General features: G+C 42.6%; 118 protein-coding genes and 2 pseudogenes (2 of these 120 running past the window's edge). 21 read left to right on the top strand and 99 right to left on the bottom strand.

The features are described from left to right. Nucleotides 1-1,708: the 3' portion of an ABC transporter ATP-binding protein/permease gene (locus tag CWO13_RS10570; protein ID WP_102431857.1), read on the top strand. The gene continues 116 nt to the left of window position 1, outside the view; the window shows 1,708 of its 1,824 coding nt (coding positions 117-1,824); its start codon lies beyond the left edge, outside the window; the stop codon is at nt 1,706-1,708. Nucleotides 1,709-1,888: 180 nt separating this feature from the next. Continuing rightward, the gene (locus CWO13_RS10575; protein ID WP_048664989.1) at nt 1,889-2,353 is read left to right on the top strand and encodes an acyl-CoA thioesterase; all 465 of its coding nucleotides are present in this window, start codon (nt 1,889-1,891) and stop codon (nt 2,351-2,353) included. Between the two features lie 131 nt (nt 2,354-2,484). Here CWO13_RS10575 and CWO13_RS10580 read toward each other — a convergent pair whose 3' ends face one another. Beyond that, nucleotides 2,485-4,740 (bottom strand): peptidase U32 family protein, encoded by a 2,256-nt coding sequence (locus CWO13_RS10580; protein WP_102431856.1) that lies wholly within the window; start codon nt 4,738-4,740, stop codon nt 2,485-2,487. Nucleotides 4,741-4,844: 104 nt separating this feature from the next. Between CWO13_RS10580 and CWO13_RS10585 the strand changes: the two genes are divergently transcribed. Next, entirely contained in the window at nt 4,845-5,507 is a 663-nt protein-coding gene (locus tag CWO13_RS10585; protein WP_102431855.1) for a glutathione S-transferase, read from the top strand. A 179-nt stretch (nt 5,508-5,686) separates the two neighbouring features. On the opposite strand, the gene CWO13_RS10590 is transcribed toward CWO13_RS10585, so the two are convergent. The 3 genes from CWO13_RS10590 to CWO13_RS10600 are packed head-to-tail and all read right to left on the bottom strand — an operon-like array spanning nt 5,687 to nt 6,690. Then, on the bottom strand, nt 5,687-6,136 hold the full coding sequence (locus CWO13_RS10590; RefSeq protein WP_102431854.1) for a GyrI-like domain-containing protein: 450 nt from the start codon (nt 6,134-6,136) through the stop codon (nt 5,687-5,689). Between the two features lie 60 nt (nt 6,137-6,196). After that, a complete protein-coding gene (locus CWO13_RS10595; RefSeq protein WP_102266822.1) occupies nt 6,197-6,430 on the bottom strand; it encodes a hypothetical protein in 234 nt (77 codons plus the stop codon). 8 nt (nt 6,431-6,438) lie between these two features. Continuing rightward, nucleotides 6,439-6,690 (bottom strand): Rho-binding antiterminator, encoded by a 252-nt coding sequence (locus CWO13_RS10600; protein WP_048658678.1) that lies wholly within the window; start codon nt 6,688-6,690, stop codon nt 6,439-6,441. Nucleotides 6,691-6,895: 205 nt separating this feature from the next. Between CWO13_RS10600 and CWO13_RS10605 the strand changes: the two genes are divergently transcribed. Next, nucleotides 6,896-7,261 (top strand): c-type cytochrome, encoded by a 366-nt coding sequence (locus tag CWO13_RS10605; RefSeq protein WP_102431853.1) that lies wholly within the window; start codon nt 6,896-6,898, stop codon nt 7,259-7,261. A 78-nt stretch (nt 7,262-7,339) separates the two neighbouring features. On the opposite strand, the gene catB is transcribed toward CWO13_RS10605, so the two are convergent. From catB to CWO13_RS10625, 4 genes are all read right to left on the bottom strand, one after another. Continuing rightward, on the bottom strand, nt 7,340-7,966 hold the full coding sequence (gene catB, locus CWO13_RS10610) for a type B chloramphenicol O-acetyltransferase (protein ID WP_108082904.1): 627 nt from the start codon (nt 7,964-7,966) through the stop codon (nt 7,340-7,342). Nucleotides 7,967-8,071: 105 nt separating this feature from the next. Further along, complete coding sequence (locus tag CWO13_RS10615) at nt 8,072-8,803, bottom strand: SDR family oxidoreductase (protein ID WP_086715650.1); 732 nt, start codon at nt 8,801-8,803, stop codon at nt 8,072-8,074. Between the two features lie 89 nt (nt 8,804-8,892). Further along, nucleotides 8,893-9,285 (bottom strand): nuclear transport factor 2 family protein, encoded by a 393-nt coding sequence (locus CWO13_RS10620; RefSeq protein ID WP_108082905.1) that lies wholly within the window; start codon nt 9,283-9,285, stop codon nt 8,893-8,895. A gap of 36 nt (nt 9,286-9,321) precedes the next feature. Beyond that, on the bottom strand, nt 9,322-10,038 hold the full coding sequence (locus CWO13_RS10625; protein ID WP_102431849.1) for an HAD family hydrolase: 717 nt from the start codon (nt 10,036-10,038) through the stop codon (nt 9,322-9,324). Between the two features lie 255 nt (nt 10,039-10,293). On the opposite strand from CWO13_RS10625, the gene CWO13_RS10630 reads away from it, so the two are divergent. Continuing rightward, nucleotides 10,294-10,626, top strand: coding sequence for a PBPRA1643 family SWIM/SEC-C metal-binding motif protein (locus CWO13_RS10630; protein WP_048658672.1), 333 nt, complete (start codon nt 10,294-10,296; stop codon nt 10,624-10,626). A gap of 96 nt (nt 10,627-10,722) precedes the next feature. Here the strand turns inward: CWO13_RS10630 and CWO13_RS23685 are convergent, their stop codons facing one another. The 34 genes and pseudogenes from CWO13_RS23685 to CWO13_RS23465 all read right to left on the bottom strand — a co-directional run bounded on the left by CWO13_RS23685 (nt 10,723) and on the right by CWO13_RS23465 (nt 30,269). Next, nucleotides 10,723-10,947 (bottom strand): hypothetical protein, encoded by a 225-nt coding sequence (locus tag CWO13_RS23685; protein ID WP_048658671.1) that lies wholly within the window; start codon nt 10,945-10,947, stop codon nt 10,723-10,725. Between the two features lie 134 nt (nt 10,948-11,081). Further along, complete coding sequence (locus CWO13_RS10640; RefSeq protein ID WP_102431848.1) at nt 11,082-11,594, bottom strand: adenylate kinase; 513 nt, start codon at nt 11,592-11,594, stop codon at nt 11,082-11,084. A 261-nt stretch (nt 11,595-11,855) separates the two neighbouring features. Continuing rightward, a complete protein-coding gene (locus CWO13_RS10645) occupies nt 11,856-12,320 on the bottom strand; it encodes a DUF302 domain-containing protein (protein ID WP_102431847.1) in 465 nt (154 codons plus the stop codon). A gap of 200 nt (nt 12,321-12,520) precedes the next feature. Beyond that, nucleotides 12,521-13,042 (bottom strand): GNAT family N-acetyltransferase, encoded by a 522-nt coding sequence (locus tag CWO13_RS10650; RefSeq protein WP_108082906.1) that lies wholly within the window; start codon nt 13,040-13,042, stop codon nt 12,521-12,523. A gap of 69 nt (nt 13,043-13,111) precedes the next feature. Then, a complete protein-coding gene (locus CWO13_RS10655; protein ID WP_108082907.1) occupies nt 13,112-13,369 on the bottom strand; it encodes a hypothetical protein in 258 nt (85 codons plus the stop codon). Nucleotides 13,370-13,572: 203 nt separating this feature from the next. After that, complete coding sequence (locus CWO13_RS10660; RefSeq protein ID WP_108082908.1) at nt 13,573-14,154, bottom strand: HD domain-containing protein; 582 nt, start codon at nt 14,152-14,154, stop codon at nt 13,573-13,575. Nucleotides 14,155-14,198: 44 nt separating this feature from the next. Then, nucleotides 14,199-14,615 carry a VOC family protein gene (locus CWO13_RS10665; RefSeq protein WP_102431842.1) on the bottom strand — a complete coding sequence of 139 codons (417 nt, stop codon included), beginning with the start codon at nt 14,613-14,615 and terminating at the stop codon, nt 14,199-14,201. A gap of 93 nt (nt 14,616-14,708) precedes the next feature. After that, entirely contained in the window at nt 14,709-15,053 is a 345-nt protein-coding gene (locus tag CWO13_RS10670) for a VOC family protein (RefSeq protein ID WP_102479150.1), read from the bottom strand. Nucleotides 15,054-15,099: 46 nt separating this feature from the next. Further along, the gene (locus tag CWO13_RS10675) at nt 15,100-15,573 is read right to left on the bottom strand and encodes a GNAT family N-acetyltransferase (protein ID WP_102431840.1); all 474 of its coding nucleotides are present in this window, start codon (nt 15,571-15,573) and stop codon (nt 15,100-15,102) included. 10 nt (nt 15,574-15,583) lie between these two features. Next, nucleotides 15,584-15,976, bottom strand: coding sequence for a VOC family protein (locus CWO13_RS10680; RefSeq protein WP_102431839.1), 393 nt, complete (start codon nt 15,974-15,976; stop codon nt 15,584-15,586). Between the two features lie 27 nt (nt 15,977-16,003). After that, nucleotides 16,004-16,543, bottom strand: coding sequence for a GNAT family N-acetyltransferase (locus tag CWO13_RS10685; protein ID WP_108082909.1), 540 nt, complete (start codon nt 16,541-16,543; stop codon nt 16,004-16,006). 122 nt (nt 16,544-16,665) lie between these two features. Beyond that, nucleotides 16,666-17,022, bottom strand: a complete 357-nt coding sequence (locus CWO13_RS10690) for a hypothetical protein (RefSeq protein WP_102431837.1) — start codon at nt 17,020-17,022, stop codon at nt 16,666-16,668. 71 nt (nt 17,023-17,093) lie between these two features. Beyond that, nucleotides 17,094-17,429, bottom strand: a complete 336-nt coding sequence (locus CWO13_RS10695) for a 5-carboxymethyl-2-hydroxymuconate Delta-isomerase (RefSeq protein WP_108082910.1) — start codon at nt 17,427-17,429, stop codon at nt 17,094-17,096. Between the two features lie 63 nt (nt 17,430-17,492). Continuing rightward, complete coding sequence (locus CWO13_RS10700) at nt 17,493-17,927, bottom strand: GNAT family N-acetyltransferase (protein WP_102442708.1); 435 nt, start codon at nt 17,925-17,927, stop codon at nt 17,493-17,495. Nucleotides 17,928-17,972: 45 nt separating this feature from the next. Continuing rightward, the gene (locus tag CWO13_RS10705; RefSeq protein ID WP_108082911.1) at nt 17,973-18,389 is read right to left on the bottom strand and encodes a GNAT family N-acetyltransferase; all 417 of its coding nucleotides are present in this window, start codon (nt 18,387-18,389) and stop codon (nt 17,973-17,975) included. 445 nt (nt 18,390-18,834) lie between these two features. Beyond that, entirely contained in the window at nt 18,835-19,590 is a 756-nt protein-coding gene (locus CWO13_RS10715) for a riboflavin synthase subunit alpha (protein ID WP_102479153.1), read from the bottom strand. 102 nt (nt 19,591-19,692) lie between these two features. Further along, complete coding sequence (locus CWO13_RS10720; RefSeq protein WP_108021198.1) at nt 19,693-20,124, bottom strand: NUDIX domain-containing protein; 432 nt, start codon at nt 20,122-20,124, stop codon at nt 19,693-19,695. Between the two features lie 5 nt (nt 20,125-20,129). Next, nucleotides 20,130-20,738 carry a pyridoxamine 5'-phosphate oxidase family protein gene (locus CWO13_RS10725; protein ID WP_108083006.1) on the bottom strand — a complete coding sequence of 203 codons (609 nt, stop codon included), beginning with the start codon at nt 20,736-20,738 and terminating at the stop codon, nt 20,130-20,132. Nucleotides 20,739-20,785: 47 nt separating this feature from the next. Then, on the bottom strand, nt 20,786-21,175 hold the full coding sequence (locus CWO13_RS10730; RefSeq protein WP_102431861.1) for an HIT family protein: 390 nt from the start codon (nt 21,173-21,175) through the stop codon (nt 20,786-20,788). Between the two features lie 62 nt (nt 21,176-21,237). Further along, nucleotides 21,238-21,723 carry a GNAT family N-acetyltransferase gene (locus CWO13_RS10735; RefSeq protein WP_108021199.1) on the bottom strand — a complete coding sequence of 162 codons (486 nt, stop codon included), beginning with the start codon at nt 21,721-21,723 and terminating at the stop codon, nt 21,238-21,240. A gap of 615 nt (nt 21,724-22,338) precedes the next feature. Further along, nucleotides 22,339-22,800 carry a GNAT family N-acetyltransferase gene (locus tag CWO13_RS10740; protein WP_108021200.1) on the bottom strand — a complete coding sequence of 154 codons (462 nt, stop codon included), beginning with the start codon at nt 22,798-22,800 and terminating at the stop codon, nt 22,339-22,341. Nucleotides 22,801-22,825: 25 nt separating this feature from the next. Next, nucleotides 22,826-23,338, bottom strand: a complete 513-nt coding sequence (locus CWO13_RS10745) for a DinB family protein (protein ID WP_108021201.1) — start codon at nt 23,336-23,338, stop codon at nt 22,826-22,828. Between the two features lie 192 nt (nt 23,339-23,530). After that, entirely contained in the window at nt 23,531-24,286 is a 756-nt protein-coding gene (locus tag CWO13_RS10750) for an isocitrate lyase/PEP mutase family protein (RefSeq protein WP_102479157.1), read from the bottom strand. Between the two features lie 191 nt (nt 24,287-24,477). Beyond that, nucleotides 24,478-24,954: a hypothetical protein gene (locus CWO13_RS10755; RefSeq protein WP_108082912.1), complete on the bottom strand. Its 477-nt coding sequence runs from the start codon at nt 24,952-24,954 to the stop codon at nt 24,478-24,480. A gap of 98 nt (nt 24,955-25,052) precedes the next feature. Next, a pseudogene (locus CWO13_RS10760) lies at nt 25,053-25,265 on the bottom strand (glutathione S-transferase family protein); the annotation flags it as partial. A gap of 47 nt (nt 25,266-25,312) precedes the next feature. After that, nucleotides 25,313-26,158, bottom strand: a complete 846-nt coding sequence (locus CWO13_RS10765) for an MBL fold metallo-hydrolase (protein ID WP_102431827.1) — start codon at nt 26,156-26,158, stop codon at nt 25,313-25,315. Between the two features lie 18 nt (nt 26,159-26,176). Next, nucleotides 26,177-26,665 (bottom strand): GNAT family N-acetyltransferase, encoded by a 489-nt coding sequence (locus CWO13_RS10770; RefSeq protein ID WP_083702743.1) that lies wholly within the window; start codon nt 26,663-26,665, stop codon nt 26,177-26,179. Between the two features lie 62 nt (nt 26,666-26,727). Beyond that, nucleotides 26,728-27,360 (bottom strand): RraA family protein, encoded by a 633-nt coding sequence (locus CWO13_RS10775; protein ID WP_102431826.1) that lies wholly within the window; start codon nt 27,358-27,360, stop codon nt 26,728-26,730. A 2-nt stretch (nt 27,361-27,362) separates the two neighbouring features. Beyond that, entirely contained in the window at nt 27,363-27,776 is a 414-nt protein-coding gene (locus CWO13_RS10780; RefSeq protein WP_108082913.1) for a GFA family protein, read from the bottom strand. A 77-nt stretch (nt 27,777-27,853) separates the two neighbouring features. Further along, nucleotides 27,854-27,988, bottom strand: coding sequence for a hypothetical protein (locus CWO13_RS23690; RefSeq protein WP_086049349.1), 135 nt, complete (start codon nt 27,986-27,988; stop codon nt 27,854-27,856). 263 nt (nt 27,989-28,251) lie between these two features. Next, nucleotides 28,252-28,860, bottom strand: a complete 609-nt coding sequence (locus tag CWO13_RS10790) for a sugar O-acetyltransferase (RefSeq protein ID WP_108082914.1) — start codon at nt 28,858-28,860, stop codon at nt 28,252-28,254. Between the two features lie 96 nt (nt 28,861-28,956). Continuing rightward, nucleotides 28,957-29,331, bottom strand: coding sequence for a VOC family protein (locus tag CWO13_RS10795; protein ID WP_050634406.1), 375 nt, complete (start codon nt 29,329-29,331; stop codon nt 28,957-28,959). Between the two features lie 78 nt (nt 29,332-29,409). Further along, the gene (locus tag CWO13_RS10800; protein ID WP_108082915.1) at nt 29,410-30,108 is read right to left on the bottom strand and encodes a pseudouridine synthase; all 699 of its coding nucleotides are present in this window, start codon (nt 30,106-30,108) and stop codon (nt 29,410-29,412) included. Next, nucleotides 30,108-30,269 carry a hypothetical protein gene (locus CWO13_RS23465; protein ID WP_017059212.1) on the bottom strand — a complete coding sequence of 54 codons (162 nt, stop codon included), beginning with the start codon at nt 30,267-30,269 and terminating at the stop codon, nt 30,108-30,110. The genes CWO13_RS10800 and CWO13_RS23465 overlap by 1 nt, the downstream gene beginning before the upstream one ends. Before the next feature lie 209 nt (nt 30,270-30,478). On the opposite strand from CWO13_RS23465, the gene CWO13_RS10805 reads away from it, so the two are divergent. After that, the gene (locus CWO13_RS10805; protein WP_108082916.1) at nt 30,479-30,880 is read left to right on the top strand and encodes a YkgJ family cysteine cluster protein; all 402 of its coding nucleotides are present in this window, start codon (nt 30,479-30,481) and stop codon (nt 30,878-30,880) included. Nucleotides 30,881-30,933: 53 nt separating this feature from the next. On the opposite strand, the gene CWO13_RS10810 is transcribed toward CWO13_RS10805, so the two are convergent. The 8 genes and pseudogenes from CWO13_RS10810 to glpT all read right to left on the bottom strand — a co-directional run bounded on the left by CWO13_RS10810 (nt 30,934) and on the right by glpT (nt 36,568). Further along, nucleotides 30,934-31,335, bottom strand: coding sequence for an NUDIX hydrolase (locus CWO13_RS10810; RefSeq protein ID WP_102431820.1), 402 nt, complete (start codon nt 31,333-31,335; stop codon nt 30,934-30,936). Nucleotides 31,336-31,563: 228 nt separating this feature from the next. Next, nucleotides 31,564-31,944, bottom strand: a complete 381-nt coding sequence (locus CWO13_RS10815) for an STAS/SEC14 domain-containing protein (protein WP_108082917.1) — start codon at nt 31,942-31,944, stop codon at nt 31,564-31,566. A gap of 112 nt (nt 31,945-32,056) precedes the next feature. Further along, on the bottom strand, nt 32,057-32,560 hold the full coding sequence (locus CWO13_RS10820; protein ID WP_108082918.1) for an HAD family hydrolase: 504 nt from the start codon (nt 32,558-32,560) through the stop codon (nt 32,057-32,059). 43 nt (nt 32,561-32,603) lie between these two features. Then, the gene (locus CWO13_RS10825) at nt 32,604-33,104 is read right to left on the bottom strand and encodes a GNAT family N-acetyltransferase (RefSeq protein WP_108082919.1); all 501 of its coding nucleotides are present in this window, start codon (nt 33,102-33,104) and stop codon (nt 32,604-32,606) included. 39 nt (nt 33,105-33,143) lie between these two features. Beyond that, a pseudogene (locus tag CWO13_RS23695) lies at nt 33,144-33,278 on the bottom strand (D-2-hydroxyacid dehydrogenase family protein); the annotation flags it as partial. A gap of 75 nt (nt 33,279-33,353) precedes the next feature. Continuing rightward, a complete protein-coding gene (locus tag CWO13_RS10835) occupies nt 33,354-33,818 on the bottom strand; it encodes an ASCH domain-containing protein (RefSeq protein ID WP_107899320.1) in 465 nt (154 codons plus the stop codon). Between the two features lie 243 nt (nt 33,819-34,061). Then, nucleotides 34,062-35,117, bottom strand: coding sequence for a glycerophosphodiester phosphodiesterase (gene glpQ / locus CWO13_RS10840; protein WP_108082920.1), 1,056 nt, complete (start codon nt 35,115-35,117; stop codon nt 34,062-34,064). A 77-nt stretch (nt 35,118-35,194) separates the two neighbouring features. After that, complete coding sequence (glpT, locus tag CWO13_RS10845; RefSeq protein WP_108082921.1) at nt 35,195-36,568, bottom strand: glycerol-3-phosphate transporter; 1,374 nt, start codon at nt 36,566-36,568, stop codon at nt 35,195-35,197. Nucleotides 36,569-37,124: 556 nt separating this feature from the next. On the opposite strand from glpT, the gene CWO13_RS10850 reads away from it, so the two are divergent. Continuing rightward, nucleotides 37,125-37,847 carry a hypothetical protein gene (locus tag CWO13_RS10850; RefSeq protein WP_108082922.1) on the top strand — a complete coding sequence of 241 codons (723 nt, stop codon included), beginning with the start codon at nt 37,125-37,127 and terminating at the stop codon, nt 37,845-37,847. Nucleotides 37,848-38,024: 177 nt separating this feature from the next. Further along, nucleotides 38,025-38,525 carry a hypothetical protein gene (locus CWO13_RS10855; protein WP_108082923.1) on the top strand — a complete coding sequence of 167 codons (501 nt, stop codon included), beginning with the start codon at nt 38,025-38,027 and terminating at the stop codon, nt 38,523-38,525. 145 nt (nt 38,526-38,670) lie between these two features. Here CWO13_RS10855 and CWO13_RS10860 read toward each other — a convergent pair whose 3' ends face one another. The 4 genes from CWO13_RS10860 to CWO13_RS10870 form a co-directional block, all read right to left on the bottom strand. Beyond that, on the bottom strand, nt 38,671-38,925 hold the full coding sequence (locus CWO13_RS10860) for a DUF3297 family protein (protein ID WP_017059204.1): 255 nt from the start codon (nt 38,923-38,925) through the stop codon (nt 38,671-38,673). 240 nt (nt 38,926-39,165) lie between these two features. Next, complete coding sequence (locus CWO13_RS10865) at nt 39,166-39,600, bottom strand: GNAT family N-acetyltransferase (protein ID WP_102479316.1); 435 nt, start codon at nt 39,598-39,600, stop codon at nt 39,166-39,168. Nucleotides 39,601-39,666: 66 nt separating this feature from the next. Continuing rightward, the gene (locus CWO13_RS23700) at nt 39,667-39,801 is read right to left on the bottom strand and encodes a hypothetical protein (RefSeq protein WP_017059202.1); all 135 of its coding nucleotides are present in this window, start codon (nt 39,799-39,801) and stop codon (nt 39,667-39,669) included. Nucleotides 39,802-39,824: 23 nt separating this feature from the next. Continuing rightward, nucleotides 39,825-40,955 carry a PcfJ domain-containing protein gene (locus tag CWO13_RS10870; protein WP_108082924.1) on the bottom strand — a complete coding sequence of 377 codons (1,131 nt, stop codon included), beginning with the start codon at nt 40,953-40,955 and terminating at the stop codon, nt 39,825-39,827. Between the two features lie 235 nt (nt 40,956-41,190). Here CWO13_RS10870 and CWO13_RS10875 point away from each other — a divergent pair, with 235 nt between their 5' ends. The 4 genes from CWO13_RS10875 to CWO13_RS10890 all read left to right on the top strand — a co-directional run bounded on the left by CWO13_RS10875 (nt 41,191) and on the right by CWO13_RS10890 (nt 45,478). Beyond that, nucleotides 41,191-41,613 carry a universal stress protein gene (locus CWO13_RS10875; protein WP_048658633.1) on the top strand — a complete coding sequence of 141 codons (423 nt, stop codon included), beginning with the start codon at nt 41,191-41,193 and terminating at the stop codon, nt 41,611-41,613. Nucleotides 41,614-41,805: 192 nt separating this feature from the next. Continuing rightward, the gene (locus tag CWO13_RS10880) at nt 41,806-43,182 is read left to right on the top strand and encodes a DASH family cryptochrome (RefSeq protein ID WP_108082925.1); all 1,377 of its coding nucleotides are present in this window, start codon (nt 41,806-41,808) and stop codon (nt 43,180-43,182) included. Next, nucleotides 43,179-44,738, top strand: coding sequence for a cryptochrome/photolyase family protein (locus CWO13_RS10885; protein WP_108082926.1), 1,560 nt, complete (start codon nt 43,179-43,181; stop codon nt 44,736-44,738). The genes CWO13_RS10880 and CWO13_RS10885 overlap by 4 nt, the downstream gene beginning before the upstream one ends. Next, nucleotides 44,738-45,478: an SDR family oxidoreductase gene (locus CWO13_RS10890; protein ID WP_108082927.1), complete on the top strand. Its 741-nt coding sequence runs from the start codon at nt 44,738-44,740 to the stop codon at nt 45,476-45,478. The genes CWO13_RS10885 and CWO13_RS10890 overlap by 1 nt, the downstream gene beginning before the upstream one ends. A 150-nt stretch (nt 45,479-45,628) precedes the next feature. On the opposite strand, the gene CWO13_RS10895 is transcribed toward CWO13_RS10890, so the two are convergent. The 7 genes from CWO13_RS10895 to CWO13_RS10925 form a co-directional block, all read right to left on the bottom strand. Beyond that, nucleotides 45,629-46,513: a PA4780 family RIO1-like protein kinase gene (locus CWO13_RS10895; protein WP_102431860.1), complete on the bottom strand. Its 885-nt coding sequence runs from the start codon at nt 46,511-46,513 to the stop codon at nt 45,629-45,631. 148 nt (nt 46,514-46,661) lie between these two features. Beyond that, nucleotides 46,662-46,796, bottom strand: a complete 135-nt coding sequence (locus CWO13_RS10900; RefSeq protein WP_080967357.1) for a DUF2256 domain-containing protein — start codon at nt 46,794-46,796, stop codon at nt 46,662-46,664. A 240-nt stretch (nt 46,797-47,036) separates the two neighbouring features. Further along, nucleotides 47,037-50,750 (bottom strand): AAA family ATPase, encoded by a 3,714-nt coding sequence (locus CWO13_RS10905; RefSeq protein WP_108082928.1) that lies wholly within the window; start codon nt 50,748-50,750, stop codon nt 47,037-47,039. A gap of 5 nt (nt 50,751-50,755) precedes the next feature. Then, on the bottom strand, nt 50,756-52,009 hold the full coding sequence (sbcD, locus tag CWO13_RS10910) for an exonuclease subunit SbcD (RefSeq protein WP_108020493.1): 1,254 nt from the start codon (nt 52,007-52,009) through the stop codon (nt 50,756-50,758). A gap of 187 nt (nt 52,010-52,196) precedes the next feature. After that, on the bottom strand, nt 52,197-52,775 hold the full coding sequence (locus CWO13_RS10915) for a porin family protein (RefSeq protein WP_102479318.1): 579 nt from the start codon (nt 52,773-52,775) through the stop codon (nt 52,197-52,199). Between the two features lie 506 nt (nt 52,776-53,281). After that, the gene (locus CWO13_RS10920) at nt 53,282-53,938 is read right to left on the bottom strand and encodes a glutathione S-transferase family protein (protein WP_108082929.1); all 657 of its coding nucleotides are present in this window, start codon (nt 53,936-53,938) and stop codon (nt 53,282-53,284) included. Nucleotides 53,939-54,139: 201 nt separating this feature from the next. Next, nucleotides 54,140-54,736, bottom strand: coding sequence for a LysE/ArgO family amino acid transporter (locus tag CWO13_RS10925; RefSeq protein ID WP_102479694.1), 597 nt, complete (start codon nt 54,734-54,736; stop codon nt 54,140-54,142). 186 nt (nt 54,737-54,922) lie between these two features. On the opposite strand from CWO13_RS10925, the gene CWO13_RS10930 reads away from it, so the two are divergent. Both CWO13_RS10930 and CWO13_RS10935 read left to right on the top strand, forming a co-directional pair. Then, entirely contained in the window at nt 54,923-56,278 is a 1,356-nt protein-coding gene (locus tag CWO13_RS10930) for a sphingomyelin phosphodiesterase (protein ID WP_108082930.1), read from the top strand. 370 nt (nt 56,279-56,648) lie between these two features. Next, nucleotides 56,649-58,367, top strand: coding sequence for a S8 family peptidase (locus tag CWO13_RS10935; protein ID WP_108082931.1), 1,719 nt, complete (start codon nt 56,649-56,651; stop codon nt 58,365-58,367). A 301-nt stretch (nt 58,368-58,668) separates the two neighbouring features. Here CWO13_RS10935 and CWO13_RS10940 read toward each other — a convergent pair whose 3' ends face one another. Beyond that, nucleotides 58,669-59,175 carry a GNAT family N-acetyltransferase gene (locus CWO13_RS10940; RefSeq protein ID WP_102433450.1) on the bottom strand — a complete coding sequence of 169 codons (507 nt, stop codon included), beginning with the start codon at nt 59,173-59,175 and terminating at the stop codon, nt 58,669-58,671. Nucleotides 59,176-59,436: 261 nt separating this feature from the next. On the opposite strand from CWO13_RS10940, the gene CWO13_RS10945 reads away from it, so the two are divergent. Beyond that, nucleotides 59,437-60,732 (top strand): sensor domain-containing diguanylate cyclase, encoded by a 1,296-nt coding sequence (locus CWO13_RS10945; protein ID WP_108082932.1) that lies wholly within the window; start codon nt 59,437-59,439, stop codon nt 60,730-60,732. Nucleotides 60,733-60,913: 181 nt separating this feature from the next. Next, nucleotides 60,914-61,657 carry a class I SAM-dependent DNA methyltransferase gene (locus tag CWO13_RS10950; RefSeq protein WP_055318724.1) on the top strand — a complete coding sequence of 248 codons (744 nt, stop codon included), beginning with the start codon at nt 60,914-60,916 and terminating at the stop codon, nt 61,655-61,657. Between the two features lie 122 nt (nt 61,658-61,779). Here the strand turns inward: CWO13_RS10950 and CWO13_RS10955 are convergent, their stop codons facing one another. From CWO13_RS10955 to CWO13_RS10995, 8 genes are all read right to left on the bottom strand, one after another. After that, a complete protein-coding gene (locus CWO13_RS10955) occupies nt 61,780-63,828 on the bottom strand; it encodes a TonB-dependent receptor domain-containing protein (protein ID WP_107899328.1) in 2,049 nt (682 codons plus the stop codon). Nucleotides 63,829-64,009: 181 nt separating this feature from the next. Beyond that, the gene (locus CWO13_RS10960; protein WP_029226004.1) at nt 64,010-64,930 is read right to left on the bottom strand and encodes a LysR family transcriptional regulator; all 921 of its coding nucleotides are present in this window, start codon (nt 64,928-64,930) and stop codon (nt 64,010-64,012) included. A gap of 251 nt (nt 64,931-65,181) precedes the next feature. Then, nucleotides 65,182-67,371 carry an immunoglobulin-like domain-containing protein gene (locus tag CWO13_RS10965; protein ID WP_108082933.1) on the bottom strand — a complete coding sequence of 730 codons (2,190 nt, stop codon included), beginning with the start codon at nt 67,369-67,371 and terminating at the stop codon, nt 65,182-65,184. Between the two features lie 479 nt (nt 67,372-67,850). Further along, the gene (locus CWO13_RS10970; protein ID WP_108082934.1) at nt 67,851-68,858 is read right to left on the bottom strand and encodes an acetyltransferase; all 1,008 of its coding nucleotides are present in this window, start codon (nt 68,856-68,858) and stop codon (nt 67,851-67,853) included. Nucleotides 68,859-69,099: 241 nt separating this feature from the next. Further along, complete coding sequence (locus CWO13_RS10975) at nt 69,100-70,824, bottom strand: methyl-accepting chemotaxis protein (protein WP_108083007.1); 1,725 nt, start codon at nt 70,822-70,824, stop codon at nt 69,100-69,102. A 569-nt stretch (nt 70,825-71,393) separates the two neighbouring features. Then, the gene (locus tag CWO13_RS10985; RefSeq protein ID WP_102433445.1) at nt 71,394-71,810 is read right to left on the bottom strand and encodes a MarR family winged helix-turn-helix transcriptional regulator; all 417 of its coding nucleotides are present in this window, start codon (nt 71,808-71,810) and stop codon (nt 71,394-71,396) included. Further along, nucleotides 71,788-72,738 carry a CDF family Co(II)/Ni(II) efflux transporter DmeF gene (dmeF, locus tag CWO13_RS10990; RefSeq protein ID WP_102433444.1) on the bottom strand — a complete coding sequence of 317 codons (951 nt, stop codon included), beginning with the start codon at nt 72,736-72,738 and terminating at the stop codon, nt 71,788-71,790. Before dmeF ends, CWO13_RS10985 begins: the two co-directional genes overlap by 23 nt. Nucleotides 72,739-73,015: 277 nt before the next feature. Next, nucleotides 73,016-73,888, bottom strand: a complete 873-nt coding sequence (locus CWO13_RS10995) for a LysR family transcriptional regulator (protein ID WP_048658616.1) — start codon at nt 73,886-73,888, stop codon at nt 73,016-73,018. A gap of 261 nt (nt 73,889-74,149) precedes the next feature. On the opposite strand from CWO13_RS10995, the gene CWO13_RS11000 reads away from it, so the two are divergent. Then, nucleotides 74,150-75,409 carry an adenylosuccinate synthase gene (locus tag CWO13_RS11000; protein WP_102433443.1) on the top strand — a complete coding sequence of 420 codons (1,260 nt, stop codon included), beginning with the start codon at nt 74,150-74,152 and terminating at the stop codon, nt 75,407-75,409. Nucleotides 75,410-75,480: 71 nt separating this feature from the next. On the opposite strand, the gene CWO13_RS11005 is transcribed toward CWO13_RS11000, so the two are convergent. The 15 genes from CWO13_RS11005 to CWO13_RS11075 all read right to left on the bottom strand — a co-directional run bounded on the left by CWO13_RS11005 (nt 75,481) and on the right by CWO13_RS11075 (nt 88,274). Further along, nucleotides 75,481-76,422 carry a GGDEF domain-containing protein gene (locus CWO13_RS11005; protein ID WP_102479762.1) on the bottom strand — a complete coding sequence of 314 codons (942 nt, stop codon included), beginning with the start codon at nt 76,420-76,422 and terminating at the stop codon, nt 75,481-75,483. A 147-nt stretch (nt 76,423-76,569) separates the two neighbouring features. Further along, a complete protein-coding gene (locus CWO13_RS11010; protein WP_108082935.1) occupies nt 76,570-77,208 on the bottom strand; it encodes an OmpA family protein in 639 nt (212 codons plus the stop codon). A gap of 8 nt (nt 77,209-77,216) precedes the next feature. Then, nucleotides 77,217-78,773 carry a TadE/TadG family type IV pilus assembly protein gene (locus CWO13_RS11015; RefSeq protein WP_108083008.1) on the bottom strand — a complete coding sequence of 519 codons (1,557 nt, stop codon included), beginning with the start codon at nt 78,771-78,773 and terminating at the stop codon, nt 77,217-77,219. Between the two features lie 10 nt (nt 78,774-78,783). After that, the gene (tadF, locus tag CWO13_RS11020) at nt 78,784-79,341 is read right to left on the bottom strand and encodes a tight adherence pilus pseudopilin TadF (protein WP_108082936.1); all 558 of its coding nucleotides are present in this window, start codon (nt 79,339-79,341) and stop codon (nt 78,784-78,786) included. Then, entirely contained in the window at nt 79,331-79,813 is a 483-nt protein-coding gene (locus tag CWO13_RS11025) for a TadE family protein (RefSeq protein ID WP_048664896.1), read from the bottom strand. The genes tadF and CWO13_RS11025 overlap by 11 nt, the downstream gene beginning before the upstream one ends. Next, on the bottom strand, nt 79,800-80,537 hold the full coding sequence (locus CWO13_RS11030) for a tetratricopeptide repeat protein (RefSeq protein WP_108082937.1): 738 nt from the start codon (nt 80,535-80,537) through the stop codon (nt 79,800-79,802). The genes CWO13_RS11025 and CWO13_RS11030 overlap by 14 nt, the downstream gene beginning before the upstream one ends. Before the next feature lie 12 nt (nt 80,538-80,549). After that, a complete protein-coding gene (locus CWO13_RS11035; protein ID WP_048658592.1) occupies nt 80,550-81,392 on the bottom strand; it encodes a type II secretion system F family protein in 843 nt (280 codons plus the stop codon). Beyond that, a complete protein-coding gene (locus tag CWO13_RS11040; RefSeq protein WP_048658591.1) occupies nt 81,389-82,291 on the bottom strand; it encodes a type II secretion system F family protein in 903 nt (300 codons plus the stop codon). Before CWO13_RS11040 ends, CWO13_RS11035 begins: the two co-directional genes overlap by 4 nt. 1 nt (nt 82,292) lies before the next feature. Further along, on the bottom strand, nt 82,293-83,564 hold the full coding sequence (locus CWO13_RS11045) for a CpaF family protein (RefSeq protein WP_048664894.1): 1,272 nt from the start codon (nt 83,562-83,564) through the stop codon (nt 82,293-82,295). Continuing rightward, complete coding sequence (locus CWO13_RS11050; protein WP_108082938.1) at nt 83,561-84,802, bottom strand: AAA family ATPase; 1,242 nt, start codon at nt 84,800-84,802, stop codon at nt 83,561-83,563. Before CWO13_RS11050 ends, CWO13_RS11045 begins: the two co-directional genes overlap by 4 nt. Then, entirely contained in the window at nt 84,802-85,281 is a 480-nt protein-coding gene (locus CWO13_RS11055) for a hypothetical protein (RefSeq protein WP_048664893.1), read from the bottom strand. The genes CWO13_RS11050 and CWO13_RS11055 overlap by 1 nt, the downstream gene beginning before the upstream one ends. Further along, nucleotides 85,278-86,648, bottom strand: a complete 1,371-nt coding sequence (locus tag CWO13_RS11060) for a type II and III secretion system protein family protein (RefSeq protein WP_108082939.1) — start codon at nt 86,646-86,648, stop codon at nt 85,278-85,280. The genes CWO13_RS11055 and CWO13_RS11060 overlap by 4 nt, the downstream gene beginning before the upstream one ends. Next, nucleotides 86,648-87,472, bottom strand: coding sequence for a Flp pilus assembly protein CpaB (gene cpaB, locus CWO13_RS11065; RefSeq protein ID WP_108082940.1), 825 nt, complete (start codon nt 87,470-87,472; stop codon nt 86,648-86,650). Before cpaB ends, CWO13_RS11060 begins: the two co-directional genes overlap by 1 nt. A gap of 22 nt (nt 87,473-87,494) precedes the next feature. After that, a complete protein-coding gene (locus CWO13_RS11070; protein WP_108082941.1) occupies nt 87,495-87,920 on the bottom strand; it encodes a prepilin peptidase in 426 nt (141 codons plus the stop codon). A gap of 135 nt (nt 87,921-88,055) precedes the next feature. Beyond that, a complete protein-coding gene (locus tag CWO13_RS11075) occupies nt 88,056-88,274 on the bottom strand; it encodes a Flp family type IVb pilin (RefSeq protein ID WP_108082942.1) in 219 nt (72 codons plus the stop codon). Nucleotides 88,275-88,690: 416 nt separating this feature from the next. On the opposite strand from CWO13_RS11075, the gene CWO13_RS11080 reads away from it, so the two are divergent. After that, nucleotides 88,691-89,584: a LysR family transcriptional regulator gene (locus tag CWO13_RS11080; RefSeq protein WP_108082943.1), complete on the top strand. Its 894-nt coding sequence runs from the start codon at nt 88,691-88,693 to the stop codon at nt 89,582-89,584. 740 nt (nt 89,585-90,324) lie between these two features. On the opposite strand, the gene CWO13_RS11090 is transcribed toward CWO13_RS11080, so the two are convergent. The 13 genes from CWO13_RS11090 to dpdA (CWO13_RS11150) all read right to left on the bottom strand — a co-directional run bounded on the left by CWO13_RS11090 (nt 90,325) and on the right by dpdA (CWO13_RS11150) (nt 111,627). Then, nucleotides 90,325-91,548 (bottom strand): hypothetical protein, encoded by a 1,224-nt coding sequence (locus CWO13_RS11090; protein WP_146164378.1) that lies wholly within the window; start codon nt 91,546-91,548, stop codon nt 90,325-90,327. Next, nucleotides 91,529-92,092, bottom strand: a complete 564-nt coding sequence (gene dpdK / locus CWO13_RS11095) for a phospholipase D-like domain-containing protein DpdK (protein ID WP_108082945.1) — start codon at nt 92,090-92,092, stop codon at nt 91,529-91,531. The genes CWO13_RS11090 and dpdK overlap by 20 nt, the downstream gene beginning before the upstream one ends. After that, nucleotides 92,089-96,522, bottom strand: coding sequence for a protein DpdJ (gene dpdJ, locus CWO13_RS11100; protein WP_108082946.1), 4,434 nt, complete (start codon nt 96,520-96,522; stop codon nt 92,089-92,091). Before dpdJ ends, dpdK begins: the two co-directional genes overlap by 4 nt. Further along, nucleotides 96,522-97,256 carry a protein DpdI gene (dpdI, locus tag CWO13_RS11105; protein WP_108082947.1) on the bottom strand — a complete coding sequence of 245 codons (735 nt, stop codon included), beginning with the start codon at nt 97,254-97,256 and terminating at the stop codon, nt 96,522-96,524. The genes dpdJ and dpdI overlap by 1 nt, the downstream gene beginning before the upstream one ends. After that, on the bottom strand, nt 97,246-100,425 hold the full coding sequence (gene dpdH, locus CWO13_RS11110) for a protein DpdH (protein WP_108082948.1): 3,180 nt from the start codon (nt 100,423-100,425) through the stop codon (nt 97,246-97,248). Before dpdH ends, dpdI begins: the two co-directional genes overlap by 11 nt. A gap of 5 nt (nt 100,426-100,430) precedes the next feature. Further along, nucleotides 100,431-101,420 (bottom strand): protein DpdG, encoded by a 990-nt coding sequence (gene dpdG / locus CWO13_RS11115; RefSeq protein ID WP_108082949.1) that lies wholly within the window; start codon nt 101,418-101,420, stop codon nt 100,431-100,433. Between the two features lie 2 nt (nt 101,421-101,422). Continuing rightward, complete coding sequence (dpdF, locus tag CWO13_RS11120; protein ID WP_108082950.1) at nt 101,423-103,834, bottom strand: protein DpdF; 2,412 nt, start codon at nt 103,832-103,834, stop codon at nt 101,423-101,425. 2 nt (nt 103,835-103,836) lie between these two features. Further along, nucleotides 103,837-106,926 (bottom strand): protein DpdE, encoded by a 3,090-nt coding sequence (gene dpdE, locus CWO13_RS11125; protein WP_108082951.1) that lies wholly within the window; start codon nt 106,924-106,926, stop codon nt 103,837-103,839. Between the two features lie 412 nt (nt 106,927-107,338). After that, nucleotides 107,339-107,962 (bottom strand): GTP cyclohydrolase I FolE, encoded by a 624-nt coding sequence (folE, locus tag CWO13_RS11130; protein WP_108083009.1) that lies wholly within the window; start codon nt 107,960-107,962, stop codon nt 107,339-107,341. 5 nt (nt 107,963-107,967) lie between these two features. Next, complete coding sequence (queC, locus tag CWO13_RS11135; RefSeq protein WP_102278586.1) at nt 107,968-108,645, bottom strand: 7-cyano-7-deazaguanine synthase QueC; 678 nt, start codon at nt 108,643-108,645, stop codon at nt 107,968-107,970. Nucleotides 108,646-108,654: 9 nt separating this feature from the next. Continuing rightward, nucleotides 108,655-109,320 (bottom strand): 7-carboxy-7-deazaguanine synthase QueE, encoded by a 666-nt coding sequence (gene queE, locus CWO13_RS11140; protein ID WP_108082952.1) that lies wholly within the window; start codon nt 109,318-109,320, stop codon nt 108,655-108,657. Beyond that, entirely contained in the window at nt 109,304-110,413 is a 1,110-nt protein-coding gene (dbpB, locus tag CWO13_RS11145) for a DGQHR domain-containing protein DpdB (protein WP_108082953.1), read from the bottom strand. The genes queE and dbpB overlap by 17 nt, the downstream gene beginning before the upstream one ends. Then, entirely contained in the window at nt 110,410-111,627 is a 1,218-nt protein-coding gene (gene dpdA / locus CWO13_RS11150; RefSeq protein ID WP_108082954.1) for a tRNA-guanine transglycosylase DpdA, read from the bottom strand. The genes dbpB and dpdA (CWO13_RS11150) overlap by 4 nt, the downstream gene beginning before the upstream one ends. Before the next feature lie 107 nt (nt 111,628-111,734). Between dpdA (CWO13_RS11150) and CWO13_RS11155 the strand changes: the two genes are divergently transcribed. From CWO13_RS11155 to CWO13_RS11165, 3 genes are read left to right on the top strand one after another with little or no spacing between them, the layout of a single operon-like run. Continuing rightward, on the top strand, nt 111,735-112,670 hold the full coding sequence (locus tag CWO13_RS11155; protein ID WP_108082955.1) for a DUF6884 domain-containing protein: 936 nt from the start codon (nt 111,735-111,737) through the stop codon (nt 112,668-112,670). Next, a complete protein-coding gene (gene dpdA, locus CWO13_RS11160) occupies nt 112,667-114,067 on the top strand; it encodes a tRNA-guanine transglycosylase DpdA (RefSeq protein ID WP_108082956.1) in 1,401 nt (466 codons plus the stop codon). The genes CWO13_RS11155 and dpdA (CWO13_RS11160) overlap by 4 nt, the downstream gene beginning before the upstream one ends. 5 nt (nt 114,068-114,072) lie before the next feature. Next, nucleotides 114,073-115,272: a DGQHR domain-containing protein gene (locus CWO13_RS11165; RefSeq protein WP_108082957.1), complete on the top strand. Its 1,200-nt coding sequence runs from the start codon at nt 114,073-114,075 to the stop codon at nt 115,270-115,272. Between the two features lie 35 nt (nt 115,273-115,307). On the opposite strand, the gene CWO13_RS11170 is transcribed toward CWO13_RS11165, so the two are convergent. Continuing rightward, a protein-coding gene (locus CWO13_RS11170; RefSeq protein ID WP_108082958.1) for a hypothetical protein crosses the window boundary here: on the bottom strand, nt 115,308-115,343 show its 3' end. The gene runs 207 nt beyond the window's last position; the window shows 36 of its 243 coding nt (coding positions 208-243); its start codon lies beyond the right edge, outside the window — the gene reads right to left on this strand; it ends in the stop codon at nt 115,308-115,310.

Consider the following 115,343-nt stretch of genomic DNA (forward strand, 5'->3'; position numbering starts at 1 on the left):
TAAGCCTTATAAAGGTCGTGTTATTGCAGCGTTGATCGCGTTGATCTTCACGGCAAGCTTAACCCTTTCCGTCGGACACGGTATTCGTCTTCTCATCGACCAAGGTTTCAGCCAACAATCACTCTCAGATTTAGGCAGCGCGATTCAATTCATCATGGTCGTGGTCGTGTTAATCTCGATTGGTACTTTCTTCCGCTTCTATTTGGTTTCTTCTGTTGGGGAACGTGTGAGTGCGGACATTCGCTTATCGGTTTTCAATCATGTCGTGACGCTGCATCCGAGTTACTTCGAAACCAATGGCAGTGGCGACATCATGTCGCGCATCACAACGGACACCACTCTGCTTCAAAGCATCATTGGTTCATCTTTCTCTATGGCGATGCGCAGCGCGTTGATGTGTGTTGGTGCAATCATCATGCTGTTTGCTACCAATATTAAGCTGACGTTGATTGTATTGGCCTCGGTGCCGTTTATCTTGATTCCTATTCTTGTCTACGGGCGTCGTGTAAGAGCCCTATCTCGCCAAAGCCAAGATTCAATGTCTGATGTGGGTTCTTATGCAGGTGAAGCGATTGAACACATTAAAACTGTGCAAAGCTACAGCAGAGAAGAGCAAGAGAAATCGTCATTCGCGGTAGAAGTTGAAAAGGCTTATGAGATTGGTCGCCAGCGAGTAAAACAACGCGCGATTCTTATCTCTGGCGTTATCGTGATTGTATTTAGTGCTATTGCAGGCATGCTTTGGGTTGGCGGCAGTGATGTCATCAACGGCACTATGTCAGCAGGTGATTTAGCCGCGTTTGTGTTCTACGCAATCATGGTTGCTTCGTCATTAGGTACGATCTCTGAAGTGATGGGCGAACTGCAACGTGCGGCAGGTGCGACCGAGCGATTAATCGAGATCCTACAAGTTGAAAGCCATATTGTTGCACCAGTTGCGAATCCAACTTCGCTTGCTAACGTAACGCCAGAAGTCGCATTTGATGATGTGACCTTCTGTTACCCATCAAGACCGGACCAGCCCGCAACAAGCAACCTCACGCTCACTGCCCATGAAGGCAAAGTATTGGCATTGGTTGGCCCATCTGGCGCAGGTAAAACCACCCTATTCGAGCTGCTGCAACGTTTCTACGACCCACAAGTGGGTAAAGTGACGTTAGGCGGCGTTGAACTAAATCAGTTTGATCCTAACGAGCTAAGAAAGCAGATGGCATTGGTGCCGCAGCAACCTGCTCTGTTCAGTAATGATGTGTTCCATAACATTCGCTACGGCAACCCGCAGGCAACAGACGAGCAAGTTATCGAAGCGGCTAAGAAAGCACACGCGCACGAGTTTATTCAGAACCTACCAGATGGCTACAACAGCTTTCTTGGTGAGCGTGGTGTAAGGCTTTCTGGTGGACAGAGACAGCGTATTGCTATCGCTCGTGCCATCTTGAAAGATCCGAATATTCTATTGTTGGATGAAGCAACCAGTGCACTAGACAGTGAAAGTGAGCATCACGTACAACAAGCGTTAGAAGAGTTAATGCGTGGCAGAACGACGATCATTATCGCCCATCGATTATCAACAATTAAACACGCCGACCAGATTGCGGTGCTCGATAAAGGACAGCTAGTAGACATCGGCGACCACCAGTCTCTCATCAATAGCTGCGAATTGTACCAACGCTTGGTTGAGCTGCAATTCAAACACCTTAGTGCCTAACCATTGCGTGCAGGTGTAACTAAGTGACTGACATTGTGTGGTTTCGAGCTTCAAAAACTTGAATCACACGTGTTGCAGTTTTGTTAATTTGGCGGTAGGGTTTTTATTCCAATAACAACTTATCCCGATGAAGGGTAAGTCGATAACGTTAATTACACAGATAAGCATAAGAGAGTTCGCATGGAAGCACTATTATCTGACTACCCGGTAGTAACAGAAATCCCTGTCGCTTGGGGAGAAATGGACGCACTCAATCACGTTAACAACGCCGTATATTTTCGCTATTTCGAAACCGCTCGCTTAGATTTTTTCAAACACGTCGAGCTAATGGAAGAGATGGCGATTACCAAAGTTGGTCCTGTTCTAGGTGACACTTACTGTAAGTATTTCCGCCCAGTCACGTATCCAGATACCTTGATGGTTGGCTCACGTGTTACCGACATTCAAGATGACCGGTTCACTATGGAATACGCGATTGTCAGTAAGGCTCAGCAGAAACTGACGACCATCGGCACCGCAACTATCGTGATGTTTGATTTTGCTTCAAACCAAAAAGCCCTGCTCTCGTTACGCTTAACCAATGAAATCGAAAAGATGAACACGTTGAAAAGCCCATGCTTCAAACAAGAAGCCGTGACAGAATAACGTATTCGCTGATTGAGAAAGACTCAGAAAGTTTCAGACATTAAAAAGGCCACTCGATTGAGTGGCCTTGTGTTTATTGGTTCAAAGTGTTTATAAGCAGTTACACGTTTAAGCGTTATAAACCTTGAACCCTATAGACCTTGGACGTATTGAGCGTTAGTTCTAACTTCAACCATCTGCTCTAGGTTCTGTTGTGAACCTTCAACGCCGTTAAGTAGCGCTTCGAAATGCTTGATAAGCTCGACTTTATCTTTCACTTCTTTAGAACCTGCACCGATGTTGGTTAGGTCAATGAAGAACTCGTCGAACAGACCAGAGAAATCTGTCACTGCGTCATGGTTCAAGAACTGCTCGTGGTTGTAAATGCTTGGGTAGCCACCCTTCTGTTTATCAACCGCGAAAGAGATGCCTTTCACGTTGGTAATCGTGGTTGCTTTCTCACACTTCAACATACAACCCGCTTCAATACTTGGCTTGTTACAACCCACTGTTCTTTGGAAGAAACACTGACGGCTAGTCATCATCAAGATTGGGTGGTAAATGCTGTAGAACAGTTTGAAGTTCTCTGGGCGACGAATATGACGAATCTGACCTTTGTTGATCTCGTTCGAAATGAATGCGCCAGCACAGTTAAGCTCTTCTTTCAAAGTAACCAGTGCGTGAGAGTTGGTTGTGTTCATGAACGGGCCTGCAACCCACTCAATTCCCATCTCATAAGCTTTGTAAGCAATACCCGTGTTGTTAGTCACGATGCGAGCTGGCTTGATCTCTTCTAGAATACGAACCGCTTCGTCGTAATCTTTACCGATCAATACCGCTGGGAACCAAGGAATCAAACGTGGGTTTGCTGCCAAGATGTCGATGTATTTGTTACAACGCTTCTTGAAGCTTTCTGGCAGTTTGAAGTAAACATCCGCGTCAGTCACATCACATAGGTGTAAGTCTTCAACGTCAGCGATAAGCATCGACATAGTCGGCTTCTCGTTCACTTTAGGGTGTTGAGGCAGTGCAGACACTTCAACGTGCTTAATCACTTCCACAGAACCGTTCAGAATGAAGTCGATCTCGTCTTTCAGATCCGAAACCTCTTTAAGAGGAATCAGCAAGCCCGCATCCACTTCACTGAAGTCGTGGCTCTCTAGTGTGTGAACCGCACTCTTCACGTTTTTGAATCGCTTCTCAAGTAGCTCTTGAGTAATAGCCTTCTCTTCAACCGCTTTCAATAGCGATTTAGATTGAAGGGTAAAGTTCTCTTTTGGCGTGTTCACAGTCACCGTAAATGGTTGACCCACTTTTGCACTGAACGACAGGGCTACTGGTGTCTTACGAATATCAAGGAACTCGATCTTGTCACGCATTTCGTTACCAAGAACGTCTTTCGCTTGGTGAAGTTCGTTGGTCACTTCTTGAATTTGTACTACTGAGATTTCGTTGTTCTGCTCCGTCGCTTTCTCAACAGCGTAGTTCATGCTGTTGTCGCGCGGGTTATCGATGAACATGTCTTTCGTTAGGTTGCCCTTTAGGAAAGAGTTGGTGAAATCACGGTTGAATACTTTGTGCAGGTTCGAATCGTCTTCGATCAACAAACCACTTTCTACAAAGCTATCAATCTGTTTACGCCATGTGTCTACCACGGTGTAAACGTAGTGTGCGCCTTTAATACGGCCTTCTACTTTCAGTGAGTCGACTTTCGCGTCAACCAATTCAGGTAGGTCGTAGTATGCTGAGTTATCTTTCAGGTTGAGTGGGAACTTGTTGCCTGCATTGGTGATTTCGTATTCATCACGACACGCTTGGCTGCAACGACCACGGTTACCTGAGTTACCCACACTTACTGAGCTTGAGTAACATTGACCAGAGAATGCGATACACAGAGCGCCGTGTACGAACACTTCGGTTAGTACATCGTGATCGTGTGCCACTTCCGTCAGCATCTTGATTTCAGGCAGGTTCAACTCACGAGACAAGTTAACGCGCGTCGCGCCAATCTTAGACAAGAACTTAATCTGGCCTTCGTTGTGCGTAGTTAACTGAGTCGACGCGTGAACGTCTAACGATGGGAAATGCTTCTTAACCAGGTTGAATAAACCCAAGTCTTGAACAATGATGCCATCGACTTTGGTGTTCACAAGCTGGTTCAGCAGTTTGGTGATGCTCTTAGTCTCGTGCTCCAGTAGCACAACGTTAAGAGTCAGGAACACTTCACAGCCGTATTCATGAGCAAGGCGAATCACACCATTCAATTCGTCTAACGATAGGTTAGAGGCTCTGTTACGAGCGTTGAATGTGTCTAAACCACAATAAACTGCATTAGCACCCGCTACGATGGCGGCTTTTATCGCTTCTACATCGCCACCTGGGGCTAATAACTCAATTTTTCTGCTCATTTTTGAAGTCGCTCACTTACTTATAATTTTTAAGCCGCGTATTCTACCCACATCACGATCTCTTTACCACCGTACAACACTTTTCAAACTAAATGACCTCAATAATGCCGAACGAATCCGATCTACCTATCCTTTATTCTTTGCGCCGTTGCCCTTATGCAATGCGCGGACGAATGGGCATCGCACTATCACAGCAAAAAGTGTTACTTCGAGAAATCATTACCAAAGACAAGCCTAGCGAACTATTAGCCAGTTCGCCAAAAGGGACAGTACCGGTATTGGTGTTACCCAACGGACAAGTCATTGAACAAAGCTTGGATGTGATGAACTGGGCACTTCAACAGAACGATCCTCAAGATCTTCTGCGTTCAAGTGAGCCAATACTTAGCGAACAAGTGCAGCAACTCATTAAAACCAACGATGAAGAATTTATTAGCTATTTAGAAAAGTATCGTGCATCGGTTCGTTACCGAAACATCGATGTTGAACAACGCCGACAAGCCTGCGAAACCTTCATTAGTCAGCTGGAAGCGCGACTCACCGATCAGCCCTACTTTTTTGGAGAAACCCCAAGCTTGGCCGATTTTGCGGTGATGCCTTTTGTCAGCCAGTTTGTGCGAGTCGAAAAGAAGTGGTTTGTGAAATCGGAATATCAAAACGTAGGACGTTGGTTAAGAGCGCATCTCGAAAGTAAGCTCTACACCCAAGTAATGAAGCAATACCCTTTGTGGAATGAAACCAAGCACGATTGTCTTTTTGGTGGATAATGGTAATTCAAGGATAGAGAAAGCGTAGTAATCAAGGTAAGTACGTGACACTGTATCTTCTTTGTAATGAGCAGATATTCAAAGGCTTAACTGGGTTTCCGTTGTCTCTTTACCGGTAACTACTGTCTCTTAACTAGCGACCACAGTCTAAGCTAAGCCTTTTGTTCATTTTAAACCAATCACTTAATCGCAATCGAAATCTCGACTTCAGTTTCACCTTTGTAGAATTCGAAATCTGTTGTGTAAGCTCGAACATGTGGGCAGTCTGCTGCGTTGAAATACGCCCACACTTCACCCCATAGGTCGATCACAGCTTGCGGTAATTCACCCTCAGCAGAAAACGTTAAGTACTTGCCTGCTTCGATATTGGTTTCAACTAGATTATCTAAACTATTATCGGTAAGCGCATTGGTACACGCGATAACATCAAACTCGCCCGTAAAATCTGACTCGTAGTTGGTGTAAACGCCGTATACCTTTGAGTCTGGGGTCAGCTTAGGAAAAGCTTGTTCGAAAAAGCCTTGCCACAATTGCCCAATTTGCGCCTTAGCCGGATCAACCTCATCGGTATTGTTGGTTCTTACCGAAAAACCATATGCTTTTATCGCTTCTAATATTTGTTCTTTCACTCTTCTATTTCCTAAGCCATTTTCTTAAACCAGAAGGTTCAGTACGCGTTGAATCGAATTCTAATCTTGAATCTCTTTGTGTCCGCACTTTTCACACACAACATGACGAGAAAACTCATCCATAGAGGCGATAAAAGGCCCCAAAAACCACCCTTTAATTACGCCTGCGATAAATTCATGTCGCTTTTGGTTTGGCTTGCCTGCAAATGCACTTTCCTTTCTAACCAAAACAACAACGTGTTGCGTGCGTTCACGACAAGATGTGCAGTAGCCTTGTTCTATTGAATTATTCATATGTCACCCTATGACGTTTTGAAAGATATTTGCTTAAAATGAGGGTTGTCGACACACACTTCTAATTCGATAATTTCAGTCAACACAACAAGTTGTTCTCGACCTTCAACACTTAGCTTGATGCACTCTTCTCGGTCTTGGTTACGCTTAGTATCTAAAGCAACACCTTCAACCCATTCACCAGAATTCAAAGTCAGCTTAATTGGGTACCGGTGCATACACACAATTTCAATATAATCGTAATCACTGCAACTAATCATAATGCCTCCCATTCATCCATCACGCTAATGCGGCACGCTGTACTATGCAAACTGTTTATAATCAATCATTTACCTAGATCACATTGCTTACCTTTAATCACATAAGCGAATTTAAGTTAAGTTTAGTCTCGCTGTAGTCATTCACGTTTCTTTTACTCACGCTTATTTATTCTTGCACCGTTAAATAACAATCGAGAATAAAACAATGAAATACATCAACCAGTTACACGTGTTAGCTTTGTTGGGTTTAGTCGCTTCAATGATGGCGTTTAGTGCGAGTGCTGCCTCAGAAGTCGATGCGAGCCACTTCGCCAACGGCAAGACCAAATATCGACAGCTTTGTCAGGTGTGTCATGGCGACAAAGGTCACGGAGACGGGCCTACAGCCGCTTCATTGCCACACAAGCCCGCTAACATCGCTAATAAATTGAGCGGCTTTTTTACCAGTCCAAGTTCTTTGGCGGATGACATTTTAGAAGGCGATGTAGAGCAAGGCATGCCAGCGTGGCAAGGTGTGATCACAAAGCAAGATGCTCTGGATATTCTGACGTACGTAGAAGCAATTCAGTAAGTTTTCACTTGTTTGAGTATTCTTGTATAAACATCATGTGGGAATATATTTTCACGCGAAGCTATATCGGGAAGGCGACTACTTGAGCGCCTTCCAGTATTGGTAAAGTCCGCCGATATCTGAAGAACACATCAGCGACATTGCACCTTTGATTTGCTCTTCGCTCCATTCCCACCATTTCATTTCTAGTAGCTGTGTAATTTCCGCTTCGCTAAAGCGGTATCGAATGTGGCGTGCTGGGTTCGAACCGACAATCGAGTATGGTGCAACGTCTTTAGTCACAACCGCTCGACTTGCAATGATAGCCCCATCACCGACCTTAACACCGCTCATAATCATCGCTTCTGTACCGATCCACACATCGTTACCAATCACAGTGTCGCCTGAGCGTTCAAAGCCGTCTATCGCACCTTCAAACTTCTCATCCTCTTGATAGAAAAACGGGAATGTACTCACCCACTGGTTTTGATGGCCTTGGTTGCCCGCCATCATGAACACGGCGCCAGAACCAATCGAGCAATAGCTACCGATGATTAACTTATCGATGTCGCTTCTATCCGGTAAAAGGTAACGCGCACAGTCATCAAAGCTGTGGTTATGGTAGTAACCCGAGTAATAACTGTGCTCGCCCACAATGATATTAGGATTGGTCACTTGTTCTTTGAGTGACTTGCCGACAAACGGGCTTTCAAAATAGTTTTTCATGTTTGTACTCTTAGTTTCGTTCTTTTAGTTAGGTACTTTTGTTGCTTGGTTCTTCACAAGCGTTTTTTAGAGCCTACGTTCTCTTAATTTTAGAGCCCCTAAGCCCTATCGACCGCCCGCAATATCAATAAATGAGCCAGTGACATATGAAGCTTCATCTGATAATAACCAAGCGATAGAGTTCGCGACTTCTTCTGGTGTGCCACCTCGTTGTAACGGTAGCTGCGAAGCTAGTCTGTCTACGCGATCAGGCTCTCCGCCGTCTGCGTGCATCTCCGTGTAGATACAGCCTGGTCTAACACCGTTAACGCGAATATTACGCGCAGCCAGTTCAAGAGATAGCCCTTTGGTCAATGAATCCATCGCACCTTTCGATGCTGCGTAATCCACATACTCAAACGGTGCGCCTGTGCGAGAAGCGGCAGACGATACATTCACAATCGAACCCGCACCATCAGCTTGTTTAATAAAGGCTTTACTGCATAAGAAGCAGCTTGAAACATTTGATTTCATCACCTTTTCAAAGCGATCAATCTCGATGTCTTCTAATGCAGATTGGGTAAACAAGATGCCAGCGTTATTGACCAAGTGGGTAATCGGCCCAAGCTTATGACGGGCAATCTCGAACAGGGATTTTACGTCCGACTCTACTGACACATCGGCACGCACACAGATAGCAGTACCGCCCTGATCGCGTATCTCATTCACCAGTTCATCAGCTCTTGATTCATTGTGTATGAAATTGACACACACCGCATAGCCTTGTTTTGCTAATAGCTTCGATGTAGCGGCACCAATGCCTCGGCTTCCGCCTGTAACGATTACGACCTTGTTCATGAAATCTCCTAACTCGCTGACTTTTATTTATCTGATTGTTGTTATGCACATACTCTATTGTGAGCTTCGTGTTCTTGCATTTGGCCTTGTTACTCAAGTGATTTAGGGCTCGCTATCAGAACCCACTTTGCACGCCACTCTTGTGCAGCAAAGCCATCTGGCCAAAACTCAGTTTGCTTTTGGATTAAACCATCAACAACCGTGTGAAAGGTAATCACGCGATCGTTTAATACGCTGTCCGTCACTGATACATCTGTCACGACAGTATCACCTTCGCAAACAATCGAGTTCAGCTCAAACTTCCAAATCCCATTCGCTGGGTATTCAGAGTTGATCGCTGTGAAGTTATCACGCCCTACCGTCAATTCAGACGACTGAGGCCAATAACCTTGAAAATCTTCCGCTAGCCATTCGGCCGCTTTGGCAAAGTCGTTGGTGCGCATTGCATCCCAAAAACCTAATACCACGTCTTTTGATGTCATTATTCTTCCTTAAATTATCAAGTCCGTTAAAAGCGATTAAGCATATTTACCAATGATCGTTAAAAGATCATCGACATTATTAGCAATGTAATCGGGTTTGGTTTGCCAGTTTTCGGGTTCAGAGCGGCTATAACCCGCTGCTACCGCAATGACTTTTGCTTTATCGCCAAGTGCAGCTTCGATATTGCGTGCAAACTGTGTGTCCGCTTCATGATCGCCGATATACATCAAACAGAGTTCATCGGTTTGCGCTTTATCAAAGATATTTTTAACACACTTGATACCACCGAATGGATGCGGTTTTTGGTTGCCATTTGATACGTCGTCATAACCGACAACCGATTTAAACAAATCACCAATGCCATAACTGTCGAGTACACCACGAATATTCAATTGAGAGTTTTGAGAGCAAATACCATGAGGAAGATGGGCGAACTGGCTAATCACCACTTCCATTCCATCAAACAGCGCGACTGGCGTTTGATTTTTCTCTTGATGCTCGGCCCACATTCCACCCGCTATCAACATTTCGTCATGTGATAACCCGTAATAATCGACATATAAGGCTTGCCAGTTTTTAGCGCCGTGGTTGGCTTCATGATAAAGCGCTTCACTCAACAAGTATTTGGGTAAATTATCACCTGACAAGTGTGGAGCAACCGCAGAGATTATATCTTTGGTAATCGCGATATTTTTGGGAACAGAATTGACTAAGGTTCCATCATAATCCCATAGAATGGCATCTAATTTCATACACTATCTCTTTGTTTAAATTAACAATTTGAATTTATCATTCAAAAGCGTATTAAGGGAAATCTTATTGTCTTGAATTTCAAAATTTATCTAATCAGAGCAAAGCTAGATAACAATCCGTTGCTCGCGAGCAAAAACCAAACAGCCTTTACTCACATCACTGCTTTATCAATTGCAATATATGCGTATAATCCCCGCTCCATTGCGCTATCGCCATTAAAAATAGCGCCTTTCAACATTTTTAATGAGTACCCAATGTCGAAACTATTTTTCAAAGGCCGTATCGAAACAAGACAGAACCACGTTCTTGCAGGCTACAACGTAAACCGCGATGTGAAAGCGGGTACTGAAGAATCTCCAATTGCTGTAATGGTTCAAACTGACGCACGTAAAGCAGAAGTCGAAGCACTAGCTGCTGAAAATACTATCTTCGTTACCGTTACAGTAAACGCGGACAAAGAAGAGAACACCATCGAGCTTGATACTCTACTAAACAAGCCAAAAACGATGACGTTTGAAAAGACCCCTAACCGTAATGATCCATGCTCTTGCGGTAGCGGTAAGAAATACAAGAAGTGTTGCGCATAAGGCTTCTCACTAAAACTACCAATAGCGCGATGAATTAAGTAATACCTAACGGGAAGATCATTGAGGTCTTCCCGTTTTTATTTGTATAAGCCAAACTCAATCTAAGTTGTCTGGTGTACGTAAATTGGTTCCACACTTTGTACATTTATAGTCACCGTTTCCGCCACTTGAAGATAGCGACGATAAAATCATTCCAAGCAACCCTGGCTTCTTTTCATGTTGTGGCGCTTTTTCGGCTTGGTTACTGAACATAGTGTACTTGTGGAGTGTCAGTTCCTTACAGTTACAGCAGAACGCTCTCGTCTTCTCACTTCCATACATAATATCTATCGCCTTAATTCAAAGCACAAACCACATATATGACATATATGCCACACGTTGAATTAAATCTAAACATATTCATGAAGTTATGAGCAAACCAAAACGTTGAAAGCAACGCGCGGCATTAATGACCATTACACGTGTCGATGAACAAAGTTATTCAATTCACTCACGCTTCTGATTATGTGAACCTCTTTCACTTTTGCGTGAAATTCTAATCGCGCTCTAAAGTCATCATTCCAAAATTTTGGGCAGAGTTTTAGTGTCTTATAACTTTGTATCGTACCTTTTATAACTGAACTTCCATCAGGCCAGCCTTCAGGTTTAACGAACATCCCTTTTAGCATTCGCTTTGTGACGAACCAGTAACTAATGGGATAAGAAAGGTCGATATAAACCAAAGTATCAGCGGCATCTAAACGTGCGTTGAATGAACCTAATGGGCCAAATCCATCAATGATCCAGCTTTCTGACTTAAGTATACTCTCATGGGCCTGCTCGAATACTTCACGTTCAACAAACTCTCCACTGGCCTTATAAACAATAGAGTCCAACTGGTGAAGCTCTATACCTGTAGCTAGCGCTAACGCTTTGCTGACTGTGGACTTTCCACTCCCAGGCTTGCCAAAAACCGCGATCTTTTTCATATGACTTCCTCTCTATTCAGATAAAACCCATAAGACAGATACAAAAAACCCACCTTACGGGTGGGTTCGATAAACAAAACGCATCAACAATCCCACCATTCCTATGGAATGATGATAATTCGTTGGTTAGATGGCGCTAAATTCAGTTTCATAAAACTACTTTTATATATTGTTGCTTAATTGTCAACACAATGACTAATGAGCGATATCATCGTCATATCGCACCCACTAATAGTCTTAATGAGTGCTTATTGGTCTTGGTTATTTAGCTTTCTTTTTCGCCACTGCCGCTTCCGATAGCTTGCTTAATACGCCCGATATTTTCTTAACTAACTCGTCACAGCCATTGATCGCGTGACGTTCTACCAAGTAATTAGGATCGTTGTAAGATAACCATACTTTCTTACTAGAATCTTCAGTGACTAACACCTTCTGCGGTAAATCTATCGCCACTTCTTGAGCACATTGCATTAATGGTGTCCCTACTTTCGGGTTACCAAAGATGATGACTTCGGTTGGTCTCAATTCAAGATCGACCTTACTCGCGTTTTTCTGATGGTCGATTCTCGCAAACAAGGTCAAGCCTTTGCTTTTGGCGATTTCTTCAAAGCGGTCAGCAGTCTCTTTCACTGAGTAATTACTTTGGTATTTAATCAAACCATCAGAAGCCGCAGCTGAAAATGATGCCGAGAGTAAAATGGCGCATAGTGGTAGTAATTTTTTCATCGTCACCTCTGAGATTTAACCTATTCAAACTTACATTCATAACGCCACCTCTAAAATCAGCGACGTAACCCATGTCAGTATAGACGCGTTTCCATTCTCAGTTTGCAGAGAGGATCACTTTTCTAATGCGTCTTATTATCATCAGTTTAGCTAAGCGTTCTTCCATTCGTTAGCTCATGGAGTCACTTCAAAGAAGAGAGCTAATACATATAGCCAAGCCAATCAACATCCCCTAAACACCATTGCTTTCCGTTCAATGACTTTACATATAGGTCATTAATCTCTTCAACAGCGACGCCATAACTAAGGTGCTCATGAAGCCTTAACCAAGAGTTAGTACTTGGAGTTTGGACATAGCCTTGTGAGGAATAGAAATCATGAAGGTCTGATATCAAAATAATGAAATCGACATCCCTATTCTTTGCATACTCATCCAATTCAGACAGCATAGATGTACCAACACTTTGCCCTCGGACATTCTCAGCAACACAAAAATCAATAACACCTAATACTTTGTACGCACTGTCACCAACACTGATCATACGGTAATCAAGACCAAGGTAACCTGCGAGTCGTCCTTCACGGTATTCTAGAGCTCGCATATGAGGGAGCTGTTTATAATAAGAACGCTCTACCTGATGATCGGGGAAGGCGTTATTTCTCAGGTCAGTAATGGCTTGATGTTGCTCTTTAGACACTTCAATTTCGGATATGATTTCCATACAGTCCCTTGTGATTTCTGACTCATATTTATTGTTGTCAGGAGATTTACATCAAATTTTCATACCCAATTAATGCAACGATTTAGTCCCACATTTTTCACACTGGTATTCGTAATCACTGTCGACATAAATACCGGGAACATTATGGTCACCTTTAAACAATAACGTCATCAGGTACTCCATCAACACGCCTAACTTCCATTGGTTCTTTTCAGATTCAGCTTCCGCTTTAGATTGAGCATCGGAAGCGTTAACAGCAAGGTGCGGGGTAAGTGCGTTACACTGTTCACAGTGATAAGGGTGTTTAATATACTTATTATCAAGCATTTATATAAACCAACTAATATTTATAAAGTTGATGCATACTAACAACTTATCACTCGGTTCTCGAACTTATTGTGGTCCAATAGCGTTTTATTAGAAAGAAATGAGACGTACGAGAAGTGCCATACATCTTGAATCAGTTACCATCGTGATTTCCCTCATTGAACCACTAAAGCTATTATTACGCTAAGGTATGAAATTAACTTTTACTTTAATAGCCCTTTGTCCGCAGCACCTTCAAGTTGCACTTCTAGCTCTTTCCATAAGGCATGACTGCCTTTAGAAATACGGTCACCGTTAAATGTCAGTACCTTATCTTTGGATATATTGTGCTTCCTCCAGCTATGACCGCCACCATGGATGTTATGAAGTAAAGGGGGAACTCTATCGATCGCTTTACCGAACCTTGCTTCCGGTGACTCACCCGCTTCAAATTCTAGCCATAACTCCAAATATTCGGATCTTAGATGGCTCGGCAATGACTCAAGTAAACGCTCGACACAGTTTCTCTCTTTAAGTTTGTTTTCTTCTGTTTCACTGGCATAGATGATCGTGTCACCTGCATCGATTTCACCGAGATCGTGTATCAGCAACATCTTCATCACTCGGGTTATATCGATCTCTTCATTCGCATAGTCTTTCAACATCAGAGCACTCAAACAGACATGCCAGCTATGCTCAGCGGAGTTTTCATAGCGATCCAGACCAACTGGCTTCGTTTGTCTATGAACATCCTTCAACTTTTCCACTTCAGCCATGAATTCCAAAATGCCTTTGATTTCTTCCACGATACGCTCCTTAACTTGAATTGATGTTTTAGTGATGCACAGGCTTATCGATTCGCCATTGGGTGATCTGGATTTAATTGCAGAAGATCCCATAGGTTTCCATAAAGGTCTTCGAATACCGCTACTGTGCCGTAGCCTTGCTCTTTCGGCTCTCGAACGAATTTGATTCCAAGAGACACCATACGTTCATAGTCACGCCAAAAATCATCAGTATTTAGGAATAGGAATACACGTCCACCAGCTTGATTACCGATAAAATCCAGTTGCTCGGGCTTGGATGCTCTCGCCAATAGTAGGCTTACACCGTGTGAATTAGGTGGAGCAACAACAACCCAACGCTTATCTTCTTCTGGTAAGTAGGTATCTTCGATAAGTTCAAACTTGAGTTTGTTTACGTAGAAATCTAGGGCTTCATCGTAGTCTTTTACGACAAGTGCAATATGGACAATATTTTGTTTCATAACGTACCTTGTTGAGGGGATAGGATGTAATTGACATGTTCCCTCCTTAGAACAAATGCCGCTTTATATTTTACCTTTTGGTAAAAAGGCCAGCTACAGCTGCCAAAAACCGAGCTCAACACCACTTTGAATGACAATGGCACACATTCCGTGACGTGGTAACTCTATTGGTGGAACGGCAACTTCGGCACCCAACTTTTCAGCTGCGTTTACTGCGGCTTCAATGTCTTTCACCAACGTGTAATGGCGAACGACTGGCTCCTCAGTTTCACGGAGTGGTCCCCTCACACCAATCACTCCACCATTAGAGAGCTTAGCGGTACGAGCACCACCTAAGTTCACATCCACATCACTAAACTTCACATCGTAGATCTGCGCGTAAGTTGCACAAACCGTATCTACTTCAGAGGTAACAATTTCAAGATATTGAACTTTCATGGCCTTTCCTTTGATTCCCAGTTGCCTTTTGATAAACAGATTTAAGTTAAGCGTCAATGGCTCCGCGCATAATGAACTGTGGGCCAGCGGCACCGCCTAAGTACTGTTCATTGGTATCTTCAAAACCACCTTTAACATAGCAGTTATAAGCTGCGGGATTTTTACAATTAACCGTTAAGTAAATCCAATCATACCCTTCGTAATTGGCTGCTAGATACGGAAATAGAGCTTTCACCGCGCCAGTACCTAGCCCCTTTCCTTGTTGGTTGTTATCAAGCGCAAACGCCCTTAAGCCGATACTACCTTCAGGGCAAAATTTGTAGCCAGCTGGGTAAGCAACATCCAGCTTAAAGAAGCCCACCACCTCACTGCCATCTTTGATAATATGTAGATGCGTGGTCTCGCTGCCGTCTAATAGAAAGTCCGCTGCTGTTCCTGCGAATTTAACCTGCTCATCTGCGAGCTGAATTTCGTTAACTTGCTCAATATGAGCATCATTAAGCCTTTCGATAGTGATCATTGTTATTCCTTTATTCGCTATCTAGTCGTGTCTCATTACAAGCGATATTTTTACGAATGCCTCGTAAACCAATCAGATTTCCAAAAGGGTCCTCGACTTGGCACATCGTTAATCCGCCCTCGATCTCCATTGGACCTCTGTATAACTGAGCCCCAATTAACTGAAAATGCAAAAGTGACTTGTCAAAATCCTCTGTAGACCAATAAAGGACTGTTCCCTTTTTGCCAGAGCCAACTTTCTCATCCGCTTGTACAATCTCAATAGAAAAACCATTGATATCTAGAGTTGTAAAGTCAGAAGACGGATGATAGGTCGCGACAGACTCAGGAAAGGCCGCTTGATACCAACTGAGCCCCTGCTCTACGTTTGGGACATAAATCAGAATTGCTATTGGTCTGCTCAAGTTAGTCTCCTGATTGACTTGGATCTTTTACCCTTTCGTCTCCAACGTCATTGTTAATTCAGACACCGACTGACCATCAATTCGATAGTAGTCTTCCATTTCGCCGACAACCGTAAACCCTGTTCTCAAATAAAGATTTTTAGCCGGAAGGTTGTTTGACAACACGTTGAGGTCTAGCCAATCAATCGCTTCGTTCTCTCGGCAGTATTGAGTCGCCACATTCATTAGCTTGGAGCCTAAGCCTTGCTTTCTCACGCTGCTGTCGACACCCATACCAAGTAACACACGGTGAGAGCAGTAATGGCCATTATGATAGCGCAAGTCGATATGGCCACGAATAGCACCATTCGAATCTTTAGCTAACCAAATTTTTCGCCAGCCGTTCGCTCCAAACTCAAACTTAAACCCATCAGAAAAGCGAGCCTTGTGTGCTTCCGACATTTTACAATCGGACTTTGATACTGGTTGGAATAGCGGTGTTTCTTCTAATGCGATTTCTGACAACTGTGTATCCAGATACACGAACAGACTCTCTAAGTCAGAGTGTTTTGCTTCTACTATTTTCATTACTACTCCTATTCCAACTTCGCCTTAAATGGCTGAAATATTTTATCGCGTTACTCATTGAATATCGTTAATGCCAAAACTAAAGAATCAACATCAATTCAAGACAGTGCTTCACTGGTCAATTAAAACTCGTCACAGGTATCGCGAGAGCTCCTATCTGGAAAATCGAAATTAAGATTATTATCGTCTTCCAAGATAAACAGAACACGCCCATTTTCAACGCCCGTTTCATTTCTATCAGAACATCCAAGGAATAGCTCCCAGTCGAACGCATATTCAAGACGATACTGGTTATGATTCACATGTTGCACGCTTTTTATTTTGATTCCGTTGGCCACATGTGCCATATCATCAATGTACGACAAGTCTGGAACCAGTTTTTCCTCAAATTTACTCTTATTGTCAGCTAAAAAATCGGCCAGCTCAGAGCATAATTCTGGGCCATGAACCAAAGGTTGAGATTTATGGATAAATAACATTTCCCAATATTCCTGTAGCGAGTTGGAGTGAACGTACAAAGATCAGCCGTATAAATGCGACGTCCAGCCTGTTAGACAACGACCTTTCTATAACTATTTCTGTCCATATCAACCACCTCAACGGTGATCGATGCTCTACTAAGGGACAAAGACAGCAATTGCGTCATCACTGTCTCAGATAGCATTGCTTTGTCTGTGTCACTTCGACCAGACAATATACGCACAGTCACATGGATAAAATCTTCTTTTTCTGTACCCGTTTGGTAGTTCTCATAAGCGATACTTCGGACTTTTATGTCTCGCCCATAGGCTTCGAATAACTCTGAGTTAAGTGCTCCTAAAAACACTTTATTGTTCAGTTGCTCGGCATTAATCGTCGACGAGTGTTCGATAATACAATGAGGCAAATCTTGCTCCTTTGGTTAACCTGATTTTAGTTATGTGCTGCTTTTTCTGACAAAATAGAACCGTTAGGCGTTACTGTTACTCGAGCTATTAAACGAGTACATCCGCACTTCATCACGTCGAAACCAGCCTAACTTTTCATAGAATTTCTGAGCGTTAATATTATCGTTATACACGAATAAATGTGTCTTGGGGACACCTACCCCAGCCAATGCGTTAACCGCTTCAGTTACTAGTTGGCAACCTAGATTTTGTCCTCTAAATTCAGTACTTACCGCTAGATGCTGCAAATAGCCACGACGGCCATCCGTCCCTACTAACACCGCACCAACCACGCCTTGTTTAGACTCCGCAACGAAGCTCAAGCCAGGGTTGCGCTCGAGATAAGTCGAAATGCTCTGTTTTGAATCTGCATCGCGAATACTCATACCTTCGGTTTCGCACCATAGGTTAATCACAGAATCATAATCGGCGATGTACATCTCTCGAATATTAATCACTTCACTTTCCTTGCGTCTGTTTGTGTTCATCCTTGCCCTATATGATTACTCTGTTAGCGACTTGGTGAGGAACGCTAATGATGAGTCTAGAGGGTAATTCTCAAGCACCATTTGGCATTGGTAGCCATGCTTCTCATAAAAAGGTTTGGCCTGAAAACTTAACGTGTCGACCAGTGATGACGTACAGCCTTGGGACTGTGCGTACTCTTCTAATCGTTGCAGTAACTGGCTGCCTACCTGCTTTCCTCGCATTGAGTCATCGACCCAAAGAAACTTGATTAATAGCCAGTTTCCCCAAAGATCCGCAATAACACCACCGACCTTAACATCCCCTTCCATGGCGTAATAACCGACTTGAGATTTAGGTATGCCTTCAAGAAACGGCGTATTGTGCTTGATTAGGCCTGCGCGAACTTCGTTGATGTCACTATCTGATGGCTCGGTATCTAATGTGTATTCCATTTGCTGAGAATTCCTAGTCTGTCGAGTTGTATCAAAATAACTGGTTCATTAATGAAACTTCTGTCGGGGCAGCAAGCCAACCTTCAAATTTTTTGGCGACATCTTGTATATAGGGTTCTTGATGATGGTTGTGGAGATCTACCTTGTTCTTCCATTCTTCGTAAAGGTAAAGGTATCAACCACACTCTGAAGCATGCAATTCAAACTGGATACAACCTAATTCATTTCTAGTCGCGTCTAACATACCAAGTAACTCCGACTTGGTTGATTAAAAATACTCTTGCTTTGGCGTAATCTTAGCCATCACAAAAAGATGTTTATCTGACATTCGGTCTCCGTTTGTATTTAGGTGAAATGGCAGCGATTTTCTAGATGATATTGTAAAAGCGATGCTGCGTGTTGCTTACCCATTGTTTCAATTTGAGTACGTGCCGTTTCTAACATCTCAATAGATCACCTTTTTAGAGTGCCAATCCGCATTAGTTTGTTCGTTTGAACAACCCAATATATTAGGCTCATAACCCAATGCATCTAGATCGACACCTTGCTCTGACAGTAACTTCTCAAATAAAGGCAATAATGGACCTAAGTTTTCATTTAAAGTATCACGCACCGTGTCGACGACGACTTGAGTACCACGTTCGATTTCGATATTGACGGAGTTACCTACTGATTTCGAGGAAAAGACGGTCATTCGACGGGTTTCTGGGATCAGCCAAACCTCAAACCACCCTTCGACTTTATTAACGTCAGAAACGGTTAAGCTTGCCCCATTGATTGCAATATAACCTTTTGGGAATACATATCTTTTCCACTCATCAGGAAGAGCTAAGCGCACGCAGTAGTTATCTTCAATTTCGGATATTTGGATAATCGCGACATTAAAATCAACGTGACCAGAAAGTGGGTGACCGCCAATTTCAGCACCGTCTCTTGCCGCCCTCTCAGCATTCACTGATTGACCGACTTCATAATTGCTTAACGTAGTAATTAATAGGCTTTGCAACATGACGTCAAACTTTACTCGAACATCGGACAGCAACTCAGTAACGGTCAAACACACGCCATCAATTGCGATACTGGCACCAATTTCCAAATCGTGACAAAAGCCTGTTGGAAACTCTATGACGAACGTTCTTATTCCGTTGTTATCGCTGACTTCAGCAATGTTAGCAACGGTTTGTACAATACCTGTAAACATATCTTCCCTGTTATTGTGTTTAGTTTTGGTACAAAGTGACGTTTGACTAATACCCAACGCCACTAGCCTAAATGAAAAGTCTGTTACTCAACACAGAACGGCTTACGCACAAAGCTTGGGTTGGTTAATCTCAGGCTTTATGTTTTTTGTAAGCGCGGTGTCATTCAATTGTTGAGTGATTAAGTAAGTTATTGGTGTGCAATTTTCGGGTAGCTCATCACGGTCAAACCAACGCAACTCTTGGCATAAATGGGGCTCAGCATTCTGTATATCGCCAGCCCATTCATGGCATAGGTAGAAATAGTGACAAATGGGTAGCTCCGGGTCAGAGACAATCGCGAACAATGTTAAGTTCCCAGCGTCAACCGCAACCTCTTCTCGCGCTTCTCGTTCTGCTGCACTCCGAGGCAACTCCCCTTGCTCTATTCTTCCGGAAGGAAATCCCCAGTATTGGTCGAACGCTTCTGTGTTTTGACGAAAAACGAGCAGAAACTTAGAGCCCGACATAAAGATAATTTGAACTACATTCTTCATGAGTATCACAGTGTCGATTGGTAATATTTGACCATATCGTCTTGATTGATCGCAGGGTCTTCTAGGTTTTGTTGATCTTTCATGATCTGTGCCAGTGAAGGCAGAATAGAACGCTCCACTTTAAACGTATCAGACCAAAGCTTGCCTCTCATTACCGCCTTAGCGCAATGAAAGTACATAGACTCTACAGCGATTTTAATCACGACTTTTGGGGCTTTCTTCCCGTCAGGGCAAGCCGCAAGCAAATTTGGATCGGTATGGATGCTAGCTTTACCTTTAAGACGTACCACTTCATCTATCCCATTAACCATCAGCAGCAAGCCAACTTCAGGGTTATTGATGATGTTTTTTAAACCATCAATACGATTATTCCCCAAGCTATCCGGTATTAGGACCGTAGACTCATCGATAACCTGAATGAAACCGGGCTCACCGCCTTTAGGAGACAGATCGACAAAGCCTTGTGAGTCTGTCGTCCCCAAAACAGCGAAATGGCAATGATTGATCAAAGTAATCGCATGGGCATCCAGTGCTAGAAGTACTTTATTTTTAGCCCTTTTACTCGGCTCGGCATAAAGTTCATTTAATTGTTCTAATGTTTTTATTTCACTCATTGTTAAGCCTTTTCGTGCACTTTTGTGCATCTAATTTTTACTATAAATTACAAGTGTTTTAATGACTCGTGCAGTTGCTCTATACTTTGAATACCGAGTTCACTACTCAGCCAACCGAACTGGTCGCCCTCAAATCTTGGAAAGATATGTAGGTGGTAATGAGACAACTCATTAAAGTCACCGTTATTTTGTAAGAATGAAATACCATCAGGTTTAAACGCCTCTTCAATACGTCTATACACCTGCCTAGCGACAGAATGAATTTCGGTAAGAACACCTTCTGGTAGATCGATATAGTTGGCGTACGGATGTGTGGGACAAATCAAAATATGCCCAAAATTAATAGGATTGTGGTCTGCAAAAGCAATCACGTTATCGGATTCATAAACGATGACGGCTTCTATTTCACGACTAACAACTTTTTCGACTATCGTCATTTTAAGCCTCATGAATTCAGTTTTAACGGTAACTTTCTTAAGGGACCAGAAGTCGATCTCTATTACCTTTTAAGCGATTTATACATGATATAGCTGCTCACTGCCCCTAATTGAGGATGCTTATAGGCCTTGGGAATCGATCCGATAATACTAAAGCCAAGCCTTTCCCAAAGCTTTATTGCCGTTTTGTTTGTCGACACAACACTGTTGAATTGCATCGCCTCAAAGCCTAAATCAATGGCGACTTGTTGAGAGTGTTCACACAAAGACCGCGCGATTCCCTGCCCCCTTGCCCCTTCGGAAACCATGTAACCACAGTTACAAATATGACCGCTTGGACCCATTGCATTAGGCTTTATATAGTACGAGCCTAAAACAACATCGTTTTCGGTATAGACATAAGTTTTTGATGGCTGTTCACACCAAACCGAAAAGGCTTGTTTCATCGTCATTTCTGGATCAAATGCATAGGTTTCTTGTGCTTGAATCACTGCCGAAAACGTAGGCCAAAATGACTCAAAGTCAGATTTAGACATTTCCCTAATCATGAATTTCCTCCAAAACCAAATTTATGGCAACACGGATTCTACTACCGCCAAGTTGACACATTGATGTGGTACTTATTTATCGGAGGCGCCCTGTTAATAATTAGTATGTTACGAAAGGAGATCACAGCAGCACAAGGTCAAAACTGGGTGGTTAAAAGAAGTTATAAACCTTCGCTAACTGGCTAATATATTTCCGTAACGTACTGACTACCATAGCAAATATGCCACCAGCCCGGATAGATGCGGAAGTGCGTAGTGATACACATTATTAACAAAGAGCTGCTATTGATAAAACGTTTTTATGAGCCAGTTTGAGGTAAGCCAGCCACTAACAAGTTCCAACAGCAGATTATCTTGATACCTCTTCCTCACTGAAAGTCGCTAATAAGTTCTGTCGATTCGAATAAAGGGCTAACTGGAAGGGTGAACACTATTGTCCCTAGAGTACCGAAATACTTCCAAGCCACTTTCTACAAATACGTTATAATGTGATGACCGATGTACCCATTGGTACCTGATATCAAAACTCTCATTCGTTCCCTCAATTAAATGCCAAGCCTTAGATTTCAAGTGCTAGTCATTATTCTTGCGAAAGAGCTCACATAACATGTGCGGTTAAAAATACCCAGGCAGTGTCTCTTTGAACGCCCTACCATCACTCGTAATGTACATGCAGTCAGAACCTCCAGTCACTGTAAACCCTAACCGCCTATAAAACGTTTTGTCGATATCACTATGTAAGAACAACACCGTATTATTTTGATTCTGGAGTAACTCATTCTTTATCATGTTAATTAACTTTGAAGCATAGCCTTTGCCTCTTAGCTCTGGAGGTGTAGCAACGGAACCAAGCCCGCAGCTGCCATCTACAAGACCAAACACTCCTTGATAAACAATCAAGGAAGATAATATTTTTTGATGTTCAATGAGCACATACCAAGTTCCCTTCTGATACTTATCATTTTTATTACAACAAGCTAGATAGTCATCGACTGATGCGGAACCTCCCCATACATCAAAGCCCATAAGATAAATATCATCTAACTCATGAGTGTCTGCAGTTCTTAAAGTCATCATATTGAATTCCCAAATTTACTTATTGCTATTTTTCTTTCAACACCGCGCTACCTCTGCGTGTCGGCTCCGCGAGATGAAGGTAACGGGTAAATGTGTCCTTTGGGCGTTCTAAATTGTTTTCAGCTAACACTCTAGAAGCCATGCCTCTGTGGTTATTACCGTGTGTGAGTAAGTGGAGAAGGACTTCTTCAACAGACATTGTCCCTATATCACCATCTACGAAGTTAAACTGAATAACCTTGTCTAATTCTTCTTTTGAGGCTGACAGTGCATACTGCACTAACCATGTATCATTGTGAGCCATTCTCTCACGCAGCTCTGAAAACGAAGGAGTTTCAACGGTATTATCAGCAGTATATTTTTCCGGTTCGCCGAGAATTCGACTTATGAATAGACTATCTACCACGGTCGTATGATTTAAAATTCTAACGAAAAATGTGCCATCGTTTTCCGGCAGTTTTGAGAATTGTCTCGCTCCAAAATCGAGTAACTGACTATTTGCCCATTTTTTGTATTCAAATGCCTTAGCAAACTGCATTTATTTATCCTTTTTTGTTTGATTTACTCCCGTGCATTAAGAGCTCCCTACCCTTTGAAATCAGGCGAATCAACTATATAGTTTTGAAGTTCCAACTCTTATCCGCGCACGGGAACGGGGCCACACTTGGTTTGATGTCAAGTGCTATAGTTTAAGGTTCCGATCACTTGCACCCTATTCAGGGTTGCGGTATCAAAACAATGTTCTAAATGATTGCTCACGTTTTATGGTTATCAGGTTCTTTTGCAATGAGGAAAGCATCGCTTCATACAAGAAATTACCCATGCTGATGCGCTTCACGCCAAGAGCCTCTAACTCTTTAAAATTTGGTAATTCAGGAACACACATGACATTTATGGGCAGCAACGTGCTATCTACAACGGCTTTGATATCATCGGTTCCTTTGATACATGGAAGAAAAACTCCATCAGCACCTGCTTGCTGATAGGCTTGGATTCTCTTGATGCTCTCCTTTAGAGGCGCTTTTACATTCATTAAAAATGTGTCAATGCGGACATTAATGAATACTTTTAGGTTGGCTTTGTTGAGCATACTTTTAACTTTTCTCAACGTTTGCGAGAACATCATCAAATCACAAAGTCGCCTCTCACGATTATCGACTGCGCTATCTTCTATATTGATTCCGACCACGCCAGCATTCACCAACTCAGTAATATTTTCATAGATCGCCTGCGGCGTATCTCCGTAACCTGATTCAATATCCACGCTCAGAGGTAGATCTGTTGCCTGTGCAATAGCTTTTACCGCCGATAGTATCTCTTCAAATTCGATATTTTCGCCATCGTCAAGCCCGTGACTGCGTGCAATCGCTGCACTCGATGTCCCAATCGCTAAAAAGCCAGTTTGCTCTGCAATTAAGGCGCTTGCTACATCCCAAACATTACAAATAACGAGTGGTTTTGATGCGGTATGCATTGTCTTAAACATGTCTGATACTCCTTAAAGTGTTTTGGTTTCAGACATAGTAACGACGATAAATAGAACAGTCGCACTACCAACCTCCTGCACAACTAAAATGTGTTACGGGAATTAAACGAAATGCGGCATTAAGTGGAGAGCACAGCCCTCACAGATAGGCTTTAGACACTAAAACGAACGCACAGTGTAGATGACACGCGTTAAGAATCAGCCTCAAGTTTTTTGTTGTGCTTTTTTTCATATCTATCGATAGCAAATACAAACTGTGCAATACAAATACACAGATAAACCAAAGTTATTCCACCAAACGTTCTACCACTAAGCCACTTCGTAGAACCATAAATAGAATAGCCATTTTTTATGATATTACTTACCTCTATAGGCTCTCTCTCGCTTGAGACGTGTTTTGGATTAAATAGAACTCCGACTTTTCGATTATAATATATTTCTCCCTCTTTAAATGTTGATGAAAGGTTTTTATCAACTCTGAACCTGGTCGGCATATCATCTAAAGTAAAAATAGATTCGCATATACGGCGCCGAGATCTATTCTCGCAATAGGCTGACTCAATATTGATAACACCGACATGATGTGTGAATGAGGACAAATCACTATCCAATAAAGACATCCCATAAAAACACAAATAGAGTAATGCAAATAGTACGACTTCCTTCATAAAACACCTAACCAAGTAAGCTAAAACTGACTCAACACCACACTCTACTGCAGCTAAAAAACGACGCGTTAGTGGTCATTCTGAGCCCATGCCATGTTCAGGTACTCAATGATTGCCATCGATTCAGAATAAATCAGACCATCAACAGAAAGTGCCGGGACATAACCAAACGGGTTAATATCGAGGTATGTTGTCGTTAGTTCATTAGAGCTAACTTCAATTCTATCGTAAGCTATTTGCTTGAAATTAAGCACCCACTCTACCCGTTCAGAGCTATTCGAGCCCTTTGCGCTATATAACAAAATTGCCATACCCCCTCCTTCAAAATGACATTTGATTGGAACCAGCTTGAGAGTGACTACACACTTATACAGCTACCTGTTGGAATCGCCTCCAGGCGTTCTCCCAATACTTCTTTTAACAACTTATACGCTTTTTTTCCGGTGCAATGCCCCGTGTAGAGCTTACCAATTGGATACTCTGATAACGCAAGTCCAAGGTCTTTAATGTTTTGCTTTGTGCCACCAATACTATTGAACAATGGTAACCCCACTAGATGGAAGCCCCCGACAACGGCTTTTATTCTCTCTCCTGGGAACAGAGTAACCGCTGTATCAATCATATTGAGAACGCCACTATGCGCACAACCAGTAAATATAACTAAACCGTCCGGCTCTTTAATCACTAACAGTAATTCATGATCGAATGAGTCCTGCTTCCATTTGTCCTGGGATTTTGTATAAAGGTACTGATTCCCGTTTGGCTTTTCGTATTTATCGCTGATATCAGTAATGATAAATACATTACGCGTAATCTCTGTCGTCTTATTCACGAATTTCAAGCGACCATTACTATTTTTCAGTAAATCCGGATTAATACCGACATTATTTTTAAAACCATAAGCGCGGAAGTAGTAGCTACGCTCATCACTGCGTTTCAAAAACACTTTGGCTTTAGAGTTATGAGCAACAAAATCGGCAGCACCATTACAATGGTCATGGTGCCTGTGTGATATGACGGCGAGGTCTACATCTTTGATATCAATCCCCAGTAACGGGGCGTTTTGACAAAACGTATCGCCACTTCCCATATCGAACAAGATCTTTAGCGATTCAGTTTCAATATGCAGTGATAGTCCGCGCTCAACGGCTAAATCTTTCCTATTATCCAGTCGAGAGTTATCAACCAGCGTCGTTATTTTCATAGTTCTCTTTTTATGTGATCACGAATCGTACATTGCCCAACGGAAATAAGGTCTTTGACCATCCATTCGCTCAACCTCTGCACCCAACCTTTTGTAGAAATCATGCGCTTTCTTATTGTGCGGACTTGCCGTCCATGAGATGTGAGAGGCGGACGATGACTTCGCTTGTGACTTTAAAGCCAACATAAGTTCACGGCCATACCCTTTTGATCTTTGATTTCCTGTAACCAATAGGTCGTCAAGCCAGATTGATGGCTCTCCACTGAAGGATGAATATCGATAGTGATACAGTGCGAAGCCAAAAGGCTCACTATTCCGTTCCAATATTAAAGCATGGGCAAATGCGTAATCACCGAATAGTGTGCGTTCGATTTTCTCTATAGTTGTCGAGATCTCACCGCTAAACCCTTTCATACTTCGGTCAAAGTCAGCTTTTTGTTCAATAAACTCTAACAAGATACTTGAATCTTCTTTCGTCGCAATCCGTACGATCACTCTCTTCTCCATGGGTTAATTTATTCGTTATTGTCTAACGCTTATTAATAGGTAAATATGCCGCGCATTACGAATCAGCTTACAGTGCTCTCAGTTTTTTGTTTCGCAGACGTTATTGCTTGGGCTATTTTGGCCCTATGGTTTATTTCCCACTCAGCGAGTGTTAATGACGCCTCTTTACTTGCTTTCTGTGAAGCCATTAAAAACACTTCGTCTTTCCTTGATTTAGGAATAACCGCAATCCCCTCTACATCAGCAACAATGATATCTCCCGTAGAGACCTTTGCTCCCCCGCAAGAGATTGGAGCACCCAATTCAGAATAGACATCTTTCTTTCCCGGTACTGGATGAACACCTTTCGCAAAAACTGGAAACTTCATATCTGAAATTTCACTCAAATCTCGAATGACACCATCAATAATAAAGCCTTTGATACCTCGACTCTTAGCGACTGCACATACATTACCGCCAGCTACTGCATATTCGCTATCAACTGCATCCACTACAATGATGGAACCTTCTGGTGCTTCATATATGGCTGAATGAAGCATTAAATTATCACCAGACGTTAACTGGACAGTAAACGCTTCTCCACAAATTCGCGGCATTCCCTGCCAAAGAGGACCAATACTAAAATTAATAAAGTGTTCGTTACTTAGTATGTTTCCGTAATCGGTTGTCGCTAGTTTAGAAAAATCTGGCTTCATATTTACTCTCCACTTTCAAAGTGGGCAAATACTTCTGCACCAGTCATATTTTGTGTTTCATTTTTAAATTCGTAGTATTCGGGCTTTTCATCGATGAATATCTGATGAGTTAACTTGTAGTCATCCCCAGGCATCAATAAACCGACAGGAAGATGATATTGATTATTTGGCACCAAAAAGTAAAACAAGTGCGTACCACATTTACCGCAGAATCCTCTTTCCGCCCAATCTGATGACTTATATCTCACTACATTTGATTCACCTGATATTTTTACGGAATCAGAGCAATCAATGACTAACATCGGGCCGCCAGACCAATTTCTACACATACTACAATGGCAAGCCCCCAATTCATTACTGGCGTACTCTACTTCCAACTCAACCGAGCCACATAGGCACTTTCCTTTACCTTTCATGAATCCTCCAATCTTTGCAATGTGTGTAAAATGAATAACCGATAACGCTTTTTATACCGATGACTTAATAAGAAAGGCTATTTTTTGTTTCCCTTCTCCGACAGATACGCGGCATACTTTTTAGAAATCCACTTATGGATATGAAGCCCTGTTTTACGAACAAGATACCAATCTATCGCAACTAGAATCACCAAACCGATTACAGTTCCCATTATAAAACCTCCATAAACATCGATGTGTAAATCTATCAAATTGTTAAGAAAACCTGCGAACTTACACAGGCTATAAATCCGAGTTCTCGTTCTTTACCTAACCCTGTATAAACACTGAGACATTACAGCTATTAAACCCAAAAATTCCGCATTTAAACCAGAATAATTCTGTCTAGTTTCTAAGATAGGCAAGTAATATACAACTAAGCCATTGCATAACAATGGCTTATGTCACAGCTAATTTCAGGCGTGTGAAAAATCGCTTACTTTAGCTCATCAGGAATGCGGCGATCTTTGTGGTAATACTCTCGGTCGCGTTCGTTGATTTCGCGTATCACACGGCATGGGTTGCCGACTGCAACTACATTGGCTGGGATGTCTTTGGTGACGATGCTCCCTGCACCTATTACAGAGTTTTCACCAATGGTGACACCGGGAAGTACGACGGTGTGCGCGCCAAGCCATACGTTGTTGCCAATACGAACGGGAACATTGAACTGCGCGGCCTTGAGCCTGAGTTCTGGGCTGATAGGATGTGTGCCTGTCGCGATAGTTACGTTAGGCGCGATCATCACGTTGTCGCCGATGAATACGTCTGTGTCGTCGACCAGAGTGAGGTTGAAGTTCACATATACGTTATTGCCTAGGTGCGTGTGACGACCCCAGTTGGCGCGCAATGGTGGCTCGATGTAACAACCCTCGCCGACTTCTGCGAACAGTTGCTTCATGATTTGTTGGCGTTTGTCACCTTCACTCGGGCGAGTGTGGTTGAAATCGTATAGCACTTCTAAGCATTGAGTTTGCTCAGCAACCAAATCAACGTCGTCACAGTAGTAAACGTCTTGGCTGTGCATTTTGGCCTTTATATCCATGTTTGAACCTATTTGATCATTGCCTTATGTCGGCATAAATAAAGAAACAGATGGATAATTTGAAGTTTTCACTGGCCTTAATGTAAGTTGGATGAATTAACTCGGCCTAATGTTTTCAGCCACACGCCACAGCACACCACTTGGGTCAGTGATACAAAACTCAAGCATTCCCCATGGCTGTTCAACAACCTCGGAAATGGTAACTTCAAATTCCGACACTACATTAGAGTTTTGGATGTGTTGATACCAACTTTTTACGTCTTCAACCAGCAAGTGCATCATGTAATTGTGACAGTGCGCAGGTTCATAAAAGTTTTGCAGAAGAAACGCACAACCGCCGTGACGCAGATAGGCGATATCGTGAAATTCAGACATCAGCTCGAAGCCGATTGACTGGTAAAAACGCTTGGATAAATCGAAGTCTTTCGCGGGTACGAAAGACTTAATTTCTGAGACTTTTAGGTTTTCCATCCTACATCCTTATAGTACTGATATTCCGGTGCTGACACCCATAACGCTTTAAGTGGTTACGGCGTTTATTCAGAGCTCTTATTCAGAGCCTTGTTGAAATGAGTCGACTTCGGCTTTAGTTAGATAACGCCACTGGCCTGCTTCAACATCTAAACGAACATCACCTATCTGTTCACGGTGTAGGCCAACAACTCGATTCCCTACCGCAGCAAACATTCGTTTTACTTGATGAAACTTACCTTCTGTAATGGTCAACAGCACTTCTTTACTGTTAATCACTTCAAGCTCTGCCGGACGCGTCAGTTTTTGCTCGCCCTGCAATTGCATGCCCGCTTTGAACTTGTCAGCGACATCGTCTCTGATATCTCGTGACAATGTCACGCGATACACCTTCTTACACGACTTGGTTGGCAGCGTGATGTTGAATGACCAGCGCCCATCATCGGTAATCAATACTAATCCTGTGGTGTCGGCATCTAAGCGCCCCGCGATGTGCAGTTCTGATGCTTTGTCTATCTCGATGTAGTTGAACAATGAAGGATAAACTTCGTCGATGTTAGAGCAGATAGTACCCGCAGGCTTGTGCATTAAAAGGTATCGAAATTCACGTAACTTAAGCGGCGTGCCATTTAACAAGATAATGTTTCTTTCATGAACCTGAGTCGACTCATCGGTGACTGTTTCACTGTTTACGGTCACCTCGCCATTATGGATACGTTCAATCGCTTCAGGCTTGGTTAGGTCAGTGCTTTTACATAGGTATTTATCAAGGCGCATTAATCGTCGGCACCACATTTAGCACAAGGCTTGTAAGTTCGTTCACCTTGCTCGATAACCACATAATCACCAACGCACTTGTCACATAAAGCGAGCTTTGGGTAAGCCTCTTTCTGTTTCTTTGCGTTGATGTTGCCTTCGGTGGTGTATACGGTTCTCATTTTGATACCTTTACTTGAATAACGTGAGAGGCGCAAATTGTATCACTGTTTACAGCCTTGATTGGAGTGGTGGTGCATAGATAAATTGATTTTGAGTGCCGCTATTCCAAGTTCTCGCCCCGTAACGGCTTGACCATGAACAACAAAGTCAACGTGCCACGCCTATCAGTGGTAAAATGATAAAAGCTCACCAACTTATGAAGTCGATAATGAAAGATTGTAATCAATGCGGAAAATGCTGTATCAAATACGGAGATGGTGGCCTTGCCGCGACTCAAGAAGAGATCGATTTGTGGGAGCTGTTCAACCCAAGTATCTTTGAATATGTTCGAGGAAGCGAGATTTGGTTTGACCCTGAATCTGGCGAACGTTTAACTCGCTGCCCTTTTCTGGAGCTGGTTCCGACGAAAGACACCAAGGCTCAAGCCAAGTACACATGTAGCATTTACTTAGACCGACCAGAAGATTGCCGACACTACCCAAGCCTAATTAACGAGATGGTACGAGATGAGTGTGAAATGATTGAGGTGGTGGATTTACAAGACACGAAGAAAGCTCAAAGGAAACTCGACCTGTTGATGAAAGACAGCCGCCCTTCAAGCTATTCGTAAGCGATGATCTTTTGAAGATCAATTTTCAGCATTAGCTAATATCAGCCAAAACCTTAAGCCAAATACTGGTTCGCTTCTAACCAATCAAGCGCAACCAGTGCTGCCAGTGAACATACCGCTCTGTCGTTGCCATCAACAAACTTAAGTTCTTCGATTTCAGCCTCTGGAGACAGTTCGCCAGTATAATCAGCAAGGTAACAAGTCAATTGCACCGATACACCTTCCGCTTTACCATCAGCTTGACCTGTAAACGTCTCGACGTATTTGATGGAATCAGGCACTAAATCGACTGAGATCTCTTCCTTGATTTCGCGAAGCAATGCTTGCTCATCACTTTCGCCAGCTTCACGCTTACCACCCGGTAGGTAGAACAGTTCTTTGCCTTTGGATCTCACCATCAACAGCTTGCCGTCTTTGATGAATATCCAAGCCAGCTTATCAATTACCTTATGCATGTCGTTAGACCTTATTTCTGTTTTAGTTCTCGTTATTACTGAATCTAGCCACACCATTAACCGCGACCAAACAAAGCCTGGATATGTTACACGCTGGGATGAATATACTCTATTGAATCGATTAGGAAATATCATATCCAAAACAAAAAATGACAGCTTTCGAGACAATGCTCGTCAACTGTCATTAGCGTTGTTTACGGATTGCTCTCGAGCTGTCCGCAGATGGAATCAATCGACTAGCCACTTAAGCGCAGAGTCATGGTCTTCGAATGACTTGATCTCACCAGACACAAACCAGCTCCCTACTTTTGAAGCGAATTCTTGCCAGCTTTTATCACCATAAATCGCGATTTTGTCTATCTTCGAATTGAGCTCTAATCCCAGTTTGAAATCATCCCAAGCAGCACGTAACTCCCAACCCGTTAAGGTGGAGATGTCGACCAGCATCTTGAGTTTAGATGAATCGAGTTTTTCTAGCGTGGTTTTTAGAATTGGCATCATTGCTTGGTAGTCATCGTGTGTGAGTTTGCCTTTCGCTTTAAACACAACAATGGTTTCACCGCTAACACGTTCAATTCCAACCGATATTCCGTGACGTTCGATACTCATAACCTAGCCCTCTTAGTGGAAACTAGACTTAGCTTAGAGGATTAGACAGCAAAGAGATGAGAGATTGGCGTCAAAACAGACAAGCGCTTTATCTGAACTTAATATCAGAGAATTAATCGCGCTTCTCCAACAGTTCGCTTAGGCTTTTAACTTGCACGATACGTGGATGCTGTGACTTAACCTCAACTCCTTCCGTGTTCAACCACACCGCTTGCAAACCCGCTTCAAGTGCTGGGTAAATGTCTTTTTCTAAGGTGTCGCCAACCATGGTGATGTCTTGTGGTGCAACACCGAGCTTAGAAATAATGGCAGGATAGAACCCCGACTCGAACTTAGAAAAGCCAATGCTCGCCTTACAAAAGTAACCCAATATATATTGGGACAGGCCAACACGCTCAAAGGCTCGAATGATGTCGCCTTTACTGGAATCACCAGCATTGGTGGCAACATAGACTTGGTGAGTTTTCGATAGCTCAGCCAGTAATGCACGAGCACCACTCACTTCTTGTACGGTTTCCCAGTCGCACATCTTCCCTTGTGCGTCTGGGAAATCGACCATCAGCGTATTGCCCCAGTCGAATAAGACTATTTCTGTTAATTCGATTAGCTTTGTCATCTTGCCTCCTGCATACGATGAATTCTCTAGTGTTTAAGCGAGCCTATAAAAACTTCTCGATAAGGATCTCGTCAAAGTACTGGTCCCCAATCTTACCGTGTTTCTTAGCCGTTCCGACGATTTCAAAACCTTGCTTAAGGTATACCGCTAACGCGCGCTCGTTGTCTGCTCTTACATAGGCGAACAGCTTTTCGTAACCTTTCGCTTTGGCTGCTTTAAATGTGTAATCAAACAACTGTTTTGCAACGCCTTGCCCACGGCTATTTGCATCAACATAAGTGCCAATAATACCAACGTGGTCAAAGGCCTTAGTGTAAGTAGCAAATGGTTCGACATTCTGAAAACCAAGTAACTGGTTGGTCGTTTCGTTGACTGCAACGCTAAACACACCACGTTTTGGGAACGACTCAATGAATCCCTTTTCTTCATCAACAGTAAAAGTCTGATCCAAGATCGTATAACGCGCTTCGATAATGATTGGATTCAATACATCAATAATGCCTTGTGCATCTTCTACCGCGACTTCTCTGATTGTTAAGCTCATACTTCTCTACCTTTTTATTGCTTTGGGCGGATTCTATCGCTAAATGCCATCCTTTTGATAGGACAGAATGTTGTCGAAGGCGATATCAAAGTAGAGTTGGTAGCTATTTTGTTCAACATAGCCCAAATGTGGAGTCGCAGTGACGTTTGCCAAGGACAGTAGCGGTTCGGAGTCTAGCTATCTTGATTTAGTCCAAGATAGCAAAAGTGCCACGCCTTGAGATTCAACATGATACTCACTGGGACTTCACTATTGATAAACCACTTTGAAACGCTCCAACATAAGTAACATGTCTTCACTTGGTGAGATCTTGAGCTCTTCACATTCACGAGAGAAGAAGTTCCAGTGCGCTTCTCGCCACCATTCAAGTGTTTTATCACCCTCGCCTTCAGCGGCAGCAAACTCAGCAGTAACTTCGTTGTATTTGCACTGTGAGACTGAAGTGATCTCTACAATGCAAACCGGTTTGCCATCCCAATCGGTGACGACTTGTAAATGCCCTACGACAGGCATCACTTCTCCTTCATGGCTGTACCAATATTCAAGGCTGCAAGACGCCTGTTTTTCACCCTTGAGGATTAACTGTGCGCAGAGATTGGCGTTGTATTCATCAGCACAGTAATAATCGGCACTAAAAGAGGTGTATTGCGAAGCAACGTCTGCTGGCAATGTGTTGAGGTAGCTATCAAGATAAGCTTTGCTTCTTTCTTCCATGATCTTTCCAAATTCAATATTAGGTTGAGCTGATAAACACTTATAGATTAAGCATCTGGCTGCATTGGGAGTAACCTATCAAGTCAGGTTATCGCTGTAAACCGAGTGAATATCAAAATGTGGGCTGAGAAAGAAGAATATGGATTGGATTTTAAGGCTGATACAGAAAGAGCTAAAAGCGTCTTTAGGCTGTGCTTTTAGCTCTGAATATCTCGTTACTAGTCGCTCGTAATTGGCAGGATACTAACGGTTCAAGAAGTCGACCGCTTTGTCTGGGAAGTCGGTAAACACACCATCGACTTTGACTTGGTTGTAGAAGACATCCAACATGCCATCAAAGTTATCAGCATAAGCTGGGATTCTTCCTGGGTCGGCACGGAACGTGTACGGGTGAACATCTAAGCCCGCGTCTTTTGCTGACTTCATTAACGGTTTAATAATGATGTTATCTTTGGTCGATGCATCGTCTACCAACATTGGCTTCCAAGGACCAATTCCTTCCGCATAAGTCGCCACTTTTTCCATGCCACCAGCTTCAAACATCCAGTCGTAACTGTAAGGCGTTTCTTTGTCACCTTGGTACGTCATGGTTTCATTCCAATCTGTATAGGCCATCAACTGAACGAGCTTAAGATCCATTTCCATCGCAGGCATGAGCTCATCGTTAATACGTTGAAGTTCATTGGCGTCGAAACACTGCAAATACACTTTGTCGCCTTTCGATAGGTAACCATATTGATGCAAGGTCGCAAGTACCGCTTTGGAGATGTCTTTGCCTTCGTGACGATGGAACCAAGGTGCTTTGATTTCTGGGTAGATACCCACGTTATAACCAAGGGTCTTATTCAAGCCTTGGATCAGCTCGATTTCTTCAGCAAAGGTAGCGACACGGAAATCAGACTGCCACATTGGGAAGCGCGTTGGGTACCCTGCTACTCTATTACCTTGTTCATCTAAGTTAAAGCCTTCGGTCACCTTTAATGATTTGATCTCAGCGAGCGTAAAATCAATCGCGTAATAGCGGCCATCTGTACGAGCGCGTGTTGGAAAGCGGTCCGCGACATCGGTGACTCGGTCTAGATAGTGATCATGCAAAACCACCAATTGGTCGTCTTTGGTCATCACGACATCTTGTTCGATGTAGTCAGGTTTCATCGCATAAGCGAGCGCTTTAGCGGGCAATGTGTGTTCAGGCAAATAACCAGAAGCACCGCGATGCGCAATCACTAAAGGATCGGCGAATACATTTGCAGATAAGCTTAGTGCTAATAAGGTCAGAGACAGTGACGTTGTTTTCATTATTGTTTTCCTTGATAAAACAGAAGCAGGATATACCTGCCTCTGTTGTTATTTATAGATGTGATTCAGTAAATACACTACTGAGCTAGCGCATCTTTCTCTCGTTCGAGATCTTTTTGTTTATGGTGCGCACGCTCACCTAAGAAGGCGTAAAGCAAACAGATGATTGAAGCCACACAAGCGCCGACCAAAATAATGAAGCCGCCATCCCAACCGTAATGGTCAACCATAAAACCGAGTATTGCGTTCGCAGCAACCGCGCCACCTAAGTAACCAAACAAACCTGTTAGACCAGCAGCTGTACCCGCTGCTTTCTTAGGTGCAAGTTCCAGTGCATACAAACCAATCAACATTACAGGACCATAGATAAGGAAACCAATCGCAACCAATGCCAACATATCAACCGTTGGGTTACCTGCTGGGTTCAACCAATATACCAATACAGCGACTGTCACTAGCACCATGAACAAGATACCTGCTGGTGCACGTCGGCCTTTGAATAACTTATCTGAAATCCAACCACACAATAACGTGCCAGGAATACCAGCCCACTCATACAGGAAGTAAGCCCATGATGATTTATCTACTGAGAAGTCTTTTGCTTCTTTTAAATAAACCGGAGCCCAATCGAGTACGCCATAACGGATAAGGTAAACAAACGCGTTAGCAATCGCGATTGACCACAACAGCTTGTTAGAGAAAACGTACTTGAAGAAGATCTCTTTCGCCGTCATTTCTTTCTCATGAGACGTATCGTAATCGTCTGGGTAATCGTCTTTGTGTTCTTCAATCGGTGGTAACCCACAAGATTGAGGCGTATCTCTTACGGTAAACCAAACAAAGATAGCAACGAGAGTGGCAAAAAATGCAGGAACATAAAAAGCGGTTCGCCAATCGTCGTTAAAAGCCCACAGCCCCAACAAGAACATTGGACCAATCAAACCGCCACCCACGTTGTGAGCAACGTTCCATACCGACACGATCTCACCACGTTCTTTACGTGACCACCAGTGAACCATGGTTCGCCCACAAGCTGGCCAACCCATACCTTGGAACCAACCATTCAAGAACAGCAGAATAAACATCGCAGTGATGCTGCCTGTTGCCCAAGGCATAAAGCCAAAGCAGAACATCACCAGTGCCGACATTAACAAGCCACCGCTGAGGAAGTAACGAGGATTAGACCGGTCAGAAACACTGCCCATTAAGAACTTAGATAAGCCGTAAGCGATAGATACCGCCGCTAATGCAACCCCTAGCTCTCCGCGGCTAAAACCTTGTTCAATGAGATAAGGCATCGCCAAACTAAAGTTTTTACGGACTAAGTAGTACCCCGCATAGCCAACGAAGATACCGAGAAACAGCTGCCATCGTAGTCGTGTGTAGGTGCTATCAATCTTATCTGATGACAAGCGATCGATATGCGCCATAGGTTTGAATATTCCAAACATAGGAACCTCATAATTATTGGGCGAAGGAAGAATTAAAAATGCTCGAACGAAAAAACTTACGCTCATTCGAAAACAGGAGGGATTGTATGTGCTTCAGGATTAATTTCTGTGATAGAGGTAGTTATTAACAAAAAATAACTTTAAATACAGCATATTAGTTTCATTTAATTAGACTGCGCTTCATATTTTTGTTTGCGTTGTTCTTAAGAACAGAGCGCGCTTGTACAGAAAACATCCTTTCGAGTGAGCAAATATCGAACCTTTCAAACACGAATATGCAACTAAGTTAACCAATTGTGAAAATAACCAACCTATTCGCGCCTAATTAGTGTGAATGGATAACTTCCACATTGCCATTTGCAATGCATAAAACCAATGATACATAGCAGAACGTGATGTGTTGTATTCTTTTTCGTTTATTTATCGAACTGACTCGATTGTTTATTGTATGTCTCAAGCGATGCAGCAATGTCTATACACAAGGCGTGTACCCATCACCTGATAGTGAGGTTAGTCAGTGAGCATCTTACGAATTAAACAAACGATAGGAAATATCATGAACAAAGCACTTATCGCACTCGTTCTTGCAACTGTCTTAGCAGGTTGTTCATCTAGCGGTGGTTCAGAACCAGCACAACCTCAATTTGATGGTGATTATGGTTTCGAAAATATCGATCCAGGTTTTGGACTAGACGATTCAGATAACGATGACGGTTATGAGAACCCTGAATCAGACCCTGGTTATGGTACCGATGCCCCAACTTTAAGAGACAAAATCGCTCAAGCAGATTTAGGTTTTGTTCATATCCCTGAGTTGGGAGACATTCCTTTCTTTAACCGAGATGACAGCGATGCGCATGTCTCAGCCGTTCGCGAGCAGGTTAGCGACGAGCATACTCTCTACAGCATCTACGTGGATGATAAACGTGTTGGTGAAATCATCATTCGTGACAACTATGTCACGGTTAGCTCTGGAGACAAGATGATCTCAGGCAAAAAAGATTCCGTCACTTATGCCGACGATGATTACACATTTTGGACGGTTCGCGATACTAACGATAACGTAATTGGTGACTTTAAGCGTCTCGACGATGGTGTTTGGGTGTTCCGTGAAGAGATGAATCGAGAGACATTTGTGGTTAAGTATCACGACGGTCAGTGGAACTTCATCCCAGTCGCTGATATTAAGAACAAGGTAAAAGATAACTTACCTTCGCAAGCAGAAGTTACCAAAGTTCGTGCAAAGATGCAGGTCAATAAGCTACGTACTTTGAAGTAACAATTACCCCCATTCCCATATCAAATAGGCATCCTCAAACCTAAGAGGATGCCGCTCAAAGCACCCACAAAGAATACATAACAACAAAGCTCAAGGAAGATCCGAACTAGGTTACTAATTTACTGGCATTCAATATTTGAATTTGCCGATATTTTGTATACATAAGCGAGAGATCCAATGACCATCAAAAAGTTTCCCTTCCTGGCGTTAGCCACTACCTTTCTGTTCACTGTGGCTAACGCTCAAGCCTTTGAAGAAACCCAAGAAGAAACGGCTATTACATTCGGTCTATCGGCTGAGCGAGGATGGAGAGATTGGTCTGCTTCTTACGTCAAATATCGAGGCCCGGGAACCGTGGGTTATGGTATTGAGTTTACCCGATCAGCTTATAACGAAGATGAAGGCTCGTACGAATACAAACAACGCGATAACGAATATCAGTTTCACGCCCCTATTGGTATCACCGAAAACTTATACATCACCCCAGGTTACGGGATTAAGCGTACCCACACTGACGTAACTTTAGATAGCCGTGAGTTCTCTGATAGCTCAACCAAACAAGTGGGTGGCTTAGATGCAACCTATATTATGGACAGTGGCTTTGTTGTGACCGCAGGTTTCGATAAAGCAGAAGGTGAAGACTTGGAGTTCTCAATTGGCGCAGGTATCGCTTGGTAACAGTAATAGCCCAATGGATTTGAAAAACAAAAAGGGTCTAGATTTCTCTAGACCCTTTTAGGTAATAACGCTTGGTGGTTTTGTATTGACTAATGAGACCAACATTAGCTAATTACACGAAGTATTAGCTCACCACACGAAGTGATTATGCGTCGATGTAAAAAGCTTCTACTGTGCCTTTTAGAGTAATAAGCATTGGCTGACCAAAACGATCTAGCGCTTTTGGAGAAGGGATCTTAACCCAACCTTCGCTGATGCAGTATTCTTCAACATCAGTACGCTCTTTACCATTTAGACGAATGCCGATTGGGTATTCGAAACACTCAGCAACGTGGTGTGGGCTGCGTGGGTTACCTGCAAGATGATCTGGTAAAGCTGGTCTTGAATTAGTATCGCTCATGTTCATTACCTGTATGTACGTAAATAAAAAAAGTGCGTCATTCTAGTCAATATAGGCTTTGTGCTCAACAACTGCTGCAATAAATCGTCTTGATCGTTTTAATCAACAGCGAGTTGTTTGATTTAAAGGCGATATATGCATAATTTCAAACGAAAATTTAACAGAGTTATGAGGTGTAGATAGAGCGGGCGCTTCATTACATGAAAGCAGATAACACACAAGTAGGTTTTTATTGTGAGCCTATCGATTAAGCTCAATACTCATCACTTTATGGTTTGGCTCTGCTTCGATGTCGACAACTGACCAACCTAGCCCTTGATAGAGTCCCATGACATTGGTGTACGCGTAGAGTTGAGTTTGCACTGTAGAAGATACTTGTCTGACACCACGATTAATCAATTCACTGGCAATACCTTGGCCGCGCCATTGAGGGGCGACAAACACGGCGTTGATCCAAACCACATCCCGAACTTGATGAGGTTCCTGAAAATAGGAATACGCCAAACCACCAATGACCACATTATCGCGAAGTACTGTGATTACCGGAGGGAGATTTACGTTTTCTTCATAGGTGTCTTTAAACTTGAAACCCGACCATTCGCTTTGAAATAAGTCTTCTAATTCACTCCAATAAGGAGAGCTTTCATCGCAATTTCTAAAGATTACTTTCTGCATTTTTTCCGTCCTTTGAAAAGGGTGATTTGGCCATCCTAGCCTTGGTTTATATCAGAGTCGATAAAGCTACTCTTCTTCGTCATAGTCGTCCGCAGGGTCTTGATTAATCTCTTCGCCGCATCCTAAGCACTCACCTTGTAGATCCGTAGGCATCACAATAATCAAACCACAATGCGGGCAAAGATCGCCTTGTTGAAACATCCTGTATTCCTTCTACTTCATGGCTATTGCTTAGGATACTGTTGCTTACTCGCTTCTAACCAGTCGTGAATAACTTGGCGAGCGGATTCCGACGGCGGTGCATTTCGTTTTCCGCAGATTTGGTCGATTTCAAACGGAAATGCTTTGCTCGGAACGCGGCGTAAACCTATGGTTAAACGTTGAGGTTTGAGCATGCGGAACACCACATAACGATCGCTCATGATTCGATTGTGATACACACCAATACAGTGCTTCTGCTCTATACCTTCATGTTCAAGGTCGTAATAATCCGTGAGAGGATGAATGTTGCCATTACCTAACAAAGGAACGGGATAAGGGATGTCTTTATCCATTGGGCGATTACCCTCCAAACGACGCAATTGACGTTGCTCCGTCCAGCGGTCATGAAGCTGTTCAAACATCGCAAAAGAGTTCTGACTAGTAATAGCGCGCAGAGGATCATCCATCTCTAAGTCTTGCCCTAGCAATATCGCATCTTGGAACATTGCCATCTTAGACGGTGCATTAAGTCTGCCCTCTTCCACCATTGCAATCCCTAGTCGACTGCCGGTTAGAAATGGATGAACTTGGTCCAAACGTAGGGCTGTGTATCCAACTTTTGAGTAATGCTTAAACTTAAGAACTCGTCTTTGCAGCGGTTCGAGAATACGAACAATGTGGTCAAGCTCATCACCAACATTGTAATGCAATTCTAGCTTGTCGATGAATTTGAGTGTCGCTTTACTGCTGTCTAAGCCCAACTTAGCAAGGATCTTCTTTTGCCCTAAGCGACTTAGTGCCAATGCTTTCTGATTATCGACGCTGTATTTCATGCAGATCAACGCCAGAATAACAGGCCTTAGTTCAAGTAGCTGTGCAGCCTCGTATGTGTTCGCAGCTAACCACAACATTTGGTATTGATACTCTGGAAAGTCGTCGGTGATTTCACGATAACGAGCAGGCAAGGATTCTAACCAGCGACCATTCACATCAAACTGCTCAACGAGGTTTAGGCTAAGCCCAATGCCCCCATCAAGTGGTCGTCTACCATCTTCGAACACATGAAAGCCGACGAGTTTTTGAGACCAATCTCGGATCTCAATATCGTAATCGAAACCTAATGTTCGAGTGGGAATGGTTAGTAGTGCTGTCATTGATGCCTCTTCGTTATTGGCGCATTGAACTATCAAGCCTATCTAAGAGCATAAGCTAACGCATCAACCACTATATCAACCTTTTGTAAATTTCTTATCAATCAAAGCGATATAAATACGATAGTGCTTAGAAGAACATTGAATGATAATTTTACGCAATATGAGATCTCTTCGATATCATTTGCTCTAACAAAAACTATGCTTGTTACATAACTCACAACAAGAGGCTTTAATTATGGATTACCGACATATTCTGGTCGCACTTGAACTGTCTGACGACACCAAGATTCTCATTGATAGAGCGACTTTCTTCGCAGACAAGCTCGAGGCTGGCATTTCGTTTGTTTATATCGATGGTACACATGGAGAAATTTACCCAGAACTCGTTGACATTCAAGCAAATGATGGTGATTTACCGATCAATGAAGATGCCGTTAAGCATTTGAAAGAGTTTGAGGCCTACGCCAAGCACCCAATCAAGCACATTTTCGTGGGAACCGGCGATTTGAACGATAAGCTCAAAAATGTCATCGAAGCAAACGGCATCGACCTATTGCTATGTGGTCATCACCATGATTTCTGGCATAAGCTCATATCCCATTCTAAACAGATCATCGATACTTCCCCTATCGATATTCTAGTTATTCCTATGGAATAGAAGCTGCAGTTCGAAACTCAAAAATAGCCTGCATTGCCAACCTCTATCGGTATTATTGGTTGGCTTGATACCCTCTTAAACTCCCTTATCCTGGCCGAAACCTGCTATTACCCACTCAGAGTGTTCATTTGTGATCTTGTCAGCCTATCAACTCGTAAGCGTCTAATAATTAACAAAACACGAGTGTAGGCAATGAAAAAGATTGGTCTCTATCTTTTTACCAACGACTTAAGAATTAACGACAACACAATGCTTAATCAAGCAAGCCAGATCGTCGATGAGCTTGTTTGTGTCGCTGTCGAACCAGTTCTGTCTCACTATTCTTCACAATTCGCTCAAGAAGAACAATATGGCGCTCGCCGCACGGCTTTCATTTCACAGTCGTTAAGTAATCTTAAAGCTAACCTGAGCGACCTAGAACAGTCACTCATCGTCCTAACACAAGGCCGAGACAAAAGCGATAACGTCAGAGAATCGCTCAACGAGATTATCTCTGTTCTAAACGTCACTCACTTGTTTGCAAATGTTCATTGTGGCTACGACGAGCAACAGCTAGTGCAATCAACGTTGGCTGACTGCCCGAACTTAACTGCGATTCAAACTCATAACTCGACTCTGTTTGAGCTCGATGACTTCCCTTTTACGTTAGACAAGTTACCCCACTCGTTTACCAAGTTCAGAAAACTCATCGAGCACTTGTCTGTCGATACACAAAGTTTGACCATAACGACGTTACCACCAGCACCAGACCTAACGATAACGTCACACTGTCACTCAAAAGCCTCACTTTTTAAGATGGGTGATTTGGCGAGCGAGCAAAGCTTCAAAGGCGGTGAAACATCGGGATTAATACATCTCGAACACTACTTCTCACACGATTACGCGAGCCGCTATAAACAGACAAGAAATGCATTGGACGGCATCGAGAACTCAACCAAGTTTTCACCGTGGCTCGCTTTAGGTTGCATTTCACCAAAAACGATCTGCAGACACCTCTCGCGATTTGAGTCGCATCATGGTTCTAACGATTCAACCTACTGGATCTATTTCGAGCTCTTGTGGCGAGAGTATTTTTATTGGAAGAGCATGTCATTGAAGTCATCTCTATTTTCTGGCTCATCCATAAACCCCGTTATAGCAGAGAACAGCAATCCATCGGCAAGCCTTAATTTTGCCAAATGGAAGAGCGGTAATACCAACTACCCGATTGTCGATGCATGTATGCGCCAGCTTAATACTACTGGCTTCATGTCCAACCGAGGAAGGCAGTTAGCCGCAAGCTGTTTGATTTACGAGTTGGGCGTCGACTGGCGACACGGCGCAGCCTATTTCGAAAGCCAACTTGTCGACTATGACGTGGCATCTAACTGGGGAAATTGGGCTTATATCGCCGGGGCTCTCAATCAACCAGCCCGCAACAACCAGACGAAAAACCAATCACAGCCTAAATCACACCATTTTGATTTAGCCAAACAGACGGAAATATACGACCCAGACCATGCCTTCATCAATCAATGGTCAGGCGGTAACGCAGTCACAACAAGCCTCACAAACCAGGACGCATTATGAAATTTAAAACGGTACGACTTGTATTAGGAGACCAGCTAAATATAGAGCACTCATGGTTTCGACAGGTTAACGATGACGTTATTTACATCATTGCTGAGCTCAAACAAGAAACGGATTATGTAGCGTCTCATATTCAAAAAGTGGCCGCATTTTTCTGTGCGATGGGTTACTTCGCTGACGAACTCAAAGAACAAGGCCATCAAGTACTCCACCTAACTCTTGATGACACAACGCAATTTGAAAACCTAGATACACTTCTAAAGCACTATGTACACGAATTCGGCGTAGAGAAATTCGAATATCAAAGGCCCGATGAATATCGCCTTTTAGAGCAGATGAACAAGCTCAAGCTCACCAATGCGACCAAAGGTTGTTGTGATACGAAGCACTTCCTCTTTCCATTCGAAGAGATCGAACAGCAGTTTCCGAAAGATAAGCGCATCATGATGGAACACTTCTATCGCCGAATGAGAAAGCGTTTCGACATTTTGCTAGAAGACGGAAAGCCCGTTGGTGGCAAATGGAATTACGACGCGAGCAATCGAAAGAAGCTCAGGAAGCAAGACATTGAAAAACTGCCTCAACCTCTGATGTTTACCAATGACATAACCGACATTTTGCAGCGAATAGAACGCCACCACGTACAAACCATTGGTCAAGTCGGCAACCAATTATTATGGCCAGTTAACCGCGCACAAAGTTTGTCTCTGCTCGCGCATTTCTGCCAAGTCTGCTTACCGTTATTTGGGCATTTTCAAGATGCGATGACTACAGAACACGACTCTAGGTGGAGCTTGTATCACAGTCGTATTTCGTTCTCATTGAATAGCAAGATGCTCAACCCTAGAGAAGTCATTGATGCGGCACTCTCAGCTTATCACGCCTCTTCAAAGCAAGGCGCTACCACTATCGATATCGCACAGGTCGAAGGATTCATCCGTCAAATATTGGGGTGGCGAGAGTACATACGCGCCGTCTATTGGGCGAATATGCCTGCTTACGCCAACAAAAACCATTACTCAGCAAACAACAACCTGCCCCACTACTTTTGGGACGGACAGACCAAGATGAACTGCATGAAGCATGCGATTGATCAATCCCTTGAATTTGCTTACGCGCACCACATCCAAAGGTTAATGATCACTGGCAACTTCTGCTTAATCACAGGCATAGACCCTGACCAAGCCGACAGTTGGTACCTCGGCATATACGTCGATGCGATAGAATGGGTTGAAATGCCAAATACGCGAGGTATGGCACTGTTTGCGGATGGCGGGATCGTCGGAACCAAACCATACTCTGCCAGCGGTTCTTATATCAATCGCATGAGTGACTACTGCAAATGCTGTCATTACCAAATAAAAGAGCGCAGTGGAGAGCAATCCTGCCCTTTCAATAGTTTGTATTGGCGCTTTATGAACCAACATCGCGATGAGTTAAACCGAAACCCACGCATGGGCATGCTATATCGCTCTTGGGACAATATAGACGAGCAAGAGCAACAAGCAATACTCGATACGGCAGAACAACGAATAACAAACTTGGAGAATTTATAATGGTTGAGCAACTCAGACTACACATATTGGTGGTTGGCGGAAGCGGCGGTATCGGCTTTGCTGTGGTTAAACACCTATTATCTGAGCTGTCTCGGTTTGATTTTCTTGAGGTGCATGTAGACGCGACTTTCCACTCTCAAAAGCCGGAACTTGAAAACAGTCGCTTGAACTGGCACAAAGTTGACGCCACCAACGAAGCTGATATCAAGCGTTTGAGTTCTGAGTTTGAACAACTTGATTGGTTGATAAACTGCGTGGGTATGCTTCACACTCCAGACCTTGGTCCGGAAAAGAACCTGGCGTCCATTGACCCTGAGTTTTTCCTGAAAAACATCTCAGTGAATACTCTGCCCAGCTTATTATTGGCAAAGTACTTCACACCTGTTCTTAAAACGAGCGACAATCCAAAGTTTGCCGTGGTTTCCGCAAAGGTCGGGAGCATTTCAGATAACCGATTAGGCGGCTGGTATAGCTATCGTTCGTCGAAAGCGGCGCTCAATATGTTTATCAAAACCATGTCGATTGAATGGCAACGCACCATTAAGAAAGGCACGGTGTTGGCGCTACACCCAGGCACAACAGATACAGCTCTGTCGAAGCCTTTCCAGACTAATGTCCCTGAAGGTAAGCTGTTTGAGTCGAGCTATGTCGCCCATCAATTGGTCGATATCATTCGCACTGCCACACCAGACAAAAGCGGGCACTTCTACGCTTACGATGGTGAACAGTTAAGTTGGTAGAAACCAATACCACTCGTCGTCTTTGATAAGCACTAAAAAAGAAAACCCAACAGAGTGTTGCTCTATTGGGTTATTTTTTAGAAAGAACGCATAAATTTTTTCAGGCGTTATGACTGCTATTTAACTAAAGCTCTAAGCCGATCATCACGATTACTCAGCCCAATTGAACTTGCTGTCGTCGACGCCTTCTTTTTCTTCTTTAGCTCGCTCGCGTCGGTGTTGTTCTTCAACTCGCGCAGCGTCTATCTCTTGCATAATAGCTTCAATATCGGCCAAATCGTCCGTTTCCGTAAACTCGCCTGTTAGCTTGCTGTCTGGCTTTAGGTCGCCTTTCTCGTAAAGCGCCCACATTTCCTTGGCATACTCGGTTTTCGCCAATTCAGGAGCAAACTGAGCGTAATAATCACGGATATTATTGATGTCACGAGCCAACATCCACTCGGCATTATTGTTAGCGGAAGCATCAACGGCTTGCGGTAAATCGATAATTACCGGGCCGTATTCATCCACCAATACGTTGAACTCAGACAAGTCACCATGGATCAAACCAACACACAGCATTTTAACCACATAGGTCATCATCACGGCGTGATCTTCGATCGCTTGCTCTGCTGACATAACGACATCGTTCAAACGTGGGGCAACATAGCCTTCGTCATCAGTGACCAACTCCATAAGCAGCACGCCATCAAAGCAACCATAAGGCACAGGTACACGAACGCCCGCTTCTGCCAGTTTATACAAGGCATCCACTTCAGCGCTTTGCCAAACCTTTTCTTGTTGCTCACGGCCAAAACCAGAACCTTTTTCCATCGCTCTAGCACGGCGGCTGTTTCGGACTTTTCGGCCTTCACGATACGCAGTCGCTTTTTTGAAACTACGTTGGCTAATTTCCTTATATACCTTGGCACAACGGATCGTATCGCCGCAGCGCACAATGTACACCGATGCTTCTTTGCCACTCATGAGTTGGCTTGTCACCTCGTCGACCAAACCATCGTCAACTAAAGGCTGTATTCTTTTAGGTATCTTCATGCCGCCTTTATACATCACTTATCTTACAGATAGAAATATTAACTTAAGAAATGAATGACCAAACGATTAAAGGAACATCAAAATGATAACAAAGGAAGGAAATATCGGTTTACCGGACTTGGCTGATAGAGAATAGAGTGTATGAAGACTAAGACTTGTTGCGACGACAACGTTCTGAACAGTAAATAACACCGTCCCAACAACGCTGCCACTTTTTACGCCATGCAAAAGGCTTTTGGCAAACGGGACATGTCTTGGTCGGTAAATGAGGCTTCTTGTGCATGGTCGTTTCCTTTTGGATGAGTCCACTTCCTGCGTTTACTGGAGATTCCCTATTACGCTCGTTTCTCATTTTAGGGAGTAACGGCTACTTTTTGAACGCTCCTGACTTTAAGGAGTGGCGGCGGAATGATTGATAACAGCCCCCGACTCCGTCATCCTCGAAAAGGAGGAAAGACTGAGTCGGGGGATCTGCTTCATCTAGCTCTGTTTCTATTTCTGCACTGATGAATATAGCAAGAACCTAAGCGACAACCTTGTACTGCTTCTCCATCTCACTCACACCCAAGCCGGAGTGTTTTGTCACTTTAAGCTGAACGGGCACTCGCTCCTTCAGTGCTTCAACGTGGCTAATAACACCAATCATCTTTCCAGACGCATTCAGGTTATCGAGAGCGTTTAGGGCAATGTCCAATGTGTCACTATCAAGGGTGCCGAAACCTTCATCCAAGAACAAAGAATCAATACTGGTTTTGTAGCTGACAAGATCAGAAAGCGCTAATGCCAACGCTAAACTCACCAAGAAGCTTTCGCCACCTGATAACGTCTTCGTGTCACGCATCACATCGCCCTGCCATGTGTCCAGCACTTGCAGTTCTAACCCATCGTCGGCTTTACGTTTAAGTTCGTAACGACCATGCAAACGCTGCAACTGCTTATTCGCAAGGTACACCAAATTTTCCAGCGTTAGACCTTGGGCAAACTTACGGAATTTGTCGCCGTTCTTAGAACCAATAAGCGAGTTAAGACGTGAGATATCATCAAACTCAACTTGTTGCTCATCGATTTGCTTGAACAGATCTTGCTGATTGCTGCGGTTCTGGCTATCAGTTTCAAGATTGGCAGAAATCGCGCCGATCTTTGTTGCATGACTTTGTTGTGCGTTTTGGCATTCAGTCGTCGCAAGTTCAACTTGTTGTTGGTCTTGCTCTTGCCATGTTTTAGCATTTTCGTGGTTTTGTAGCTCCACCTCCGTCGCCTTGACAGTGTTCAACCTAGCTTGTGCACTGACAATCGCTTCATCTATAGACTTCTTCAGGCTTTGAAGTTGAGTTCTCTCTTCGTCTAATAATGCTGCTTCAAAATCAGCCTCTCCTTCAAATGGGCTAGTTTTCAGCGCTTCTAACCAAGCATTCGACACTTGTGTGTAATTTGACTGCTTGCTGGTCAGCTCTTCAGAGAAGCTGGTGTGTTTAGTTTGCTCGGTTCGATGTTCAAGTTCGCAACGGTTAAGCACCAACTGAGCGGCATCAAATACACTAACCGCTTCAGTGACTTTTTGCTTCATCGCATTACTGGTGGTTTGAATGTCTTTGTCACCAAATAACTTTGTTCTTTCAGCCGTTACACGAGTGAGCTCTGACATTAAAGACTCACTCTCTTGCGTCAGTGTCGCGAGCTCTTTCTCTGCGCTACTTAGCTTGTCATCTAAGGTTTTCAATTCGGCATTTTGAGTAATCAGTTGCTTCTCAATATCGGCCTGTTGCTGTTTGGTTTGCTGCCATGTGCTTGATGCTTGTGATTTCGCAGTAAACCAATCATCAATATGTTCAAGTTCAGGTGCTTCGATAGCGGTTTGAACAATGCTCTCTTTCAACGAATGCCATTGCTGATCTTTCGCTTGAGCTGTCTTAGCTACTTGTTCGTTTGTAATGTGGTTTTGCTTATTCAGATCAGCTAAGCGTTGCTCGGCCAACTCAAGGTTAGATTGCGCCTTGTCAACCATAACACTTACAGACAAGCGTTGTTTCTCAGCTTCCGCATAGTGCGCTTTGGCATCACCCAATGCTTTCAATTGCTGCGAGATCTGACTTAGTTGAAGTTCACACTGCTGAGCAAAGGTCGCGACCGTAGCTTCATTGCCTAAATCGTTAATCGTTAGCAGAGCTAGCTCTGGAGCCGTGCCAGAGAAATCTGATAAGCCCTGTTGAAGCTTACCAACAATGCCTTGCCAATTCAGTTGGGCTTGTTGAATATCCGCTTGTGCACGCAGGATGTCATCGTTAAGCGCTGCAATCATAGGGGCAAGAGAATCTAATTGCTGACGATGCTCTTGGCCTTCTTTCTTAATGGCTGCCAACTCTAGGTTTTCCCGATCTTTTTGCGAGACCAGATTTGCAATATCTTGCGACTGCTCGATCGAATGGTCTGTTGAACCACACAGTGGGCACTCAGATCCAGATTCTAAAGCTGCACGGTATTTCGCTAATTCGCCTTCTTGATCAATCAAACGCGTTAATCGCTCAAGAGACGTCTCTTTCTCTTTATATCGATCCACCAGCACTTCACGTTCTTTCGAAAGTTTGTCGACCAACTGATTGTTAGTTTGATGTGCCTGTGTTTTCGCGTGCAACTGTTGTTGAGCATTTAGGAAGCCACGATTAATTTCCAATAACGAGTGCGTATTGCGATTCCAGAACTCCAGCAGGTCTTTTTGCGCATTCAACACTTGTTCGCTAGTGTTGCCTTGTAAGGCTTCCCATTGCTGCTTGGTATTATTTTCTGTCACAACCGATTCTGCTAATGCTTTGTCTTGCGTTACTTTTACTTCTTGAGCAGTTTTGATAGTCGCTTGCTGAGCATCCACTGCGGACAAAGCTTGCTTCGCTGAGTTTAGTAGTTCTGAATGCTGACGCTCTAGGATACGAACTTGTTCAACTTTGGCTTGCCACTGACCTAAGTATTTTTCTAAATATTGGTCAGCTTGATGTGTATTTAGGTACTCAGTGCTGAGTTGGTCCTGTTGCTTCAGTACCTCTGTTTTTTGGACTATAACAGCCTGTTGATTGCGCTGCTGAGTATGTTGCTCGTTCAGCGTATTCGCTTCATTAACGGCCACAGTTTGTTTATCTTTAAGCACGGCAATTTGGTTATCTAGCGGACGCACTAGATCAATGATCTTCTCTTGATCTTGTTGCTCGCTTTTAACCTGTTCGACAGTCACACCGCTTTGAGTCAGTTTCGCTTGCGCATCTTGCTTTTCTTCATCACGAACAATAAGTAACTTGGTGCTGTTATCTAAGTGAGCTTGAGTAGTGCTCACCTCTTGTTCGCAACGCTTTAAATCTTTGTGCATTGGGCGCAGCTTTTCAGCCGGTTCACTGTTTGCTAAACGCTCGAGTGAAGGTTGATTACGGTCTAGTTCATCTTGAGCTGTTTTAAGATCGTGCTCACTGGTCGCAATAGTTTGCTCAGCTTTGGTCATATCTTTCCACCAGCTTAGATGCGCTTGCCACTCTTTTAACTGCTCAGACAAACGCTTCTGCTCGGCTTCTAACGTTTCTCGATCTGCGGTTAGCTCTTGGATTTGCTCTTCAGACAGCAAACTCACACCCTCAGCTTTTGCTTTGAGGTGATTAAGCGATTCCTCGCTAGACTTGAAATGATCGTAGATACGCTCGGAAATCAGGCTATAGACTTCTGTTCCCGTCAGCTCTTCAAGTAGCTCTGCACGGTCGTTAGCATTGGCATTAAGAAATGCCGCAAATTCACCCTGTGACAGCATGATGGATTTGGTGAAGCGAGAAAAATCGAGACCGGTTACCTGCTCCACCAACTTGGTCTTCTTGGTCAGCATGGTTTCTAATACTTTGTCGGTGTCAGCATCCGAAAATTCACACGTTGGCGTTTGTAATGCGCCATCGTGTTTTCCGCGCGCTCGCTTTTGATGGAAGTTAGAGCGGTATGTTTTGCCCTGCACTTCAAATTCAAGCTCGGCGAAACACTCGCCTGTACCACGCGTCATTAATTCATTATTGCCTTTAGCAATGCTTTTCAAACGTGGAGTGCGGTGGAACAGTGCCAAACAAATAGCATCAAGAATGGTGGTTTTGCCCGCCCCTGTTGGGCCAGTAATCGCGAACAAACCGTTTTCGGCAAACGGTGATTGAGTAAAATCGAGTTTCCAACGCCCTTTCAAAGAGTTCAGGTTTTCAAATTCTAGACTTAAAATCTTCATACTGGTTACTCTTCTACTTTATTTGGCGCTTGAGCGCTCTCAGACACTTCAACCATCACTTGTTTAAACTTCATCGTCATTCGCTCTAAGCGCGCTTTTTCAGAATCGGTTTCAAACTCTTCTAAGGCAATACGCTTGCTAAACACGTCCATCGGGCTCAGTTCAGATAAGGTTTCTGCCGACTCTTGCTCTAATGCTTGATTACGACGCTCTCTTGCTCGGCGTAATTGAAGTACTTCCACATTCAAACCTTCGGTTAGTGTTCGCATACGTTCTTGGAGATCTGAAAGGTAATCTTGCGCTTGCACTTCAATCGACAACCAAACGCTCAGTTCCCCATCTAAGCCAATGTATTGGTTCAGTTGTGATTCAATTTCGCTCAAGTCGCCTTTGATTTCAGCAAGCGGTTGGAATGTTGGAACAGCTAGTTGAGAAATGGTGCGCACGCCTTCTACAAACTCAACCACACATACTTGCTTCTGAGATTTAAGCTCATCGAAACTTAGTGGGATTGGAGAGCCGCAGTAACGAATGTATTCGCGCTTTGCTACCACTTGTGGGCGGTGGATATGACCAAGTGCAATATAGTCTGCGTCTGGGAAGCCATCAGCGGCAAAACCATCAAGGTTGCCGACATAGATGTCGCGTACCGAATCCGATTGTTGAACCCCCATCGCCGTTAAGTGACCGGTGGCGATAATCGGCATGTGTTCGCTATTTTTAAACGTTGCGCGTTTTTCTACAGCGGCATCATAAACACTTTGGTAGTGCTGTTTGATTGCATCGCCAAGTTGCTTCTGACGCGCAACACCAGTGACACCCGCCTGGCTGGTCAACACATCGCGAGGGCGAATAAAAGGAATAGCACAAACCAGCGCTTCTACATCGCCATTCTTGCCTTTGAGTTCAACAACCTGAGTCGCATGATCTTCATTGGTATTAGGAATCACGTCTGCACCCATGTACTTCAATAATTGCTGTGTCTCTTTCAGCACAGAGACTGAGTCATGATTTCCACCCAATAACACCAACTGGCAGCCGATCTTGTTCGAATCGACCACAAACTTGTTATACATCTCACGAGCGTAACTCGGCGGTGTACTGGTATCGAAAATATCGCCAGCAACAATGATCGCGTCGATGTCGTGCTCTGTAACTTGCTCAAGTAACCATTGTAAAAACCGTTCATGTTCATTCTTACGGCTTTTATTGTAGAAGTTTTGGCCAAGGTGCCAATCGGACGTGTGAAGAATCTTCATTGCTGCTCACTAGAAGTATGTAATGCCTTTAATCTACCAAAATAGTCGACATAATTCCCTTTTATAAGCTTGTGAAAACCAACTAATTTTACGCTTGAACGTCTCATAAGTTATAGCTACAAAAAAGCCGCTCATAATCAGAGCGGCTTTCGTATCAACGATACGCAGTTTCGGGGCTCAACACGCCTTAGAAATTGTAAGAAGCACCCAGTGTTACTGTGCTAAATGCCACGTCTCGACTGCTTAGACGTATTTTGTTCCCATTGATGTATGCGTAGTTTTCAATGTTTACTGCATCCGCTTGAGAAATCAGGCGAAGTGTTAAGTTTTCTACTGGGGTGTATTCCACACCAACGCCGAAGCGGAAACCTGCACCTGAATCGTCGCCATAGAAAGCACCGTTGCTTGAATTTAGATCAACGTAGCTTAAGCCTGCCAATACAAATGGACGGATTGAGTTGTCAAACGTGTAGCCCACATTTGCTGCAACAGACAAAGACGTTGGTGAAAGGAGTTTAGTACCAAATTTTTCGTAATCGGCGTAATCCGTGTAACCAAGTTCGATACCAACGATGCGGTTAAATTGGTAACCACCATAAAGGCTGTACCCCATGCTTTCAGCATCTAAATTGCCTCCGCCATCAGTATCTGAGTCTTGATACACACCAAGGCCTGCGCCAATGTATGGACCACCCTCAACACCAGCAGCAAATGTAGGAAGTGAAACCAAGCCAACTAGACTCAATAGAAATGTTGATTTAAGCATGAAAATACCCTTTTTAGTTTGTCCCACAGCACCGTTCATCAACTATTAATAGGTTTCCGACACTATTCCAACGGTTGCGATACTGTTTAAATAAATTATTCAAGCGACTCCTAACAAACAATAAAACACTGTTCATTTACGGAGCGAATGAGAAAGTACCACAAGACTTTTAGGTCATCAAACGAACAATCATAAATAGTTAATAGAGTCTTATTTATGAGATGGACATATTTCCTGCGGGATAACAAGTACTAAAACACGTATAAACCTAATAATAAACTTGAGTATAATTAAAATTAAACTCTTTATAATCAATCTATTAGTTTGATAATTAAATTCTCAGACGATCTCAAAAACAACCCAAACATTCAAGACCAAATATAAAAACTCATCCCGTTTTTCTCTTTTCCAATAAAAGAGATAAAGCGAAGAATGAGTTTTATTTTTGGAGGGTATTTATTTAGAACAGCCTGCTATTAAAATATATTTCAATTTAATCCATATTATTAACGAACTTCAGCGAGACTAGCCAAGTAGTTATTCGTTAAATAGAAGCCACTGAATCTCTCAATAAAGTCTGCAGGAACGGTTTTATAGGTCAAGCCAGATTCAATCAGCGCCGCTTGCCACTTCTGTACTTTTGGAAAGCCTTCAAGCATATCAAAACCTGAGCCCTCTTTAATCACTGACGCTCGGTGCAACAGTGGTAGCCAAGCGATGTCGACGTTAGAGATGTAATCGCCTTTAAAGAAGTCGCTGTCACCCAACTTATTCTCGGCCTTTTGGCAAAATTTTTGAAGATTCGTTAAACGCGTTTCAAAAGTTTCTTTGTCTTTACTGCCCATCGTTCCACATTGTGGCATGTAATGTTTGCTTGCCTGATAAGACCAAGCACGATCTAGTGCTTTTTGCTCGGCAGACACCTCTTCTATCGGCGCGTATTTATCGTCCAGGTATTCGACAATTGCATCTGACTCAAAAAGAACCGTGTCATTTTCTGTAATCAATACTGGCACTTGTCCGTTTGGCGAAATATCTAGGAACCATTGAGGTTTATTGTTTAGCTCAATGTATTCAATTTCAAATGGGACATTTTTCATTACCAAAGCACCCATTACACGTTGAACGAATGGGCAGTTTTTAAAGCTAACAAGTTTAATCATGGTTTACTCCGAATTAGGTCATTAATTTGTATTTGTACCCCTAAGACGAACGCCAAAACCGAAAGACGAAAAATAATTCTATTTTTTTGGAAATAATTAAATGCGGAGATAACTAAAGACAGTCACTTTAGATAGGAACTTTAATTAGTAACTCTAGGTAGGAGCTTTAGACCATATGTTTGAATGCCTAATTACGCGCAGCTAGACGATCAAAGATAATGCAATAGACGCCATGATCACGCCAACGACAAATTCCAACACCTTCCACGCTCTCGGGTTCTTAAACATTGGAGCCAAGAAGCGTGCGCCATATCCAAGTGAAAAGAAGAACACAAACGACGCCGATACGGCACCAGCACCAAACAACATTTGATTAGGTTGATATTGAGTTGAGATAGAACCCAGCAATACCACAGTATCCAAATACACATGCGGATTAAGCCAAGTGAACGCCAAACACATCGCCATCGCTTTAGTTAATGAGTCTTTGGTTTCAGCAGTGGCTTCTAAGGCGTGATTTTCAGTGAATGCTGAACGGAAGCTTAAGAATGAATAGACACCCAAAAAGATAGCCCCACCATAACGGGCGAACTGCTCAATTTGTGGGAATTGCTTAACGATTGCGCCGAAGCCTGTTACACCAAAACTAATGAGTAAGACATCAGAAATTGCACATACAGCGCAAACTGCCAATACGTGTTGATTCTTTAGACCTTGCTTTAAAACAAACGCATTTTGAGAACCAATCGCAAGGATTAGCGAAAGCCCAAGGGAGAAACCAGCAAAATAAGTCGTCATAGAATGTACTTCGAATCGGTTAGAATAATCATAAGTTACTATAAAACAGAGTAATTTTTCATAAAATTTACAATATGATCACATGCGCGTTACACAGCACAAAACCAAAATCTTTAATTTGCAACTGAATGCATACCAGGGCTACTTTCTGTTTTCGATTTTAGGAATGTAATCAAAGGAAGAAACATGATTAAAAAGCTGTGTTCAACACTGATAATTTGGGCAATAGCCAGCCAAGCACTCGCAACATCACTTTACTATATAAACCGCACTGACAAACCCATATTGATAAACTTTTCAGTAGACTCCAGTGCGCCTGTCAGTAATGGTTACCAATACAGGTTAACAGGAAATGACTTAGTAATTTGGCCCTATCAAAAAGCTAAAGTGGCTGATTTTAATCGATATTATGGGATTGTGAATGGCGCTACATATGATTACTTTCTGACAATATCACGATTGACTGATGAGGGAACATGGGAAGTCAAACCGCAAGAACCCGTTGCTCAACTTAAGTTGGTTGGTCATAGTTCAGGTACAACGCTGTCTTATGGGTATAAAGATCAAGGGATGATGACCGACTACAACCCATATATTCTTCATCGTTATAACCAAGATGGATATCACTCTGAGTTCGGTGTTAAGGCTATATACACGTCAGGCTTTGACGACGTTGAATTTGTAGTCTCAGAACATACGATCAATGATTTTGATCAAGACCCAAATACCTTGAACGTTGGGTCATATAACCTATGGATGCTCCCCGGCGTATCATCAAACATTACAAGTCGTGCAAGTGTCTTGGACCACACTCTCTCCGGATATGACGTACTCACACTTCAAGAAGCTTTTTCTTCAGACCGAGAGATCCTATTCAACGCTCTAGCAGAGGAATATGCATTTAGAACAGAGGTAGTAGGAGGTGGCACTAGTGCGATGTACGACGGAGGCGTGGTCACTTTTAGTCGCCATCCAATTATTGAAACCGACAGTATAGTTTTTGAACACTGCTCCGGAACTGATTGTTACGCAGATAAAGGCGTCGTCTATACCAAAGTCGACAAAGATGGTGAGATATACCATATATTCAACACTCACCTAGCATCATTTAATACGCCAGCAGCCAAACGTCTAAGACGCCTACAGCTAGGACTGATGCGAACCTTTATGCTGACTAAAGGCATACCTTCCAACGAAGCGGTTATCTATGCTGGAGACTTCAATATCGATAAAAATAGCGACTTCGTGGAATACCTTTTAATGCTAGCTACGTTGGATGTTGATCCTCCAGAATTCAGAGGCTACACCAATGCAACCTTTGACCCGACGATTAACCCGTATGCCGCTTATAAGTATTCAGGTGGCGCTGATGTAGAGTATCTGGATTACGTTTTTGTTAGCAGAGTGCATAGACTAGCAACAAGTAATACTAATACGGTCAAGCTTCATCAAAGGTTGAGCTCTGACACTTGGGGAAGTTGGCACCTTTCAGACCATTTTGCCGTCAACGGAAACTTTGAATTTAGCTCTCACGAAGACTAAGCTCCTTGATCTTGGCTCTTTCAAAAGCACTTCAATGCTGAGTGAGAGCCAAAACCATCCCCTGCAACTAACAAACTAATCAATTGATTTTAAACGCCTTTAATTCCAACTCTTAATTTTATAAATATTGCTTTTATTAATAGAATTTAGCTCAAACTTTGAGACTTTAAAATCAATCACAGTGAGATCTTCCTACCATTTCATTGATCAAACGAATGATACAAGTCTGATTGCATATTACCTTTTGACTGCTTTTTGAGCGGGCATTTCCCTCTCTCAGAACTGACCGCGTGCTTTCATAAAGCTTCGCTGAAGAGTCAGTTCTTGTGGCACAACTATTTAGTCGCACAATGATAAGGATGCAACACACATGAATCACGGACAAAGACTCACCACGCTTGCGTTGGCTATTATGGCTTCGGCTCACGTATCAGCTTCTACTCTCAATGAAAATAGCACAGAGTCGCAACCTGCCAACTCACCTTTCATCCAAGATGTAAAAGGGACGATTGTCGAGGATTACTCGCGAGAAACTATTCAACCTTCATTTTTCTCGATGAGAATGATGAGCAACGCTGATGAACAGCGCGGTGATTGGTTTAATTTAACGGCAAGCTACACAAGAATTCAGGGTGTGGGTTCTGATGTGGTATACGACTACTTGATGCCCCCTCTTCAACCACAACCAGTCATCGTTGCCGTTCTTGATTCGGGTGTCGACGTTGAACACGAAGACCTCAAAAACAAGCTTTGGACCAATGAAGGAGAGATCCCAGACAACGGTATCGATGATGATGGCAATGGCTACATCGATGATGTTCATGGTTGGAATTTTCTTGGTAACTCATTAGGCATTAACGTTGACCAGGACACGCTAGAAGTCACTAGAGAATACAAAAAGTACCTTGAGTTAAAAGAGAACGGACATTGGATTCCGCGTAAGAAGCGTGAGTATTATCAAGATGTTGAATCCGATTACTTGTCGTCTCTAAAAGATGACCAAGATGCGTTGAATCGTGTAACGACAGCAACTGACCAAGCCAATGAGTTCAAAGAACAGATTCTTCAGTTCGTCGATCAAAAAGACTTTTCTACTAACGGTCTGAAAACACTGTTAGATAGTGAGAATGCTAGCGTCGTTACTGCAGCTGAAGGGCTTTTGAGTGTGTTTGATTCATGGTATTCATTTGAATATCTGGAATCACGTCGTAGCCGTTACCAAGACTCTCTGGATTTCCATCTTAACTTAGAGCTCGACACGCGTGGCGATATTGTTTGGGATGACATCTCGAACCCTTGGGAAAAAGGCTACGGCAACAACGATGTGAAAGGCCCTGTTGGTTCGCACGGTACACACGTTGCTGGAATCATCGCTGCAGAGCGTAACAACTCAGTGGGTATTGATGGTGTGGCAGATCATGCTCAAATCATGGCGGTACGTATGGTGCCAAATGGCGATGAGCGGGACAAGGACATTGCCAATGCAGTGCGTTACGCCGTCGATAATGGCGCGAAGATCATTAACATGAGCTTTGGTAAAAGCTACTCGCCACGTAAATACATCGTCGACCACGCATTCCGTTACGCGGCTCGTAAAGGCGTTTTGATCGTTCACTCTGCGGGGAACAGCCGTAACGATAACGACATCAAACCAAGCTTTCCAAACCGCTACGCGAAGCACTACCGTTCAAAGCCTATTTCAACATGGTTAGATGTGGGTGCATCAGCAAAATATGCCGACGAAACGTTAGTGGCGAGCTTTAGTAACTTCGGCCAGAAATCAGTTGATGTGTTTGCACCTGGGTACCGCATTTTATCAACCACTCCGGGAAACACCTACGGTTCGAAAAGTGGCACAAGTATGGCTGCACCTGTCGTGTCCGGCGTCGCGGCATTAGTTTGGTCTCGCTACCCTGACCTATCCGTCAAAGAGCTTAAGGCAATGTTGATGGGCGAATCGAAAGTCTACCCAGAGCTGTTAGTTAAAAAGCCTTCTAGCCCTGAAGATTTGGTTCCGTTCAACACACTTTCTATCTCAGGAAGTATTGTGGATGCTGAAGCTATTTTCGCAGAGCTAGAAAATCGCTAACGTTTTAGTCATTGACCGGATAATCGTCATTCCCTAAAGCGAGGTACGAGCGTGATAGGGAATCTCTCTCTGCGGTTAGAGATTCCACATACCTCGTCCCTCGGTTCTGGAATGACGCTGGGGAATCAAGTCACCCCAGTTCTGGAATGACGAGAGGAAATAGCGTGAATATTGTATTCGTTATTTCTGACTACAGAAGCTACAACCCCGTCACTCTCTAAAGCGAGGTACACCCCCTCCGTCATTCCCTACAGTGAGGAACGAACGTGATAGGGAATCTCTCTTTGCGATGTAGTCACTTCTAACACAATTCGATACTCATAAACTGGCTGTGCGGGTCCAATATATAATCTGCAAATGGTTCACAGTATCCAAAGCCAAACTTTTCATACAGGTTACGCGCTGCCTTAAAGTAGTCTTCTGAACCTGTCTCTAAACTGATTGTCTGATACTTGCGAATGGCTGCGGTATCCAATACATGTTGTAAAAGTTGGCTAGCAACACCTGACTTTCGAGCAAACTGTGAGGTTCTCATCGATTTGAGTTCAGCGTGTTGGGTATTTAACTCTTTAATCGCAACACACCCAAGCAATTGACTGTCTTTCCAAGCACTAAAAAAGGTAATCTCTGGCGACTTGAGCCCATCCAGATCCAGAGCATGAACACTTTCGGGTGGTGATGTTGCGTACATATCAGCGAGATGCTCTTCTAGTAAGCCTATTACTTCCCCACCCGATAAGTCATCAAGCTTGATGATTATTGAAGTACCGATTTCCACAGAGTCCTTTGCGTTTGGTGCTGATTCCATTGTCTTAACTTTCCTTGTTTAGCTCGCTTATTTAGCTTTAATTACTGATCTACTTTCCTGAATTGTTTCCTTTTCAAGAACTGGGTTAAAACCAGTAAAATTACTGATTTATCATAAAATTTTAAATGTCACACTTAGTTTACCTAGATACCATAATTTTCCAATCTAGTCTCGTCATAAAAAAGCTCCGCAAAGACCTTGGGGTCGCTACATCGAGTGAGAAAAACCTATTTCAGTTAACGAATAAGTAATCCGGTAGATATGAGTATTCAACTAGATTTAACCACCACTTTGGCCTGTCAAAACTTCGACTCAGCACAAGGGTGTATGACACTTCAAGATCATCGAGTTGTTGATGTCGACAACGAGATCGCTCAAATCTTTGGTTATAAAAACCGTGGTGAGTTATTACGCAATGTTGATTTTGTATATGCCTTGGTACCTGATAGTTACCAAAATCTAGTCAAGCAACGCTATCTAGAAGCAATAAAAGGCAAGCTTAAGAAAGGAAAATTGTACACAGACATTCCCACTCATGGCCGTAATATCTCCATATTTTGCTTATCGCACATTGTTGAATTGAATAACAAGCCCGCTCTTAAAGTGAACATCATTGACATCACCTCTGTGGTAGAAGCGCAACGTCAACGCCACGAAACCGATCGTATGTATAGAAAGCTACTCAGTACATCGAAGCAAGGCATTTTGATTCATCGCAATTTCAAACCTTTAATGGTCAACCAAGCTTGGGTTGAACAACAAGGCGCGACATCGATCGAACATGTGTTATCTATGGAGTCGGTTATTTCAATCGTTCCTGAAGAACAACGCCAATCGGCAATAAAACGTTGCCATAATATCCTTAACGGCAATCCACCTAGCTTTAGTTCTGTCGTCATCAATCAGTGCTTTGATGGGACAAAGAAGTACTTCAATCTCTATGACAACGTGATTAACTGGGAAGGTGAAGACGCAATTCAGGTCGTGCTTGAAGAAGTGACAGATAAAGTATTGTTGGAAAAAGAATTACTGCATCGTGCTATGCATGACGACTTAACGCAGGCACTCAATCGTCGGGCGATTTATGATTGGATAAAGAAGCCAATGAATCAGAGAATCGAAATGTCTTGTATGTTGATTGACATTGATGACTTTAAGTTGATAAACGATCAGTTTGGTCACACCGTTGGTGACACTGTCATTAAGCACTTAGCTGACACTATAAAAACTCACGTTGAATTGCTCCATGGCGTAGTGGGACGCTGGGGTGGTGAAGAGTTTATTGTGTTCATTCCTAATGCGAAACCTGCGTATACCCAAATCATTGGTGAACGTATTTGTCATTCATTTAATCAACATATTTTTATTGGTGCTAATCGCCGTCCGTTTAGGTCCAGTGTCAGTATTGGAATGACCAGTCGATGTATTTGTCGTTCCTCGAACTCAGTCAATACTCTCATTAAAGTCACCGATGACGCACTTTATAGAGCAAAAGCAAACGGCAAAAACCAAGTTTCAATAAATAATGAATCGGTTTGTATCGAAGCGTGTTCGTAACGGCTGAAGCTATCTCGCTTTGATGATATTTTTCCATACTCCTAACAGTGAATCATCAGTGTTTAGTTAGTGACAAAGTTGGAATTAAAGTGCATGAGCATGTTGAATATTTTATTGCGAATTCCACATTTCGGTATATGATGCGCCACCCCAATTTTTTCAGCAAATGCTGCAGGCAAACATGTCCGCCAACGCGCTCTATACCGACCTATCGGGTTACTATGATTTAATGTGTGTTGATATTGACTACCAAGCGCAAAGTCACTGCGTTCGTAGGCTACATCAGATTTTTGGAAATGAAGGAAAAACTCACCTAGACCTCGGTTGTGGTACTGGCCCACACGTTCGTCACTTTATTGATTATGGTTATCAAAGTAACGGGCTTGACTTAAACCAACCCATGTTAGATATCGCTCAACTACGCTGCCCTGAAGCCAGCTTTTCTGTTCAGAACATGAGTAATTTTGAAGTCTCTGAGCCGTTCGATCTTATTACTTGTTTCTTGTATTCGATCCACTACAACGATGGCATCGAGAAGTTAAAAGAGTGCATTGCTAGCGTTCACAAAGCGCTAAAACAAGGCGGTGTGTTCTGCTTTAACGTTGTCGATAAAGATAAGATCAGCAATGATCTGTTTGTTCGACACACCACAAACCAAGAACAAGATGACTTTACCTTCCGTTCAGGGTGGTACTACTCTGGTCACGGTGATAAGCAAGCGCTAAAGCTTAGTATCGAAAAAACGACTGCAGGTGAAACTCAAGTTTGGAATGATGAACACCCGATGGTGGCATTCTCGTTTAAGGAGTTAATCGAGATATTAAAGCCCTACTTTGAGGTTAATATCTTCGAGCACGATTACGACAAGCTGATTCCTTGGGATACTCAGTCCGGCAATGCTCTTGTCACTTGTGTAAAAATCTAACACTCTTCGATACCTATGTGCACTCAATTACGAGCGCCCAAATCAAAAGAACCCACACGACGTTAAGTCATGTGGGTTCTTTGTTTTATATGTATCTACCTACCGAATCAAACACAGATTGATTAGAAGTCAGCGGTCATACCTATGTAGTAGGTACGTGGCTCTTCAACATAACCAATGTACTCTAACTCATCTGATACTGACTCATCCGTTAGGTTTGAGATACCTGCACGTAGTCGTACTGAGTCATTCACATTGTAAACCGTACCGATGTTCAATGTTGTGTAAGCGTCTTGCGTTAGGTCGCTGTCAATCTGGCGCTCGCCACGGTAACGTGCACTCACGAAAGTGCTTAGATCGTAAGTTGGGTTCCAGTTAAGTTTCACAAAGCCTGAATGCTTGTAACGCTCAAGTAGCTCTTCACCTGTCGACTTGTCTTCTGTATCTAGGTAAGTGTAGTTACCAGAAACGGCCCACTCGTCAGAGATTTGGTACATACCGCCAAGCTCAACACCTTGAATGATAGCTTCAGACACGTTTTGGTGCGTCTTCGCGCCCAAATCTCCCGTTGGTGTACCGTCAGGGTTTTCACATTGAAGAGCACTTTCGTTCCAATCACCACCTTGCGGGCAGTAACCTTGTGTTCTTTCGATAAGGTCATTAATCTCATTGCGGAATAACGCCGCTTCTACATTCCAACGTGGCTGTGTGTATACCGTCGCAAGTTCGTAGTTAATGCTTGTCTCTGGATTTAGATCTTCATTACCCACCAACGCACAACCACCCTTGCAGCTTGAAACTGTGTAGTCAGATTGGTTTTGAGTCAATGTTGGGGCCTTGAATGCCTTGCCTACACCACCTTTAATGATTAGGTCGTTCGTTGTTTGGTGAACCAAGTACACACGTGGGCTGAACTCTTCGCCGTACAGTTCGTGTTTATCCAAACGACCACCGAACGTTGCGGTTAGGCTGTCTGTCATGACCCATTGGTCTTGCACAAACAATGCGCCTTGATATGCTTCCGACATTCCGCTCGATAGGTTTTCTTTGTTAGTTAGTTCACTTAACTGGTAGTCCATTCCAAATGTCAGCGTGTGGCTGTAACCAAGGTAAGTGGTAGCAGATGCTTCAACAATTTGAGTGAGCTCTTCGATATCGCTGCTGAAGTTATTGCCTAGATCGGCTGCATCGTTATCAGTCACGTTCTCGCGCGAATAACGAACTTGAGTATCACCCCAGCTCCAGAAACCACTGTGTGTAATTGCTTGGCTGTGACGCACGACACGAGTGTCTGACTCAATAACCGATTTCGCACTTTCTGCCGCTGATTCACGTTCGTCATCGCTGTAACCAAAATCAAAATCGATGGTTTGGTTATCTGTCATGTGCCATGTCAGGCTTGCAAGCATGCTTAGCGTGTCGCGTTCTTCTAGAGCTGTTACGTCTGAACGGTCGTAGCCAGAACTGTGTGTACCAGAATATGGTTGCCATGCATTACGGCTTGTTTGATTAACAGAAAGTCGAGCGAACAACTCATCTTCAATCAATGCACCAGACGTTGTGAAGCCCATTGAGTACTCTTCGCCCCCATCACCATCAAGCGGCGATGAAGTGTCCATGCTCAATGTAGAGCTCCAATCATTTTCTGGAGCCTTAGTGATGATGTTGATTGTACCGCCCATACCATCTGAACCATAAAGTGCAGACATTGGGCCACGGATGATTTCAACACGTTCGATTGAATCTGCTGGGATAGTAGAAAGGTCGAAGTCATTACCACGGATGATGGCACTTGCCGAGCTGAGACGACGGCCATTTACCATGATAAGCGTATAATCAGAATCCATACCACGAATAGAGATCATCTGACGACCAGCACGTGTGCTATCGAAGTCAGACTCAACACTGGTTGATTCAGCAACGATGTCAGCCAAGGTAATACCTGGGCTGTCTTCAATGTCTTGTGCAGTGATAACCGACATTGAAGCAGGCGCTTGTTTTAGTGCCATTTCGGTACGAGTTGCCGTAACTACCATTTGCTCATCTGTTGCTTGCGCTTCTTCTTGCGCTAACACGTTAGCTGAAAGTGACGTACAAATAACAGCGACTGCGATCGAAAGGGGTTTACGAACCAAAAGAGGTTTGCGAATCAAAAGAGATCTCTCAGACATGATATTTATTCTTATATGTGATTGGTAATGATAATGGTTTGCATTAAATAACCTAGTACCATTCTTATCAACGAAAGTTTCATACCAAAAATTGATTCTCGTTATTCACCTTTCAAATAACAAAACAAAGATATATTCATTTCAATGGCACTATTAAAATCACATTCACCATCCAGATAAATCAGGTGTATATCTCTTTAAATAGATTGCGAACCCATCGACACATAGGATCATTGTGGAAACGCTTGTGCCAATATAGATACACATCTTCTGATGGGCTTCTGATGGCTTTGGGTACGCGTTTACAAATTAAATCTCTTTGATTAGCGGCTTGTGTGGCAAACGGTGTCGGTAAGTGAAAGATGATGTCAGTCGTCTCAGCGATATCTGCAGCAATATTAAAATTAGACAGCTGAATCGGAATCGATAGTTGGCGCTGCTTATCAATCAAGCCTAAATCTTTAAAGCGATTTTCAATGGAGAGTTTTTTGTCACCTTGCAGCGAGATCTGGCCTAGTTGGCTGTTAAGTAAATCATCGACTGTGATCTCTTTGTCTGCCAACGGGTGGTCTTTGCTCATCAATAAGCGATAATCACGGCTAATAACGAACATTCGATACAGATTCTGCTCAGAACTTAACGGTTCATGCGTTGACAACACGAAGTGCGCATCGCCCGACAACAAAGGTTCGAAGTGACGTTTAGGGATGGAGTCAATATCAACAACCATGTTCGGTGCTTGTTTTCGAATTTGTGCCACGACTTTTGGCAATAAGTGAGAAACCTGAGGAACCAAGCCAAAAAAGCGAACGGTATTGTCACTAGTCTGAGGTTCAAATACGTCTCCGTGAACCAGCTTTTCTAAGCGCGTAAGTACAGAATTAAGATCTTGCTTGATCGCTTCCGCTTTTGGCGTCAATTCATAGCCATAAGCCGCTCTCACCAACAAATCATCGTTAAATACAGTGCGCAGTTTTTGCAGCGAACGACTCACCGTTGGCTGACTCATATCGAGTGCCAATGCCGTGTTGGACACATGCTTTTCTTCTAAAAGGTGCTTAAGGATGACTAAGAGGTTAAGGTCGACTTGCGCTAGATTCATTATTTAGATATTCACAAAATTGAAAATTCATTGTGCGCATAGTGCATCTATCAATCCATTAATACAATTGATAATCACTCTTATTTTTATCTAAAGCAAAGTCCTCTATCGACTTAGCCATTATGTGTGACAACAATGAAAATGAGCCCATGATTCCATTTCGTTTAAGCAATAAAAAAGAGAGGCACATGGCCTCTCTTTGATCGTTTCTAGTTTCTAGTTTCTAGTTTCTAGTACACAATTAACTTAGCTTACAGCTTTGTCCAAGCATCTTGCCAGTATTGGCTTTCTGCAGGAGCGTAAGATGCGCTTGCACACCAAGCCGTGTATGGCCAAGGCTTACATTCATATAAACCATTATCACTGCCCACTACAATGTCACCTGCTGCGTAGTTTGTGCCTGCTTCATATGGAGGGTAATCACCTGGAGGTGGTGTACCACCACCACCGTCTTTCACAGAGAACGAATTATTCACCATGACCATTTCACCATCCGAAGCAGTACCAACTACTTCAAGTGAGTATTGGCCGTCAGTTACGTCATTCAAAACGATGGTGATTGTTTGGCTATCTACGAGGTTTACTTTAGTCTGTTCAACTAAAATACCTGCACTATTTAACACCATTGCAGTCACATCCATTGCTTCGTTTGACGTTAGTGTCAGATCCAAGCGGACATCACCGTTATCAGGTGCGTATTCAGACTGGAGACCCGAAACTTCAAGTTCAGGATCTGTACCCGGCTCAGGGTTACCACCGCAAGAAGAATCTGAAACCTTTCTCCAAACGCCCCACTCACCTGTCGTTCCCGGCTCTTCGCCACGAGTGTACCAGCCAGATCCCCACGTTGAACCGTCGTGTGACACTTGGTCGCCTTCAACATAAACCGTTTCGGCATCCCATGCAGCAGCACAGTTAGAACCGTCAGTCACAGACACTTTACGTTCAGCAGTGACGGTTTGATGCGCACTGTCTGTCACACTATATACAAGCGAGTAGTTGCCCATTTCATTCACATCGACACTGCCAGTGTGTGTAATAGAACTCGTTAGGTCACCATCTTCTGCATCATTCGCCGTCACACCTGCCATTGGGTCGAATGCAGAACCAAGTATTACTGTCGTATCAGATATGCCATCGAATACTGGTTTTTGGCTGTAAACTTCTACCGTTCTTGCTTTGGTTGTCTCGTTGTTGTCACTGTCTTTCACACGGTACGTCAGAACGTAAGTGCCAATAACCGCTGTTTCAACATATCCTTCAACATCAATTGAAGACGTTAAATCGCCGTCTTCTTTGTCTGTTGCAGTTACGCCTTCCATAGGGTCAAATGCGCTGCCATGAAGAACACGCGCATTTTCAACGCCTTTCAGCACTGGCTCACCTTCAACCGGTGGCGGTGTCACTTGCCCATGAACAAATGGGCCGTAATCTTTGATGAACTGTTCGTTGTATTGTTGGCCGTTCTTATCGGTGCCCATGTCCCAGTTGATAGACCACGTCATTACACCACGCAAAGGTTGGCCTTGAGTCGTTAAGGTCTCAAATGCGTCGTAAAGATCTTGAGGATCTTGCACGAAGCCCGTCGCTGCAGCATCAATGCTCGAAGGGATACCAAACACTAACTTGTCGTGTGGGATCTTGTGGAAGCCACGAGTACCGTTGATTAGAGAATCAGAAATGTAGTAGATGAACTCTTCTTTCAATTCATCATTGTTTTGTGCAATCCAACCGATACCATCAACCCAAATACCATCGCCACCTTGATTGTAGAATTGAGGGTTAATCCAGTCGTAGTAACCTTCTAGATTGTCGATGTATGGTACATATTTACCACCAGACGTTAAGTACGGAAATTCAGGCGCCATCGTGATGAGGAAGTTTTTGCCTTCAGCACGGTAATGGTCTTTCACCAGTTTTAACGCATCAGGAATAACAGTTTGGTTGTTGGCTGCGGTTACCGCGGCTTGCTCCAGATCGATATCCAGACCATCGAATCCGTAACGCTCAGTCAGACGAATAATTTCATCAGCAAAGGCTCTTTCATCACCGGTTTCTAGTTCTACATGTGCATCAGCACCACCCAGCGCTATCAGGACAGAACGACCTTGCTTGTTGAGTTCTGAGATTTGGTCAATAAATTGTTGTTCTGACAGCCCAATGGTTGGGTCCAGTTTAAAAGTTGGGATTCGACCATCAGCCACATCGTACACTTTCATGAATGACACATTCACGATGTTGTACATTGGGTTCACTTCATCCAGCGTTACACATGGCGCATTACCACCTTGGTAGCCACCGCCGTCACACCAGTTATGCCAATAGCCAACCACGACGCCAGAGTCTGGATTCGTCATATCTGAACCATTCGCATAAACAGCGCCAGACATTGCGGCCATTCCGACAGATACCGCTAATTGCAGAGCTTTACGTTTCAACATCAATTCCATTTCCTTACTCAACAGCTGTGCCCATCACAACCGAATCAATTCATTTTAGCCATGAATATTTATAGACAAGTAATGGAATTTATAAGAAAAGATGACCTTTGATTTAACTTGTGATTTTAAGTCACGGATTGAATATAAGAATCAATATGATTTTGACTTTTCATTCAAATTGAAATGCTAAAATATTGATTTATCGAGCTAAATTATTGACAGCGCAAATGAATCTGGAATCTTAATTCACATAAGTAATTAAGATGAATGTGTGAAAATAGTTAAGTGGACACGCTCGGCTAAAAATAAGAGCAAAAGGTCTAGAAACCCTTATGTTTACTGACCTAACAGAGATTTATCATTGCGAGTGATATCACTAAAATTGATTAGATTTATTAGCTATACATATGCTAGATGTGTACACGAACAACCAAAAATGTAGGTGACAATTATTGTATTTTCAGTTTTCAGATCGAGAGTTAACTATCGATACAATTGCCCAGTTGTGAATAATAACTCTCAATTGATGAAATAAAATTCATCTTATTTTCTTCAGTGAGTTGATTGATGCCAGCTGCTGCTTTTCTTCCACCCCCCGTTTCAAAACTAGAGCAAATTTCGTCTGCACCCGTTCTATTTGATAACGGCGCTCTCAAGCTCACAGTATAAGATTCACCATCTTGGTTTTTAGTTAACACTGCTTGCGCTCGGCCTGGGTCTTGATTAACGATTTCATTGCCAAAGACACCACTAATACGCCTTGCCCAAGTCTCACTTGGCAATTCAAACACACGCGCGACTTCACTCTCATATATTGGTCCTAGGTTTGATAGGTGTTGGTTGTCACTTTGATAAGCTGTACGAAGACGATAGAAAACTGAACCTTTGTCATCTAGGAGAGAAAACGGATTCGGATATTGATAGAGAGCTTGGTAAAGCTTGATTGGCGTGAAGTGCAAGTCACTCAGTGACGAGCCGTAGCCGTTGTAATTAATGAGAGTACCCAGTTCTTCCAAAAAATCAGTTTGGGATCGGTCAAAGCCATTTTCTAACGCTAATTGTGAAGCTACCGCTTTTAAATTATCACCAAAGGCAGCAGCAATGGCCCACGCAACATACTCACCCTTTAACTTCTGATTTATCAACAAACTGGTGCAACATTCAGGTGCCGTATTAACTAAAGTATCAAGATGCTTAGACTGAGGTATATCGCCTGTGCGATGGTGGTCGCAATAGAACACTTCAACGTTGGCCTCAAGTAACGAGTGTAAAGCCGGAAGGTTCTTCTCCATCGATACATCTAGGACCGTAACAGACGCAACATCCGCTTGATCGCCCTGCTCCGCCAATTTAGAGACCACTTGAGAAACCAACTTGATATCACGCTTTACACCAGTGATCAGTACAGTTTCTTTTGGCTCATTTAGGCGCAGTTGCAGCAAAGCGATGATGCCGTCTGCGTCTCCGTTGAATACGTCGTAGTGCATGTTATCCCTCTTCCTATAGATTTAACCGTTTGTCAGAAACGCGCCAGTACGTTCGTTCATTCGATAGTCTGTCATTATTTTACTTATATATCACAGATACTTAAGTCTATTTTGGAATGCCTTATTCTTATTTCTATCTGTTCATGAACTTGCCTATCCATTAGGTACAAAAAAGCGCAGATAATCCGCGCCTTTCGCTTGAGTTGTTTGGCTGCACTTCTTTAATGCAACTAGGTTGATTCTAAGATGTCTTAAACTGCGCGACCGCTTGGTCCATATCGTTTGCTTGCTCTGCGACTTTATCCACTTCGACTAAACAGTGCTGCGCCGAAGCGTTATTATCATTCGAGATAGTGTTCAGCTCAGTGATTGAGTCGCTTACTTGCGCCATTACTGCGCCCTGCTCTTCAATTGCAGAAGCAATACGTTCAGAGTTGCCTTGAATGCTTTCCATGTCACTTAAGATCAGCTGTAGGCTTGCATCAAGCTCTTCTGAATCTTTTAGTGTTAATTGACCTTGTTGATTGCACTCACCAATTTCGGTCATCGAAGCATTCATTTGGCTCTGAATTGCCGTGACTACACTGGTAATTTCAGTGGTTGATTGGTGCGTTCTGCTTGCCAGCGCTCGTACTTCATCTGCAACCACCGCGAAGCCACGACCTTGTTCACCCGCACGTGCCGCTTCAATCGCCGCGTTCAATGCCAATAGGTTGGTTTGTTCTGCAATGCCTTGGATGATGTTTACTGCATCGCCAATTTGATCAACATGATGGTTCAGTGAGCTAATCGAATCTTGGCTGCTTGAAAGGCGTTCAGACAACTGAGTAATATTGTCGATGGTCGCGACAACCACTTCGCGGCCCTTGTCAGCATTCACTTTCGCTTGATGAACACCTTCTGCAGCAACCGATGTGCTTTCAGAGATCTCGCCAATGGTAAGTACCATCTCTTGTACTGACGTTGTCATGGTCGAGGTGTGGTTAGCTTGCACTTCAAACTGCTTGATGACCGATTCAAGCTCATCATGCATGTTCGATGTGCTTTGAGTCAGTTGAAGTGACTTAGATTGAGATGCCGCGATAAGCCCTTCAAGTTGATCAAGTAATTGATTGAAGTATTGGCCTAACGTGCTCAGTTCGTCTTTGCCATCTAGGTGTGAACGAATCGACACATCGTTAGAATCCACGATGTTGCGGATCACTGAAAGCAATGACTCAATCTTACCAATAATAGAACGGACGATTAACCAGCTGAACAGAATGATCGACACAAGTAACGTGACGCAAAGGGTGTTGTTGATCAGCGACAGTTTGTCCATCTCTTGTTGGGTTTCTTGCTCTAACACGGCAGAGAACTCTTTGAATTGAGTTTCAATCGCATGAGAACCTGAGCGTGCTTGTCCTAACAGACCTTCATTATGCTTTATGCCAATCACACGTTTCTGTTCAACCACTTGACGCGCAGCATCTATCAAAGCAGTAGAGCTTGCCGTATTAGAGGTAATAGACAGAACACTCGGGTCGAATGTGCCCTTTTCAATCAGGTCATTAAACAGGTACAGCTCGACTTTTTGTTCAGCGCTGACTGTTGCACTGATGCTGTCTAACTCTTCATGAAATTGACCAAGCAAGCCTTTGTCTCGTGCTAATCCATACACTTCGCTCGCTTTTACTAAGTTCACAAAGCTTGTATGGTACGTTTCAATGTCTTCACGCAAGTGTGTGCTGTTCGCTAAACCCAAGTCGTTCAGCACGGCGTTAAGTTCTGATTCAGACGCTAGGAATTTGTTGTAGTTAACATCGAACTTGTCGAGGTATTTCAAATCACTGCGCAATAAGAAGTCTTTCTCGTTTCGGCGAAGGTTGAGCAATCGCACTTCGAGTTCTTTGGTTATTTGTTTGGCTTCGCTCATTTGAGCGGTGGTGTCTGCGAATTGTGAGGTGGTAAACAGCAATGAAATCATGCCGAAAATGGAAAACATTCCCAATGAATAGAGCTTTTTCTTTATATTCATATATGCGACTCGTCTTTACTAAACTAAATATGGGTATCTAAGTGTGGTATGTAACTCGTTCTAATTAGCTCATGCTAACTAACTCGTGTTATCTCGTTATTTTTATCGTTTTTGTCCCAATAATGAGCACGAAACAAGAGGCAATGAAGACCACCAGCCGTACTGTTCTCAATTGCATTTAAACAGCAAATGAGACCCTTCATTAAAGTTAAATTTATCAATAACACAAATTTATTACATGTACATCCGTTGCGTTATAAATTTGGGAGACGGGTATTTGACGGGGCAAGTACACCTCGCACAGTAGGCCACACAAGGCTTTGAATTGAAAGACTTTAGCGTTTTATTGGCCTTCATAGCGGCAATGACATTATTTTGGCTCATCAGAGGAGCCAAAATGAGACTCGATTTCTTAGATTCATAAAAAATGGACCTACTCAATTAGAGTCAGGTCCATTTTTGGATTTCTTAATCAATCGCTTTGCCGCTAATAAGTTAGGGTGCAAACTTAACGCTGACTAAAACGCTTTCACCATCTTGGTTAGGCACTTCAATAACACCGCTTTCTCGTCTTCTTCGATGTCTTGCGTCAGCTCATTAACCAAATTCAAGTGAAGTTGGTTGTGGTGAACATGGATCTTCTGACCTTCATCGGTCAAAGCCACCACAATCGCACGACGATCCGTTGGGTGTTCATGGCGTTCAATCAATTCTGCCTTAACCAACTTCTCAATTTGAACAGTAAGTGTGCCAGTAGTAATGCCAAGCTTTTCTGCCAATTCTTTCATTCTTAACGCACCATGCATACCAAGCACTTCGATGGTATGTACTTGTGCTAAGGAGTAACCCGTTTCTTTGACAACGGATTGCTCCCACGAAGACATTTTATCGTAGAACTCAGTCAGTATTTGATTAAGCTGTTCTATATTTTGCATGGCCGTTTGAGTGCACTTCGAGAGTAAGATGATTAATCTTATCAAACTTGGCGAGCATTTGTTTATATTCAGGGACGCTTTTATCGCTGTTTGATTCAAGAGTAATCGCCGCTGAGTAGTGATGCCCGCTCACCTTCCACATGTGTAAGTCGGTTACGGCGGCATAAGGAGCTAAGGCTTCAGTTATGCCGTTGCGGTACTCATCGTCAATATTCTGATCGAGTAAGATTGGACTTGTCTGTTTCATGAGGTTCATTGTCCATTTGGCAATCACAACCGCACCAACCATACCCATTGCGGCATCCAACCAGTTCCAACCGTAAAACTTACCAAATAGTAGAGCAACAATCGCCAACAGAGAAGTCAATGTATCGGCCAAGACGTGCATGTAGGCCGCACGCAAGTTGTGATCGTGATGATGCCCATCATGTTGATTATCGTGACTGTGTCCCTTATGTTCAGAATGAGAGTGTCCGTGATCATGATGATGATCCCCTAGCAAAAACATACTCACTACATTCACTGTCAAACCAATACACGCAACAATAATCGCTTCGTTAAACTGAATAGCTTGCGGGTTGAACAAGCGATGTACTGACTCCACCAGCATCAACAACGCCACAATACCCAACGCTATCGCGCTGGTGTACCCGCCTAACACACTCACTTTGCCGGTACCGAAAGAGAAACGTTCACTGTCAGCATGCTTCTTGGCGTAACGGTATGCGAACAAGGTAATACCAAACGCTGCTGCATGCGTTCCCATGTGCCAGCCATCAGCAAGTAGCGCCATAGAACCATAAATAGTACCTGCAATAATCTCGACAACCATTGTGATGACAGTTAACAAGAGAACGTAGAAAGTACGTTTTTCACCTTGTTGATTGTGTGAAGAGAAGTTGTGTTGATGGCGTGTTGGAAAACTCAAAATGGCGTCCTTAGATTGTGTTAGTAGTTAGACGATCTTTCTTAATAAGAGAACTTTGATTGACAAGTAGTTTGACAATCAAAGCAATTGATTGGAATTTAGTTTGATAATCAAACTTTGTCAACGATGAATTTTAAGGCTCTGATTTACAGAAGGAATGGATGATGAGAGATTTAAGTTATTTCTGTAGCCTATTGCTTTGAGCAAGAACGGTGATTTACCGACACAAAAAAGCCCACACGAGGTGGGCTTAGATCGATCTGACTTAGCGATGGAATTATTGGTTTTGCAACAGGTTAATCTCATCATTCACCCATCCTAACAACTGCTTGGTCGCTTTCGACAAGACTTGATTCTGCCTCACAATATAGCCAAGGCTCGTACTAGAAAAGTTCGCCAATGGTGTGACTTTTGATTTCAGATGTTGCTTGGTTGATATTGCAAATTCAGGGACAATCGCCACACCAAAACCGGCTTCTGCCCAATCGATTTGAGCGTCTACGCTCCCTACTTCCATGACTCTGTGATTGGGTAGGTTTAAACTTGGTAAACCTTCATCGATGAAGTCACGTGTTCTCGTATCATGGCCTAGTAGAATCAAAGTGAGCTCTGCATCAGAATCTTGGATATCAAACCCATCGCCAAGTGCACACCAAGAAAGCTCTTGAAGCTTAGTGAAATACAATGACTCGTTGTGCTGTTCTTTGGCGATAACAAAGCCAATATCCGCCTGAGCATTTTTAACTAAACTCGATGCTTGAGATGACGTGGTATTCAATAGCGTAAGATCAATACCGGGATACTGCGCTTTAAACTTCTGGAACGGGCGAATCAACAAAAATCGAGAAATGATGTCACTCACGGCAATAGTTAACGTCCCGATTTTAAGGTCGTTAATGGCATTGAGATCGGCCTGACAAATTTGCAGTTCAAGTAACGTTCTTTGACTTGTTTCCAATAGTCGCTCACCCGCTTGAGTCAATTGAAATGGGCTTCTCTCAATCAACTTTATACGTGTTTGTTGTTCTAGTTGTTTTAGGTGCAAACTTACGTTGGGTTGCGTCATATGAAGTGCATTAGCCGCTTTCCCAAAATGCTTGTACTCCGCAAGCGTCACAAACGTCTTCAACAAATTAATATCGAGCATCATGTCCTCTCTCTCGTGTCACTTATATCATTCCCTAAAAGTAAAGAATGCTCCATCCGTCATTCCCTACAGTGAGGAACGAACATGGTAAGGAATCTCGCTTGTGGTTTGAGATTCCAGATACCTCGGTTCTGGAATGACGATCATTGGTAGATTAAGACTTTAAGGATATATGGAATCCTTATCAAGATAATAAAGATAATTAATTTCTCTTATCCACTTTGTAGGCCTAACATGATTTCTCAATCAGTTAGGAGAAAAATTATGCCATCTATCGTTGTTGTGGGCGCAAACTGGGGGGATGAAGGCAAAGGCCGCATCGTCGATTTTTTAGCAGACCAAGCTTCTGCTAGCATTCGTTTTCAAGGTGGAAACAATGCAGGTCATACTGTGGTAAATGACTTCGGTACATTCAAACTGCACCAACTTCCTAGTGGTATTTTTAATCCTGACTGTACAGCGGTTCTTGGCCCTGGCATGGTGATCAGCCCTGCGGCGCTAACTGAAGAGATTGCAGAAGTACAAGCGGCTGGCATCAAAGTAAAAATGGCAATTTCAGATCGTGCGACACTGTGTCTGCCTTTGCACGCTCTTGAAGATACACTTGAAGAAGAACGTTTAGGCGATGGCGCTTACGGTTCAACACGTCAAGGTATTGCACCTGCATACGGCGACCGTGTGATGAAGAAAGGCATTCTTGTGGGTTGGCTGAATCAGCCTGAGATTTTAGAGCAGCGCATTCAATTCATGCTTGATTGGAAGATGCCTCAGCTTAAAGCGCTATACCCTCAATGTGACTTCTCTCAGAGCGCTTCTGAAATGACAGAATGGCTACTTGAAGTGACTAAAGCTTGGCGCCCGTTCATCTGCAACGTAACTGAGCCGCTAAAAGCACTGCAATCGCAAGACGCGAACCTACTGTTTGAAGCTCAGTTAGGCGCAGGTCGCGACCTTGTCTACGGTGAATACCCTTGGACGACGTCTTCGAACGTAACCGCAGCTTATGCAGGTATTGGTAGTGGTTTACCTGCCCTTCGCCCTGAGCGTGTTATTGCTGTTGCTAAATCTTTCAGCTCGTCTGTTGGTACTGGTACGCTTGTAACCGCAATGGAAGAGCAAGACAGCTTCCGCGAAAGCTCTAACGAATATGGTGCAACGACGGGTCGCCCACGTGATATGGGTTACTTCGACGCGGTAGCAACTCGCAACGGTGTTGACCTTCAAGCCGCAACGGAAATCGCACTGACTAAGATCGACTGCTTATCTGGTCTATCTGAACTTAAGATCTGTACCGCATACTCAGGTGAACATACTGAGAACCCAATTTGGCCACAAACGGCTGAGCTAAAGCCTGTTTATGAAGATATGGCAGGCTGGGACGAAGACATCACGGGTTGCCGCACGTTTGAGAGCCTTCCTCAAGCCGCACAAGATTACGTAACTCGCATCGAAGAGTTGATGGGCGTGCCAATCGTGATGGTATCGGTAGGTCCTGAACGCGAGCAAATGATCATTCGAGCTTAGGTTAGAAAGCTACGATCTACATCTACATCAAAGCCCACATTTAGTGGGCTTTTTAACGTCTGCACAAACATCTAAATCTTGTTTTTCTTATTAAGGTACATGTTTTCATCGGACGACTTTATTAGATTAATGATATTGAAGCTTCGAGAATCAGCAATACCACAACCATATGAAAAGCCGAGTGAAACCTCATCATCACAACGAAAGCCTTCAATGAAATCATGGAATTCAGTGTGAATTTTTTTGACCAACTCACGAGCAAAACCCGGCTCTTCTGAGTGTATGACGACGATGAATTCATCACCGCCGACTCTCGCCGATATAGTGTTGTACTTTGAATTGTTTTTAATGCATGACGCAAATCCAGATATGTAATCATCACCTTTGAAGTGACCATACGTATCATTGATGTACTTCAAATTATCCAAGTCGAAATACAAACAAACAACCTCTCCATCGCTGATGTTTGCTTTGTTGAATTCATGGAAAAAGCCCCTTCGATTAAGCAGCGTCGTCATGATATCAAAGTGACTGTTTTTGTATAAAATCCTGCTCTCTTCTTTTAATAGGATTTCAGAACGCAATAGAGTCGATATGTTCTCAATCAAGTTAACTTGGCTTTCGGTATATGTTGTTGGGCTTAAATCAAACACTAAGAGCACCGCAAACACTTCTTCATCTATATCCCTAACAGGAACGCCGCAAAAAGACTTATAGGCATCTATTCCTGTTGCAGAGGCGGATTCACCACCAGCATAACCACTCAAATAGACCGTGCGATTTTCGTTATGCACATACTCACAAAAACAGCTAATTCTGCTCTTATGTTGGTTACACGATATGTTTGAGGAGCTCCACACACTCTCAGAACCAGAGCAACTCAAATCAGAGATCATGATGATGCCCGCATTCGATGCGTCCATTATGTCTCGTATGTTATCCAATATAGATACCCAAGTATCGACATCGATATTTCTTTGCATCCCTTCAGAAGAGAACTTATCAAAAAGCATTAATATTTCTTTAGTATCAGACGGTTAAACTTAATCGAATATTCATTAGTATACGTTGTAACAAAAATCCCAAGAGCGACAATCTAGGCGGTTATTACCTAGTACTAAGCAGCAACCAAGCACTAAGCAGCAACCAAGCACTACATCCTAATTTTCTAAGTCAGCGACATCGTTCACAGAGGCCCAAATTTCTGAGCGTCGATTCTTGGCTCTACCCTCTGCGGTTGAGTTAGAGGCGATAGGTTCACTTTCACCAAATGAACGAATAACAAGACGGTTTTTCTCGACACCATCGGCCATTAAGCCATCCGACGTCGTAAGCGCTCTTTGTAGGCCGAGCGCTTGGTTATAACCTTCTTCGCCTGTGCTGTCGGTGTGGCCATCCACCGTAATTGAACTGCCGTTAGTCTTTAACTCACCAGCTAATTGACTCAATGCTTTGCTGCCCATCGGCGTTAAGTTGTGTCGATCAAAACCAAAATGAAGACGAGCCAACAACCCTTGACGCTCTTGATTACTGATCCAAGTCTTACAGCCGGATTGGTTCGTACTTAGATTAGATTGACCTGCCAAGGCTTGTTTTAACTCACTGCTATCAGACTGCTGCTCGATTTGTAGAAAGCCCTGTCTGTGTTGTGCAATGCCCACGACATCATCAACTCTTACACTATGCTGATATTCACTGAATGCCGTGTCGCAATAAACGTTGATACCTTCTTCCGCATTAGCGATAAAACTAAGTTGCAATGTCGATAGGACGATTGAACTGATCATTAACTTTTTCATATTTTCCTCTAGTACAACTTAGTGATTCCGCTTGTTTTTGAGCCTTTACGGATGAGTTCTTCTATCTTTTCAATCAATTCATCTAGGTTAGATACATCGATAATGTCTTCATTTGGATCGACAACACAGTCTTGAAATCCACTCTGTTGGGACGCTCGAAAATCGATACCAATAACACCTATGTATAAGCCCGGTATCTCTTCTCTTGCTTTGTCACACATACCTCTGTCGACTAACCCTCTGAGGATGCCGTTATCAGGACTTTCCTGCCCATCACTTAAAATGAGCAGCATCTTGATTTTTTTGTTGTAAGCCTGTTGTTCTTCTTGATCGGAACTGTTCGGGTCACCGTCATGGAGAACTTGAGAACCTCTCAAAATGCCTTGAAAAGCAGCCGTACCACCATCTGCCCACATCGAATTAATCGGATTCAAGTCTGAAAGCTTGTTCGATAGGCGAATGTTAGAAAACTGCGATGAATCGGAAGAACCATGCGCGTTAAATAGACGAGTTCCACTCACACCATAGAAATCAGGCTGTAACCCCGACTTATCAGTAAACATCGTCGACACTGATGTCGATAAATCTACATAGTTGTATACGTCAGCAACTCGGTAATTATCTTGATTAATCACATCCTTGATACGTTTGGCGTACTTTTGATTGTCCGATTTTGGGTTTGGGCAATATGATTTCCAGTACGCACAATCAAGCACATAATCTTGCGAATAGGTACGCCAGTAATCCCAGTTAACATCGTTGTAAGAATAAGGCGAGACGTTGGTTTTATAGTTATCTTTGTAGCTCAATTGGCTTGTCGCGTTGGCTCTATTACCCGAGACGATTTCCCTCGTTCGAACGTTAAATGGCACAAAGCCAACTCGGTTAAGCAGCTTGTCTCCGGTGGTATCTTCTCCGGGCTCATCACAAACGTATTTCCACTCTCCATCGACATAGTCTTGGTTAATCGACGTACAAAGGATCTTGTTTGATATTTCATCGATGGCGGTTTTCAAATCGTCGATTTTTCTGTTTCGATTTGAACCCCATCTGTCGTTCATTGAACCGGAAAAGTCCGACACAAAAACAATGTCGATGTTGTTATCACCAAGATACACCGGGTACTTTCTCGCTAACGAACGGCCCGCCAGGTCTTGCTGCTCATCAAAAGACGGGATAAAGCTACTCGCAAACCAAGAGTCGTGTGTCGTCTTGGCATTCACTGTGTATTGGATGTATTCAAGAACCCCAGCACCCTCGTCTTCCGCTTGGTGGAAACGGTCTGCAGAAAGGTTGGTTGATTTGATGTCTCGAACATAGTTTTCGACATACTTGGTCGCCAATCCACGGGCCTGATCCGGTTGATCTTCAATAGTCACTGCTATGGCTGCAGCCTCTGCGGAATCTCGTAATCGACTGGTCTCTTGAACATAACGTGTGCCTTCAACCGCCCAGAAGGTCATGCCCATGATTGGAACAAGCAATAAGCCCATCCACACCGCGGCAACCCCTTGTTGTCTTTGGAGACTGAGATGCTGGCGATTGATTTGACGCCCATGCTGCATTTTCATTTCATTATCTCCCTGGCATTATTGAAGAAGAGCCAATCTTAACCTTGGTATTGCTACCACCGTCGAAGAAGGGTTTGAACCAAGAGCTTTCCTCTTCACAAAGACTGATTCGGTACAATGGATACACAACCCCCTTTTCTACAGGCGCTAGATCCGCATGATCGAGAATCGAATCGGTTTGGCAATTTAAGCTTCGATACTTGCTGGTTGAGAATTCAGCGACATTCGTTTTATTGGTCAACGCTTCAATCTTGATGGCCACATTGTCTACTGGTGTATTGAGCATTCGGCTTGCTACTTTCGTCATGTCTTCTAACTCTGCGTTGGTCACAGATAGGTTCGTTCCTGCCAACACATCGGCTTCAAAATAACGAGTACGCTCTTTGATAACATTGACTAAGGCAAAGCTGGATCGATCAAGCTTGGCACGTGCGAGCAATTGATAGCTCAAGTCAGCCCCAAACAGATAAACGCCCCATAAGGCCACAAGAATGAAAACTAACTCAATGGTGTACGAGCCTTGCTGGCGTCTTTTGGAAAGCACGCATTGCTTACGGAGCATCATCTTTCCACCCCTCGTGCTCTAAGTTCAAAACCATGGTGCGTGAGATATCTCTGTCAACGGCACCGGTCAGTTTAATTACGGGTGTGTAGCGGTAAGTCACTGTAATTTCTGCCAAGTCATAGTTGAAGTTCAAGCCTTGATCTGAGTGTCCCCTGTTCGCGATAAAGTCGTCATAGGTTTTGAAGTACTGACCCGCGATAGAAAAACGAGAGCTATCAATTAAGAAACTCCACAGGTTGTCATCGTCTTCAATTAACGACCTAAACTTATTCTCGTACTGTTCGTTGATCCCTTTACCTTCATATATTTTGGTATTCCTGATAGTTTCTCTCAGCGAATACTCGGTCATGTTCACAACGTAGATTTGGTAACTCGATTCGAAGATCGCAAAGGTGGCAAAAAACAGAACAAGCGCACCTAATACAAACTCAATCGCCGTCACGCCCTTCTGCTTGTTAAGACGCTTCATCATTAACTCCCAATTGAGTCAATTCAGCAGCGATGTTCTGAATCTCTTCTGCTGAGAAGTCACCTTTGAGCAACTTTTTGGCCGAGTCAATTTGCTGAGTTTTCATCAGAGCAATAGCCAGATTAGCTTTAACGGTTTTATTCGCTGGGTCTTCTTTTAAAACCGGAGCCAATGTTTGAATCGCTTGTTGGTACTCGCCATTAGCCATTTGAATCATTGCGATGTTGTTCTTAACGACGACATCGTCATAACCGCGTAAACGTGCTTGGTTGAGCTCTTGTTGTGCTTCATCGTATTTCCCAACTTTGGTGTAAGACACACCAAGCAAGACGTGAATTTGCCCTGTTCTATTTCCTGCCTCGATAGAAGTTACATATGCAGCAATCGCACTTTCAATGTCATTTTTTGCATCAAACACTTGCCCTTCTAACTGGTACAAGTTGGGATTTTTAACCCCCTCTTTTTGCAAGTGTTGAACATAGAAGTCAGCCGATTCGATATCTCCTTTGTGAAAATATGCCCAAGCCAGTTTCTCTTTCACCTCTGGATCTTCGAAGCCTTGCTCTAGCTGGGATTTGTAATAACTAATCAAGCCATCATAGTTCTTCACTTTTTCCATACTAGTGACATCGGCAAGCTGTAAGTCTTGTTGTGACGGTGCCGATTGACACCCCGACAACACACTCAACGTGAGCAAAATGAAGCCGATACGTTTTCCAATCATTCTTAATTCTCCCTAGATGCTCAATGTCATTTGCATGATGCTCGGCGCGAGAATCAGGATAACGATCGGGAACATGATGAAGAGGATCAAAGGCACACTCATCTTCGCAGAGAGCTTACCCACCTTCTCCTCAACAGTAAGAATTTGCACTTTTCGCATGTCTTCAGCGAGATCACTTAACACACTCGCCACAGATGTTCCGTATTGCAGGTTTTGGATAATCGTCAACACAAAGCTTCGTACTGGTGGCGTTGGGATGCGTTCACTCAGATCATTGAGCGCCTTTTCCAGCCCGTGTATTTTCGCCGAGTCCGATGTGCGCTTAATTTGGTAACAAAGGTCTGAGTCAAACTCAGCCAACTCTTTTCCCAAATAGACCAATGCGGCTTCAATCGTCATACCGGTTTGCACACATACCGACATCATGTCGAGCAAATACGGCAATTGAGCTGAGGTTCTACTGATCAACATCTTGCGTCGCATTTGCAGCAAGGTATCTGGTACGACGATGACGGCAATCAGCGAGAAAATAACCACGAGCAACTTGTTGGTTGATGTCATATCCCCCAACAGCACCAACCCTGAAATCAACGCCAATACCAATAACTTGGCAGGGAAATAAAATTTCGCCCACTCGGTGTTGTAATAGCCCGCCTCAATCATCTTTTGCTCGAGCTCGTGTCGATGCTCTTTACCAAAACGAACAAAAAATCGGTTTACACGCGAAGGTGCACGAACAGCATCGTCTCCAATATAGAGCGCAACTTTCTTATGTCGTTGCTCTTTACGAATCGAATCGACAATTAGAAAGAGTAACGAAAAGAACAACACAATAAGGGAAGCCAGTAACATCATGCGCGTACTCCTCTTACTAATAACCAAACAATGAACAAACCAAAAAGCTCACTACCCAACACGTAAAACAATATGATTCTTCCCTCTGGGTCATAGAGAACAAAATCCACATTAGCGGGATTAACGTAGTTGAGAATAATCATAAAAATCAAAGGAATGGCTGCAACGATTTTGGCTGAAATTCGGGCTTCCGACGTCATCGCCATCTTCTTTTTCTCAAGTGTTCGAGAGTCAACCAAAACCCTAATCAGACGAGCTAACACGCCCTTTAGTTGCCCCCCGCGAGCGATGTTTGCCCTGATCGTCACGGTAAAGAACAGAAACTCTGGGTACGGGTAGTTTTTGCATGAGCGTTGAAGCACCACTTCTGGAGACTCACCTAGCTTCAGTCGCTCTCCCATTAGCTTGAACTCGCGCCCAATGGGGTTGTGCATCACATCACCCACATAACTAATGGCTTGCATTAAACTGTCACCCGCAGTAACCGCACTCATTAGGATATTCAACGCATCAGGGAACGTATTCTCAAAGTCTCGACGCCTTCTTGTGACCAGAAAACGATAACCGAAGAAGGTAAACATCAAAGATGAACCCAGTACCAGCCAAGAATTGGTGATGGATAGTAGATCAGTAACGATGTACCAAGACGCGATAAGACTGCCCGTTATATATAAGGCGATGTACAACGACGATCTCGGGCCCAACACCATTAATGTTGGTGAGATGGAATCTTTGAATTTTTGCCAGCCTTGCTTGCGTACCAATGACTTCACGTTAATCGCATTAAAGTTTTCAGCTTCCGCTTCTTCGATATTGAAAAATTGGTAGACCTTTTTGACCTTTGAATCTCGGATCAAAAGCAGCACAAACGCAAATAGGATTAATGAAATCCAAAGCATGCTATGCCCCCTTAAACGCGGCGATGAGCTCATCATAGAGCCCGAAAAATTGCGCTTTTTTCACAAGCTCAGATCGTTGCATAATGCCGTCGGTGACGAATTCGCCTTTAACAGTTTCTCCGTAATGCGCATCGTCATAACGAAAGCGATAAATCTCTTCCATCACTACGCTCTCACCTTCAAGACCCACGATTTCAGAGATGCTCGTGATCTTGCGAGACCCATCGCGCAGCCTGTTAACCTGAACAATCATCTGAACGGCACTGACGATCGTTCTTCGAATCGCATCTAGAGGCTGATTCAAATTCGCCATCATCACCATAGATTCAACACGAGCAATCGCATCGCGCGGCGTGTTGGCGTGCAATGTAGACATCGAACCATCGTGACCCGTATTCATGGCTTGCAGCATTTCAAACGCTTCAGAGCCCCTGCACTCACCAAGAATGATGCGGTCTGGACGCATACGAAGCGCATTGATAACCAACTCTCGCTGCGTTACTGCTCCGGTTTGTTCAACGCTTGAGGTACGTGTTTCCAGTCGAACCAAGTTAGGTTGTTGCAGGCGCAATTCAGCCGCATCTTCAATGGTGACGATGCGTTCATCTTCAGCAATGTATTGAGACAGCGCGTTAAGCAACGTGGTTTTACCTGAACCGGTACCGCCAGAGATCAATACATTAATTCGACAGCGCGAAGCAATCATCAGCACTCGCGCCATGTCTGGAGACATCGACCCGAAACCAATCAAATCTTCAAAGCCAATCTTCTGCTCTCTGAACTTACGAATAGAGATAGATGTGCCATCCAATGAAATAGGCGGAATCACAATATTCACACGACTACCATCTTCAAGCCTGGCATCGACTGTTGGAGAAAGCTCATCCACTCGTCTTCCAACACGTGAAGCAATACGCTTTGCTATGGCTAACAACTGCTCTTCATTCACAAACGAAACTTCGGATTTTTTGACCTTGCCGTGTCGTTCGAAAAAGATGTTGTTTGGCCCATTCACCATGATGTCGGAAATGGATTGATCTTCGACCAAAGGCTGCAAAGGCCCCAAACCAAACAGTTCATCGATTAAGCTTTTCACCAAGCCTGACTTCATCATCGACGTGATCGGTCTTTGGTAGCTATTAGCTAACAGGTCAACCGCCGCTTGTATTTGGGATTCAAGGTCTCGACGGCTCATTTTCTGAACCGCTTCTGCATCTAGGGCTTCAAATATCTGACCACGAAATGCGAGGTATAAGTCTTTGTTAGAACTCATTTAGCACGCACCTTTTTCAACCAAGAATTCATGCCCTTCTGATCCATAGGTTGACCATTAATCAGCTTCACCAATTGCTCCATAGAACGACTGATATGGCGGTCATGCTTGTGCCCGCGTTTACCATCAATAATGATGTGCGCTAACGCTTTACAGTAGTCGACTTCGAGATCAACCTCTGCGCCCAAATACTTAGTCAGATCGGGCTTTTGTAAAACGTAAGCGTTTTCCGGTCGATGGTAGTTCACCACGGTAATGACACGTGTACGCGACGATAACGAAAGCTGTAAGTTGGACACTTTCTCAAACAATCGCTTTGCACTTCTTACTGAAGACACCGACGCATCTAAAACCAGTACCACCACATCAAAGTTTTCTACCAAGAGTTGAGGTTCAACTTTGAAGTCCACACCACCTGAAAAGTCTTCAATAATGAAGTTAGCGTTACGCGCTAACAACTCACACAAAGTTTGGTTGTAATTAAGAACATCGGTTTGACTCATGTCGCCATCAATCGCCAACAGACGTAAATTCTTGCGAGCGTTAATTAAGTAACTCAGCGCTCCTTCTTCATCCATTTCATGCAATGGCGCAGTAAACTCATCAATGGTTCTCGGCTTAAAGTCTTTTAGCCCAAGCAAAACGTCAATATTGGTATCGGCATATTGATGGTCGACAAGAATCGTGTCCGAGCCTTGAGTCGACAACAGTGAACCCAACTCAGTAGTGATAAACGACGCACCTACGCCACCTTTAGCGCCGACAATCGCTACTCGCTTAGCTTTACGTTTTTGGCTCACACCAGAGAAAGTCTTAAGGTTCTTGCTCACGTGAGTTAAGAAGTCCGCAAACTCCTGCTTGTTCACCGGCCAGAAAACGTAGTAAAAACCCATGTCTTTGAGCGAACGCAGCGTAGAAATGGCGTCCTCTTTGCCAATCACCACGACCCCTTTGTGTGTAGGCAGTTTGCTAGCAAAGGATTTAGCATCTTCAACAACATTGGTTGATTCGTTTAGCTCTAGAATCACAATGTGGCTGCTTTGTTGCTCTGTCAGTTTGGTTAAACCGGCTTTGGCTTTGACACAAGCAGGATCATTCCATCCTTCAAATCGAAAGACTTCTTGAACAAGGTCTAAACACTCTTGAGATTGATAGAACAATGTACATCCGGCAACACCTGTCGCTCCGGTCTGAACTGGCTTGGCCTTGGTTGTTAATGCTTTCGTTAGGTCAAACATTATTGCTCTCCTACCAAACGAGACTTGTAAGCCACTTGCTTCAAACGCATCGATTCAGCAAAGCAATCTTGCTGCCTCAACCGAACGTGAATCTGCGCTGGTTTGCATTCTTGAGTCTTCAAACGCGTTAACGTCACCTGAATATTGAGATCAGTAGGCAACAATTGAGCGCTTCGATACGTCACTCTTTGTGGCGCGATAAGGTGTGAAGGATATTGTTTAAAGATCGCCTGCAACATCTGTTTGGTGCGGGGAGATTTGTAATCCACGACATAGGTCGCTTCTTTGTCCATCGACTCAATATCTTGAATTAAAGCAGTAATCTGTTTGGTCGTTTCAGCGCGGTTTTTCATCGCAAACTCAAAACTGTGGTGCTCTTTGTACACCAAGGCTTCAGAACCCTGTCCGACAAAGTATTGCTCAGAGGCGCAGCCGAAAAGTGACGTGGTAAATAACGCCATCAATAATAATTTCTTCATTGGATAAACCCTCCTTGCGACAACAGGCGAATCGTTGCATCAGATGACGTCACCGACTTGCCATCCCATTCGACGTTAAGCCAACGCGCCAATGTAGAGGTCTTTTTGATGTAAGGCAGCTGAATGTCTTTCGGCTTAATTGGCTCGACGAGATTCACGGTAGCAACGATGATCAGCTCAGTTCGCTTTCTTTCTGTGGTTGCTTTTCTGAATGCAGCACCAAGTACAGGAATATCGCCAACGAAAGGGATTTTTTGCATTTTTTCCAAATCAGCACTGCTCATCAAGCCACCAAGAACGAAGCTGTCGCCATCGGCAAGTTCAACGGTTGTCATGGCACGTCGTGAAGCCAATTGTGGGACTTTGATTCCTGCCGCTTCAACATAACCTTCGACTTCGCTCACTTCAGGCGCTAATTGCATGCGGATCTTGTCTTGACTAAGCACTTTCGCCGTTAGGTCGAGTTTGATGCCGAACTCTTTGAAGGAAATGTTCACATTGTTACTGGTAGTAACGATAACGGGCACTTCGCCTCCCACAAGGAAACTTGCAGACTCACCGGATAACACGGTTAAGTTAGGTTCAGCCAGAACTTCAGCAATCTGATCATTGCCTAACGCTGTGATTAACGTGCTCAGGTTTGCCGCATCGAACTGGTCGAAAACAAATTCACCAACACTTGAGCCCACAGAACTCCAATCAACACCAACGGTTTGTCCAAACGATTCCGTTACCTGAGCAACTGAGATTTTGACGTTCACCTGTTGAGTGGTCGCAACTTCAATACGTTCGATGATCCCTTCCCACGTCATATTGCGGGCAAATACCATGCTTTCGGGTTCTTCGTAATTTGAGCTGTCAGATTTAAATTCTAGCTTCTGAGTTTTTTCCCATTTCTCGGTTTTTTCTCGTCCCAATAGAGTCGCTACCAAACGATAGATGTCGTCACGAGTCGCTTCGGAATCAACAAGGCCACTGACAGCGACTTGCTCTCCTACAGACTGAACCTTGACCTTAGCGTCAGGGAAATGAAATTTGAGTTGGCGTCTAATATCCGTCAGATCCAAATCGACAATAATACGATCGGACAGCAACACCTCATCGTCAATTCCATAGACAATTAAACGTGATTGCCCAATGCTATTGGCGAAGACTACCAAGGTGTTGTCGTTGATCACTTTGTAGTCAACGATATCAGGGTTATTGATGAACACTTGACCAATCGGGCTTTTGAATTTGATGTGCTGACCATCGTTGAGCGTGATGGAGCGATCAGCGGCAAAAGCGTTTGTTATAGAAAGTAAGCCAATCAGCGGCACTAGAATGGAAGCAAACAGTACTTGCTTGATTCGATGGTGAATCATCATCACAAAGCCTCTCTCGGGTTGTTCTCGTTACCACGTAACTCAGCAATCCCGGTATAGTTATCGATAATATTGCGCACCTCTGCATACTCAGGTTGCGTGTAGGTTTGGCTTCGGTAAATTTCGATGTGCATTGTTCGTTGCGCTAATGCAAGTTTTGGTAACTCGTCGGGGCTAACTTCGATGACCACCGTAGTCAGTCCATCCTCTTTACTCGGAGCGCGAGCGGTAATTGAGCTATCGCCAGTTGCATCATTTCCAATGTTGAGTACTTTGACGTTTTTAAGAAACATCGACGCCTTCACACCTCGAAAGCGCTTCGGCTTATCGATAATTCCGGCTAAGTTATCGTTTGGAGAACTCACAGTGAGGATATCGATGGACGTTCCAGGACGGATGTAATCGTTGATTAGGTTTTTGTCACTGACTTTAAGTGGGTATAACGTCATGCCTTCTGTTATCAAAAGATCTACATATCCTGGCTGTCCTGGTGTCACTTGATATTCAGGCAGTACCACCTCACTGGCGTTAAGGTCGCGATTTAACAAAGTGGAAGGAGCAAAGCTGATTTGAGCGTCTTCTCTAACACCCAGCGTTAAAGCTTCACTTAAAGGAAGCTGTTGTTTGACGACACCTTGTGCGTCGATTGCACGCCCTTTTTCGTAGGCTTTGGTGGTCATCCAAACGGCAACATGTTCTTCATTTTTTTCAATGATCGTTTCAGCCGCTACTTTCGGTTGGGGCTCACTCTTGAACAGGTCGATAACGCCTAGCGCACCCACGATTAAGGCAGCAATGGCCACAAGTAATACCAGTCGGGATCTCATAATGTGCTCATTTTTTGGAGGTTCATATATGTGGCGTAGATTGAGTTAAAATTACTAAGTAAAATCCAATGCTAATTGCTATTCCATATGGAATACCCTCTTGGTTATGGGCATTTCCTCTTATTAATTTTTTACTTATTAGATAAGTAAGCGCTAAAATACCACCAGCAAAAGCCGTCATAATATACGCCAATAATAAGTCATCAACAGGGATGGCAAGTGACAAAATAACGACGTATTTAATATCACCCGCTCCAATCCAAATCAGCTTATAAAGAATAAGTCCTCCACCTAACATCAGTAAAAAACTCATAATTTGGATATCTAATGGGGATATGAAACACTGCAAGAAGAGTAGTACGAGCAAGGCGTAATTTTGTATCTTACGATAGAGAAAATCAGTAGCCGACACATATATACTCAATATTGCCAAAGTCACTAAATACAATTCATGACTAAAAATTGGAATACCACCTAAGTTTGGTTAAAACAAACCTTATTTTACATCGTAAATTAACCAGGCCAGACCAATGTAACCACAGGTCTGGCATGAATATGTTTCGACATCGTTTACATAGAAAACCTATGGTGTCGGAGCGGTGCCAGCAGATTTTATCGTATCGGCAATCGTATCAAACGCATTTCCTAATTCCGTAATGAAGCCACCACTCCCCACAGCTACACTGACTAATACAGCCATCGCAACACCGATTAGACCATATTCAATCGCAGTTACGCCACGCTCATCGTTCTTGAATTTTGATAAAAACATGCTTGTTTTCACGTATAGCTTAGTAATCATTATTTGTTCCTATAAGGGCTGTTGAAAATTCGTCGCCATTATAATTAGCCCACCCACTCTGGGGAAAATAACCCCTATCGACTTTATCAATAGGTAGAGCGAAAATTGATCAAAATAAAAAAATTGAACTTAAACAAAAAGACAACAAACCCATATTCAACAAAGAGTTACAGTAAAAAACACCGTCCATTAACTATATTAATTTAAATTTTATAAACTTAAAAAGTAAGATATAGCTCAATCTTTTTACTTATATAAATCTTATATAACCTATAGCTATAATCCCCTTTGAAATTTACCAGACTTTATTGCTCATTATAAAACCTGTTGAAATACAATTATCATCACGCTATTGTTCTTCGAATCAACAAACAATAATAAATATAACTTCTTTGTGTCAAAAGGTTAGTCGAATCATGAAACTACATTTCGAAAATATTGTTTCGTTCATAGCAGTAGTTGAAGAAGGTTCATTTAGCTCTGCTGCACGCAAGCTTGGAAAATCACAGTCAACAGTTAGCACTGCTGTCCAAAATCTTGAGTCAGACTTAGGTTTCAATGTATTTAATAGAGAGCACTCTAAAGTCTGGTTAACAGAAAAAGGGGAACGCCTATTCCAATTATCTTTACCTGTGGTATCAAAATATCGGGAATTAATCACCGTTGCCCAGCAGATGAATATATCTGACCAGATAGTTTACCGCGTGGGTATCGATCCATTGGTGTTCAATAAAAACGTAAAGAAGACACTACTAGCATTCTCGGAAGCATTCCCGAATGTCGACTTACTTGTAGTGACGAAACCCAGCTTTGTGTTAGGTAACTATATAAACGAAGGGAAGATAGACCTAGCGTTGGGTAACCCGTACCACAAGACCAATTACGACTTCAATATCGAGGAGCTATTCCACGTTAACTGCTGGTGGGTGGCTCATGAAGACTTAGTCACCTTAAAGTCTCAAGCATCGTCACAGCGAGTGCTATTAATGGACGGGTGTGAAGAGCTGCTTAACTTGTCTAACATCGCAGCATATAACCTATGGCGGCTGGATGATTTAGGAACCATCATCGATTTATGTAAAGCTAAAAAAGGCATCGCTTTTGTACCGGGGTTTCTTATTGAAGGTAATATCAAAGAACATAAACTTAAGGTTATTACCGATCACCCTGACTTTTTTGGTAAACGAGTTATTGCCTCCCTTTTCTGGCAAATACATTCTGACTTTAGCTTGTTTAATCAGTGGATCAAAAAGGAGCTACAAACCAGTACTCAATATAAACAAACATTTGTTGCTGATTTAGCTCAATAACGTTCTCTTAAAATCTGGCAATTACATTCTGTGTACATTGGCCAGCTTCGGGGTTAATACAAGTAAAGCTATACATCTTGATATAGTTCCGAAACGATCCATAGATAATAAATATGATTGACGTCGTTATATTTTGTTTATTCTATAGCTCATCAATCAAAACTTAACGACAGCTATAACTTTTCATTGCTTCGATTTAATTGATAGAAACAACTTCAGAGTATTTATCGCTTTACTCGTAATTTACTTATCACGAAATCTAGATTTAAGTGCTTGGTAGTAAATCTACGAGAGTGATTGTCGATTGGTCGTCTACAAGCTCACTACGGGGTTATTTAGGAGAATACCCGCATCTTGCCACTCTGGGGCGACTTAGCTTTCGCTTAACCTCATACAAGCGATTTAGACAGGCAAAAGATAGGTTGATGAAAGAGACTACACTCCCCTAGATACAAGCCTAATTAGGTCTACAACGCCAGCTAGCAAGAGACACAGGGAATCATAAGAACTGGAAGCCTGTATATGAAATATGAGAGGAATTACAGGCACAAAAAAGCCCACACTAGGTGGGCTTTCTGCTTGTTCATAAAGAACGAATTTGGTGCCGCTACTGGACTCTACTATCACATCTATCCAATTGATAAAAAACATAATTATAAAAGTATATCTTTTAGATGTTACTTCTGGTGTTACTTAAACTATAGTTCATCACTGAGCGGCCATAACAAGCAAAAACGAATTCAAACGTTTGCATGAATTCTAGACTGAGCCAAAGCGCTTTCTTCTAACTTAGACCATAAACGGTGATATAAACAATCTTGCTTAAGTTTCATCCTCAACGTTGGAGAAATACTCTCTAACCACTCATAAACCTCGAGCAACTCATTTTCATGGCATGTTTGTGCATAGTTCAATACGAACAAAACAGACTGCATGTCTTCTGAAACTGTGCTTAAATCTAACTGTTCCTCAACATTTAGGGGTATTGCATTCACACTAATATCTTGTTGGGTTAGAGTATGTAACCAAGTTTCATCTAGATGCGATTTCACTACGTCTAATCCACCTTCGATGTTGAATAGATAAACCAACACTGCCCAAAGTTTCCAATGATACTCGACATCAAACAATGGTTTCTTGGTTAGTATTGGTAGAAACTCAACGGCCCTTTCGTACATTGATGGCCAGTCTATATCAAAAGAATTTATACTTTCAGCATTCGTTGCAGATAAAGAAAACACTGCATTCATGATTGCAACACTGACACCACTAGAGACAATCTGAGCTGAGACATTTCGTTTATGAGCCAATTCAATAATCTGCCCCCATTCCTCATCAACCTCAAGCAACATGAACTTCAGTGTATCTTTATTGCGGCGCTCAATATCCTCACTAATTACAATTAAATCATAATTCTCTACCATAGATTTATGATCCTGCTTGTTGTAAGCGTCAATAAATGATTTCACTAACATACCGATCGGCTTAGAAGACTGTCGATTTATCACCGGCGAACTCCGATAGCGCGTAATCATCTTGTCCAGTGCTTCTTGGCTCTGCTTCATTGCTTGGGGCAAAAACGTTCGATATGTTGCTTGATCCATACTTAAATTAGTACGCCCCCATACACTAACCTTAAGAAAGCCATGAGGCCAGTGCCGCATCAACACAGTTTCAAAGTCATATTCTGCTTTTTTATGTGGGCGCGCATATTGGCAGTAATAGCGAGATAAAGCGCAATTTAACCAGTCTTTCGTATGCTCCATCAATTCTTCACTATCACAGAGCACATAGAAACTCGGCTCAGAACCTTGCGGATAACCAACTAAATATTTTATTGGGTAATCATTCTCTAGTTGACTTTGAGAGGCGATTACTTTTTCACTCCACTGACTGTTAGGAGTAATGTTATTCTGACCTTGAAAGAAGTCTTGCAATATTTGCTTAGAATGGCCAATCATCATCTTCCCCCTCACCCACTATTGCATCGAGGTCACTAAAATACAGGTCTTCATAAGTATTTCTCTTTTCCGCTATCGCACTCAGATTCGTCGTGAAAGTAATACCTTCGAAATTGATACTCGCCCCAAAATAAGTGAAATTCATAGATCCGCGAACCAAACCTGACTCTGTAAGCAACCCCTTTTCATGAAGGTCTTTGTGTTCAGCAACTATGAATCGGCTCGGATAGTTCTTTAAGGATTGCTCTAACACGTATATTTTTTCTCTATTTTCACGAATCGCCAACTTAAGCGTCGCACCTGCTTCAACACAATTTTGTAATAATTCAAAAAAATGAATTTGACGATGCCCCCAAGCAGGGTTAATCGAATCAAAGTTCCCCGCGGTGTTGTCCAAAACTGGAAAATCGGAAATCCAAGGGCTTAGAATATAAATTTCTCCTGGATTTAGTGCCTCCCCAACCAATATCGACGTGAGAAGATCTTTTACATGTGCTCGACCTATCGCTTCTTTGGTCTCGATAGAGCGCTCTAATTGAATCATCATTGTAGAATATCCCTTACTTCGACCGTGAGATGCATTGCCGATAAACGAGCTTGAACCTTCGTAATTCGCGGATAGAAAATCATCTTATTGTATTCAATCATGCTGACGTTTAGTTCACTAAGTACAGTCTTAATTTGTGACCTGTCCCCACCATTAAATACAAGGATACATTTACCCGATGACTTTAACTCCGAAGAAAGCATGTCACGCCAAGTACCTTGACTATCAAAATCGACTAGGACGTCTTTCGAGGTAATGACTCTAGTTAATAGCAGACGTTCAGTCTTATTTTGATCTGTATTGAACTGGTTGTAGAAGCCTAACTCTTGCTCCCTAATCATTGCTCCACGTTGCCATAACTGAGACTGGACCCGGTTCTTATAACGATAAATATCACTTGGTGTCCCTCCACTGTTACGGGATGCTAGGTAAGACATAATGTGTAGTGGTATTTCAATATCTACACCTGACTCGTACCCATCCCATTCCTTGAGTAAATTAATAAGGTGCTGATCAGTTGATGAGTTAGCACCTTTCTTCAGAACTCGTGAATACAAGATACTATTCCATGCATGAGAAGGTAAAATCCCTAATCGCGAGATCTGTAACTTGAGCGCTTTGGTCGCTTGTGAGCGAGCCTCTAGACTGCTTGAAGTTCGAACATCATCTAACCCTTGCTGTAGCGCTTGATTGTTCATTAGATTCAGCAAAAAATGTTGCAAGTCAAAATTCACTTGCTCATATTCACCTGTCTCAAAAGCATGACTGAGGTAACCTAGTGTACGAAGAGGATCTTCCCGGTATGCTTCTCTGAACTTAGTAATGTAACCAATACCACCGACTTCATTCTCATTCATCCAGATATTTAACTTGCTCCCATCCCACCTATGGTCTAGGTTAAACGACTGTTCAGAAACATCGGACACTAATTTCAAAAACATTGCATTAATACCACCACACAATGTCTGTCCTAACACGTTTTTACCCCACTCAAAATAACTCTGAGATTGGTCGTAATTAGGATCAAGATCAAGCGCACTTCTGATGACCGTCATGTTAACGTCATCTTCAAAGTATTCAGATAGTCGCTGATGTAGATCCTGTTCTTCGTCACCCATTTCAGTATTACGACGTTGGAACATACCATTCACCACATCGAGCAATAACTGCTTCCCTGACACAGTATGCAGGACTTCCAATGCATCATGTAATGCTAACTTACGTTCGTTACAAATAACAAACAACGCGGACATAACACATTCGAATATCCAATTAGCCAAGAAGTACTCATGTTCAAACTGTTCAGCATTCAAGAAGGTTTCATGAAGGTACTGGTAATAGAGCGCTTGTTTATTACGATTATGGAAAAGTAACTGCTTAACTTTCTCATCTGTAAACTCAAATCCAAATTTCGCACTATCAACCCAAAGTTTGGTTCCTATAGCAACCTGAGAGTTGTTCTGTTGCCATTGGAAAAACACATTAGCCGCGTCCTGACCTTTTTTAGCAAATGGAATACTTGCTTTAGCACCTGTACAGAAACGGGTCAACTCAATAGGTGAAGAATTATCGTGGGTATAGAAGTTGATGGATTTTAATACTTCAAACCATTCGCTACCTTGAGGGACGGGCGTCGTATGATTAACGGTCGGTTCACGAATATCAAAATGCCATTGCAACATACTACTGCTTTTGTTGGTCAATGCTTTGTTCATAGAGTGAGTGGTATTAATGAACCTAGGCTGATAGACCGGGATCTGTTCTCCATTATGATTTACATAATCTTGAAGCACTTGTTTATTAACATCACCAAAAGCACTTTCAATATCAAAAGCTATATTACCTTTCTGACCTGGTACTGGTTCGAACCCAACAGGTACCAACCAGTCAGGTACATTTTGTGCCTTAACAGTGTAACGCTTAGACATTCTTCCCGGGGAAAACTCCTTGAGCGCTTGAAAGAATGCCATATCTTCACGCTTGTGGTTCACCTCATTTTTGGTAGAGCGATCCAATATAATAGATAACCCTTGTGTGTTGAGCTCAGAGAACAATTGGGCTGCGATATATTTGGGCATTGGGCCTGAGTTATCATTACCCACCCCGTACCAATGTTGACCTTTTACTCCCCAGCAATATTTAAGGCTTTGCTCTAGTTCAGGGAGAAATGACATCATAATTGATCGCGGAGGTGCCCACATCACCACTTTAGTTTGATCATCGTTAAGCCCTAGAGTACTTTTTATATGGGCGGTTAATTGGTCTATCTTTGAAGGCGTGCTTAACAAATCAACTACAGCATGGTGTAGTTTTTCGAGTTTTCCTGCGTTCTTTTCTGGTGCTTTCAGCGCACTCCAGACATTTAACCACTTTAGTTGGGGAGAGTTTTTGACTAGCCATTCCAAAGTAGTAAGTGCTGCGTGCATCTTGTGGATGTGGGAGTTCTCTGTAGGTAGTTTAGTAGTGCTCACTTTAGGGTCTATGAGTTGTTCATATTGCTGGAAGGCAATACGATCGCGTCCAAAATCAGACAAAATTGTATACATCCATGGTCGCATACCACGTCGTCGACCAGCCCGGCCCTTACGCTGTAAATAGGATGCTACGTTTCTAGGTGCTTTGTGTTGTATTACCGCACCTACCGTTGGATCGTTGTAGCCAACCTCGAGCGATGCGGTGGCCACAACCACGTTCGCACCTTGATTGACTCCACTATCCTGACTCGAGGTACGTTCAACAACGTTGGCTTGATCTAAATAGTGACCAATCTTCTCTGCTGCAAACCAATCTTGCCCTAATTCGCGCTTGAGTGTTGGTGAACAATTCTCATTGCTAGGTGAGCGCAAGTAAGCCAAAGGGTTTTCGTTTCGGTTGCTCGGACGCAGTTGTCCAAAGAAATCTTGCTTACCCTCTGCATCTAGATAATCATTATAAAGGCGGTTGATAACATCAAGGTCATCGGTAAAAACAAACGCTTTTTGACCAAATACATCTTGCGAAATGTTTCGGTTATTTCCAACATGGCAGTCCAGCATGCGACTACCAAGCATTGTGGCCTGAATCGTCGCAGAAAGAAGACCTGTTTGAGATGCAGGGTCTCCGCGAAGAGCCAATAGGTATTCGGCCCCTTCTTCTTCTATCTCACGTTCAAATGACTCTATCAATTCCGTGTGTTGTGGCAGTGTTCCAGTCAGATCTGCAAAGAAATTCTTTGCATCGGCGAGAGTTGCAGATAAACCTACAAAGTGCGGTTTGATACCACTAAATGCCATCCAACGTTTCAGTAGGAATGATGTTTGAGCCCCAGTGCTACCCTCATAGGTATGAACTTCATCAAGTAGAACTAACGGAATAGCTATATTGCTGTCGTTGACCCCAAACAGATGGTTAAACCCCCTGTCACTGAGGCGTTGGTTCAACATTTCTGTGGTTGTAAAAAGAATATCAGGTGGACTTTTTGTCACACCTTCTCGTGTGGTAACCACCTCGTCGGAAGAAAGCGCTACCTGACAACTCGAGCAAACTGTCTCTTTGGATTGCTGGTTAAACTTTAGAATGCCGCCGCAGTCGCCTTGAGGACAAACCATGGGTTCAAATACCTGCCCGTCTTTCGCAAAACGTTCTGAGAATGTACCACCATAAAATGTACCAATGGTGATTTTTCGTTTACCTTTAGACGATAAAAAATCGTCCAATTTACGAGCTTCTCGATAAGTTTCGGAGAACTGATCTTTTAACAACTCTTTACGAGGATAAATCGCAAGAATACGTACTCGACCGCTGTCGTCATTAATTAAATCAGTTGCCAGTTTGGTCATTGCAGGTAGGTAGAACGATAGTGTCTTACCACTACCAGTGCCCGCACAAACGATCGTCGCGCTAGGGTGGTAAGTCCTTTTACGTCTGTGGTGCTCATACTTCGACAGAATCCGCTCAGTCGAGCGCACCTGAAAGCCTGATAACTGAAACCAATTATTTCCGCTTTTTAATAAACTACTGAGGATGGCTTTCTCGTTTGGCGATTGGAATAATTTCTTTTGTTCCCATCCCTCTATCAATGCTTGTGCATCGTTATCACGCTTAGGGTATTGTCGAGGGCGCTTTAGAAATCGAAAGTCTGAAATTAGCGGTTTCGCATCTTCAACATTTTGTTTGGCAAACCATTGGCGAGACAGAACCTGTAGTCGTACAGTCTCCGCCATTCGTGTACGGTAACAATCATTGCCAATAGGAAAAACAAAACAACGCTGGATGAGAGCATCAAAGTAATCGTCTAAATAGTACGCGGCAACACCGACACTTTTGAGACTAGACTCTATTTCGTCTCGACTAGAAAATACTTCAACGTCCCCCCAAACTAACAACTCGGATTCTTTGTCTTCAATTTGATCTAATGCTTCGATTAGCTTATTTTTATCGATTGTGGTCATTATCTTTGTTTTACCATCAGTGTATCGAGTTTATTGTTCTTTTCGAGCCATTCCATTACTTCAGGTGTCAGCATTGATACGAGCGCAACAGCACCAGTGTTATTTAAGGCATCAAAAAGCTTCTTCACGCCTTGCGGTAACGCTTCCGTATTCATTTGAGATTTGAGTTCTGCACATTGTTTTGCAAACTGTTGAATTCTAGCTAACTGCCCTTGATCAAAGTTAAAGCCATTCATTTGGTTATCGAACTCTCTCTTTGCTCGCGTATAGCTATTGTAAAGTTCGATATTGCGATGCACTGACTTCTGCTGTTCCAAAATCACATCATTGACATTGGCTAAGCCTTTTTGCCCTTCCGACCATTCTTGCCATACGAGCTCATGATGATTGGTAAATAAATCAGCCACTTTACTAATTCCTTGGGTCATCTCGTACAGAGTGTTTGCTTCATCAGTCAAACTCTGTTCTCCAACCTCTTCCCAAAGATTCTTGAATGCCAAATATCGACTGCTAACAGTCTCAAGCACCTCATTACCACCTTCGCAGGTAAGGTCAATTCCATCAATTAGTCGTAAGCATTGTAACTTCTTAGCTTCTTGTTCTATACGCGAAGTGGGGTTCGCTATACGCGTAGAAATCGTCTTCAGCACATTCATCTGGTCTTCCAGGTTTGCACTGTTGTGGAAATACTCGATTTGTTTGTTCAGTTCTGCCACTTGCTTTTTAAGACTCATGTACTGCTCCCAGATGTTGCAAAGAGTCATCTATAGACATAAGACGATCATTGATAACTTTTTTGTAAGTCTCGATTTGGTTAGCCCCATTTCGATCGTTAAACTCTCTGATGCTTCCTGTTACTTTTGGAGAGATTACCTTCCAGTCCTTAAGTACTTTTATCCAAAGGTCTAGTTCATCACCACTAACCTTATTCAACAACTTAACGGGATCGTCTTGAGTTTGAATTAGTGCAATTGCAGACTTGGGTGTCTGCGAAGTAACGATATCACTTAACTGTTTTATTCGAGAACGAACCGTTTTTATACTCACGTCATAATCTGGCATCATCTCTGCGGGAATACTCTTATATGTGCTAGAGACTGATTCGAGCACGTCAAGTAGTTCTTCTTTTGTTTCCGAACCTTCCAGATAGTCCTTCAATAAGCTACTTGTGCTTTTTACCTCTTGAATAACTGGATTAAGCTCTCTAGCAGATCTCACCTTCTTATCTCTTTTTCTAAATACGTTGCCAAAAGCGAGAGGATGAACAGCATTATTAGTTCCAATTAACATGGTGTTTAACCACTGGGTTCGTAATTGATCCCATTCAGCAAGCCATTTAGAAAACACAATTCGATGATTTTCATTAATCGCTGGAGGTAATTCACTTTGAATCTGATTTGCCGTTTTTACTAGTTGATTAAGTGCTTTGTCTGTAGCCGACAAATCAAAGCCCATGCTATTTGCTAACGCTACATGGTCACTCATAGGGGCATGTGCTGTTTCTTTTACTAGCTCAACACATCTCGCCATCGCTACTGGTACCCATTTTTGAGCGAATTGCATATATAAAGCATAATCTTCTAGACCTTGTTCATAAGACCAACCAACTTTAGGGTCTTTAGCATTCATTCTGAAATGACGTAAAACAGCGATCATTTGCATCTTTAGAGGTACAGAATCAAATGTGTCTGATAGCTCTTTATCCCCAAAGGCATTTACTTTTGCCTGTTCGCTGTTCGTACGGGAACCAGGTAGGCGAATCAATGTTATGCTTCCTTTCTTGAAGAAAGCATTTAATAAACTTTTACCTTTCCACACATTATTTGTGTTTAGAGAGTAGTCTGAAAACCCTTTTTGTTGTTCAAGCATTTGAAAGAGCGCTAGTCTCAAATCATTACTAGGCCCTTGTTCTAGTATTGACGTGCCTGAAAACCAATCATTTACTAAATCAACAACTTCGTCTCTTTGTGGTTCTGGGTCTACATATGGCCCATTTCCAGGTTGTGATTTACCACCAACTTCTCCCCACTCTGGTTCCTGTATTACGCCTCTAGTTCTATCAGGAACTTTCTTAACTAAAACTTGGCCAGTCGCTGCTATGGAAATTTCTTCAGGCAGCAATGATGTGTCCAAACCAAAAGCTTCAGCTTGTCGCTTAGATACTTGTTTGAAACAATCTTCACTGGTCGGTGCGTCAGAATAAAGGGACATAAAGCCAATTAGTCGCCTTGCTTGCTCTTTATCTTGTGTATTGCGATCAATTAATAGAGCTGTTTGATCATTACGGAACTCACTTAACTGCTCTTCAAACCAAGAGCTTGGATACCCATTTTGAACAAAGCGTTCCCGATGATCACGGAGAATTGATAGTAGTACTTCCTGAATAACGACACGCGGGTTAAATCGAGTGCGGCTATAACCCATGAAAACATGCTTTTGCGCTAATTTTGCAATTGCTTGTTTATTATACGGAAATAGTGGAATCCCTGTCTCTTTACCATTATTAGAAGACGTTGATGCCATAGAAAAGCCAAAATCATCTAATACCGCTACTTCCGATTCATCAAGATCTGTCTGCCATGCTGGCAAGTTGACTTCATTGTCCTGCAAATCAATCAATTGATTGATAGCATTCATACCATGGCGAGCTGCATTGATATAACGGGCACAAAAATCTACCACTTCATCCGTAGAAAACTTAAGTTCAGGGAAGTTCTCAACATCAAAATCCGTTGGAAGATGCCACTCAAAACGACCTCGAGTCCAAATTGTATTTCGGTGACTTTTATAACTCTCGAGATCATCTGTCGTTGCAATCACTGACTTCATCGGACAAAGAACCTGAACACCGCTATCTTTATCTTGCTCTAGAAGACTCTCGATAAGGACATCATCGATAGAGGATATTGCGGCTAAATCTTCCACTAGAACCACTAGAGTGCTATTTTGTTCTAGTAAATATCTGCGGATTTCCTTAAACAAATCTTGGAAGTTACCAGTACTAAACTGGAATAGACGGTTGAACATTAGCTTACAAGCACGCTCAATGGCTTTATTGGTCATCTCTGCCGCCATTTTACGTTTGGATTCATCCGACTCTAATTGAAGATTTGCATAAGCTTTTCGCGCTTTTGCTCCCAATTGAGTAGAAATTTCCTCTCCACTAGTGAACTTAAAGTCGTCTTCAACAACGTGAAAATTATCTTCTAAAAGTTCTGCGTAGGATTTAATTTCGATCAAACGTGAAACACGACTTCTTATAGCCGACTCATTCCCAGAGAAACTTTCCTTAATATAGGGGTCGTCAAAAAAGTGCTTCAGTTCATCGGCAAAAGACATTTCTGCCATAAACTGATTCATTTTTTCTTGCGTCATCGTCCCTTCAGATTGCAGTTCTTGACTTTGCTTTTGCAATCTAGCAGGTACTTCTCGAAATGCCTCTACAATATGCGCGAACATCAAGTTTTTAGTGGTTTCATAATCTAATGAATTAGCCACTTTACCTACTTGTTCACGCGCACTATCAAAGACACCCCCTTCTAAATCACGTAGTAAGATCTCCAGAACTTGGGACAAGCTTGCATTCTTGGGAATTCGAATGATATGCCACTGTTCTTGCTTTGCTTTAGGGTGGTTATTAGCAACCGCATGCAGCCAACGTATCAAGTGAGATTTGCCGCTTCCTGATTCCCCGAGAAGAGGAATGATGCTGTTATTCGCTAAAAGTTGATCCAACAAATCCTGCTGACTTTTTACAACCGGCGTTTTTGAACCGTAAGGTGTCGCAACCAATTTCATTGGGTGGTGTACTGAAAGAAGCAACTTATCACTCAGTCGCTCTGCTTCGCTCAGGATACAATCTTCTATGTTTGCGAGACTAGGCCAATATGTTTGAATACCCATTTTTACTACGCCCTAATAAGTCTGATGTTAGTTACTTCGGTAAGTGTCTTCTTTGGTAAAGTGAGTTCAAAACGCCTACTACTGTCTGAACGTGCCTCCAAACGAAGCACATTCATCGACTCCAAACGAAACAGTGCTAGGCTCATTGACGAAGATAAGCGAACATTACCACTACGTGATACAAGTTCTGGCCTCTTGGTATTGAGGTACTGTGGTAACTCATCTTGATATGCACCAGTATCAAAAATAGGTAGGATATTATTTAACTCATCTAGCAGTTCTTGTAGCGACATTTCATATTTCGATTCAAAAATACGGTCCAAGTGCCACTGTATAAACCTCGTAGGGTCAGCAACATAAGTATCTTTACTGACTACTTCTAAGAAACCAAGCATATGTCCAAAATTGATCACTCCAGCTGATTCATTAGTTTTGTTATAGGTAATTTTCGCCGCATCTGGTATGACACTACTGAGCATCAATTCATAGGCATCATTAGCGGTAAATGGATTGCTCTTAACAAAAGTTCGTTCTTCTTGATATAAGAAAAAACACATCGCTAATACAAACAGTGAAAAATCTTTCGATAAAGCGTTATCTTTAAAGTAATCATTCAATAAGACTATCAACTCACCATCTTGAATGTACTGCTTAGAGATTATGTCAATAATTCGTTTAGGTAGATTTGCAGAGTTACAAAGAGGATTGATTGCTGAATACGTTTTTTCTTGTTCTGATTTAGAAACTTCCCATAACCCATAATTCCCCCAAAAAGACAAAGACTGGCCCATCTTTTTCTGGGCATTTGGATTAAGCTTTAAAGTACCATCTGACTCTTCTTTAAAGTAAAGAGCACCAGGCATAGATGAACTCAGTAATTTAGATTCTAAGATAATTGAGTCACTACTTTTTGACTTCATGTTATTCAACAGTTCATCAATTAATTGCAAAGTGGGTATATGACTACCAGGACTCATATTGTTAATAATTGCCATAATTATAGACTCGTCAACGTTGTTATGTTCTTAATGTTGTTGCTCGACTCCCACCATCTTCTGTGGGCGTTCGACGGATCTTCCAGTTCAGAGTTTCCGAAGAAATAGTTAGGAAATTTTTCCATAAAGGTGAATGGCACCTTTATGCTTGAATGTGAGTGCACTTTATCCTGCACGATAAATTTACTGTACTCATATAAGACCGAGTCATTGTTCTCGTACGCATCAAATGGAGCATAAAACCAAACATTACGAATAGAGGAATCCAAATAAGGTTTTGCTTGCTGTAGAAAGTTTTCGCTACAAACAAGGGTGGTTACTTCACCACTGTTTACTTTCTGCTTGAACAGATCCACCAAACGCTCAACAGAGCATGGGGTTGGGTCAAAGTAATACTGCTCAAGACTATTTGAACCACCAGTGGGTTGGGATACAGTAAAAACATCACCGACTAAGGTCTTACTTGTCGCCCTTCCAATTTCAATATCTCTTCGACCACATACTCTCAATGGCATGAAGTTATCTAGCGTAAAACTAACTTGCAAAACCTCACCAAGAGACTTTTTATCCATGACCCAGTCAAATAATAATTCACCACGCTTCTTGAGAACCGCATTTTCTTGAGATCGATGAGTATCAACCAGGCCTTCCCATGTGGTCTTGATGACATGTCTATCATGCAGAACCTCTACAACAACTTTATTGGTAAAATCAGACCAGAATTTCGCCCAATCATCTTCGTTATCTGGGACTAAAGAGGCATCTGGATAGCATAAGCACAACAAACCAGCTCGTTGCATAAGCAGGAGTGTTTTCCAATTCCAGGTTTCATTACCATCAGAGTTTTTTTCTATATGGTCGGCTTGATTATTTACTTGAATTTCAAATAAGTTATCGCCAACCTCCGAACGTTGTTTCCACATTGAGTTCCAACGTTTAAAGCCAAGTTCAATTCCTATTTTTTTACTGTGACTACGGTTGGTCAACTGCTCTTGATGGTAAATAACTTCACAGTAAGAAGCTTTCCCATCGCGACCACTACGACCAATTTCTTGATAATACCCATCAATATTTTGGCTCAGTCCAGCATGAATGACGGTTCTTACGTCACCTTTATCCATCCCAACACCAAAAGCTGTTGTAGCTACTATGATATCTAGGTTATTGGCGTCCCACTGTTCAATGATCTCTGAACGTTCAGTGTCTTCTGTATCACCAGTAAACAAGCGGACTCTATTAACCCCTTTTTCAGAAAGCTGTTGATAAATATCATCACATTCTGTCTTTGTAGACGCATATACGAGCAGAGGCTTAGGAGAACTAAGTACTTTATCCACCACACTGGAAATATAGCCTCCCTCTTCCACCATTTGCTTTAAGCAGACAGGCTCTGGGCGTAAGAAAGCGCCATTGATCATCGTAGGTTTAATATGAGTATCACCAAACAAAGCCCGTATAGTCACCAGAGATTGATCGGTAAATGTGGCAGACAAAAATACTTTCCTAAAACAGCCGCCTTTCTTGTTAAGAGCTTCTAATAGCGCGCCAAGTTTCTGAAATTCTGGTCGAAAACCATCACCCCATGTATCGATTAAGTGGGCTTCATCAAACACCACATTTTTTAATATCTTTGATTCAGCGGCCTTAAACAAAGTAGGAAGAATGCCGCTAACCATAGATTCCGGTGAAACAAACAATACTCGCTGCTTCCCAGACAAAATATCGGACTTAATCTGAGCTTTGGTATCATTGTTCAATTCACCTCGCCATGCATACTCAGCGCATGGTTGATAACCCATTCTTGCGATGGATTTTTTCATGCGTTTTGCTTGATCCAACGCCAATGCCGTGGTTGGTATGACGACAATCGTCAATTCGTCTGCATGAGTAAACCCGGTCAATGTTTCTGTAACCAGAGTTTTTCCGCATCCCGTTGGTAAGTTGACGATTACCGTAGCATCAGGCTTTGATGCAAGCGTTAAACGCACTGCCTCGCGCTGAGCATGACTTGTGTAAGTTTTGAATGGTAAGTTCAGTTTATCGAGCACGGGGTCATGTGGTGGTTGCTCTGAATAACGTTTAACCACCTGTTTATAAACAGGATCTATGTATTCATTCACCACACCAGTTTCCACAAGCACAGAATCTGAAACAGGATCAAACTTCAAACCAATTTTAACTCCAGAAGCAAACTCCTCTTGTGTTGGTCTTTTACCGAGTCGCAACCTCGCACTACTCAAATCTTTTTCTGTAGCTAACAGGTCTTTTGTTAAGTACCAGAACTCTACGAGCGTTAACTCCTGAGAGTCTAGTGCTTGTAGAAAACGACTCTTAAACTGTGAATCAAAGAAGAATTCCACCTCAGACTTAAGCTTTTCTAACATGTGAGTTGGATAGAAATCACGGAACTTCATAATTAGGCACCAATCAACAATACATACTTTAAGGTGAGTAATTCTGCTTTCGGGTTAACGTCCAAAAGTTCATTTTGTTGTTCAAACTGTTCGATAGCAAGCGCCTTACTTTTCTCAAGGACTTGTTCTAATGCGCTAGTAAATCTAGTTTTGCTTACCAAAGGTTCAATCAACTGCCATACATCTGTATTACTTTCGCCAGTTTGGATAGTGATATTTGTGTCCTGGTAAGGCACCTGGTTACCACCGATTTCCACTTGTCCATTAGCAGAACTGTATGCAGCACTCACTAAGGTTGCCATATTCAATGGTGTAGGGCTCCCGCTTTCACCGAATACTCCTAGAGAAACAACAGGTGGATATTGTGCATCCAGAACGATTTGAGCTGATGTAGAGTTTGCTTTCCCTTCAACTAACCACTGCGGAATAAAAAATAACATTGGCTCTTGTTTAATTGGGATCTTACGAATGATTGCGCTACTGTTTGCTAGCGTAGACTGACGAGATACCTCAGCAATAGCATCTACAAACGGTTGACCATATCTAAGTGGGTAACTGCCATTTTTTACACTATTGACTCTAGATATAGATAGTTCTTGGGTTACCGGAGAAATATAATCAGATGCCTCGATATCTAGTCCTACAATACATTTATCAATCAATGTAGAAGAACGCATTTTTGTAGAACCTGACGAATACTCAAATCGATATACGTCGCAGTTTTCTGTCGGACTAAGTCTAAATAGCATCCCCTCCTTGATCCAATCAACGAGCGCAGTCGATTCTTCAAATGCTTCGTCATCCTCGCGCATTTGTGTAAGTCGCTTTTCTGCCTCTTCCGCATCGATATCGACTGTCGCTAGTTTCGCGATAATATCTAAATGGTTGTAAGTACTGCGTGTTTTATCTCGAAGCTTTTCTTCAGCATCTTCTAATGCTAAATAGCCTTCTTGCAAAACTGCTGGCCAGATTTCTTCATGAAGCAGTTTATCGATCTCATCTTGAATATTTGCTCTGTAATGAGAGAAACAACCAACCCCCTTCATCAAAGATTGCACCCATTTGTTATAAAATGTACTTCTCGCGGTGGAGAGAATCATTGTGTCGATTGGGTTTACACCAGTAGACAATGCACTATAACGGTTCAAACGACCATTACGTTGCTCAATCCTGCTTATCGACATCGGCATACTATAATGTATCGCTAGTCGGGTCTGCCCTTGCAAATTAAGTCCGTCTTCACCCCTTTCATCACATACCAACACCCTAGTAAGATCATCAGAATTAAAGACTGGAGTTTCTCCCTGTTGATGACGTTCTACAGTTACATCAGCATTCTCACTGAGGAACTGATATACATTGTCTGCCGTAAGTAGGTCTCCGCAAAAGACCACCGCCTTACCCTCAGGGTTCGATGATAGCCATGTTGACAATGCTCTGCTCAATGCTCGATTTTTGGTAACCTGCTCATTTTCTACTTGTTCCAGCATATTTTCCCAATGGGAATTTTCAATACTGGAGCTATTAACCTGTTTTAGATACCTCTCCGCCGTATCAGCAAAGCTAATTGGACTTGTTAACAACGACTCTACTATGCGCTTAAATTGAGTCAGTTCTAGTTGATTAAAATTGTCACCAGTCACCATTTCAGAACGATATTGCTCAAAATGTTCATCAAGATAGGCTTCTTCTTTTGGTGCATCCCAGATTACGGTTTGGACTGGATTTAAACCCGGGAATAAGTTTTCTATCTCACTAACCTCGTTCTCCACCATACCCGTTGCTCTAGAAGTGCGAATCATACGGTAATCAAAGAGGTATCTATTGTTGAGGTATTCAGACAACTGCTGAATTAAGTTATCACGTTGAACTGGATCTTTGTCCATGGCGAACATATTAACCAAAGGCAAAAGAGCTTGAACTAAACCTTCTAAGGTTGGATCGTCGATTTCCAAACCGAGCAAATCGTTTAAAGAAGTGTAAAGAAGATAGTCCTCGTTTTCCGGAACAAAAATGCGGCTTAACTCTCTGATGCGATCCTGCATAGGAAGCAGTTGATTAAACAATGCTATGGTTCTGTCCGTTAATGGGAAGTTTTCTGAGTTGAGTAAATGCAGCAATGCAAGATATGCCGAACGATGCCCGGCCATTGGCGTTCCGGTCAACAACAAAGTAATCTCTGATTGATTTGTCAGTGTTGATATTGAACTAAACAACTCACTTTCCATCCAGTTATCGTTAAATGGAAAGCTCGAAATCTGGTGTACCTCGTCGATAACAACCATCGTTGGTGTGTGTTCATATGTCAGTGCTTGGCTGAAAGTAAGAATATCGACGTTAGGGTCATCATTATCCTCATCGGTGTTTAGCACTGCACCCAGATGGAAACGTTCAGTTAGTTCTTGCTCCCATTGCTGAGAAAGAGAGTCGGGTACCAATACTAGTACTTTTGAGTGACGGCCCTTTTCAAGGACATGTTGTCGAATGATAAACCCAGCTTCAATCGTCTTTCCTAAGCCAACTTCATCACAGAGTAGATATTTTTTGTTCGTATCCTTTAGCACTTCATACACAGCTGCCAATTGGTGCTTTTCAAGCTCGACAGAGCTTGACAGCAATGCCGCGATTGAACGACAAGAGCGGCGTTGGGAATAGTACTCAGAATAAAACTTTGAGAGCAAATTACAAAGAAACGGTGACGATGTCCCCTGTCCCTTCAAAAATTCTTCGACGTTAAATTGATGATCGGGAAAGGCATTGGGAACGTATAATTCTGACAAGTCGTAGGCATCTTTCATCTTCATTGAAAAAACGACTAGTGCCTGCTCTCCCGGTCTTTCTCCTTGGTAGTAACCCATTTTCCAAGAGTTTGTTCCTGGGAATTGAACAAAGACTTCAGTATTCAATCCTAAAGAGGTAACCGCTTGTAGTTCTGCAGCCGGAACATTGATGCTGTTGGCCATTGGTCTGAGTGGAGAAGCAAAAAATCCGATTTCTGCTGACTTCGTTTCAAGATCAATTGATATAATTTTCCCAACACCTTTAAATACTGTTGAGCTTGTGACTAAAGAACCAACTCTTACCGAAGACATTAACCCTCCTAAAACCAAATCAAACTGAACTGAGCTCGTTCAACCTATGAAATACCTTTGAATATTTATGTTCCAGTCGTACCAAAACTGACAAATTCAAAAGTACAACTTAAACCACACTATATGGCTTAAGTTGAGTAAGAAATGTACATTTCATCACAGTGTTGTAATTACCTTTTTGCGCCACAACAATGAAACGACATACTGTATCTGTGACGTATTTTGTATTATTTGAGCAGTAAAGCCAATAAAAATTAATGAAAAAATAGACCTTTACCACCGTTGTATTTATTGAATCCCCCCCTAACCCCTACCAATTAGGAGGCAAACTATACTGTGCAAAAACACTAGCTTATTGAGTGCAAAAAAAATCCCCTTCAATGAAGGGGATTTCTTGATGTGGTCTAGTTTCCTAAAACCTGAGGTTCTTAAATACACCACCTGTTTTTACTGTTGTGGTCGAACTAGTTACATCTTGAACACCACGGCTTTTAACACAATAGTGTGTTGCTTCAAATTTGACATAAATGTCTTCTACATTAAGAAGCGTTTTCAACGCCAAATAGACTTGAGCGGTGAGTCTCTCTTGAACCTGCGGTCTTTGCGCGAAAAACCTTACGATGCGATTAATTTTTGACAGGCCAATTACTTTATCTTTTGGGATGTAACCCACAGTTGCTAGACCATCAAAGACAACTAAGTGATGCTCACAAGTACTTGTGAAAGAAATATCTTTAACTACGATCTCTTCATCGACATACATTTTGTTCTCAATCGTAGTGATTTTCGGAAAATTACCGTAATCGAGGCCAGAAAAAATCTCATCTACATACATTTTTGCAATACGCTTAGGCGTCTCAGACAAACTGTCATCGTTCAAGTCCAGAGATAGTGCGTTAAGAATATCTCTTGTCGCATTCTCAATCACTGCAAATTTCTCATCATGATTCAAAGTTTGCTCAATCAACGGTGTTTCAAGACCTGCTGCAGCAAGAACTTCTTTAACCATATATGCTTCATGTGACAATTCATTCATTTTGTTCAACCGACGATTTCGTTCAAATAAGTAGCTTTATTTTGCTCGTAAGATGCTAAACCGTCAGCTCTTAACTTACATGATGGGCAATCACCACAACCATTACCAATAACACCGTTATAGCAAGTTAGGGTTTTCTCTCTAACAAAATCTAAATGTCCAAGTTTATCAGCTAATGCCCATGTTTGAGCTTTATCTAACCACATTAGAGGGGTTATTAAGGACACGTCATACTCCATTCCCTGCTTAAGCGCACTTTCCATTGCCTTTACAAATGAATTTCTGCAATCTGGGTAGCCAGAAAAATCCGTTTCACAAACTCCTGTAATAACCGCAGATGCGCCTATTTGGTAAGCATAGATACCGGAGAGAGTTAAAAATAGAATATTCCGTCCAGGAACAAATGAATTTGGTAAACCATTGCTCTGTAGTTCATGAGAAACCGGAATATCATCACGAGTCAATGAACTGATAGCCAATTCATTTAGCAACGATACATCTAGTACTTTATGAGCCTTAACCCCCAACTCAATAGCTATAGACTTTGCAACTTCTATCTCAAGCTTATGCCTTTGACCATAGTCAAAAGTAATCGCATGGACTTCATCATACTCGTTGAGCGCTTCAATTAAACAAGTGGTAGAGTCTTGTCCACCACTAAAAACTACTACTGCTTTTTTCATCAGATACTCCTAAGCGATTTGAAGGTATTTATGCGTTTGGATAGATAAACGCCAATTGTTCAGAATACAATGTCGAATGCACAGTTCAGTAGCCCTAGTTTTTTGGCTAATAGGTTGCAACGCCACAACGACATCATTTCTCGTGCAGTGGTCTTCAAGCATTCTTTGTAGATTCTCAATGTCTTTTTCTGTCCCTACTGGATGCTTAATTTCGTTGGCTCGCTCTATAGCTGATCCCAAAACCTTAAACCCACCTTTCATATTGACCTTAGGAGAAACGGTAACCCAAGTAGTATCAGTAGCTTTAACCTCAAATGTTCCGCTAGTCTCAATTTGACAAGTAAAACCAAAATACTCCAGTTGACTGGTCACTTCTGATAAGTCATATATGCACGGTTCCCCACCTGTAATTACTATGTGTTTAGCTGTCCAGTTTGCTTTAAAATAACTGACCAGTTCCGAAATCGTAGTGTTACACCAAGTTGGAGAGTCTTGATCTTTATTTGCCATATTTTGAAGATTAACTTCGTCGCAAGCTTCTACTTTCCAAGTATGTTTTGTATCACACCACGAACAACCAATCGGACAACCTTGTAAGCGAAGGAAGATCGAAGGCACACCTGTATACACTCCTTCACCCTGTATAGTTTCGAATATTTCATTGACCTTTAACAAGCATTACCTCTCTTTCTTGTAAGTCGTATAAGCGCACTAAGTGTTCTGTTACCAAGTTGATGTCTTGAGATAAATTCTGGATTTGATTCCACTTTCTAATTATAGGTTGACCATCATGATCCAATCCAAAATCCCAAGCCCCATGACTCCACACACAATATGGCTTTAATCTTTCCAACTTTTTCTTAGCACATTCGAAAAATGATGTCTCTGTTTCATCAATTTCAAATGTATAGAATATTTCATCGAATAACTGGCCGAGAGCGATGATCCCTGCCCCATGAAAAAGCCTCGATTCTTTAGGCTTTTTACCCCAATCTTCTGCGAAGGTACTTTTGACGGCTGAAAAGTAGTCACAAAGTAAGCTAATCATTTGGTCACAATCTTCAGGGTTATATGTCTCTTGTGCTTTGTTACTAAAAGCATATAGTGCTCCTTCACGTAAGCTATTATCAACCATTTTCATTAACGAGTTGTCGGCAATAATACCTAAAGGGTTTGTCACTAGTTTCACTAGGCCGTTAAGCGGTGAGCATTTTTCGTAATTTAAGAGTTGTACGATTAATGAAGGTAGTTTGCGCCTAGTTAGTTCCTGACTAAACAAGCCATTAGCATGAGGCAGCAATTCATAAATTAAACTTTTAGGTAAGGGTTTAGCTGAATTAATGAGTAAGAACTGTTGTCTCTCAAAATCCTCATCATCATTGATAAAAGCACACACAGGAAGGTAGAAGTCTTTTTTCCCCGAAAGCCTAAGCGCCGCAACTCGTTGCTGCCCATCCACAATCAATGCACTTTTGGCTTGCTCTGGTATCTCAAGTTCATATAACTCGTTGTCGATTGGCTTCAGTTCCACATCACTACTCAAACTTAATATAATCGAATTAGGTATAATCCCACCTTCGGAGTTTATATAGTCTGAAATATTGTTTATGTGATTTCGTACTTCTGGCCTCTGATACCCTTTCAACTCGGTCTCATCACGCATAACTCTTGTTATAGTCGATATGGACTCTATCTCATCAAGGTTCATGTTGAGTTGAAAGAGTTTGAATCCGCTGCTTTGTTTAATTATCAGTGCTTTCTTTTTCATAAATTACCCACCATCAAGTTTTTATAGAAGTCCTGTAAGTTATGAAATGCTCTGCGTTTGTTTCTTTCTGTCCCTCGAAACACCAACACCTCGATGCCAATAGCCTTGCAAATGTTACAACCACACTGCTCCCAAGGGCGAGCTATAAGAGTTCTACTATATTCATCATTTAGGCTCCCCTCCCTGTTAAAGACTAACTTCTCATACGCTTGGATAGCGTACAAAGTGGCTTCAACTCCTAATAGATATTGTCCGTATAACCTAACTGCCTGCAGCGCGTTTCTCTCTAATCGCGAAACGTTCTCTTGGCTGATTTGACCGGATGAAATAGCATTTTTAACTCGAGTATTACCAAAGGACTGAGGTAAACGGATAGCGCAATATGTATCTCCATTTAGCCTAAAGTTATGCTTTTCACTCAAGAATGATTGTTTCAGCGGTGTTGTACTATCAACGCTAATAACGTTACGACTTGCAAGGTGAGGTAAAATATCTTGTCGGCCGATACCCAATAAGTGAATGCCATAATCCCCTGGTACTTTTTCATGTATCTGATCTAACAGATCGCAAATCTGCATAGAGTCCAAAGTGACGATACCGCCAATCGTGATGTGTTTGTATCCCATCGATTTTAATGCCGAGACTGACTTTATATAACTAGCCTTATCCCACCCCTGAGCAACACCATATGGAGTAAAAGCATAGTTTCGTTGTTGCCTTAGAAACTCTTCTGCGTTGTTTAACGATAGTTCTACACGTGCAAGATGTTTCGCCTTCGCCTCAAGAAGTAACTCGTTGTTAGTATCATTGTAACCAACAACTACATGATCTAGGGATACACCACTGTCCACTCTCGTTTTGACATAGAAGTTAATCAGATCGTCAGTGGTATATGGTGGTGTATCTTGTTGGATATATGAAAATGCTCCGCTGTCGCCCATCACTTCGTAATGTTGGCTGAGTCGGAAAAATTGATGTGCTCCTTCCCGATATAATCGATATCTTTGTCCACGTGAATAACGTGTTTTGTCCGTTTTTCCAGGCAGACCATCAACAATCGCTTTTGAAATTAGTAGTCCATCATAGGGCTTAGCCAGTAATTGATGTGCATAAACATCATCTCGCTGAGTAACTCTCAGCGATTGGTGCTTTTCTGTTTCAAAATCGAAAAGTGGGTCTACAAAGTCTTGGCTATCGGGGAAAAAGTACTTCATTTGCACCTCCTACTGAAACTAAGCATATACGAAGTTCCGTGTTTCAGCTAGACTTCAAGCTTAAGAAAAATCAACACCGAAACTCTATAAGCTTAAATGGAAATCGTATGAACAAAATACATTTATTGATTCCTTGCACGGCAAGAAAAACTCTCGATGTTCCAGTTTCTATGAATATCTCCGAACATTCTTTCGACACCCTTCAAGAGACCCTTGAAAATTGGGAACAAGCTTTTTCTAAAGCCCAAAAGAAAGTAAAAGCTAAAGATTTATATTCTGGTCAAACATTTGCAAAGTTGCGTTTAAAAAGTAAAGAACTCAATTTGTCTTTGAAAATTCTTTCCGCTGGGTTTGGATTAATCGACGGAGAAACAGAGTTACCAGGCTACAACGCTACATTCGCGCCCAACAAAAATCGAGTTCCTGCTCCTAATAACAGTTGGTGGCATGCTGTTAACCAATCAAAATTACCTAGTCTTTCTTTAAAAGAAACATTTAAGGGTAACCAAGATGATTACTTTGTCGTCGTTGCTAGCAGTGAGTATCTACAAGCTATTCAGGCAGACTTGGTAGAGACTTTCTCTGAGTTTAAGAACGCTCCAAAACATTTTGCTATCATCGCCACTTCAATACCAAAACCTCTAACGTCTTATTCAACATGTTTTGTTAAATGTTCTCGACAAGTCCTAGACCATAAGAACGCTAAAAACTATGGATTAAGCATTGCTGATAGAAGCATTACTGCGATTGCTGCACTCATGTTTTTGAATAAAATAGAACTTACAAAACCCGACTTCAGTGATACTATCTCCGCCCTAAATTTAGATTTCGCTCAACTAACTCCAAAACAAAAACAACCACGCACGAAACGTGATGATGATTTCATCGTTGATTTTATCAAGAATGAAATTTTAACTGGAGAACACAAGCCTGTTTCTGGTGCGGCAGCATTGAAGATATATCAAGCTTCAGGCAATGCGTGCACCGATAAACGTTTTGCGACTATCTACAAACAAGTTAAATCAGAAAAAGGTTTATCGTGACTAAGTTCCGCTTCTACTTTCCAGACAATAAAGACTTTGTTGACCCAAATTTTAATGGCCGTGACAACAGTCGTACAAAATATCACCGCCAGTATGATGATGATCACTACCCTCACCAGATCCTCGCAGAACTGCCTTATGATGGTATGTTAGTGTCGCTTGCAGGTGTGGGAACAATGCAAAAACGTGGTAAGTACTACGAACAAGAATTAACCGAAGACTTCTACTTTAACGGTGCTCGTGAATTTCTTCGTCTTGATACAAAAAAATTCGAGAACGTAAAATTGATGGGAGACTGTGGTGCTTTCGATTACCACAACGAGTACGAACCTCCATTTACCGTCGACGAATTAATTGAATTTTATGACAGGGGTGGGTTCGATTACGGTATTTCTCTCGACCACATTGTTTTTCCATATTTCAAGAATGAAGCCGCAAAAGACGCCGCTGCAGAGAAGTGTGACCTTCACGAATTGATCGCAGAAAGTGAACGTCGCATTGATATTACATTGAAGAATGCTAGAGAGTTCTACGAAAAAGCTAAAGGTTACCGCTTTGAAGCTTACGGTGTGGCTCATGGCTACGATAAAAGTTCTTTTCTTCGTTCAGTCAAGGAGTTACAAAACATCGGTTACCGCAGAATCACAATCGGCGGTATGATTAAATCTAAAACTGATGAATTACTTGAACTACTAGAGAGCTTAAGTGAGATTCGAGAGCCAGACACGCAATTCCATTTACTAGGAATTTGCCGCTTTCAAAACATTCCTGCATACATAAAAGCAGGCGTGACAAGTGCGGATAGTACATCTCCTCTAATGCAGGGACTGAAAGGTGGTAAGTACTACTCGGTAAACTCAGAGTCTACAAGCTTTGATGAATCCCTGATGATTCGAGTTAGACAATGTGATCATGATAATGTCCAAAAGCACATAGACAAGCATCGAGACGAATTACGTCAGCACATAGCAGAGCTTCAAGCAAACGGCGAATTTGATATTGATCTCTCCAATACAGCGTTATCTATTAACGAGTGTATTAAGCGACTTGAAGTGGACTGTCTTAAAAAACTTCAGCAATACGATGACACTGGACTGGATTTAGATAGCACACTAAAAGCGTTAGTTGCTTACGAGAAAGTAACCAACGAGAACTACTTGCCGTCTAACTTGACTGGAGCCAAATTAGCGCCCCTAAAGCGTAACGAAATCAAGTATCGTGAATTTCTAAATGCAAGAGAATGGCGTCAATGTACTTGTGGTATTTGTAAAGGTGGTTTAATGAATATAGTTTTCCGTTCAAACCAATCAAATCGACGTCGCGGTATTCACAACCTAGCAATCGTCACCAAACACAAAAACCAAATGCTTGAATCTATCAATCTTGTAACTAAGTAATAATTATGTCAGAAATTTTAAAAATTAAAGCGATCCAAGAGGTCGTAAATGGCGTGACTGTTTATACAGGTTGGGTCGAAGGTAAAAAAGTACGAGACGTTGCCAAAATTGTTCACATTACCCGCGATGGCGAATATATCCATGGGTATCAACGAAGTGAACTACCGAAACACATTGATTCTATCACTGATTACGTAGAGTCTAAAAACTCTACTATTTTGGCTAACTTAGTCATAGGGTTTAACAACACAGTTACGTTCGAACCCGTCATACCTGGTTCTGAATTTGGTTACTTATATGTACCTTATGACCCGGAAAAGCCATCCAGTGAACTGCCTGGCGCTATCGTTGATGGTCAACAAAGATCGGGAGGCGTAAAGAACAGTCACCACGACAGTTACCCACTGCCCGTATCTATTTTCATATCAGAAAATGAAGCTGATTACGTACAACAGTTTTTGATCTTGAACTTAGGTAAACCGCTTACGACAGTGCAACTCAATGCATTGGCACTATACGGTGATATCTATAAGCCGCCAGCATTGGCCGAGAAAGCCTTCCCGCTATCACTGTGTGAAGAACTTGGGTTCCGAAATCCTGAGTCACCGCTATTTGGGTTAATTAAATCCAACGGTAACAAGGATGGCATTATCGCTGAATCATCAATCACTGAATTTGTGGTCAACGTTAGACGCCAGATTTTGAGCACACTCGATGTTCGTGTGTACCAAGAATTAGATGACAAAACAAAGCAAGAGTTCGTACAAATCCTAATCAACTTCTGGCAAGCAGTTGCCGAAGTATTTTCAGATGATTGGAATAATAAATCGCGAGATATGAAACGTTCTTACATAACGCATGGCACCTCGGTTATTGGTTTCTCTTACCTGTGTCGCCATATGCTTCGTGTATTCCAAACACCTAGTAAAAACATCGGGAATGAATCCGTACTTTCTAGCGAACTTCCTTCATGCAAGTTCTTTGTTAAAGAGTTATCTCTAATCAAAGAACACTGCCATTTTAGTAAAGGATACTGGACTTTAGGCCTAGCTCGTAACCCAGATGTTCAGGATCTACCTTATAGTCGACGTTGGAATGATTTCCAAAATACCACATCAGAAAAGCAATTGTTTTCAACAAACATTTTACGCTTGTATGAAATTCAAAAAGGTTGGCGCGAAGACTACCCTATCTACATAGACTAAGATCAAAAAGAGAAGGCATATCGCCTTCTCTTTGTTTATGATTCGAGCTCATCCATCAATTCATATAACAA

This window comes from Vibrio sp. ZF 223, assembly GCF_003050585.1.
In the GTDB taxonomy this organism is placed as follows: domain Bacteria; phylum Pseudomonadota; class Gammaproteobacteria; order Enterobacterales; family Vibrionaceae; genus Vibrio; species Vibrio crassostreae.

What these genes read in the sequence shown, in the direction of transcription:
- CWO13_RS10575 (WP_048664989.1), top strand. Translation starts at nt 1,889, where the DNA reads ATGGAAGCACTATTATCTGACTACCCGGTAGTAACAGAAATCCCTGTC.
- CWO13_RS10580 (WP_102431856.1), bottom strand. Translation starts at nt 4,740, where the DNA reads ATGAGCAGAAAAATTGAGTTATTAGCCCCAGGTGGCGATGTAGAAGCG.
- CWO13_RS10585 (WP_102431855.1), top strand. Translation starts at nt 4,845, where the DNA reads ATGCCGAACGAATCCGATCTACCTATCCTTTATTCTTTGCGCCGTTGC.
- CWO13_RS10595 (WP_102266822.1), bottom strand. Translation starts at nt 6,430, where the DNA reads ATGAATAATTCAATAGAACAAGGCTACTGCACATCTTGTCGTGAACGC.
- CWO13_RS10600 (WP_048658678.1), bottom strand. Translation starts at nt 6,690, where the DNA reads ATGATTAGTTGCAGTGATTACGATTATATTGAAATTGTGTGTATGCAC.
- CWO13_RS10605 (WP_102431853.1), top strand. Translation starts at nt 6,896, where the DNA reads ATGAAATACATCAACCAGTTACACGTGTTAGCTTTGTTGGGTTTAGTC.
- catB (WP_108082904.1), bottom strand. Translation starts at nt 7,966, where the DNA reads ATGAAAAACTATTTTGAAAGCCCGTTTGTCGGCAAGTCACTCAAAGAA.
- CWO13_RS10615 (WP_086715650.1), bottom strand. Translation starts at nt 8,803, where the DNA reads ATGAACAAGGTCGTAATCGTTACAGGCGGAAGCCGAGGCATTGGTGCC.
- CWO13_RS10620 (WP_108082905.1), bottom strand. Translation starts at nt 9,285, where the DNA reads ATGACATCAAAAGACGTGGTATTAGGTTTTTGGGATGCAATGCGCACC.
- CWO13_RS10625 (WP_102431849.1), bottom strand. Translation starts at nt 10,038, where the DNA reads ATGAAATTAGATGCCATTCTATGGGATTATGATGGAACCTTAGTCAAT.
- CWO13_RS10630 (WP_048658672.1), top strand. Translation starts at nt 10,294, where the DNA reads ATGTCGAAACTATTTTTCAAAGGCCGTATCGAAACAAGACAGAACCAC.
- CWO13_RS23685 (WP_048658671.1), bottom strand. Translation starts at nt 10,947, where the DNA reads ATGTATGGAAGTGAGAAGACGAGAGCGTTCTGCTGTAACTGTAAGGAA.
- CWO13_RS10640 (WP_102431848.1), bottom strand. Translation starts at nt 11,594, where the DNA reads ATGAAAAAGATCGCGGTTTTTGGCAAGCCTGGGAGTGGAAAGTCCACA.
- CWO13_RS10645 (WP_102431847.1), bottom strand. Translation starts at nt 12,320, where the DNA reads ATGAAAAAATTACTACCACTATGCGCCATTTTACTCTCGGCATCATTT.
- CWO13_RS10650 (WP_108082906.1), bottom strand. Translation starts at nt 13,042, where the DNA reads ATGGAAATCATATCCGAAATTGAAGTGTCTAAAGAGCAACATCAAGCC.
- CWO13_RS10655 (WP_108082907.1), bottom strand. Translation starts at nt 13,369, where the DNA reads ATGCTTGATAATAAGTATATTAAACACCCTTATCACTGTGAACAGTGT.
- CWO13_RS10665 (WP_102431842.1), bottom strand. Translation starts at nt 14,615, where the DNA reads ATGAAACAAAATATTGTCCATATTGCACTTGTCGTAAAAGACTACGAT.
- CWO13_RS10670 (WP_102479150.1), bottom strand. Translation starts at nt 15,053, where the DNA reads ATGAAAGTTCAATATCTTGAAATTGTTACCTCTGAAGTAGATACGGTT.
- CWO13_RS10675 (WP_102431840.1), bottom strand. Translation starts at nt 15,573, where the DNA reads ATGATCACTATCGAAAGGCTTAATGATGCTCATATTGAGCAAGTTAAC.
- CWO13_RS10685 (WP_108082909.1), bottom strand. Translation starts at nt 16,543, where the DNA reads ATGAAAATAGTAGAAGCAAAACACTCTGACTTAGAGAGTCTGTTCGTG.
- CWO13_RS10690 (WP_102431837.1), bottom strand. Translation starts at nt 17,022, where the DNA reads ATGTTATTTATCCATAAATCTCAACCTTTGGTTCATGGCCCAGAATTA.
- CWO13_RS10705 (WP_108082911.1), bottom strand. Translation starts at nt 18,389, where the DNA reads ATGGAATACACATTAGATACCGAGCCATCAGATAGTGACATCAACGAA.
- CWO13_RS10715 (WP_102479153.1), bottom strand. Translation starts at nt 19,590, where the DNA reads ATGTTTACAGGTATTGTACAAACCGTTGCTAACATTGCTGAAGTCAGC.
- CWO13_RS10720 (WP_108021198.1), bottom strand. Translation starts at nt 20,124, where the DNA reads ATGAAGAATGTAGTTCAAATTATCTTTATGTCGGGCTCTAAGTTTCTG.
- CWO13_RS10725 (WP_108083006.1), bottom strand. Translation starts at nt 20,738, where the DNA reads ATGAGTGAAATAAAAACATTAGAACAATTAAATGAACTTTATGCCGAG.
- CWO13_RS10730 (WP_102431861.1), bottom strand. Translation starts at nt 21,175, where the DNA reads ATGACGATAGTCGAAAAAGTTGTTAGTCGTGAAATAGAAGCCGTCATC.
- CWO13_RS10735 (WP_108021199.1), bottom strand. Translation starts at nt 21,723, where the DNA reads ATGATTAGGGAAATGTCTAAATCTGACTTTGAGTCATTTTGGCCTACG.
- CWO13_RS10740 (WP_108021200.1), bottom strand. Translation starts at nt 22,800, where the DNA reads ATGATGACTTTAAGAACTGCAGACACTCATGAGTTAGATGATATTTAT.
- CWO13_RS10745 (WP_108021201.1), bottom strand. Translation starts at nt 23,338, where the DNA reads ATGCAGTTTGCTAAGGCATTTGAATACAAAAAATGGGCAAATAGTCAG.
- CWO13_RS10750 (WP_102479157.1), bottom strand. Translation starts at nt 24,286, where the DNA reads ATGTTTAAGACAATGCATACCGCATCAAAACCACTCGTTATTTGTAAT.
- CWO13_RS10755 (WP_108082912.1), bottom strand. Translation starts at nt 24,954, where the DNA reads ATGAAGGAAGTCGTACTATTTGCATTACTCTATTTGTGTTTTTATGGG.
- CWO13_RS10765 (WP_102431827.1), bottom strand. Translation starts at nt 26,158, where the DNA reads ATGAAAATAACGACGCTGGTTGATAACTCTCGACTGGATAATAGGAAA.
- CWO13_RS10770 (WP_083702743.1), bottom strand. Translation starts at nt 26,665, where the DNA reads ATGGAGAAGAGAGTGATCGTACGGATTGCGACGAAAGAAGATTCAAGT.
- CWO13_RS10775 (WP_102431826.1), bottom strand. Translation starts at nt 27,360, where the DNA reads ATGAAGCCAGATTTTTCTAAACTAGCGACAACCGATTACGGAAACATA.
- CWO13_RS10780 (WP_108082913.1), bottom strand. Translation starts at nt 27,776, where the DNA reads ATGAAAGGTAAAGGAAAGTGCCTATGTGGCTCGGTTGAGTTGGAAGTA.
- CWO13_RS23690 (WP_086049349.1), bottom strand. Translation starts at nt 27,988, where the DNA reads ATGGGAACTGTAATCGGTTTGGTGATTCTAGTTGCGATAGATTGGTAT.
- CWO13_RS10790 (WP_108082914.1), bottom strand. Translation starts at nt 28,860, where the DNA reads ATGGATATAAAGGCCAAAATGCACAGCCAAGACGTTTACTACTGTGAC.
- CWO13_RS10795 (WP_050634406.1), bottom strand. Translation starts at nt 29,331, where the DNA reads ATGGAAAACCTAAAAGTCTCAGAAATTAAGTCTTTCGTACCCGCGAAA.
- CWO13_RS10800 (WP_108082915.1), bottom strand. Translation starts at nt 30,108, where the DNA reads ATGCGCCTTGATAAATACCTATGTAAAAGCACTGACCTAACCAAGCCT.
- CWO13_RS23465 (WP_017059212.1), bottom strand. Translation starts at nt 30,269, where the DNA reads ATGAGAACCGTATACACCACCGAAGGCAACATCAACGCAAAGAAACAG.
- CWO13_RS10805 (WP_108082916.1), top strand. Translation starts at nt 30,479, where the DNA reads ATGAAAGATTGTAATCAATGCGGAAAATGCTGTATCAAATACGGAGAT.
- CWO13_RS10810 (WP_102431820.1), bottom strand. Translation starts at nt 31,335, where the DNA reads ATGCATAAGGTAATTGATAAGCTGGCTTGGATATTCATCAAAGACGGC.
- CWO13_RS10815 (WP_108082917.1), bottom strand. Translation starts at nt 31,944, where the DNA reads ATGAGTATCGAACGTCACGGAATATCGGTTGGAATTGAACGTGTTAGC.
- CWO13_RS10820 (WP_108082918.1), bottom strand. Translation starts at nt 32,560, where the DNA reads ATGACAAAGCTAATCGAATTAACAGAAATAGTCTTATTCGACTGGGGC.
- CWO13_RS10825 (WP_108082919.1), bottom strand. Translation starts at nt 33,104, where the DNA reads ATGAGCTTAACAATCAGAGAAGTCGCGGTAGAAGATGCACAAGGCATT.
- CWO13_RS10835 (WP_107899320.1), bottom strand. Translation starts at nt 33,818, where the DNA reads ATGGAAGAAAGAAGCAAAGCTTATCTTGATAGCTACCTCAACACATTG.
- glpQ (WP_108082920.1), bottom strand. Translation starts at nt 35,117, where the DNA reads ATGAAAACAACGTCACTGTCTCTGACCTTATTAGCACTAAGCTTATCT.
- glpT (WP_108082921.1), bottom strand. Translation starts at nt 36,568, where the DNA reads ATGTTTGGAATATTCAAACCTATGGCGCATATCGATCGCTTGTCATCA.
- CWO13_RS10850 (WP_108082922.1), top strand. Translation starts at nt 37,125, where the DNA reads ATGAACAAAGCACTTATCGCACTCGTTCTTGCAACTGTCTTAGCAGGT.
- CWO13_RS10855 (WP_108082923.1), top strand. Translation starts at nt 38,025, where the DNA reads ATGACCATCAAAAAGTTTCCCTTCCTGGCGTTAGCCACTACCTTTCTG.
- CWO13_RS10860 (WP_017059204.1), bottom strand. Translation starts at nt 38,925, where the DNA reads ATGAGCGATACTAATTCAAGACCAGCTTTACCAGATCATCTTGCAGGT.
- CWO13_RS10865 (WP_102479316.1), bottom strand. Translation starts at nt 39,600, where the DNA reads ATGCAGAAAGTAATCTTTAGAAATTGCGATGAAAGCTCTCCTTATTGG.
- CWO13_RS23700 (WP_017059202.1), bottom strand. Translation starts at nt 39,801, where the DNA reads ATGTTTCAACAAGGCGATCTTTGCCCGCATTGTGGTTTGATTATTGTG.
- CWO13_RS10870 (WP_108082924.1), bottom strand. Translation starts at nt 40,955, where the DNA reads ATGACAGCACTACTAACCATTCCCACTCGAACATTAGGTTTCGATTAC.
- CWO13_RS10875 (WP_048658633.1), top strand. Translation starts at nt 41,191, where the DNA reads ATGGATTACCGACATATTCTGGTCGCACTTGAACTGTCTGACGACACC.
- CWO13_RS10880 (WP_108082925.1), top strand. Translation starts at nt 41,806, where the DNA reads ATGAAAAAGATTGGTCTCTATCTTTTTACCAACGACTTAAGAATTAAC.
- CWO13_RS10885 (WP_108082926.1), top strand. Translation starts at nt 43,179, where the DNA reads ATGAAATTTAAAACGGTACGACTTGTATTAGGAGACCAGCTAAATATA.
- CWO13_RS10890 (WP_108082927.1), top strand. Translation starts at nt 44,738, where the DNA reads ATGGTTGAGCAACTCAGACTACACATATTGGTGGTTGGCGGAAGCGGC.
- CWO13_RS10895 (WP_102431860.1), bottom strand. Translation starts at nt 46,513, where the DNA reads ATGAAGATACCTAAAAGAATACAGCCTTTAGTTGACGATGGTTTGGTC.
- CWO13_RS10900 (WP_080967357.1), bottom strand. Translation starts at nt 46,796, where the DNA reads ATGCACAAGAAGCCTCATTTACCGACCAAGACATGTCCCGTTTGCCAA.
- CWO13_RS10905 (WP_108082928.1), bottom strand. Translation starts at nt 50,750, where the DNA reads ATGAAGATTTTAAGTCTAGAATTTGAAAACCTGAACTCTTTGAAAGGG.
- sbcD (WP_108020493.1), bottom strand. Translation starts at nt 52,009, where the DNA reads ATGAAGATTCTTCACACGTCCGATTGGCACCTTGGCCAAAACTTCTAC.
- CWO13_RS10915 (WP_102479318.1), bottom strand. Translation starts at nt 52,775, where the DNA reads ATGCTTAAATCAACATTTCTATTGAGTCTAGTTGGCTTGGTTTCACTT.
- CWO13_RS10920 (WP_108082929.1), bottom strand. Translation starts at nt 53,938, where the DNA reads ATGATTAAACTTGTTAGCTTTAAAAACTGCCCATTCGTTCAACGTGTA.
- CWO13_RS10925 (WP_102479694.1), bottom strand. Translation starts at nt 54,736, where the DNA reads ATGACGACTTATTTTGCTGGTTTCTCCCTTGGGCTTTCGCTAATCCTT.
- CWO13_RS10930 (WP_108082930.1), top strand. Translation starts at nt 54,923, where the DNA reads ATGATTAAAAAGCTGTGTTCAACACTGATAATTTGGGCAATAGCCAGC.
- CWO13_RS10935 (WP_108082931.1), top strand. Translation starts at nt 56,649, where the DNA reads ATGAATCACGGACAAAGACTCACCACGCTTGCGTTGGCTATTATGGCT.
- CWO13_RS10940 (WP_102433450.1), bottom strand. Translation starts at nt 59,175, where the DNA reads ATGGAATCAGCACCAAACGCAAAGGACTCTGTGGAAATCGGTACTTCA.
- CWO13_RS10945 (WP_108082932.1), top strand. Translation starts at nt 59,437, where the DNA reads ATGAGTATTCAACTAGATTTAACCACCACTTTGGCCTGTCAAAACTTC.
- CWO13_RS10950 (WP_055318724.1), top strand. Translation starts at nt 60,914, where the DNA reads ATGTCCGCCAACGCGCTCTATACCGACCTATCGGGTTACTATGATTTA.
- CWO13_RS10955 (WP_107899328.1), bottom strand. Translation starts at nt 63,828, where the DNA reads ATGTCTGAGAGATCTCTTTTGATTCGCAAACCTCTTTTGGTTCGTAAA.
- CWO13_RS10960 (WP_029226004.1), bottom strand. Translation starts at nt 64,930, where the DNA reads ATGAATCTAGCGCAAGTCGACCTTAACCTCTTAGTCATCCTTAAGCAC.
- CWO13_RS10965 (WP_108082933.1), bottom strand. Translation starts at nt 67,371, where the DNA reads ATGTTGAAACGTAAAGCTCTGCAATTAGCGGTATCTGTCGGAATGGCC.
- CWO13_RS10970 (WP_108082934.1), bottom strand. Translation starts at nt 68,858, where the DNA reads ATGCACTACGACGTATTCAACGGAGACGCAGACGGCATCATCGCTTTG.
- CWO13_RS10975 (WP_108083007.1), bottom strand. Translation starts at nt 70,824, where the DNA reads ATGATTTCATTGCTGTTTACCACCTCACAATTCGCAGACACCACCGCT.
- CWO13_RS10985 (WP_102433445.1), bottom strand. Translation starts at nt 71,810, where the DNA reads ATGCAAAATATAGAACAGCTTAATCAAATACTGACTGAGTTCTACGAT.
- CWO13_RS10995 (WP_048658616.1), bottom strand. Translation starts at nt 73,888, where the DNA reads ATGATGCTCGATATTAATTTGTTGAAGACGTTTGTGACGCTTGCGGAG.
- CWO13_RS11000 (WP_102433443.1), top strand. Translation starts at nt 74,150, where the DNA reads ATGCCATCTATCGTTGTTGTGGGCGCAAACTGGGGGGATGAAGGCAAA.
- CWO13_RS11005 (WP_102479762.1), bottom strand. Translation starts at nt 76,422, where the DNA reads ATGCTTTTTGATAAGTTCTCTTCTGAAGGGATGCAAAGAAATATCGAT.
- CWO13_RS11010 (WP_108082935.1), bottom strand. Translation starts at nt 77,208, where the DNA reads ATGAAAAAGTTAATGATCAGTTCAATCGTCCTATCGACATTGCAACTT.
- CWO13_RS11015 (WP_108083008.1), bottom strand. Translation starts at nt 78,773, where the DNA reads ATGCAGCATGGGCGTCAAATCAATCGCCAGCATCTCAGTCTCCAAAGA.
- tadF (WP_108082936.1), bottom strand. Translation starts at nt 79,341, where the DNA reads ATGCTCCGTAAGCAATGCGTGCTTTCCAAAAGACGCCAGCAAGGCTCG.
- CWO13_RS11025 (WP_048664896.1), bottom strand. Translation starts at nt 79,813, where the DNA reads ATGAAGCGTCTTAACAAGCAGAAGGGCGTGACGGCGATTGAGTTTGTA.
- CWO13_RS11030 (WP_108082937.1), bottom strand. Translation starts at nt 80,537, where the DNA reads ATGATTGGAAAACGTATCGGCTTCATTTTGCTCACGTTGAGTGTGTTG.
- CWO13_RS11035 (WP_048658592.1), bottom strand. Translation starts at nt 81,392, where the DNA reads ATGATGTTACTGGCTTCCCTTATTGTGTTGTTCTTTTCGTTACTCTTT.
- CWO13_RS11040 (WP_048658591.1), bottom strand. Translation starts at nt 82,291, where the DNA reads ATGCTTTGGATTTCATTAATCCTATTTGCGTTTGTGCTGCTTTTGATC.
- CWO13_RS11045 (WP_048664894.1), bottom strand. Translation starts at nt 83,564, where the DNA reads ATGAGTTCTAACAAAGACTTATACCTCGCATTTCGTGGTCAGATATTT.
- CWO13_RS11050 (WP_108082938.1), bottom strand. Translation starts at nt 84,802, where the DNA reads ATGTTTGACCTAACGAAAGCATTAACAACCAAGGCCAAGCCAGTTCAG.
- CWO13_RS11055 (WP_048664893.1), bottom strand. Translation starts at nt 85,281, where the DNA reads ATGAAGAAATTATTATTGATGGCGTTATTTACCACGTCACTTTTCGGC.
- CWO13_RS11060 (WP_108082939.1), bottom strand. Translation starts at nt 86,648, where the DNA reads ATGATGATTCACCATCGAATCAAGCAAGTACTGTTTGCTTCCATTCTA.
- cpaB (WP_108082940.1), bottom strand. Translation starts at nt 87,472, where the DNA reads ATGAGATCCCGACTGGTATTACTTGTGGCCATTGCTGCCTTAATCGTG.
- CWO13_RS11075 (WP_108082942.1), bottom strand. Translation starts at nt 88,274, where the DNA reads ATGATTACTAAGCTATACGTGAAAACAAGCATGTTTTTATCAAAATTC.
- CWO13_RS11080 (WP_108082943.1), top strand. Translation starts at nt 88,691, where the DNA reads ATGAAACTACATTTCGAAAATATTGTTTCGTTCATAGCAGTAGTTGAA.
- CWO13_RS11090 (WP_146164378.1), bottom strand. Translation starts at nt 91,548, where the DNA reads ATGATGATTGGCCATTCTAAGCAAATATTGCAAGACTTCTTTCAAGGT.
- dpdK (WP_108082945.1), bottom strand. Translation starts at nt 92,092, where the DNA reads ATGATGATTCAATTAGAGCGCTCTATCGAGACCAAAGAAGCGATAGGT.
- dpdJ (WP_108082946.1), bottom strand. Translation starts at nt 96,522, where the DNA reads ATGACCACAATCGATAAAAATAAGCTAATCGAAGCATTAGATCAAATT.
- dpdI (WP_108082947.1), bottom strand. Translation starts at nt 97,256, where the DNA reads ATGAGTCTTAAAAAGCAAGTGGCAGAACTGAACAAACAAATCGAGTAT.
- dpdH (WP_108082948.1), bottom strand. Translation starts at nt 100,425, where the DNA reads ATGGGTATTCAAACATATTGGCCTAGTCTCGCAAACATAGAAGATTGT.
- dpdG (WP_108082949.1), bottom strand. Translation starts at nt 101,420, where the DNA reads ATGGCAATTATTAACAATATGAGTCCTGGTAGTCATATACCCACTTTG.
- dpdF (WP_108082950.1), bottom strand. Translation starts at nt 103,834, where the DNA reads ATGAAGTTCCGTGATTTCTATCCAACTCACATGTTAGAAAAGCTTAAG.
- dpdE (WP_108082951.1), bottom strand. Translation starts at nt 106,926, where the DNA reads ATGTCTTCGGTAAGAGTTGGTTCTTTAGTCACAAGCTCAACAGTATTT.
- folE (WP_108083009.1), bottom strand. Translation starts at nt 107,962, where the DNA reads ATGAATGAATTGTCACATGAAGCATATATGGTTAAAGAAGTTCTTGCT.
- queC (WP_102278586.1), bottom strand. Translation starts at nt 108,645, where the DNA reads ATGAAAAAAGCAGTAGTAGTTTTTAGTGGTGGACAAGACTCTACCACT.
- dbpB (WP_108082953.1), bottom strand. Translation starts at nt 110,413, where the DNA reads ATGAAAAAGAAAGCACTGATAATTAAACAAAGCAGCGGATTCAAACTC.
- dpdA (WP_108082954.1), bottom strand. Translation starts at nt 111,627, where the DNA reads ATGAAGTACTTTTTCCCCGATAGCCAAGACTTTGTAGACCCACTTTTC.
- CWO13_RS11155 (WP_108082955.1), top strand. Translation starts at nt 111,735, where the DNA reads ATGAACAAAATACATTTATTGATTCCTTGCACGGCAAGAAAAACTCTC.
- CWO13_RS11165 (WP_108082957.1), top strand. Translation starts at nt 114,073, where the DNA reads ATGTCAGAAATTTTAAAAATTAAAGCGATCCAAGAGGTCGTAAATGGC.